Origin of the sequence: Martinezella lusitana, assembly GCF_016901135.1 — a bacterium.
Taxonomy (GTDB): Bacteria; Pseudomonadota; Alphaproteobacteria; order Rhizobiales; family Rhizobiaceae; genus Rhizobium; species Rhizobium lusitanum_D.
In genome coordinates, this window is record NZ_JAFEVL010000073.1 from 1 (window position 1) to 111,931 (window position 111,931).

The window sequence follows — 111,931 nt, forward strand, 5'->3', positions numbered from 1 at the left end:
GTCAGAATGCTGCGTTGACCGGCGGTCCCGGTGCTGGGTCGACCATCTACGTCAACCGCAGTCCTGCCTCCACAGTCAATAATGCCTCGCATTCACCGGCCAATCTGACGTCTGCTACGGATATCCGACTGTTTTCTGGGGCAAATGGTGCGTGGACGACGAACAGCACCAATGGCGCGGATTGCATGCTGATGGCCGTCTACATCGGCGCGGCGATGACGGACGCAGATCGGAATGCACTCGAAGCCCAGATCTACAACAAGTTCACGGCCATCCTTCTGGCGAACAGCTCTGTTGCCGCTCCGAAGCTTGGGGCCAACGGAGAAGCATTCAATTTCACGACATGGGCGAGCGAGACGGTCGCCGGCGTCAACGGAAAGAGCAATCTTCTTTTCAACGATCCGGTACCGGGCACTAGCTGGGTTGTCGGCTCGTCTCCCAACGGGATAGCCGGTCTTCGGGAAACCACGAACGGCAGCACGACCAATTTCCCGGATTTCGTGGGCAGCAATAATTTCCCGTGGGATAAGCGCACCTTCACCGTCTATTCGGTGTTCACGATGTCCACGGCCCAGATGACGGCTTCCTTCCTGCCGGGGATATTCTCTGTGTGTCAGGGAACGCTCGGGACATCAGCCGGTAGACTTGTCTCGTGGTCGCTGAATAAAGACCACGGCGAAATGAACGCCAATACCGCGGATGTCAGTGGGGCTAACACCGACTATTCCAATCTGATGATCGGGGTGCCAAACAGCGCCACGGCCGGCTCACCTGCCTATTACGGGTTCAGTTCGTTCTTCGGAACGGGCGCTCTCCCGCTCGTCAGCGTCCCGGCGCATGACAACATAGTCGCTCCTTCGTCTCATCCACCGTTCTACACCGACAAGAAGTTCCTTGGCTATCACCAGACGACGGACGGATACACGTTCCCCGGCTCGACGAACACCGCAAACGATCTTGGCAACGTCACGCTGATGATGGTTCTGAAACACACACCGCATCCGAATTACGACTTCTCGAAATCGGACAACGACCCAGCCAATATCCCTTGGCGGAACAAGGCCACGGTGGAAGTTAAGATTGCCTTCGTCGGAGCAGTTGACGGGTTCAACAAGTTCCTCGGTTCTCACTCCACATACTATCAGGCGGCCTCTACAGCGGTCGCCAACAGCGTTTCAGGGTTCGGGCAGGTCGGTGATCAGATCGGCGGTCTCGGCACCTTCGACGGCTGGCAGCACGCCTCTGTGTTCCTCGGTAACCAGTACACCTCCGACGCCCAAGACCAAGCCATGTTCTGGCTTCTCGGCTCTGATCCTTCCAAAGTTTCCTCTCTCCTTTAAGGGAAAATACCCATGGCAAATACGAAATCGACAGTCATCCTGCCGACCGCTGGAACAGGTCTGAACGCTCCTTCTCTCACCATGCTTTGGAACGCAGCGTCGGTCACGGGCTCCATCGCTACCACCGTTCTGACCGTGACTGCGGTCGGGAATGGCGTTGTCGCTCTCGGGCAGGTTCTTTCGGGAACAGGCGTCACGGCTGGCACGACGATTACTGGCTTTGGCACGGGAACGGGCGGCACGGGCACTTACACCGTCTCGACGTCTCAGACTGTCTCCAGCACGACGATCACGCTGAGCGGCACATATCAGCAAGGCATTCAGGCCTCTGTCGCGGAATGGGAGACGGCGCATTTCGGAAGCGCCACGCTTTCCACATCTTTCGTCCAGCTTTCCACCCTCGGGTTGACTACGGACGATGTGATCAAGGGCTTCGAGCTGATCAACACCGATGCTACCAACGATATCCACGTCTCGGCCGTCGCGTCACCCAGCGCTGGCCAGTATGGCGTTATCAAGCCCGGTCAGAAGATGACGGTGAATTCGGTACGCGCCAAAGACCTCTACGTCTCGGCCGCCGCTGGAACGCCGGTCCTGTCATGGAATGGATGTTGATCGAACGCCTCCTTATTCTCGGCTTTTTTATCTCTGCAGCCACGTTCACGGGTTTGATCCTATGGGCGTGGCTTTCCGTTTCTTAGGGCGAAATAATGTATAAATTTGAGGGGCGCGGCGCATGAACGGCCCGGTCACGTGGGAAGTTCTCTCATGGCTCATCGTAGCCATTACGTTCGCAATCGGGCTTTGCTTCGGGGCCTTCTGGAAAATCTGGTCATTGATAGATCAGGTGAGGAAGGAGGCCAACGAGAAAATTGCCGATCTCGATGAAGAGATCAGCGAATCGAAAGAAGCAGTTTCCGAATATAAAACGCATATCGCCGAGACCTATGTGACTAAGGCCGGCATGCAAGAGCAGACATCGCAATTGCTACGTGCCCTTGAGGGAATCGGCAAGCGCATCGATGGTCTGAACGATCGTCTTGATCGCATCTACGACGGTCCGGCGACTACCCGCCGTTCTCGCTCCAACCAAGCTTGAGGACGCGCTATGCACCCCTTATCTGATGAAACATGCCGATTGACTATCGAAGCCGTTGAACGCCTTGGATCAATCGTCGCTGCTGCCAAAGAGTTCGGAATAGCACGCCAGACGATGCAAGACAGACTGCGGGTTGCCAAAGCTAGGTTGGGTGAGAACGGCTCGAAAATGGTCGAGATGCCCGCATTTGTAATTGATGGCGATGATGAGGAAGATATCAACGATCTTCTCAAGCGGTTTCGGAAAAGTCATGATCTGAAAGCCAAGGCGGCGGCAGAACGGAATTGGTTTGAAATCCGGGTGAAGGAAACAAAGCCATATGCCATGCTTTGGTTCGGTGATCCTCATCTCGGCCCGCATTGCCTATGGCCCGTTCTAGAGCGCCATATTGCTATCGCCAGACAGGATGGCGTCTATGGAGCCAATGTGGGCGATACAACGGACTCGTGGCCTTGGACTGGGCGTATGGCGCGTCTATGGGCAGAGAATGACATCTCCCACAAGACAGAGCGCCGGCTTGCCGAATGGTTCATGTTTGGCGCCGGTGTTCATTGGTTGATATGGCTAATCGGGAATCATGACGAATGGAACAATACCGAGTTTTACAAGAAGCTCGGTGCCTACACGGTCCCGGTGATCGACTGGCGAGCCAAATTCACTCTAGTGCATAATAACGGCTCAAAGACGCGCATAGACGCCGCTCATGGTCGTAAGGGGTCATCTATCTACAATCCGACGCATGCGACGCTCAGAGAGGCTAAATTCGGCGAAGAAGCCGCATTGTTTATTACCGGGCATACCCACAATTTCGGTCTGTTTGAGTATGAGATGCCAGAGCGTAAAACGCATACGTGGCTTGCCCAGGTGCGCGGCTTTAAGACATTGGATCATTACGCTTTGGTGAACGGATTCCCCGAGAGCGACAAGGGGCATTCCATAATGAGCATCATCTTTCCGGAGACAGGAAAGGTTCAATGTTTCTCAGACCCGGAAGAGGGGGCGGATTATTTGATATGGCTACGAAGATAACCGGCCCTGAAATCCGCCTTAAAGTCAGAATGGATGGCGATCATCCGATCCATGAACTCTGGGTAGGAGAGACCTGCTACGGCGCAGTCTCTTTCCTCTGGATAGTGGAAGCAATCCTTCAGTTCACCGATGCTCTTCGTTTCCGATGAGGATCGACTCAGACTGCCGACGATGCCACGGCTCGGGCCTTATCCGCCTACCCGATGTTGACCGTTACCGGTTCATCACCTGCGATCATGGCAAGCCCATCGAATCGCCCGAGTTATCCCCAGATGATCAGCTCCCCGCTGATGATGGGATAATCGACAAGCGCCCATCCTAGGCGCTGCGCTCCGCAATGGAGCAACAAATCCCCCCATGCATATCTATGACTGCGCATTGACCCAGATCCGGCATTGGCTGAAGATCAATTAGCATATGTTCATCCTCATGCCCGTTTCGAATGCGTTCATCCTTCGGTCTCCTTGGTGATCAGAACGTCAAGAGAACGTGACTGTGCCGCAAATGTGCCGTTTGTGCCAGCGGGTTCCTGACTCGTTCTTGTTTCAATCCGCATGAATCTGCAAGATATATAAAGAGTGGAAAATCCACTTTTCGTCAAAAAGCCCTTGCAATCAAAGGCGATCCCTCATAGTTAGGCCGCACCGGAGAGGTGGCCGAGTGGTCGAAGGCGCTCCCCTGCTAAGGGAGTATACCAGAGATGGTATCGTGGGTTCGAATCCCATCTTCTCCGCCATCCCGCCGATTCTACGCCATGGCGCGATATTCTACTTAACCGCCGCCGAATGCCGCATCAGCGGAAGCGGGCAAGCATTTCGGTCGTCTTTTCCCACAAGTGTCGCCGTGCTTCCTCGCCATCCGCTGGGGCAACAGGCGTCAGCAGGCGCGCGTTCTTCGCCGAGACATAAGCGCCGGTCTGCTTGCCGAACGCCGGATCGGTAGCCAGCCCTACGATGGCCCCCGCGCCGCGCTTGGGATTGCCGATGCCAAGCCAGTTCAGCACCGTGGCGATCGGGCGAGCGAAGCTCAGTTCACGGCCGAGACCGGTGACGTTGAAGCCCGGACACAGGCAGTTGACGGCGACCCGCGTCCCGTCGAGTTGCCGGGCCAGTTCGAGGGAGAACATGATGTCCAGAAGCTTTGTGCGGCCATAGATCCTCGATGATCCCCGCGCGGTGAAGGGGGCGATGTCGGGCAAGTCCTTTTCGATATCGAGACCGCCACTCTGGCGCGATGCTTCCGAGCCAACGGTGACGATGCGTGATGGCGCAGAATGCGCGAGGGTTTCGCGCAGGGTATCCGTCAGCAACCAGGGGGCGAAATAGTTGACGGCGATCATTTCCGCATAACCGTCCTTGGTGACGCGCTGCTCGAAGGCGTGCAGTCCCGCATTGTTGATGAGCACATCTATGCGCGGATGCTGCGCAGCAATGGCCTTGCCGGTCATCACCACGGCCGCCAGGTCGGAGAAGTCGACGAAATGCACATCGACCGGCGTACCGGGCGCGACTGCCTCGATCGCGGCGCAAGTCTGGTCGGCCTTGGCCTTGCTGCGCGCGGTCAGGATGAGGTGCGCGCCGCGTCGGGCCAGGTCCAAAGCGGCGAGTTGGCCGATGCCGTCGGTGGCGCCGGTGATGAGAATTCTTGGTCGAGCGGACATAGGCACAGCACCATTTGGTTGATATATATCCATCAATCAAATTGGTAGACAAATGTCCACTAAATTTCCTTGTGCGGCCTGTTGGAGGATGGAAATGAGCAAGACGCGTACGGAGCTTGCGACAGAGTTGGGCAGCGAGCTGAACGCCCTGCTCGTGGCTTCCCGCACCGTCATGGCCGCTTCGGCCGCCCGGTTTCATCCTGATCTTCAGCCGGCCGCGTACCAACTTGCCGCCATGCTTGCCAGCCAGGGTCCCACAAAGGCAGGGGGCCTCGCGGACCGGCTCGGTATGGACAAAAGCGCCGTCAGCCGGTTGGCAAAATCCCTTTGCGACAACGGACTTGCGCACGCCTCAACTGATCCAGACGACGGGCGGGCGATCGTCTATAGCCTGACGGACGCGGGCCGTAACGGAATTCAAGCCGCGAGCGCGGTCAAATCCGACGCATTCTTTTCGCGCATGGATGGGTGGAGTGATGCCGAACTCACTCTGTTCATCGGTTTGCTGAGGAAGTTCAATCGAACTTGAAAGACAAATGGCAGCGCGGGCGTTACGAGGCCGAACACCAGATCCGGCCGCCGAACTCCGTTCAGTGGCTGTCGAGTCCGCGCGCAGCGGGGCCTGCTCCTGACGGCGGCCATTTTCTTCACAGGTGGCAAAATGCGGCTTTAGAGGGCTATAGCGTAGATATAGTGCCCATCCTCATCGTTAGTGGCCCGCCATTCCCATCAGATCATCAATGGTTGAGCGCCGACCGTTCCACAAATTCGGAATTTCGATAGATCGGCCAACACGGGTCCGCCTAGCGCTCTGCCGTTTTGGTTACGCCCGTTGCTGCCTGCTCGATTCTTCGACGGATGCCTCGTAACTTGCCATAATGTCGTCATACGGCCGACGTCTGACATCCGATAGCGAATCGTCCGCGACGGAATCATTTGGGCACGTGCATCGATTTGGGACGACCGGAAGGCCGCTTGGCTGCCGCCCACTACCTGCAATCGCAACGGCAAATGTCGTCAATGATCCGCGAAACGTCGCGAAACCCCTCCATCTGCCACGGAATGGCTATTCTTGCGCCCGATTCCATTTCTTCGGCGATATTTGACCCTGTCTCGTAAGTACCCGCAGACTAAGGATTTTCTTAACAAAGTCTAAACCTATATTGCTGCGGGGTTGCCGATTTGTGTCCTTTCGGCAACAGGGCTTAGGGAAGGCTAACGCAAATCCCCCTTTCCGAGTAGATGTCGATTGCGTGACAGAGCGCGTCTTGTATTTTCACTCTCGGAAGCGAGGGCGAGTGATCGTCCACTTCTTGAAACGCGAGGATGGGACAGGGAATACCTTCGGGTAGTTCTCATTCTCGAACAAAACTTTGACTGGAGGTCAATAATGAACATCAAGAGCCTTCTTCTCGGCTCCGCTGCTGCGCTTGCAGCAGTTTCCGGTGCTCACGCAGCCGACGCCGTCGTTGCTGCTGAGCCGGAGCCGCTTGAATACGTCCGTATCTGCGATGCATTCGGTGCTGGCTACTTCTTCATCCCGGGCACGGAAACCTGCCTCAAGATCGGCGGTAAGGTTCGTACCGAAGGTCAGTGGTACGACGCTTACAACCCGAACAATCGCCTGGGTACGCTCTGGCACACCCGCGCTGAGTTGAACGTCAACACCGCGACCGACACCGAATACGGTCCGTTGAAGACTGAAACCATCATTCGTTGGGACTGGAACGACGGCAACACCACCAAGACGAACCTGCTGTGGGCTTACATCAGCCTCGGTGGCTTCACGGTTGGTAAGACGGACTCGCAGTTCAACGTATTCACCGGTTATGCCGGCGACGTCATCAACGACGACGTTGTCTATGACGGTCCGTACGAACTCAACCAGTTGACCTACAACTACGACGCAGGCAACGGCTTCACGGCTGTTATCTCGCTCGAAGATAGCAACTCTGGTACGGGCGCTACCGGTTCTAACGGCGAAGACAGCTCCGACCATTACGCTCCTGACGTTGTCGCCGGTCTCGGCTACAAGGTTGGCAACTTCGGCTTCAAGGTTGTCGGCGGCTATGACTCGATCGTCGAAGAAGGCGCAGTCAAGGCTCGCGTCGATGCTGACTTCGGTGTCTTCTCGGCCTTCTTGATGGGTGGCTACAACACCGACGGCGACAAGCTGAACAAGTACGCTGGTTCGAACGGTGGTGGCGATGCTGCTCCGATCGGCTGGGGCGACTGGGCAGTTTGGGGTGGCGTTGGCGTTCCGGTCAACGAAAAGCTGAAGTGGAACCTCCAGCTCGCCTACACCGACTCGAAGATCTTCGCAGCGACCACGAACCTCAAGTTCAACCCGGTCAAGAACCTGCTCATCGAGCCGGAAATCTCCTACACCAACTGGGATTCGATCAACGAAGACCAGTGGGCTGGTATCCTCCGCTTCGAGCGTAGCTTCTAATCTGATCTGACTTCTGTCACATCTGATTTCTCACTACGGTGAGGAAGAGCCCGGCCTTAAAGGCCGGGCTTTTTCATGCGCGTGAATGAACACAAATCGCCTTTGATATGAAAAGATAAAGACGATTTTTTATTCTATGTTTTTCTAATAAAGTATATAATCATACGTTAGCTGTCCTTTGAAAGTAATTCCAAGTAAAGATCGGCTTCGCGCCCGGCGAGTATGTGACGGTTTTGCGACGTGATTTTTGTGCAACGCACCTTTTGAAACTCCCGTCATAAATGCTGATAGTTTGTAACTGATATTGCTCTGAAAAAAACGATCTGTAGGTTCCAAATCGGAAGCAAGACTTACTTTGTCTTGGTTCTCCCAGATCAGGGGTCAACTTGGAAAAATAGGTGGGGTGGGGCACGTCGTTTTTCGGCGCGATTTCTCATACCTAATTGATATTGGAACTGGAGTTACTATGAACATCAAGAGCCTTCTTCTCGGCTCCGCTGCTGCGCTGGCAGCAGTATCCGGTGCTCATGCGGCCGACGCTATCGTTGCCGCTGAGCCGGAGCCGCTTGAATACGTCCGCATCTGCGACGCCTACGGTGCTGGCTACTTCTTCATCCCAGGCACCGAAACCTGCCTCAAGGTCGGCGGCATGGTCCGTACCGAAGGTGGCTGGTACAACGCTTACAATCCGGGCCCGGGCGGCGATCGCGGCACGTATTGGCATACCCGCGCTCAGCTGAGCATCGATACCGCGAGCGACACCGAATACGGTCCGCTGAAGACCAACACCGTCTATCGTTTCGACTGGAACGACGGCAACTCCACGACCACCAAGCTGCTCTGGGCTAACATCAGCCTCGGCGGTTTCCTGGTCGGTAAGCAGGACTCGCAGTACAACCTGTACACCGGTTACGCCGGCGACGTCATCAACGACGACGTGATCTGGGACGGCCCGTACGAACTCAACCAGTTGACCTACAACTACGATGCAGGCAACGGCTTTACGGCTGTCGTCTCGCTCGAAGACAGCAACTCCGGTGCCGATACGTCTTCCTACGGTGGTGCTTGGGTTCAGTCGAAGGCTGATCACTATGCTCCGAACGCCGTTGCGGGTATTGGCTACAAGGCCGGTATGTTCGGCTTCAAGGTCGTTGGTGGTTATGACTCCATCGTCGAAGAAGGTGCAGTCAAGGCTCGTATCGACGCGAACTTCGGCTTCCTCACAGCCTTCTTGATGGGCGGCTACAACACGGACGGCAGCAAGCTGAACCAGTATGCCGGCTCGAACCTGAACGCATCTGCTTGCCCGGTTGGCCGTGGCGATCTTTGCGGCTGGGGCGATTGGGCGGTTTGGGGCGGCATTGGCGTTCCGATCAACGACAAGCTGAAGTGGAACGTACAGCTCGCCTACACCGACTCGAAGATCTTCGAGGCGACCACGAACCTCAAGTTCAACCCGGTCAAGAACCTGCTCATCGAGCCGGAAGTTACCTACACCAACTTCGATTCTGTGAACCAGGATCAGTGGGCTGGTCTCCTCCGCTTCCAGCGCAGCTTCTAATTCGGTTCGCCGAATCGGATTCGATAAAACTTCTGATCCGACCTCCGATCAGAAAAAACTGGCCCGGTTTTCCCAACCGGGCCTTTCCTTTTGTGTCGTTCTAAGCGGTCGAGGCTGCTGTCAAACCGCCGAGAGAAAAGACCGAATTGCATCCGGAATGTCGCCGAGATGCAAGATAGGGGCGTGCCCTTGCCCGGTCGCGATCCTGATGACTGCCCCCTGGTGGCGGCTCGCCATTTCGGCGGTGGTAGCCGTTGTCAGAAGCTTGGAATTCTCGCCGCGAATCACCATCAGCGGCATGCCTTGGAAGCCTTCGAATTGAGGCCATAGGTCGGGAAACGGTGCCTCGAGATCAAGCGATTGCATCTGTGCCGCGATAGCGGCGTCGTAATCGGCAACGGGCTTGCCATCGCCGAAGACATAGATCGCGCGCGCCATATCCTGCCAGTCTTCGTCGCTAAGCGCGGTAAAGGCGCCGCCATGATTCTCCCGCAGGATATCTACGGCTTCATCCCAATCGGCAGGTTTTCTGTCACTGTTTAGGTAATCGCGAATATCGACCAGCCCGACCTTTTCCAGGACAGGGCCAATATCGTTGAGAATGACCGCTTTCAGGACATCCGGGCGGCTGGCCGCAAGCACATGCAGCACGAGACCGCCGCGCGACGTACCGATGAAGATGGCCTGTGGGATATCAAGGGCCGCACAGACGGCCAGGACGTCCTGGGCTTCGACGGCAAGATTGTAGTGTGATTTGTCTGCATCCCGTTCGGATGAACCGCGTCCGCGAGCGTCGAGCGTGATCACCCTGCGGGGAACCGTGGGGTCACGCGACAAAAGCAGCGCCAATTGGTGGAAGTCCCGGGAATTGCGCGTCAGCCCCGGCAGGCAGACGATGGGCGGCCTTGCCAGAGTTGCCGATTCGCCACCGCTATAGTCCCGGATATAGAGTTGCAGCCCGTCCGGGGCTGCTATCGTTCGAGCTATGAAGCCGCTTTGATCGTCGCTGCGCATGCATCGTGCCTCGTGCTTGGGATATCGCGAGGGATGTAACGTCATTTCCGCAGCATGCACAACCGTGGTTGTGGCTCCGCCTTAGCCGCGACCGCTGACGAGATCGTGCACGATGTCGGTCTTCTGTCCGAGGCGTGCCTTGTAGACCTGATAGTTCTCCATCACCCGTTGGACATAGTTGCGGGTTTCGGGGAAGGGGATGCGTTCGATCCAGTCGATGACATCGTCGAGCGACTTGCCGCGTGGATCGCCATAGCGGCCGATCCATTCCGGAACCTTGTTCGGACCGGCATTGTAGGCGATGAAGGTGAGGATATAGGACCCGCCGAAGGTATCGATCTGCTCGCCGAGATAATGGGCGCCGAGTGTCGCGTTGTAGCCGGCATCCTGCGTCAGTTTGTCGGCGGAATAGGCCATGCCGTGCCGACCGGCGACGGCCTTTGCCGTCTTCGGCAGAAGCTGCAGCAGGCCGCGCGCATTGGCAGAGGAGACGGCTGCTGGATTGAAGGCGCTTTCCTGCCGGGCGATGGCATAGGCAAGCGCCTTGCCGGAGCCGGAGATATTGGCACTGTCCGGAATGACGCCGATCGGGAAGGCCAGCGCTGCCACATCGACGCCGCGGCCATAGGCGATCTTGCCGATCTGCAGTGATAACTGGTGATTGCCGGAACGCTCGGCCTGCGCCGCCAGCATGGCGATCTCGCCCGGGCTCTGCAATTGCTTCGCCAGCGCACGATAGAGCGCCTCGGCGCGCCAGCCATGTCCTGCCGCCTCGAGCCGCGAGATGGCCTGCACGGCCTCGTGTGCCTGGAAGCGCTGTCGATCCTCGGTCGAAGGCGATGGATAAGTGACGTTCAGCATCCGGCGCCCAAGTTTCTCGGCCGCAAGCTGGCCGTAGAACGTGCTCGGATAGGACGCAGCCTTGGCATAGAAATCGCCGGCCTTGCCGGGGCCGCCGCCTTCGGCCGCGCGGCCAAGCCAGTACCAGGCGCGTGACTGCGAGAGCGGCCCGTTGGAAACCTGCAGGATCTTGCGGAAATGCGTTGCCGCGGTCGCGCCGTCCTGCAGACCGCGCAATGCATACCAGCCGGCGTGGAATTCAGCCTCGCCGACATCCTGCGGGCTTTCCGCAACATTGGCGTTGACGACGCTGTAAGCGGCCTTGAACTCACCCTGATCCACCAGGCCGCGGCTGACGATGCGTTGCTCGTTCCACCATTGGCCGGGATCGACGAGCACGCTGCGGTCGCGCGGCATCTGCGCCAGAAGATTGGCGGCATCGTCATATTTGTTCTGGCGGCGGAGGTTTTCGATCCGCATGAAAAGATAGGCCGGGTCCTTGCGCCATTGCGCATCAATGGCTGCAATCAGCCCATCGGCCTTGGCTGAGCGATCATTGACCGCTGCCCAGGCTTTGTAGAGCGATTGGGCGTTCCCGAGATCGCCGAAGCGCTTCGCTTGTGCGGTGCGATCGCGGTAAAGCAGATAGTCCATGCGCGCCTTGTGATCGGCAGGCGACAGCAGGCCGGAGAATTCCGCGAGAATCTTGTCCTCGAAAGGCTTGTCCAACGCTTCGTTACGCCAGATCTTGCGGATCAGCTTGGCAGCTTGTGCCGGGTTGCCGCGCGCCACGAGCGCGCGTGACAGGATCACCGAGCCTTCGACTGTTTCCGGCTGAGTATTGCCGAATGCAGCAAGGATTTGATCTGTCGGCGGATTTTCGGTGTAGAGCGCCCGTTCCGAGTTGCCGCGCAGGCTGCCGAGCCCCGGCCAGCCGACAAGCTCGCGGGCGGCGGCGGCAATCTCGCCGGAGGGAATGCCCGGCTGACCCGACGTGGCGATTGCCCAGGTCAGAATATGGCGGTCGAGCGTGCCTTCGCCCAAGCCGTTGCGAATGGCCAGCGCCTGCATGGGGTTCTTGTTGGAGAGTGCGTCGAGGCCGGCCTTCAGGTCGCCGCTCACGGGTGCAACGGCAGGGCCGCGCGGGATCGAGGCGGTGCTCATCGGATCGGGCATCGCCATGGCCACATCGGCGCCGGCGCGGGTCGAAGTCTGTTCACCGGGAAGCTGCGAGGCAAAAGCGCCCCATGCGACCGCCAAGCCTACAGCGGTCCAGATCGTGACACGTCTCTTCATCCGGCTACTCACAAAACAATCGGGCCCCTTCCATTTGCCAAATGCTATATTAACGAAACCTTACCGGTGGTCCGAATTTCAATCAATTATGATATCGGAAACTGCCCTTCACCATTCAAAGCGCGCTTGTCGCCGTCAAGTCGGCGCTCTATGGTGCGCGGATTCATAACCATGGATTGCGGCTGAAGCATGAAAGCAGTGCCGCTAGGAGACTTGCATGTTCCAGGGGTCCATTCCCGCACTCGTTACGCCCTTTACTGACGCCGGCAAGGTGGATGAGGCTTCCTTCGCCTCTCATGTCGACTGGCAGATAAAAGAGGGTAGCCGCGGCTTGGTGCCCGTGGGCACGACGGGTGAATCGCCGACCCTGTCGCATGAGGAGCACAAGCGCGTCGTCGAGCTCTGCATCGAGGTGGCGAACAAGCGCGTTCCCGTTATGGCGGGTGCCGGCTCGAACAATACGCGCGAAGCGATCGAGCTTGCCCAGCATGCCGAGAAGGTCGGTGCCAACGCGGTTCTCGTCGTCACGCCCTATTACAACAAGCCGACGCAGAAGGGCCTCTATGCTCATTTTGCTGCCGTCGCGGAGGCGGTGAAGCTGCCGATCTACATCTACAATATTCCGGGCCGTTCGGTTGTCGACATGACGCCGGAGACGATGGGCGCGCTCGCCAAGGCCTATGCCAATATCGTCGGGGTGAAGGACGCGACCGGCAAGATCGAGCGTGTCTCCGAGCAGCGCATCACCTGCGGTCGTGATTTCCGCCAGCTTTCCGGCGAGGATGCGACGGCACTCGGCTTCAATGCCCATGGCGGCATCGGATGCATTTCGGTGACGGCCAACGTTGCGCCGCGCCTTTGCGCCGAACTCCAGGCGGCAACGCTTGCCGGCGACTACGCCAAGGCTCTGGAATATCAGGACCGCCTGATGCCGCTGCACAAGGCAATCTTTATTGAACCGGGACTTTGCGGCGCCAAATACGGTCTCTCTCGCCTCGGCCGCATGAGCCGCAACGTCCGCTCGCCGCTGCTCTCGACCTTGGAACCGGGTACGGAGGCGGCAATCGATGCGGCAATGCGCCATGCCGGCCTGCTGAACTGAGCATATAGCAAGCGCATCGCTGAGATCTCCGCCGGGCCGCTCTCTTCACAAGGAGGGCGGTCTCGCTTATTTAAGGTACAGGAACTTGGCGCGCCGACGGCTGCCGCCGGAATGACATAAGAAAAGAAGAAGAAAAATCATGGCCCCCAAAGGCAGCCAACGCGTAGTCAACAAGATCGTGGCGGAAAACCGCAAGGCCCGCTTCAACTACGAGATCATCGATACCTATGAGGCAGGGATCGTGCTGATGGGCACGGAGGTCAAGTCGCTGCGCGAAGGCAAGGCCAACATCGCCGAATCCTACGCTTCGGACGAAGGTGGCGAGATCTGGCTCATCAACTCCTATCTGCCGGAATATCTGCAGGCGAACCGCTTCAATCACGAGCCGCGTCGCCGCCGTAAACTGCTGCTTTCCAGCCGCGAGATCGGCCGGCTGCGCTCCGCCATCAATCGCGAGGGCATGACGCTGGTACCGTTGAAGATCTATTTCAACGACAACGGCCGCGCAAAGCTGGAATTGGCCCTCGCCAAGGGTAAGAAGCTGCACGACAAGCGCGAATCCGAAAAGGAACGCGATTGGAATCGGCAGAAGAGCCGTCTGCTCAAGGACAATCGGTAAGGGCGGTGGCAGGCCAGCGCGGGGCATAGGTCCGGCGCCCCCGACATGTGCCGGCGAAAACCTCGCCGGCTCTATTGTTCGTCTGCATCCGTTTCCGCGTGGCTTACCTCGGCCGAACGCTGAGGGCGCTCCGACGGGTCGCGTCCGATTTCCGCCTTCAAGGACACGAGGTCGATGAAATGATCAGCCTGGCGACGCAGGTCGTCGGCGATCATCGGAGGCTGGGTTGCCATGGTCGAGATGACCGAGACCTTGCGGCCACGGCGCTGCAGCGCTTCCACCAGGGTGGTGAAATCGCCATCTCCGGAAAAGATCACCAGATGATCGACGGTTTCCGATTGCTCCATGGCGTCGATCGCCAACTCGATGTCCATGTTGCCCTTGATCTTGCGGCGTCCCATGGAATCGGTGAATTCCTTGGCCGGCTTGGTGATGACCTTGTAGCCGTTGTAATCAAGCCAATCGATCAGCGGGCGGATCGAGGAGTATTCCTGGTCTTCAATAAGCGCCGTATAATAATAGGCACGCAGCAGGTATCCGCGTTTCTGAAATGCTTTCAGGAGCTTACGATAGTCGATATCGAAGCCGAGGCTCTTCGATGCAGCGTAAAGGTTGGCGCCGTCTATAAAAAGTGCAATTTTTTCGCGTGGGTCAAACATCGCTTACATATCCACTGTTACAAAAATGCAATTATTTTTTCAAAGTGCAGCTAAAACAAGGCCTTGTAAGGCATTGCAGAATAATTCGTATTACTTTATGAATTATTCATATAATCGAGATTTAGGGCACGAAAGGCGATATTCCAAGCAATCTTAGGTAGAATTAGCTGTTTGTCTAGGGGAATTTTAGCATCTTCTGGGATGGCGCGATGGTACTCAAACAGGAAAAACTTGAATTTGCCATCGTTTGCTTGTATCGGCGTGTCTACTCCGAGACATGATGACGACATCACGACCGCAAAGGACAGGCAATGGCCCGTGTCACAGTAGAAGATTGCATTGATAAAGTAGAGAACCGGTTCGAGCTCGTGCTGCTCGCCAGCCACCGCGCCCGCCTGATTTCGCAGGGCTCCTCGATCACCATCGATCGCGACAACGACAAGAACCCCGTCGTTGCGCTGCGCGAAATCGCCGACGAGACGCTGTCTCCGGACGATCTCAAGGAAGACCTGATCCATTCGCTGCAGAAGCATGTCGAGATCGACGAGCCCGAGCCGGATCCGGCAAGCCTGCTGGCGACCGGCGGTGTTTCCGCCTCCAGCGACGAGGAAGAAGATCTCCCGGAAGCCGTTACTTTCGACCAGATGTCGGAAGAAGAGCTTCTGGCCGGCATCGAAGGCCTGGTTCCGCCGGAAAAAAGCGACGATTACTGATCGTCGAGCTTGATGCTCCGGGCAGGAGCGATATGATGACGAAATGCGTGCGCCGGTCATATGACTGGCGCGCTTTTGTTTTTGCGGGAGTAGCTTTGGAATGATGCGGCAATACGAGCTTGTTGAGCGCGTGCAGAAATACAAGCCCGATGCCAACGAAGCTCTGCTCAACAAGGCCTATGTTTATGCGATGCAGAAGCATGGCCAGCAGAAACGTGCCAGCGGCGATCCCTATATTTCCCATCCTCTCGAAGTTGCTGCCATTCTAACGGACATGCGTCTGGACGAGTCGACCATCGCGGTCGCTCTCCTCCATGATACGATCGAGGATACGACGGCGACACGCGCCGAGATCGACGAATTGTTCGGCGAGGATATCGGCCGCCTGGTCGAGGGGCTGACCAAGATCAAGAAGCTCGATCTCGTCACCAAGAAGGCGAAGCAGGCGGAAAACCTGCGCAAGCTGCTGCTCGCCATTTCCGACGACGTGCGCGTGCTTCTGGTGAAGCTCGCCGATCGCCTGCACAATATGCGGACGCTCGATCACATGTCGCCGGAAAAGCGCGCCCGCATTTCCGAGGAGACGATGGAAATCTATGCGCCGCTCGCTGGCCGCATGGGCATGCAGGACATGCGCGAGGAACTGGAGGAGCTCTCCTTCCGCCACATCAACCCTGAGGCTAACGATACCGTCACCAAGCGCCTGGAAGAGCTGTCGCGGCGCAACGAAGGGCTGGTCAAGAAGATCGAGACCGAGCTGCGCGACCTGCTGGTCGCCAACGGCCTTGCCAATGCCATGGTCAAGGGTCGGCTGAAGAAGCCCTATTCGGTCTTCCGCAAGATGCAGTCGAAATCGCTGTCCTTCGAGCAGCTTTCCGACATCTATGGTTTCCGTCTTCTCGTCGACGATATTCCGTCCTGCTACCGCGCGCTCGGCATCGTGCACACGCGCTGGCGCGTCGTTCCGGGCCGCTTCAAGGACTATATCTCGACGCCGAAGCAGAATGACTACCGTTCGCTGCATACGACGATCGTCGGCCCCTCCAGCCAGCGTATCGAACTGCAGATCCGCACCAAGCGCATGCATGAGATCGCCGAATTCGGCATCGCCGCCCATACGCTCTACAAGGACGGCACCAGCACCAGTACCGGCAACAACGGCGACGGCGAGCTCCTGTCGCGAGAAAGCAATGCCTACTCCTGGCTGCGTCATACCATCGAGGCGCTGGCCGAGGGCGATAGCCCGGAAGAGTTCCTCGAACATACGAAGCTGGAGCTGTTCCAGGATCAGGTCTTCTGCTTTACGCCCAAGGGCAAGCTGATTGCCTTGCCGCGCGGCGCCACGCCGATCGACTTTGCCTATGCCGTCCACACGAATATCGGTGACACCACCGTCGGGGCGAAGATCAACGGCCGCATCATGCCGCTGGTCACGCGGCTGACCAACGGCGATGAGGTCGAGATCATCCGCTCCGGCGTGCAGGTGCCGCCGGCTGCCTGGGAAGAGATCGTCGTGACCGGCAAGGCGCGCGCCGCCATTCGCCGCGCCACCCGGCTTGCCATCCGCAAGCAATATGCCGGCCTCGGCCATCGCATTCTGGAGCGCACCTTCGAGCGCGCCGGCAAGGTCTTCTCGCGGGAAGCATTGAAGCCGGCCCTGCATCGTCTCGGCCAGAAGGACGTAGAGGATGCCATTGCTGCCGTCGGGCGAGGGGAGATGTCGTCGCTCGACGTTCTGCGCGCCGTCTATCCCGACCATCAGGACGAACGCGTGACCGTCAAGCCCGCCGGCGACGAGGGCTGGTTCAATGTTCACAGCGCCTCCGGCATGATCTTCAAGATCCCCGGCAAGAACAAGGCCGATCTCGCCGACGGCGCCGATGCGCCGCCGATCCGTGGCCTGGCAGCCAATGTCGAGGTGCATTTCGCACCGACCGGCGCCGTGCCCGGCGACCGCATCGTCGGCATCATGGAAAAGGGCAAGGGCATCACCATATATCCGATCCAGTCGCCGATCCTGCAGCGGTTCGACGATGAGCCGGAACGGTGGATCGATGTGCGCTGGGATCTGGACGAGGCCAACAAGTCCCGTTTTACCGCCCGTGTCCTCATCAACGCGCTGAATGAACCCGGGACGCTCGCCAAGGTCGCGCAGACCGTCGCCGATATCGATGTCAACATCCGCATCCTCAACACAGTGCGCGTTGCCGCCGATTTCACCGAGATGGCGTTGGATGTCGAGGTTTGGGATCTGCGTCAGCTCAACCAGCTCCTCGTGCAGCTCAAGGAGCTCGATTGCATCGCGACGGTGAAGCGGCTTTACGAGTGACATCGGCCGCTGCCGATCCGGTGCAGGCTGCATATTTTGTGATCATTTTATGACCAAATTCGAGCGGCTTTCCGGATAGGTATGCAATGAGCGCATTGCTGTGTCTATTTTAGAGCGGTGGTAATTGACCGCCATCGAGCCTATCTTCTGGTCATCGAAGAAATGAAACAGAGATGAGAGAAGACAATGTTTAGCCCGATCAAGAAATTCGCCCGCGCCCTGCGCGTTCCGAGTGTTGAAGAACGCGAAATGGCTTATCTGAATGGCTCGCACGACCGTTTTGACCTTGAATATCGTCAGCGTCAGGTCGACCGCGGTCTGTTCCGCCAGCGTTAATCGCTGTTAATACTTTCAAGACCAGGAGGGGCGCGCCATTGTTGCGCCCTTGGAGCAGTCGCCATCTTGCGATAATGCTTCCAGAAAATGTCAGAGCGTTCTCTTTCCTGCCCCTGAACAGGTGATGCTCCAAAAAAGGGCCGCACTTTCGGTTCTTAATCAGCGCGTGATATGCTTGGCCGGTCTTGTCATGACGGCCCCCAGTGCACTAGATAAGCCGCATGCTATTTCGTCGCCGAAAACCACTGACACTGAAGGAAAAATTGCGGGAGCACCTTTGGCCCCGCAAGGGTTTCGTTCGCTCGTTCCAATATTTTGGCAAGCGTCTCGTCCGTCTTGCCGCCTCGCCGCATTCGGTTGCGGCCGGTTTTGCGGCGGGTATCGTTGTGTCCTGGACGCCGTTCATCGGCGTGCATTTCGTGATGGCGATCATCATAGCCTATCTGATCGGCGGCAACGTCATCGCCTCCGCCCTTGGCTGTTTGGCAGCCGGCAATCCTATTACCTACCCCTTCATCTGGGCCTTCACCTGGGAAATCGGCCATCTGATCCTGGCGCGCGACAGCGGCGGTCAGGGCGGTGGTGGCATCGATCTGCCGGCGCTGTGGCACAAGGGCGATCTCCTGCAGATTTGGGACCCGGTTTTGAAGCCGATGCTGATCGGCGGCATTCCGCCGGCGATCGTTTCGGGTGTGATCGTCTACGCTCTGACCTATTATGGCGTGAAGACCTTCAAGACGCGCCGCAAGGAGCGCCTGATGGAGCGTGCCCGCGAGCGCCTGGCGCTTGTCGACAACGCATCGAGCGTTTGACGAAGCCTGACTTCGCCCCGGCCGGCTGGAGGGCCTTCTCATGATCATCGGGATAGGCAGCGATCTCATCGACATCCGCCGCGTCGAAAAGACGATAGAGCGCTTCGGCGTCCGCTTCACGGACCGCTGTTTCACCGACATAGAGCGGGCCAAATCCGAGCGCCGCAAGAACAAGGCCGCCTCCTATGCCAAGCGCTTTGCCGCCAAGGAAGCCTGCTCCAAGGCATTGGGCACCGGTCTGGCACAGGGCGTCTTCTGGCGGGATATGGGCGTCGTCAATCTGCCGAGCGGCAAGCCGACGATGCAGTTGACCGGCGGGGCGGCCGAAAGGCTTGCCGCCATGCTGCCGGCAAATCATCGAGCTGCCATTCATTTGACGATAACTGATGATTTTCCTCTTGCTCAGGCCTTTGTGATCATCGAGGCGCTGCCGATAGACGGCTGAATCGCCACCGGATGTCGCTTTTGGCACCAGCGCCATTGCCGCCGCGATTTGAAGCGAGTAGAGAGTGCCTGAATGCAAGTTGCGCCGGTGGGGTGCGAAAAAGGAATAAGACTGCGTGTCCGAGAAAGCCGTAAAACAGCAGAACGCCCTGTGGGAAAACATCAAGGTCATCGTTCAGGCGCTCGTCCTGGCCATGATCATCCGCACGGTTCTATTTCAGCCATTCACCATTCCGTCCGGTTCGATGATGCCGACGCTGCTCGTCGGCGATTATATCTTCGTCAACAAGTTCGCCTATGGCTATTCGAAGTATTCGCTGCCGTTCTCGCCTGATCTGTTCAGCGGCCGTATCCTCGGTAGCGAACCGAAGCGCGGCGATGTCGTCGTTTTCCGCTTCCCGCCGAATCCGGATGTCGACTACATCAAGCGCGTCATCGGCCTGCCCAACGACCGCATCCAGGTGAAGAACGATATTCTTTATATCAATGGCCAGGCCGTGCCGCGCGAGCCGCATGGCACCTTCTCGTCCGACTACAGCCAGGAGCCGGGCGACAATATCCCCGTCTATAGCGAGCGCCTGTCGGATTCGGGCAAGGTCTACGACACGCTGGATCTTTCGCCGACCTCACGCGGCGACAATACCCAGGAATATGTCGTGCCGCCGGGCCACTACTTCATGATGGGCGACAATCGCGACAATTCCGACGACAGTCGTTTCGATGTCGGCTATGTGCCGGCTGAGAACCTGATCGGCCGCGCCAGCATCATCTTCTTCTCGCTTGGGCACGATACGTCGTTCCGCGAGATCTGGAAATGGCCGACCAACATGCGTTGGGATCGCCTCTTCAAGGTTGTCGAATGACGAAAGTGCAGACGCTCTCGCAGGCGGATCGTGCCAAACTTGAATCTGCGATAGGATACGAATTCGCCGAGAAGGATCGTCTCGATTGGGCGCTGACGCATGCCAGCGCCCGCACACATAAGGCGGATAATTACGAGCGGCTGGAATTTCTCGGTGACCGGGTTCTCGGCCTGTGCATCGCCGAGCTGCTGTTCAAGACGTTCGGGACGGCGACCGAAGGAGAGCTTTCGGTGCGCCTGAATCAGCTGGTCAGCGCCGATACCTGCGCCGAAGTCGCCGATGAAATGCAGCTGCATCTCTATATTCGCACTGGCGCTGACGTAAAGAAGCTGACCGGCAAGCGCATGCTCAATGTGCGTGCCGATGTCGTCGAAAGCCTGATTGCAGCGCTTTATCTGGACGGCGGCCTCGAAGTGGCCCGCAAGTTCATTTTGCGTTATTGGGAGCGTCGCGCGGTTCGGCCCGATGGCGCAAGGCGCGACGCCAAGACGGAATTGCAGGAATGGGCGCATGCGAAATTCGGCGTCACCCCGGTCTACAGGGTTGATGATCGCAGCGGACCGGATCATGATCCCCGCTTCACGGTGACCGTGGAAGTGGCGGGAACGGCGCCCGAGACAGGAATAGAACGCTCCAAACGCGCGGCCGAACAGGTTGCGGCGACGCGGATCTTGGAGCGCGAAGGTATATGGCAGCCTCAGTCGACTGAGAAATGACTGCCTGGAAACGACGGAAAAGATGACCAATCAAGAAGACACGCCCGCCGACGACGGCGCGGTTGAACACACCGGTCCGACCCATTCGGGTTTCGTGGCCCTCATCGGCCCGACCAATGCCGGCAAGTCGACGCTGCTCAACCGGCTCGTCGGCGCCAAGGTTTCGATCGTCAGCCATAAGGTGCAGACCACGCGCGCAATCGTTCGCGGTATCGCCATCCACAACAATGCGCAGATCGTTTTCATGGACACGCCCGGCATCTTCAAGCCGCGCCGCCGTCTCGACCGCGCCATGGTGACCTCTGCCTGGGGCGGCGCCAAGGATGCCGATCTCATCATGCTGCTGATCGACAGCGAGCGGGGATTGCGCGGCGACGCCGAGGCCATTCTCGAAGGGCTGAAGGAGGTTTTTCAGCCGAAAATCCTCGTTCTCAACAAGATTGATCGTGTCCGCCGCGAGGACCTGCTGGCGCTTGCCGCTGCCGCCAATGAGAAGATCGCTTTCACGCAGACCTTCATGGTATCGGCCGAAAACGGCTCCGGCTGCGACGATGTTATGGACTATCTGGCAAAGACGCTGCCCGAGGGACCCTGGTATTATCCGGAGGATCAGATCTCGGATCTGCCGATGCGTCAGCTCGCCGCCGAAATTACCCGTGAAAAGCTGTTCCTGCGGCTCCACCAGGAGCTCCCTTACGCCTCGCATGTGGAGACGGAAAAGTGGGAAGAGCGCAAGGATGGCTCTGTTCGCATCGAACAGGTGATCTATGTTGAGCGCGAAAGCCAGAAGAAGATTGCGCTCGGCAAGGGCGGTGAGGCGATCAAATCGATCTCGACCGCATCGCGCAAGGAGCTCTCCGCGATCCTGGAGCAGCCCGTGCATCTCTTCCTCTTCGTCAAGGTGCGCGAGAACTGGGGAGACGACCCCGAGCGCTTCCGGGAGATGGGGCTAGACTTCCCGCGTTAATGGAACTTTGCTTCGCCGAGTGCTTTATATTGCAACAGCTTATCAGGCGTGCCGCCTGAGCTGATGCAACTCAGGGGAGCACTCCATGGCGAAGGCCGTGACGATGCATGGGCAACGAACGCCATGTCAACAATGTCCGTTGAGGGCTCTCCCGCATTTTCGCGAATTCGAGCGCGATGAGCTGAATTTCATCAGCAATTTCAAGAAGGGCGAGCTTCTCGTCGACGCGGGCGCCACGATTTTCCTCGAAGGGGCGCATAGCGCCCACCTCTTCACGATCCTGTCCGGCTGGGGTTTCCGTTACAAGACGCTCGAGGACGGCCGCCGGCAGATTCTCAACTATGTCATGCCTGGCGATCTCGTTGGATTGCAGGGCTCGATCATGGGGGAGATGCAGCACTCGACCGAAGCGCTGTCGCCGATATCGCTCTGCGTATTCGAGCGCTCGGAATTGATGACGCTTTACAATTCCCATCCCCCGCTTGCCTTCGATCTGACCTGGATCGCGGCCCAGGAAGAGCGAATACTGGATGAGCATCTGCTGAGCATTGGGCGCCGGTCGGCAATCGAGCGAGCAGCCTATCTGATCGCCTACCTGTATCAGCGCGCCAGCGCCCTTCGGCTGTTCAATGGCAGCAAAGTCATTCCGATCACTCAGCAGCATGTGGCCGACACACTTGGCCTTTCCGTTGTCCATACCAATAAGACATTGAAAAAACTGGCCGAACGCGGGCTGATCCTCTGGCAGGAGCGCGGCTGCAACGTTCTGGACGAGAAAAAGCTCGCCGAGGTCGCCGGTTGGGACGGGCTTGATTCGGGCAAGCGACCCTTCATTTGAAGGCAATTCATATCGCCGGCGACATGTCTTTTTTAAATGTCGGCAGCAACTGTATCAGCATAGATTACTATCACCGTCACTTTTCGACCAGTTTCACCTTTTACTAACCCCGGCGGCAGAAGCGATTGGAGCATGTTGACGAGCCCATAGTACCGCATTGCAAAAAGTGCGAAGCGGTTGAGAGGCGAGGTCATGTTACAAGAAACTGAGCCGGCACGGATGGGGAAAACCATCCATTCAATACGGGCCGATGATTGGCGCCGGAGGGATAGATGTGGAATTTTTTACGGGGAGCGCCGCTTGGCGCGCACATGCAGGGATGGCGCTGATATGACATTTCAGCGCGTCCTTATTCTCGAAGACAATCTCATTATTGCGATGGAGGCGGAGGAAATACTGCGTCTTGTCGGGATCGAACAGGTGGAGATTGCCTCGAATCTGGAACAGGCGGTCAACGCCATTCATTCTGACACTTATGATTTTGCGATGCTGGACGTCAATCTCGGGGAGTCGACAAGCTTTGGCTTTGCCCGGCTGCTGGCCGAGCGCGGCATCGCCTTCGGTTTCGTCAGCGGCTATTCCGATACGCTCGATTTCCCGCCGGACCTGCGGCATGTGCCGCTTTTGAACAAGCCTTTCGATGAGCAGTCCATGCGCCTCTTTGTCGAAACGCTGGCAGCGATCGGCAGATCTTCCGCCATGTGACAGCCGCAGCCATTTGTCCTAAACTCGAATCGCGACATTCTTTTGGGGCAGATCGGCCGATGCAGTGGCAAGACCACGCAATCATCTTGGGCGTCAAGCGTCTTGGCGAGACCAGTGTCATCGCCGAGGTGATGACGCGCGCCCGCGGCCGGCATATGGGCCTGGTGCGAGGGGGCCGGTCTCGTACCATGCAGCCGGTGCTGCAGGCCGGCAATCTGGTCGAAGTGACCTGGCGGGCAAGGCTGCACGAGCATCTCGGCGAATTTCGTATGGAGCCGGTCGCATTGAGAGCGGCGCGGCTGATGGAAACAGCGACCGCCGTCTACGGCGTGCAGGCGATGGGCGCACTGCTGCGACTGCTGCCGGAGCGGGATCCGCACCCGCACCTCTACGATGCGCTCGATGTCATCCTCGAAAACCTGGAGAATCCCGCCGATGCCGGCGAGCTTTTCGTGCGTTTCGAGCTCGCGGTGCTGAACGATCTCGGCTTCGGTCTCGATCTGACCGAATGCGCGGCGACCGGCATACGCGAAGACCTGGCGTTCGTTTCGCCAAAGACTGGGCGGGCTGTCTGTCGTGCGGCCGGTCTGCCATGGGCAGACAAGATGCTAGCCTTGCCGCCGTTTCTCACGGTCGGAGCCGTCGTCGCCGCGGATAGCGAAAGTCTGGCCGCCGCTTTCCGCCTGACGGGTTTCTTCCTGCATCGCCATGTCTATGAGCCGCGCGGCATACAGATCGCCGCAGCGCGCGAGGGTTTCATTCAGGCGGCGCTGAAGGCGGTCAATTCTGCTGCGCTGGACAATGCGGCAGCCTCACCAGCCCTCATCGCAGAGCGCTGAAACGCTGAACTGCGCTATAGCCGCTTGAGAGCCCAGCCCTCCGGCCGTTCCTCGATGACCGTCACCGCATCGCCGATCTTGACCGAGCCTTCGTCGCGCGGCACGACGTTCCAGCCGAACAGGGGACCGGGAACGCGGCGATCGGCGGACATGCGGATGCGACCCATGGCGGGCATCGGGTTCGGCACGTCGCGGGAGCCGGTCTTCTGATCCTGCGTCGTCATGATGCAGCGGGCGCAGGGCTTGACCAGATCGAGGCGGATGCCGCCGATCTCGATCGTCGCCCAGCGGTCTTCCGGCCATTCCTCGTCGCAATCGATGACGATGTTCGGACGGAAGCGCTCCATGCCAACAGCGCCTTCGCCATGGGCAGCAAGATTGGCGTTGAGCGCCTTCAGCGAGCCGGTTGTGGTGACGAGGATCTGGTATCCATCCGAGAAGGTGACCGGCGCGTCATCGCCCGCCCATTCCGGGCTGGCGGCGCGCTTGGCGAGCTTGTCGAAGAACACCATCTTCACGTCGCGCTTCAGCCAGTCGGACAGGGCCTTGTTGGTTTCCTCATCGGCAACCGATGCGCTGACGGCTGATTTCCAGACAACGACGTCCATGCGATTGTCGGGGTGCGGCGGCGGCACGATGATGTCGGGCTTGCCCTCCATCTTCAGGCGCAGGTTTGAGGGGCCGGGCTGGATATCGATCTGCGCAAGCGCCTGCAACTCGCGCTGGGTAATGAAATGGCCGGAGGGATCGACCAGCATGGCACGGCGATCACCGGTCAGCCCGAAGGCGTCGATGGCGGCCGATGGAATGGCGATGCCACGCGCGCTCTTGAGCGGATAAATAAAGAGATCGCTGACCCGCATGGTGTCGCCCTCAGATTTCGTCGATGAACATTGCCAGCACCGTCTTCAGCCTCTCGTGCCGCGCGCCCGCAAATCTGCGGCCGGTCTCGGTCTGGAAGCCATCCGCCAGTTTGAACAGCTTTGTCTCGAAATGGTCAATGGCGAAGCGCTTGTCGTCGAGTGGTCTCTCCGTTGCGAGCGGGTCGAACGGGTCGTAGAGGCCGGAACCGAGGCGGCCTGCGATATAGAAGCAGCGCGCCGCGCCGACCATGCCGATCGCGTCCAGCCGGTCGGCATCCTGCAAGATCTTCGCCTCGAGCGCTTCCGGCGGAAGATTGGCGGAAAAGCTGTGCGTGGTGATCGCATGCGCCGTGGCCGCAATGTCGGCATCCGTCCATCCGAGCTGCCGCAGGATGCCCGAGGCCTTCTCGGCCGCCAGCCGCGACGCCTGCGCCCGATGGGGCGAATTCTTCTCGACCGCAACGCAGTCATGCAGCAACACGGCCGCGGCGAGGATACGCGCATTGCCGCCATCCTCGGCCTGAATGGCCATGGCATTCCTGAAGACGCGCAGGATATGGGCAATATCGTGCGAACCGTCATCGCCATCGGCGGCATGCGGGATAAGATCCGCCGCCAGCGTTTCGAAGGGGGCAAAGGCCCGCGCCATCCTGTTGGTGTCCATTATCGCACTCGCTCCGGAATGATCTGTCGGCAGGTTCCCTCGTCCTACCGGGCCAAGGGATTCGCCGCAATCACCCTGTCGTCTTCTTGCGTGTCAGGATCTTCTGGTAGAACAGGCCGATGCCGATCAGCACAGCGCCGAGGCCGATGAAGGACAGGGCGCGCAGGAAGCCCTCGAGGTTCGCCATGTCGATCAGGAAAGCCTTGACGACGGCAATGAAGACCAGCGCCGCCGAGGCGATGCGCAGGCTCCGTGCCTCGAAACGAGCGCCGAGCCCGAGGAGGGCGATGCCGATCAGCAGCCAGACGACGGAATAGGAATAGAGTTCGCCCTGGATGAAGCCGTTCCAGAAGGGAATATATTCCCCCTGCCAGAGCCGGCGCACCGATAGTGTCGCCCAGGCAAAAGCCATGACCGCCCCGGCAACGGCCAGCATGCTCACATAGGGCAGGGGCCGCCGGCTTCGCGCATAGAGCGCCAGTCCGCCATAGGCAGCGGCGGGCATGAGATAGCCTAGTAGCAACAGATTGAACAACGGAATGCGGCCGGTGCTTTCGCCTGTGATGAACGGGTTCAGTCCCAGCAGATGCAATGTCAGGATCAGGATGACGGAGAGGGTGCCGAGAGCCATGCTGCCATAGCGGAAGACAGGGCTCGCGGCGCTGAGGTCGAGGGCCATCAACGTTGCGGAAGCGCCGATCGCCAGCAGCGTGTAGATCGATTGCTCTCCGAGCGTCGGCGCGGCGTCGTTGAGGACACCGCCATTCATGGCGTGGCGCACCAGGATGGCGATCGTCAGCAGCACCAGGAAGGAGGCCAATGCCTGAAGCGCGTTACGCAGCCGGACACTTGCAGAGCGACGGACCGTGAAGGCCGCCCATGCGGCGAGTGCGGCGGGAATGCCGTAGCCCGCAAGCAGCATGTTGAAGACCGGTGTCGTGCCGAGCTCCGACGGGTCGACAATGGTCGGCTGCCAGGCGATGCGCGCCATGGTGATGACCAATGCGGCGACCATGGTCCAGGGAAGGACTGGCCAGTCGCGCATGCGCCCCGCCAGCAGGTAGGCGATGCCGAGGACCGGCAGCAGGATGGTGGGCGCGGCGTGATGCGCAAACATGTGCAAGGCAAAGACCATGGCGCCGAAGGAGCCGGCAGCGAGTATGTTGGTCGGCAGGTCCAGCCCTTCGCCCGAGCGGCGATATTGCCATTCCGCGAGCGCCATCAGGGTGATGCCTAGCCCGATGCCGTAGAGGCCGTGCAGCCAGTCGAGCGTCCAATTGCCGAAGTTGACGAAGGTGATCGTGGCGATCGCCAGCGGCGCGGCGGCCATGATCAGGCTCCAAAGCGCGGCAAAGGGCTTCTCGCCCTCTGCGAACCGTCTGAGAAAGAAGGCGCCGATCAGCACCAAGATGGCCCCGAGGCCGAGCGCTTCGTAGAGCACCATGCTCTGCATGGTCACGATGCCGTCGGCGCTGTTGGGCTCGACACCGGCAATCCAGTTGGTCAGGACGCCGAGCGTGCCGACGACGGCGACGACGGCTGACAGGATCGCTGCCCAGCCCGCATGAGGGCGGCCGGCGCCGAAAGCCGCCACTGCCGCGACGATCGCCGCGAACATGAACGTGGCATCGACGATGGGATATCCATATTGGAGACTGTAGGTCAGCAGGCAGAGTGACACCGCAAGGGCGCCGATCGACGCCGTCAGTGTCATGCCGAGCGGTGGTCGGGCAAGGAACGCGCCCCAGCCAGCTGCGCTCGTGGGCTGCGATGGATCGGCCTCCGCGCCATCCCCCATCGCGGCAGTCTGGTAGCGCCCGGGCCAGATGAAGATGGTGCCGCCGATCATGGCCAGCATCGAAAGCGTAACCGGCGTGAAGTCCACAATCGCGCTATAGGCAATGTAGAGCAAAGGCCAAAGGCTGAGCAGCGCATTGGCAAAGGACGGAGCAATCAGCCAACGGCGCAGCCGCGACGCAAGCAGGGTCGCAAGCCAAGTCAGAGTGAGATAGCCGAAGAGGATCCAAGGCCGCGGCGCTGTCGATGCAATCAGGGCAGGGGTGACCATCGAGGCAAGCAGGCCGAGGCCGGCGAGCGCCTGTCCGTGCAGCAGCGACAGCGCAAGCGTCGCAAGCGAGATCAGGCCTAGAAGAATAAAGGCTGTGGCCGGCCCGATAAAGCCATAGATGCCATGGGCCGCGTAGGTCGATCCGAACAGCGCGACGACGCCGGCTGCCGTCAGCACGCCGGGGATCATGGCGTTCTGGAAAGCATTGCCCAGGACGGGCGCCGAGCGGCGGCGGATGACTTCGCCCGCCGCGACGAGGATCAAGCCGAAGATTGCCGCGAGCACCAGCCGGACGCCTGGGCTCAAAAGGCCGCTCTCGATCGAATACTTGACCATGAAGATGCCGCCGAGCGCGAGAGCGATGCCGCCGACCCAGACGGCCCAGCGCGCGCCGATTGTGCTTTCCAGGCTCTCTCGCGGCTGCGACGCTTCCCGCGCCGTGACATCCGGACCACCATCCGTGAGCGTGCCATCCGTGAGTGTGTCGGGGGTATTGCGCGCGGCGATGGCTGGCTCTTCGATGCCGGCCACGGCAGGTTCTTCGATTGCCGCTTCGGTGGGTGGCTCTTGGATGGCTGCTGCGGGTCCCGCGGCGGCGTCGATCGCCGGCTCCGTCACGCGGGCTGATTCGGCCGCGTCGGCCGTCAGCACCCTGCCAGCGAGCGCATTTTGCAGCTCCTGGACGCTCATTTCAAGCCGCTTTATCCTTAGATTGTATCCTCGCAGTATGAAAATACCGGCGATCAGGACGACGAGCGGCAATAGTTCCATCATGTCCTCTCCCTGGGCAATCCGCCGCACAATATACCAAACGGCCCGAACGGTAAGGGCAGATAGTCAAATTTGCTTATGATTCCAGTGGATTATGCCCATAGCCGCGACAAAGCCGTGCGGGAGCAATATTAGACAATTCAGATTTACTACTTGAAAACTATGGTTAATACTCATTAACAATTTGTCTTTACGCGCCGAGCAAAGCAGCTTATCAAGGCTACATAGTTCAACTCTGAATGTATTGCGTACAAACGACGTCGCATGAGGCGGCTCCTACCCTAGGAGGTTTGTATGTCCCATGTTTCTTCCGTATCCAACAGTTCATATCCGTATCGCGGCACGCTCGCGCGCCTCGATGCCAATGGTGACGGTGTCCTCAGCAGTGAGGAGCGCCAAGCCGGCGAGCGCCCAGGCATTCTCGAGGCCGATACTGAAAGCTCCGCGAGCGCATTGGGCGGCCTTATCGCCAAGCTGATGCAATTGCCGAGCGCCGATGCGGCATCCACGGCCAAGTTGCCGCAATCCAATACTGCGTCCGGCACAGACCTTCTGTCGCCGATGGATGCCTACAACAGCACCTATGGCCAGTATGACGTCGGCGGTATAGCGGCCTGATAGATTTCCGTTGCAGCGTTTTGGTGGCCAGCCGGGTATGCCGGCGGGCCGCCTTATCTATTTGATGTAGCCGCATTTCCCCTCCTCGGAACACTCGTCTCCGCCAAGCGTTAGATGGTGACAGGCAAGGGAGAACTGTTCCATGAAACGGATGATGATCGCTGCAATTCTCACTCTCGCCGCGGCCTTGCCGGCCGCAGCGCAGGGCCAGGGAACGGCGACGGCTGATTTTGTCGGTCTCGATGGCAAGCAGGCGGGGCGAGCAACGCTGACCGAAGGCAAGGCTGGCGTGTTGATCGAGATGGAAGTGTCCGGCCTGCCGGCCAATCGCTGGGTGGCTTTCCACATTCATGAAAGCAGCCGCTGCGAGCACACGCACGGATTCGAGTCCGCCGGCGGCCATTTCAATCCCACGAAGGCCGAGCATGGTTTCCTTGCCGCCAAAGGACCGCATGCGGGCGATATGCCCAACCAATATGTCGATCAGGACGGCAAGCTGCGCGCCCAGGTATTCAATGGCATGGTGTCATTAAACGGCAAGAACGGCATTCGCGGCCGGACGCTGATGATCCATGCCGACTCGGATGATTACCGCAGTCAGCCCGTTGGCGGCGCCGGCAAGCGCCTGGCCTGTGCTGTTATCCAATAACTGAGGCGGCAAGGGTGATTCGGGTCCTTATTGTCGCCGGTGCGTAGCAGGGGTTGTCTTCGCCGCGCTGAGGCCCATCGGCGATATGATTCGATAGCTGTCAATTGGGGTTAATGGTGTATTAACACCTATCTTTAATTCCGCGACCAAATCGACCTATTCTATCCGCAGATGAATAAGTGTGCCGGGGGGTAACCGAACACGCCGATGGCGTTTGCTTTAGGAGATTTGGATGAGTGGAGTTTCTTCAGTTGGAAGCAGCATGACGGCTGCCTCGTACAGTCCCCTTGATAAGAACCAGGACGGCATTGTGGATGCGCAGGAATTGCAGGAGGCGGCGCAATCCGGTCTCCTGTCGGCAAGCGTCCTCAACGACGAGGACAACGGCAGCAGCAGCGATCCGAGCGCGACTGATGTTTTCTCCGGCAATCTGGCATCCATGCTGCTGCAGATGCAGCAGACCGGCGCCAGCCAATCGGGCACGGATTCGTCCACCGCCGGCTCATCCGACCAATCGCCCATGGACCAGCTGTTTGCCAGCCTCGACACCAATAAGGATGGCAAGGTTTCGGCGGACGAGTTCGTTGCCGGGCGACCGAAGGATATGAGCGAAAGCGACGCCCAAAACCTTTTCAAAAGCATTGATACGCAAGGCTCTGGCGCGCTGTCGAAGGATCAGTTCGCCGAAGGCCTCGATGTCCTCAAGCCCTCGGACGCTTCTGCCGCCGACATGCTATCCCTGGAACCGACGTCCAGCGGCAGCAGCAGCGCAACGAGTTTGGCCACGACAGCCAAAAATAACGCGCTGGACGACTTCCTCGCCGAAATGCAATCGTCGATGAATATCTATCAGAATACCTACGGCCAGTATGATCTTGACCAGACGGGCAGCGCTGCGGCCTGATCCATCGGGGACGGATTGTTGCGATACGGACGGAGGCTGCGCAAGCGCAGTCTCCGTTTTTTCATGGGATGTCGCTGTGCACAGCCAATGGCAGGGCGAAAGGTGCGTTGCCATCAGCATCCGCGCCGCGTCCGATCTCCTTGACCGCTGCGACCAGCCGGCCCTTGCGCCCGAGCATGTCGTCGCCGATCGCGATCAACCGAGCATTTGGTGTCGCATAAAGGGAGGCCGAGCGCAGACGGCGGACGAGCGCCAGATCGTCTTCCTCCGGATGAACGGCAAGGGCGGCGATCAGCGCCGCGGCCGGCGAACGCGATACACCCATCCAGCAATGGATCAGCAAGGGCGCCGCGCGATCCCATTCCGCTGCAAAATCGATGATGGCGCGAACATGCGCCTCCTGCGGGGCGATGAGATCGCCGGTGCCGGCGAAGCTGATATCGTTCATGTTGAGCAGCAGATGACGTTCCGCCTTGATGACGGCCGGGCGATGAAAGGCCTGCTCCTTGGCCATCAGGCTGATCATCTCGCGCGCGCCATGGCGAACGGCCATTTCGGCGATGCGTGCCAGCGGCGATACGACGATCGTCGTCACGCTCCGATCCTCACGGCGGCGCGTTCGGCCTCGATCGCCTCGAAGCGCCTCAGGAACAGCCGCTGCGCCTCGATTGCCGGCATGGGTTCGATCGGCAGCATCTCGCGGGTGATGTCGCGGGGTTGGCCGAAGAACTTGCGCGCCTCCTCCGGCGTAAAGCCGGCAAGCAGTGTCGCCTCGAAATAGGCCGAGACCGTATCGGCCTTCTTGATCTTGTCCTTCAGCTGCGGTGCGCAATGTGGGGGCAGGGCAAAACGCCGATAGATCGCCGCTTCGAGCCGTTTCTCCACCGCCTTGTAGTCGCCGCCGACCACGGACTTGAACGGCGAGATCATATCGCCGATGACATATTCCGGTGCGTCATGCAGCAGCGCCGCCAGCAATTCGTCCGGCGTTGCCGGGTTGAGATGGCGAAAGATGGCTTCGACGACGAGGCTGTGCTGCGCCACCGAAAAGGCATGATCGCCATAGGTCTGGCCGTTCCAGCGCGCAACGCGGGCAAGCCCATGGGCGATATCGCTGATCTCGACGTCGAGCGGCGACGGATCGAGGAGGTCGAGCCTCCGCCCCGATAGCATGCGCTGCCAGGCGCGCGCAGTCTTGGCCGATGTCATGCCGAAGCCTCGTCGGCCTGGGAAGGGAAGGAGAGGCCGGACCAAACAGGCAGCGATACCGAGACGTCGGTATCATCGGCCCGGATGGGTGTTCCTGCTGCAATCGCCTCGCCCGCGCGGTCGATGCGGACAATGGCAAGGCCCTTGCTGCCTACGGTCGAACCGAGCGTGCCCACAGGCTTGCCGCCGACGGTGAGTTCCGTGCCGGAGGCGGGCAGGTCGGCATTGCCGCTCACGATGACGACGCGCCTGCGCGCCGTGCCGCGATGCTGCATGCGGGAAACCACCTCCTGGCCGACATAGCAGCCCTTGCGGAAGCCCAGGCCGCCGTTGAGATCCAGCAGCACATCGTGCGGAAACGCGTCCTGCAATGCGAAATCGCGGCCGGAAACCGCGACGCCATTGGCGATCCGCAGCGCGTCATAGAGCGTCTCGGCATCGTCCCCATGTTGGCCTGATGTGCGCGTTAGCGTGATGCCTGCCTTGGAGAAGCGGCTATCCCTGGGGCCGTCGGTTGTCTCGTCAGCCCAAGCGACCGTGACACCTTCAGTATCTTCGACGCCGAAATCGACCTTGGCTCGCAGCCGGTACATGGTGAGCCGCTTCAGCAGGCCGTCGCGCTGTGCCGTGTCTGTTTCGAGCAGAAAGCCGGAGCCATCTCGCCAGATCATGAAGTCGAACAGGATCTTGCCCTGCGGCGTCAGCAGCGCTCCGGGTCGCGCTTCGTCCGCGCCAAGCGAGACGAGATCGGTGGTGATGAGATTGTGCAGGAACGGTTCCGCCTCGGCGCCGGCGACGCGGATGAAGGAACGGTCTCTCAGGAATACGGCTGGCATGGTGGATCCGCTGGTTTGGCCTATGACCCAGAGGTAGGGCCTTCGACCGGGAACCGCAAGTTCCCCGACCGGATCATTCGCCCGACGTGAAAAATTTCCACTTGCCGTCCGGCGTGATGCCGACGCGGTAGAAATTGTAGCCGCCGAATTCCAGCATATCGGCGTAGTCGCCTGCCGTGACGATACGCATCAGGTCGACCTTCTCCGGCGTGGAGAGCGTCTTGATATCTTTCTGCGCGAAATAGGGCCAGACATAGATTTCGTCCGGAGTTCCCTGGCCGATATGGGCAAAGCCGGTCGACATGATGTCGAGGAGGATGGATAGGATCTCGATACCGTCGGGATCGCCCGAAAGGTCGTGCAGGGTCTTGATCGGATCTTCGCCGGGGTCGTCGGCGGTGACCTGGGTCTGCTTGAGACCGCCGCCGATATTCATCAGTGGGCGCAGGCGCTCGAGATCGCCTGAGGCCGCCGCCTCCACGATCGCCTCACGGAGCTTTCGCACCGGTTCTGGCGCCTTGTTGATGTCGTAGAGGAACTCGACCGACTTGTTCGCGTTCGCTGCGTCGCCATTGCTCTGGTCGGCTTGCTTGTTGATCAGCGGATCCGGCGTCGGCAGTGTGGTGGACGGCGCTTCCAGTGCTTGCTCGACAGGTTTCTGGTTCTTCTGCTGAGCGGAAGTGCCTGGAGCGTTCGGCTGGGAAGCCGGTGGATTGAGCTGCGAGAAGGCTAGTGCCGGCAACGGCAAGGCAACGGAACCGGCAATCATCGTTACGGCTGCAAGCGAGGCAATGGAACGGCGACACTCATTGCCCGGAAACATATGCATAAACAATCTCTGGTTACTATTGCAGGGTACGATTCGGAGAGAATTCCCCAGCGAGCATGCGTTCCCGAAGCGATTCGAGCAAGGCTTCCGCGCCCTGCTCACCCTGTATGCGGATAGTCTCGCGAATGGCATGCGCAATGGCAGCGTCGGCGATGATCTCGGGCTCGATACCATCAGCCATGCCGTCAGCCCAAGCCTCGTTCTGGTATTCCAGCGCTGCCTGCATTTTTTCATGGACGATCATGTCGTCGATTTCGTTCAGGCTGGTTTCCATTGATTCTTTCCTCGAGACGTTCATGTCCTTACCACTTGCTTAACAACTTTATCAGCCTTTTCCTAAAACGACACGGCTGGGTGCGAAAAGGGGTTAATAAATCGTTAATTTCCAAAGCGAGCGGTGATTTCTGTTGCCAGTGTTGCACCTTCGTTACGGTATTGCTCCTCGGCAACGAGGGCCTGCTGCGTGCAATTCGTGTAAACCGATGCAAAGGATCGATACCCACGGTTGAACGCGGCGGTCAATTTTTCCTTCCGTTTCGGCTCGCCCTTGGTTTCGGTGTCGAGCAGCTGCTGCATATCTCCCCGCCATCCGTCTGCCGATGCTGCGCAAAGATTGCGCAGATAATCGACCGAGCCGAGGATTTCGGCGAGCCGGGACAGTTGCTCGTCGTAGGGTGCTGGTCGTTCGGCACCCCCGCTGTCGGGCGTCTGTGCCGGCGCGTTCGCTGCGGGCTGCGCCGCGGCCGGAAACGCGGCGGCAAGCGCAAAGCAGATCAGAAGCGGCCGGCCAAAACGGTTGTGATTCATGTATCCAGTTGAGCGGACAAGCATGACGTGAACAAGGCATAAGGGGTGCTTTCCACCCCGTTTTTGCTTCGCATCGTTAATTTGGCGGCGGGGGCTGCGTTCTGGTCGCCGCAATCCTTTCCACGCATTCGAGCACGCTGGCCGGAACCGGCAGGGCGCGGATCTCCTCCATCGAGTACCAGCCGATGGCGGCGGCATCGTCGGCCGCCTCTGCTATCGCGTCCTTGTCGGCATCGACGAGGAAGACCGACAGCAGGAAATGGCTCGTCAGCGTTCCGTCCGCCGAATGGGAGCGCAGATCATAGGTTTCGAACAGGCGGGGGTTGCGCGCCGTTATGCCTGTCTCTTCCTTGAACTCGCGGAGCGCCGCATCCGCCGGCGTTTCGCCGTCTTCGGCCCTGCCGCCCGGAAAAGCATACATGTCGGCAGATGGCGGATTGCTGCGCAGGACAAGCAGGAATCGGCCGTCGCGTTCGAGGATGGCGGAGGAGGCGGGCCGGGGAAAGGAAGTCATGGGATCGTTTCATATTCGCATGATGAGACGTCTACACCTCTACAGGAATCGAGCCTTGCTGTCCTCCGGGAAAGCCCTTTAATTCGCTGCCGATAGGGACGGCGATTCGTATGCGCCGAATGTGCGGGCGACCATGGCGATGATCTACGGACTGTATGCTCTCGCGGCCTTGGCCGAAATTGCCGGCTGCTTCGCCTTCTGGGCATGGCTCCGGCTGGCAAAGCCGATCTGGTGGCTTGCGCCGGGTCTTGTGTCGCTGGCACTCTTTGCATGGCTGCTGGCATTGGTGCCGAGCGAAGCCGCCGGGCGTACCTTCGCCGCCTATGGCGGCGTCTATATCGTTGCTTCCATCCTGTGGCTCTGGCTGGCGGAGGGGCGGCTGCCGGACCGCTGGGATATCTCCGGCGCTGCCATCTGCCTTGCCGGTGCAGCGATCATTCTCTTCGGTCCACGCGGCTGACCTTCTGCTTGACCCGGCTCTTTCCGGATGCAAAACAAGCTCCATGTGCGGACGCTTTGCCTTGACATCGACGGCAGACTACGTGGGCGAGGCGCTGGGCGTCTTGCTGCGCGAAGACTTTCCCGCGCGTTACAATATCGCCCCGACACAGCCGATCCTCGTCGTCATATCCGGTGAAAGGCAGCAACCGGGCAGCAACCTGCCGGATCGTCGCGCCCTCTTGGTGCGCTGGGGCTTCATGCCCGGCTGGGTGAAAGATCCGAAGGAATTTCCGCTTCTGATCAATGCGCGCGCCGAAACGGCGATCGGCAAGGCATCCTTCCGCGCCGCCATGCGCCACCGCCGGATCCTTGTTCCCGCTTCAGGCTTTTATGAATGGCATCGCCCGTCCAAGGAAAGCGGTGAGAAACCGCAAGCCTATTGGATACGGCCACGCGGGGGCGGCGTCATCGCCTTTGCCGGGCTGATGGAAACCTGGTCGTCGGCCGACGGCTCGGAGGTGGATACCGGTGCCATTCTGACGACCGCGGCAAACAGCGCCATGCGCCCGATCCACGATCGCATGCCCGTCGTCATCAAGCCGGAGGATTTTGCCCGCTGGCTCGATTGCAAGACGCAGGAGCCGCGAGATGTCGTCGATCTGATGACACCGGTTCAGGAGGATTTTTTCGAAGCTATTCCGGTTTCGGATCGGGTCAACAAGGTCGCCAACATGGGGCCGGACTTGCAAACGCCGGTAACGGTCGAGCCCGTCAAAAAGTCGCCGAAGAAAACGGATCCCGAGGATGGCCAGCTAAGCCTTCTTTGATCGGCCGCCATTCGGCGACCGGCGTCGGGATATATCGCCGGGCCATGGCTGTTTGGCAGCCGGCCGGCGATGATCGGCCTTAGGCGATTTTCTTCTTGAGAGGCTTGGTCTTCAGCATCAGATGGGCCGCAAGAACGGCTTTCAGGCCGAGCGGCCGATAAAGCTTGCTGGGATCGATCTTTGCCTGCGGTTGTGCCGCTTCGTCTATCTTCTGCGTCATGATTAACTCCTCACCAATGCTCCCCCGGAGCATTTTCCGATTCACTGCCGTGCATCGCTGTCTCGTCGCAAATCATGACAAATCGAAGGCGTTTGCCAATCAGGTTTTGTAAACAATGACCACATTTCGAGAGATTAGCATCGAATCTTCGTGTGAAATCCATCCTGATGAGATGCTAATATTCCGTTAAAAGGCCCGGCTGCACGAACCCCCAATACAGCCCGGTGGCCATCCTGGCTCTCTTGATTGCTAAGGGGAGCTTACAAGCTTGCGGTTGCACACGATGGCGTCACGGGAGCGCCGACCTCAGGGTGCTTCGCGTGCCGGCTAGATATGCCGGCCGATATCGTCGTTGGAATCGTCGACGTCGGGGTCGCCCGGTCCGTTGATGGTATAGGTGCCGTATTTCTTTGCCCAGGAGCGCGCACCGAGCGGCAGGGACAGCAGGTAGACGATGACGGTCACGACCATGACATGCCATGTATAGCTCATCAGCAGCGCCACATAGACGACAAGGGCGAGCATGATCGGCAATACGAGATCGCGCCGGATGCGGCTGCCTTCCGTCTTGCCGGACCAGACGGGCAGGCGGCTGACCAGCAGAAAGCCGATGAGCACGGTGTAGGCGGCGCCCCAATAGGCGAAAGTCCTGTCCGGCGTCAGCCCGAGGAAGCCGAGATAGACCGGCAGCAGCACCAGCATGGCGCCGGCAGGCGCGGGCACGCCGACGAAATATTCCGATTGCCAGGACGCCTTGTGTTCGCGCTCGGTCATGACGTTGAAGCGAGCGAGCCGCAAGGCGGCGGCGATGGCGTAGATCAAGGCGGCGATCCAGCCGAGCGAGTGCGCCTGATCGAGCAGAAAGACATAGACGACGAGCGCCGGCGCGACACCGAAATTGACGATATCGGCCAGCGAATCCATCTGTGCGCCGAATTTCGAAGTGGCCTTCATCAGCCGCGCCACACGCCCGTCCACGCCGTCGAGGAAAGCCGCGACCAGCACGGCGACCACGGCAAGCTCGTAGCGATTTTCAAAAGCGAGGCGGATACCTGTCAGTCCCGCGCAGATCGCCAGCACGGTGATCATGTTCGGCACGATCAGCCGCAGCGGGATCTCCCGCAGGCGCGGCCCACGCGCTTCGTCATTGGGTCCATGCGGCTCGAAAGGCGGAAAAGGCGTCTTCATCTCGTTCGTTTCTCTGGGGCTCAGCTGCGACGGCTAACGGTCGGGCCCTTCGGCGAGCCGAATTCGGCAATCACGGTTTCGCCGGCGATGGCCCTCTGGCCGACGGCAACGCGCGACGAAGCACCCTCGGGCAGGAAGACGTCGAGACGCGAGCCGAAGCGGATCAGGCCGATGCGCTCGCCGGCGTCCAGCGGCTCGTTCGGGTTCACGAAGCAAAGGATGCGCCGAGCGACGAGGCCGGCGATCTGCACCACGCCGATCTCGCCGTGCTTCGTTTCGATGACGAGGCCGTTGCGCTCGTTCTGCTCGCTGGCCTTGTCCAGTTCCGCATTGAGGAAGCTGCCCTGGCGATAGGCGATGTTGGTGATGCGGCCGCGCATCGGCGAGCGGTTCACATGGCAATCGAAGACGTTCATGAAGATCGAGACGCGCAGCATCGGCTCGGTGCCGAGATTGAGCTCAGCCGGCGGCGTGACCATCTGCACGCCGGAAACCTTGCCGTCGGCCGGCGATACGGCGAGGTCGTCGTCCTGCGGCGTCATCCGCTCGGGATCACGGAAGAAATAGGCGCACCAGAGCGTCAGGATCAGGCCGATCCAGAAGAGCGGCTTGAAGATCCAGCCGAGCACCAGCGACGCGACGAAGAAACCTGCAACGAAGGGATAGCCTTCCTTATGCACCGGAACGATGACGTTGCGCACGCTGTTCAACAAGCTCATCTACGGCCTACTCCGTTAAGGGCACCCTCGCGAAAACCGAACCCCGGTTGCCGAACGAGACGATGCCGGTCAAAAGATGAGAACAAGATAAGCGGTCTTGCTCTGATTACCAGTCGACGGTGACTACAGGCAAACGCCGTCATGAGCAATGCTCTCGCACGCTCGCCCCCAGCGCAATCCCGTTCTCTTCTGCGGCATCCGCTTACCTGGCGTTTTCCAGATCCGCCCTCGCAAAGACAGGAAGGACGGAAAGTTGCGGAAGACCCTGGATTGCCGGCGCGCCGTCCCCACGCCAGATGGCGCAGACGACGGCAAGGATGTATGCCTGCTCGCCAAGCGCCAGGTGATAGGCGTCTTTCACTGCGCCGCCGGTCGTAATCACATCCTCGATGAAAGTGACGCGGCGACCCGAAACATCCTGTCCCTCGATTGCCCGGCATGTCCCATAGGTCTTCGCTTCCTTGCGAACAAACGCTGCGGGGAGGCCGGTCTCAAGCGAGATTGCTGTTACAAGCGGGATGCCGCCCAGTTCCAGGCCTGCCAGAATCGCGGTTTCGGCCGGGATTAGCTCAGCCATGGCGCGGGCCAGCGGCTTTAGAAGCGAAGGCGTGCCTTCGAAGCGATATTTGTCGAAATATCGGCTGGAGATCTGACCCGAACGGAGTTTGAATTCACCCTGCAAGGTTGCCACTTCGGCAATGCGCCGCGCGAGCTCGTCTTTCGTATAAGTCACCCCATCCACCATAATCAAACCTCCCATGTCGCAAAGCTTCTCGCGTATACGCGCGAAATCATCCGACCGTAAACCGCATAATTTTAGCGGTCGTGGCGCGAAGTGCTGTTGGCGGGAAGGGGCGAGTGTCTGCCAGGCTCGGTATGCGCAAAAGGCAAGCCGCCGGAGACGATCCGGCGGCTTGTGGATGCGAATGCTGTCGTGGAGTAGGGATCAGAGGCCGAGAGCGGCGCGTAGTTCCGCCTTGGCGCCTTCGTATTCGCTCTTGTAGTCATCATGCGTCATGATGGTTTCGGCGATGACGGTGCCGGCGATGCGGCCGGCTTCGATGTCCGTTGCATAGTGAATGCCGCCGACGACGCGGTTATGGCCGTATTCCCAGGCGCGGGCCATGATGACGGGACGCTTCTCCGGCACCATGTTCGAGAGCACGATGCCCATCAGCGTGCCGAGCGTCGTGTGGCCGGACGGATAGGAGCCGGACTTCGAGAGCGGAACGATCGGCTTCACGAGATCGCTGTAGAGATGCGGCCGCGGGCGCTTCCAGACATCCTTTGCCGGATCGACGACGGCGCCTTCCGTCTCGACGATGCGATCGAAGAACGCGGAGAACTTCGGCAGGTTTTCCTTGGTGAACTTCGGGTTGTCGATGACATCGGAGAAGCGCCAGACATTCTCTTCCGCATCGGCCACGGCGCGTGCCGCCATTTCCGGTGTGCGGGTAACCTGGATGGTCAGGATTTCGCCCAGCTCGGCCTTCATCTGCGCCGAATCATTGGCAGGCGGCGGCGGCAGCAGATTGAGGAGATTGATCTCCTTGGCATCTGCGAACGGCTTGGCATCCTCGGCGAAAACCGGCGAGGAGATACCGACAACAAGCAACAGTGTTAAAGCTTTGGCAAAATTACGCATTTGGGGCTCCCTTTAAAATGAGACCCGTACCTAGCAAGCTGTCATCTCAACCTCGTGACAGTTGTCCGTGCGTAACCTCTCTGCACGATGTTTCTTGTGACGATCCAGCTGAGACGTGGTGATCCAGCGCCTCCACTCAGTTTGCCGGCGCCAGTCGGTTGACGACGCCCAGATCGTCGTTTTCGCGCACCTGCTTCAGATGCTCCTCTGCCTGCGTGGCCTCGCGTTGACGGCTCCACATGGAAGCATAGAGCCCATTCTGGGAGAGCAGGTCCGCATGCGTGCCGCGCTCGGCGATCACGCCGCTTTTCAGCACGATGATCTCGTCAGCACCGATCACGGTCGAAAGGCGATGGGCGATGACCAGCGTGGTGCGGTTCTTGGAAACGACATCGAGCGCCGCCTGGATCTCGCGCTCGGTCGTCGTGTCCAGCGCCGAGGTCGCCTCGTCGAGGATCAGAACCGGCGGTGCTTTCAGAACGGTACGGGCAATCGCGACGCGCTGCTTCTCTCCGCCTGATAGTTTGAGACCGCGCTCTCCGACCTTCGTTTCGAAGCCTTCGGGCAGATGGCGGATGAAATCGCCGATCTGGGCAATCTCCGTCGCCGCCGCCACCTCCGCGTCGCTGGCGCCCGGCCGGCCGTAGCGGATGTTGTAGGCGATGGTGTCGTTGAAGAGCACCGTATCCTGCGGCACCATGCCGATCACCTTGCGCAGGCTCTTCTGCGTCACCGTGCGCAGGTCCTGGCCATCGATGGTGATCGTGCCGCCCTGCACGTCGTAGAAGCGGTAGAGAAGGCGCGACAGGGTCGATTTTCCCGCGCCCGACGGACCGACCACGGCGACTGTCTTGCCGGCGGGCACATCGAAAGAAATGCCCTTGAGGATCGGCCGGGCAGCATCGTATGCGAAATGCACGTCCTTGAAGGAGATGGCGCCGTTGCCGATGACCAGGTCCTTTGCGTCGTCAGCGTCTGTCACCTCGGGCTTGACCTCCAGCAGGTCGAACATCTCCTCGATGTCAGTCAGTCCCTGGCGGATTTCGCGGTACACGAAACCGATGAAATTCAACGGCACGGAAAGCTGCAGCAGCATGGCATTGATGAAGACGAAGTCGCCGACGGTCTGATGCCCGTTGAGAACGGACCAGCCGGAGATCACCATCATGACCGTCGAGCCGAGGCCGAAGATCACGCCCTGGCCGAAGTTCAGCCAGCCGAGCGATGTCCAGACGCCGGTCGCGGCCTTTTCATACTTCGCCATCGACTGATCGAAACGCCTGGCCTCCATCTCCTCGTTGCCGAAATACTTGACCGTCTCGAAGTTCAGAAGCGAATCGATCGCCTTCGTATTGGCGTCGGTGTCGCTGTCGTTCATCGTGCGGCGGATGGAAATGCGCCAATCGCTCGCCTTGACGGTGAACCAGATATAGAGCCAGACCGTGACTGCCGTCACGGCGAGATAGGAAAAGCCGTAGCCGCGCCAGAAGATGATGGCGGTCATCAGGAATTCGATGAATGTCGGAAAGGTATTGAGGATGGTGAACCGGACGATGGTCTCGATGCCCTTGGTGCCGCGCTCGATGACGCGCGAAAGGCCGCCTGTCTTGCGCTCCAGATGGAAGCGCAGCGACAGCTCGTGTATGTGCACGAAGGTCCGGTAGGCGAGCTGGCGAACCGCATACTGGCCGACGCTTGCAAACATCGCGTCGCGAAGCTGGTTGAGGCCGAGCTGGATGAGGCGCGTAACGTTCGTGGCGATGATCAGGGCGATGGCGCCGACCATGAAGGCCGGCAGGATGCCCTGCATGTCGAGCTTGCCGTTCAAGGCGTCGACGGACCATTTGAAGAAATAGGGAACCAGCAGCAGGAAGAATTTCGAGACCAACAGGAAGACGGTCGCCCAGACGACGCGCATCTTCAGATCCATGCGGCCGGCCGGCCACATGTAGGGCCAGAGATTAACGATCGTATTCAATGGATTGCTGGAATCCGCCGATATGGTTTTCTTGCGGTCTGCCATGTCCGTCTCCGGCGAATAATCGAGGCAGCCGGACGTCGACGACCACTGGGGTAGCCCGGCTGGGATTGCCTTCGCATGCAAAAGCGCGGCCGTCACGCGAAGGCGATGAGGGTCGCGCGACGCTTATACTATTTTTATGCTGCGTAAAAGCATCGGCCAGGCGTTGAAGGCGCCTGGCCGATGCATGACGTTGTCGAGAGAGGTACGGGTAGCCTAGAGCGGCTAGGCGTTTCACGGAATCGCCTAGCCGCTCTAGGCTATTGTTTTTACGCAATTCCGGACGGAAAACCGCTACGCACTTTTCCTGGAATTGCTCTAGAGATGCCCACCCGAAAGCCGCTTGCGATGAAGCTCTTCGGCGTTGGGAAGCGCGTCCTTCGGAAGGCCGAAGACCTGTCCGGGAAGGATCCGGTCCGGATTGTTGATCTTGTCCTCGTTGGCCAGATAGATCGTCGTGTAGCGCACGCCGGCGCCATAGATGCGGCGTGATATCTGCCAGAGCGTATCGCCGCGACGGATGATGACGGCATTGGTATCCTGTGAGAGCGGAGCCTGCTCCAGTGTCTTCGGACCGCTCTCGTTGGACGAGACCTCCGCATTCGGCTGGGCGGGTGCTGCTTGTGCCGGAGCGGTGATGGCCGCGATCATCTGTTCGAGATTGGGTAGCGCATCGCCGACCGACTTCGGATCCTTCGGAAGAGCCTGCAATATGGTAAGCGCCTTGAGCGCGGCAGCCGAAGCGTCGGCAGCAATCTTCTTCAGGTCCGCGCTGGCGCCAATGGCCGGCCGGAATTCCGAAAGCGACTTAAGCGCGATCTCCGTGCCGGAGCGCGCCGCGGCAAGCTGTTCCGCATTCGGCTGCTTGCCGTCTGTAAACAGGCTCTTCAGCAGTGTGAAAGCCTTGCCGGCACCTTCTCTGAGCTTGGCAAGCTCGCCCTCGTCGAGCGGCACCATGGCCGCGGCCACCGACTGCGTCTGGGCGCCGGTCGCCGCCGGCGTCTGCGCGGCGACGGTCACCTGATTGCCTTCGGGGCGGGTGAAGTTGACGCTGGTGCGCACGACGACCTTGCCCGCGCCATCGAGCACGTCGACGCGAATCTTGTGGTCGCCGACAGTGAGCGGCATCACGCCGTCGACGACGAAATGCCCGTCGGCACCGGCGGCGATCTCTCCGATCAGCTTGTCGTCGGCATAGGCGCGCACCTTGGCGCGGGGCTTCGTGGTGCCGGCAACGAAGATATGGTCGTTTTCGATTTCCACGGCGTTGACCATGACATCCGGTTGCCCATCCGTCGCCGTGCCGGCGGCAGGGTTGGCGGATGCCACGGCGCTACCGTCCTGCTGCGGCTTGGCGTCCGATGGATTGCCCTGAGCATTGGCTGCCGGCGCATTCTGCCCGGCGGCAGTCACGCGGCCCTGCTTGGCCGAGGGAGCCGTGATGATGCGGCTGGCGGTGCCCGGCTTCGACACCATGGCGAGCAGCTGCGTCGAATCATCCTTCGGGACGGAAACGGTGGCCACTTCCTCGGAGTTGACGGGCTTGCCGTCTTTGCCGGTCGCGCGCAGCACCAACTCGTGATCGCCGGGTGGCAGCGGATTGTCGAGTACCGCGGCAAAGTCGCCGCTGGGACCGACATTGGTCGTGGTTACGACCTTTTCTCCATCGACGATCTCCAGCTTGGCGTTCGGCTCGGCCGAGCCCGCGATGACGGTGGATCCATCAGGTTCGACACGCAGCACGTCGAACGAGGGGATCAGGGATTTCGCCGCTGCCTCGGTCGTTGGTGCAGCGCCGCCGGTCAGCGCCGCCAATGCCTTGTCGATTGCAGCGCTGGCCTCGGCCGCGTTTTCGGGAAGTGACTGGACGATGGCAAGCGCCTTGTTCGCGCCATCCTGTACCTTTGTGACGAGGCCGGTCGCCGTCGCGTCCGTGCCGGCGGGAAGCGCAAAAGCGACGATCGACTGAAGCGCCGTGATCGCCTTCGTCTTAGCGGCTGAGAAGATATCCTGGCTCGGCGTCGTGCCATCCTTGAACAGCGCCTTGAGATCGGCAAGCGACGCCGTCGCGGCACCCGTCAGATCGGTAAGCTTTTTGGCGAGATCGGCCGTGTTGGCGGCGTTCGACACCGCATTCTGCGTCGACTGAGCTGTGTCGCCAGCCTTTTGCGCATTATCCTCGATTGTATTCTTCACCGTGTTGCTGGCCTGATTGACCGCATCGCCGATCGGTTTCTTGTCACCGTTGATGCGCGGCATCACGAAAAAGACCATCAATATGGTCGCAATTACCAGCACCAACAGAGCCAGCCAACCGGCACGGTTCTTCATCATTATTTATCTCCAGGCGGCGAAGTCGTCGCAACTCCTGAAATTGCTAGCGATTTCGCCTGTTTTTACAAGCTTTCTAAGCCATTTTCGCATGTCCGGGCACAAGTTTTCCTTCGAAAAATCTTGACTGAGCATTTGCAGCATAGTTGTTTGCATCCATGACCGACGATTCTGCGCCAATTCGATCCATTTGCGTTTATTGCGGCTCAAGGCCCGGGCGCGATTCTTCCTACATGGCTGCCGGCCGCGAGCTGGGCAAAAGCATAGCCGAGAACGGCTTGCGCCTGGTCTATGGCGGCGGAACGAAGGGCATCATGGGCGCTGTCGCAAGTGGTGTGCTCTCGCACGGCGGTCAGGTCACCGGCATCATTCCGGAATTTCTCGTCGACATGGAAGCGACGCGCCATTCGCTCGGTCAACTGGACGAGCTTATCATAACGCCAGACATGCATGCGCGCAAACATGGCATGTTCGAACGCGCCGACGCCTTCGTGGCGCTGCCGGGCGGTATCGGCACTTTGGAGGAGATCGTCGAGATCATGACCTGGGGCCAGCTCGGCCGTCATGAAAAGCCGATGGTCTTCGCCAATATCAATGGTTTCTGGGATCCGATGATGGAGCTCATCCGCCATATGACGGAGGAAGGCTTCGTTCACACCGCCCATCGTGTCCAGCCGCTGGTCATCGACAAGATCGCCGACATCATTCCGGCCATCCGCAAGCACGCCGCTGAAACGCAAGGCGACCGCGGCGGTGAAGAGGCGGTCATTTCCAAGCTCTGAAGGGCGCCAGCAACTGCCGCCCATTCCGTCAGCGAGCGCGGCTCCGCCTCAACATCGACCAGCTGTAAAGCGCCAGACCGGCCCAGATCAGCGAGAAGGCGATCATCTGTGTCGTTCCGAAGGGTTCCTTGAACAGGAAGACGGCAATCAGGAAGACCATCGTCGGCACGATGTATTGCATGATTCCGACGGTGGACAGCTTCAGGAGCTTCGCGCCGTTCGCAAAGATCATCAGCGGCAGGGCGGTGATCAGGCCGCATCCAAGCAGGAGTGCTGTATCGGTAAGGCCCGTGCGATAAAGGTGGCCTTCGCCGCGCGCCTCCAGATAGACGATGTAGAGCGTCGCCGGGATGCAGAGAAGCAGCACTTCGAGGAAGAAGCCCTGATTGGCGCCGACCGACAGCGTTTTGCGGAAGAAGCCGTAGAAGCCCCAGGAGAAGGTCAGCGTTAACGCGACCCAGGGCAGGGTCCCCGCTTCGATGGTGAGGATGACGACGGCTGCCGCAGCCAGTCCGATCGCGACGATCTGCACCGGGGCCATCTTTTCCTTCAGCAGCAGCGAGCCGAGCGCGATGCTGAACAGCGGGTTGATGAAGTAACCGAGCGCCGCATCGAGCGAATGGCCGGCGCCGATCGCCCAGACATAGGTCCCCCAATTGATGGTCACAAGTGTCGCGGTCAGCGACGCCATTGCGACGGTGCGCGGATTGCTGAGCGCCGCCTTCACGTCACCCATGCGGCCGAGCGCCAACAGCACGGCGCCCGCGACGGGGATGGACCAGAGGATGCGATGGGCGATGACTTCCATCGCCGGGATATGCGCCAGCGCCTTCATGTAGAGCGGCAGAACGCCCCACATGAGATAGGCCGTCAGCACGAAGCCGAACCCACGTGCACTGTCTTCGTTCTTGATCTCAGGGGCGACCGTATCGGTGGCCATGAATGTTTCCCGCCATATTCTGTTCTTTGAGACGGGATTACTCCAATGCGGGTGATGTGGCCAATTCATTTCCTTGACGGCATCGTCAAGGTTTTTGATGTCTTGCGAGCGACTGTAAAATTTCCAACCTAGATATCAGTCAGCTATTAGTCCCGCTTTGTTCGCCACTGCTCTTGAATGATTTGGACCGCGGACGGCTCATCCTCTAAAACGGCGTTCTCGAACCACATCCCTCTCCCAGAGAAGATTTCTATTCTCTGCGTTTTTGCTTTCAGGAATTTGGAGAACTTCTTATAAAAGGATTTTAGTTCTGCTGGCGGATCAATATAAATTCCGCTCTTTTCAACAAAAAAACTAGTGTATCCCATCGAAACTATAAATATGTTTCTCGCAAAGTAATTCTTATTATTTGCCGATAACCTTAGATGTCCCTTACCGTCAAGGATGCCTACGCAAAATATCTTTCCCATATAGGTATTGTCGATTTCCTTAATTATAAAGTCGTCATCGGCAAAAGATGGATGTTTAAAATAGAAGGAAATTGCGCCTTTCTCTAAATCGATCAAGGCATTGTCGATATCTGATACGGTCTTGTTCGCGTTCTTCTCGTCGCCGGTACGCACGACATGGCATCCCTCGGAATATAAGAAGCTAATAGCATCATGAAGGCGTTGTTTCGATAATACAAATTCTGTTGTCGCTGCCATACGTCGTCCGTGTGTTGGTAAATATTCAACTTCAGATCCAGCATTCGACGGATCGAATTAGTGAGGGATGCTTTAGCGATTCAGATGTTGCAGATGAACTCGCAGAGTATAATGCTCTTGCGGAGCTTCAAACTGCTGCAGGAGCCGTCCGGTCGCAACCATGCTCTACTCCGCCGCGATCTTGCCTGCCATATGCCGGTTCTTCATCAGCTTGTAGATGACGGAATCCATCAGCGCCTGGAACGAGGCGTCGATGATGTTTTCCGAAACTCCGACCGTCCACCAGCGCACGCCGTCGCTGTCGGTGGATTCGATCAGGACGCGGGTTATGGCCTCCGTGCCGCCGTTGAGGATACGCACCTTGAAGTCGGCAAGCTCCAGATCGTCGATCTCGTGCTGGTATTTGCCGAAATTCTTGCGCAGCGCCAGGTCGAGCGCGTTGACCGGGCCATCGCCTTCGGCGACCGACATGATGGTCTGGCCGTCGATGATGATCTTGACCACCGCTTCCGAGACGATCTTCACCCGGCCGTGGGAGTCGAAGCGACGCTCGACCATCACACGGAAGCCGTCGATCGCGAAGAATTCCGGAATGGTGCCGAGCGTGCGTCGCGCCAGCAGCTCGAAGCTGGCATCCGCGCCTTCGTAAGCGTAGCCCGTGGCTTCCCGTTCCTTGACGATCTGGATCAGCTGGTCGAGCTTGGGATCGTCCTTGCCGACCTCGATGCCACGGCGCTTCAGCGCGTTGATGAAGTTCGACTTGCCACCCTGGTCGGAAACCATGACCTTTCGGAAGTTGCCGACGCTTTCAGGCGGCACATGTTCGTAGGTGCGCGGGTCCTTGAGCAGGGCCGAGGCATGGATGCCGGCCTTGGTGGCAAAGGCCGAGGCGCCGACATAGGGGGCCTGGTGGTCCGGCGAGCGGTTCAGCAATTCGTCGAAGGCGTGCGAAAGGCTGGTGAGCCCGACGAGCCGCTCGGCATCGATCGTCGTTTCGAAGCGCTCGCTATAGGCGCGTTTCAATGCCAGCGTCGGGATCAACGTGATCAGATTGGCGTTGCCGCAGCGCTCGCCGATACCATTCAGCGTGCCCTGGATCTGCCGCACGCCGGCCTCGACGGCGGCAAGCGAATTGGCAACCGCTTGGCCGGTGTCGTTATGGGCATGGATCCCAAGACAGTGTCCCGGAACGCCGCAGGCGATGACGGCTTCGACGATGGCGCGGATTTCCGGCGGCTGCGAGCCGCCATTGGTATCGCAGAGCACCACCCAGCGCGCACCCGCCTCATAGGCCGTCTTGGCGCAAGCGAGCGCATAGGTCGGATTGGCCTTGTAGCCATCGAAGAAGTGCTCGCAGTCTACAAGGGCTTCCTTGCCGGCGTTGACGGCAGCCTTGACGCTCTCGGCGATGCTTTCGAGATTTTCCTCGTTCGTGCAGCCGAGCGCCACCTTGACGTGATAGTCCCAACTCTTGGCCACAAAACAGATTGCGTCCGCCTTCGCCTGCAATAGCCTGGCAAGGCCGGGATCGTTGGAGGCGGAAATGCCGGCGCGCTTGGTCATGCCGAAGGCGACGAAGGCGGCAGATTTCGTGCGCTTCTCGTCGAAGAAGGCCGTGTCGGTTGGGTTGGCGCCGGGATAGCCGCCCTCGACGTAATCCAGGCCGAACTCGTCCAGCATGGTCGCAATGGCAATCTTGTCCTCGACGGAAAAGTCGATGCCGGGCGTCTGCTGGCCATCGCGGAGCGTCGTGTCGAAGAGATAGATTTTTTCGCGTGTCATACTGTTTCCTCCGGCGAGCCGGTTTCTTCTTGCTCAGTCGCTCCCTCTCCCCGTCAACGGGGAGAGGGCTGGGGTGAGGGGCCTTCCGAGGTCAGACTTTCCCAGCAAACTTATCCGTTGCCCGGATAAGCTGGTCCAAGATCCCCGGTTCGGACGAGGCATGGCCCGCGCCCTCGATCAGATGAAACTCCGCCTTGAGCCAGGCCTTGTGCAGCGCCCAGGCATATTTTGCCGGGCAGGGCATGTCGTAGCGCCCATGGACGATGACGCCGGGAATGTCCTTCAGTTTGCGCGCATCGCGCAGGAGCTGACCTTCCTCGAGCCAGCCGGCATTGACGAAGAAGTGGTTCTCGATACGCGCGAATGCATGCGCATATTCCGCGTCCTCGAACTGGAGGCTGACGGACGGTTCCGGCAGCAGCGTGATCGTCTCGCCTTCCCAGATCGACCATGCCTTGGCGGCCTCCAGACGGGCGGCCTTGTTCGGATGCGTCAACAGGCGATGGTAAGCGGCCATCATCTCATGGCGCTCGTCCGGCGGGATCGGCGCGACGAACCGTTCCCACTTGTCGGGGAACATCTCCGAGACCCCAAACTGATAATACCAGTCGAGCTCGGCCCTCGTAAGCGTGTAGATGCCGCGCACGACCAGCTCCGAAACCCGCTCCAGATGCGTCTCGGCATAGGCGAGCGCCAGCGTCGAGCCCCAGGAGCCGCCGAAGACAAGCCATTTCTCCACGCCGGCCATTTCGCGAAGCCGCTCGATATCATCAACCAGATGCCAGGTCGTGTTGGCCTCAAGGCCGGCATGCGGCGTCGATCGTCCGCAGCCGCGCTGGTCGAACAAGGTCACGTCGTAAAGCGCCGGATCGAACACGCGGCGATGGCTCGGCGAGATACCGCCGCCCGGACCGCCATGCAGGAAGACCGCCGGCTTGGCGCCGGGCGTTCCCACGCGCTCCCAATAGATGACATGCCCATCACCGACATCGAGATGGCCGGAAGCATAGGGTTCGATTTCCGGATAGAACGACCGCAGTATCTCCGTCATATTTTCAGTCCCTCGGCCGGCCAGACGTCCGTATCGTGATCGGGATGCTGGAAGGAAATGATCCGCTCCTGCTGGGCATAGAAATCAGGATCCTGATGCACGGGCTTCTCGAAGATGGTCTCCACCCAGGGCAACCGCGAGGCATGGTTCACCTGGATCTGCGGCGCGAGATCGTCGCGCTCGTCGAAGGTTCCGATGGCAAGCTCCAGGCCGCCGGGATGGCGATAGGTCATCGGCGTGCCGCAGTTCTTGCAGAAGCCGCGGTCGATGTTCACGGAAGACTGGAAATAGGTCGGCTCGCCGCGGGTCCATTCAAAACCATCGTCAGGCGCCGTGACGAGGGCGGAGAAGAAGCTGCCGAACTGCTTCTGGCACATGCGGCAATGGCAGATCGATGGGCGACCGAGCTCGCCGCGAATGCGAAACCGCACCGCGCCGCATTGGCATCCTCCGCTTCTGGTGACTTCAGTCATGGCGCTTCTCCTGTGGCCAGGTTGAGGTATCGTGATCGGGATGTTGATGGTTGGATAGCCGGATCGACGAAGCGCGATCGGAGCCATCTTCATCCGGTTCCATCGGCAACACATCCAGCGCGTGGAACCACGGCATCTTTGCCGCAGGGTTCGATTGCGCGACAGGCTGGACCGCCATCGGCTCATCCAGCGAGCCAAGCGTGACATTGATGAAATCCGTGCCCGGAATATCATAGAACAATGGCGTGCCGCAGGTGCCGCAAAAGCCACGGCGCACAAGATCGGACGAATGAAACCATGAAGGTTCGCCGCGCGTCAGTTCGAAGTCGGCGCGTTTAGCGCTGCCCAGCGGCAGGGCGTAATTGCCTGATGCTTTCTGGCACATGCGGCAATGGCAGAGATGCGGATAGCCGAGCGCGCCGGCGGTGCGATAGCGAACCGCGCCGCATTGGCATCCACCGCTATATCCCGCCGTCATCGTCATTGACCGGTCTCCGCTGGCCATGCTGCCGTATCGTGGTCCGGGTGCTGGTACGACACAAGCTCCAGCACGAAGGGCGCCTGTTCCGCATCTTCTTCTGTCCTGTGTCCCGGCAGCAGATGCAGCCGGTCGACGAAATCGATCTTGGCTTCCGTGCCGTACTGGACGACGGGCGGCAGCTGCGAGGGATCGTCGAAGGCACCGGCCGCCACCGCCACGCCATCCGGCGCCTCATAGGTCAGCGGCGTGCCGCAATCTCCGCAGAAGCCGCGCTTGACGTAGTTGGAGGACTGGAACGTTTTCCGCTCTCCGCGTGTCCAGGTGAGCTCGCCGCCGCGGGTCGAGACCAACGGCGCGTAATAGGCGCCGAAGGCCTTCTGACACATGCGGCAATGACAGATGGAGGCATCCTTCAGCTCGCCCCGCACCTGGAAGCGAACCGCACCGCACTGACAGCCGCCTGTGTAGGTCGCACTCACCGCTTGACCTCCCAAGTCGTGATGCGCTCACCCGTTGCCGGGTCCTTGCCATCCTTCAACTGAATGCCCCTTGCCAGAAGGTCGTCCCGGACCTTGTCTGCCTCGGCGAAGTTCTTCGCCTTCAGCAGTTCCAGGCGCTGCCGCACCTTGGCATCGATTTCGGAGGCGACGGCTTCATCGACTTCCGCCTTCTTCGGTAGCAGGCCGAGCAGGGTGGCGCTCGCTGCAAAGACCGGCAGGAGGCTGGCATCGGCATTGGCGGCCTGGGCCAAAGCATGCAGCGCCTGAATGGCGACGACGGTGTTGAGATCGTCGGCAAGGGCGGCGAGAACCGTCGCATCAGGTGCCGCGCCGCTGACATCCGCTGCCGGCCATTTGGCGATCAGCCGCTCGGCTTCCTCCAGACGCTTGACGGAGAAGTCGATCGGCTCGCGGTAATGCGTCATCAGCATGGCGAGCCTCAGCACGTCGCCCGGCCAGGTCCGGCCGCCGAGCTTTTCCGTCTGCAGCAGCTCATAGATGGTGACGAAGTTGCCTTCCGATTTCGACATCTTACGGCCTTCGACCTGCAGGAAGCCGTTGTGCATCCAGACGTTCGCCATCGCATGCGTGCCATGCGCGCAACGCGACTGGGCGATTTCGTTCTCATGGTGGGGGAAGATCAGGTCCAGCCCGCCGCCATGAATGTCGAAGACATCGCCGAGATAGCGTCCGCTCATGGCCGAGCACTCGATATGCCAGCCCGGACGGCCGCGGCCCCAGGGGCTTTCCCAGCCGGGCTCGTTCTCGTCGGAGAGCTTCCACAGCACGAAGTCGCCCGGGCTCTTCTTGTGTTCGTCGACCGCGACGCGTGCGCCTGCCTGCTGCTCGTCAAGATTGCGCTTCGAAAGCTGGCCGTAATCGGCCATCGACCTGGTGTCGAACAGCACTTCGCCGGCCGCCTGATAGGCGTGGCCTCTTGCGATCAGCTTCTCGATAATGTCGATCATCTGGGCGATATTATCAGTCGCCCGCGGCTGCACAGTCGGCTCAAGACAGCCGAGCGCGGTAGTATCCTCCTGATATTGCTTGTCAGTCTTTTCCGTGACCAGGCGGATCGCCTCGTTGAGCGGCAGGCCGGGATGGTCGCGCAGCGCCCGCGCGTTGATCTTGTCGTCAACATCGGTGATATTGCGCACGTAGGTGATGTGACTTTCGCCATAGACCTGTCGCAGCAACCGGAAGAGCACGTCGAAGACGATGGCCGCGCGGCCATTGCCGATATGGGCGAAGTCATAGACCGTGGGGCCGCAGACATACATGCGGACGTTATCGCGGTCGATCGGCTGGAAGTCGACCTTTTTACGCGTCAGCGTGTTGTAGAATTTCAGTTGCGGCTCGGCGCCCATTTCACTCTCCCAAAGGCATAGATCCGAAAAAAATCGTCACCGGCCGGCCGGAACGTTTGTCATCTTGGATTTTGGGAGACGAAAACGGCCAGGCCAGCGAAACGCTAGCGAATAATTTTCCGGCAGATAATGCAGATAACCGTTTTCATGGCGGGCTTTATCGCGCGCCGGAAGAATTTGGTCAAGTGGGGAGAGGCCTCCTCTCGCCCGGGGAGAGGGTGTTTTTTATTCCGGCATCCGATAGTCGACGAGCTTGTTCTCGCGCACGACGAAGAGCTTGCCGGTTTCGGTGACATCGGGGCCGACGAGCGGCAATATCGCCTTCGCGACCTCGCGGGGATGCGGCAGCGTGTCCGGATCCTCGCCGGGCATGGCCTGGGCGCGCATGGCAGTGCGGGTAGCACCCGGATCGACGCTGGTGATGCGCAGCGGCGTGTTCTGGGCTTCTCCGGCCCAGGTGCGGGCAAGCGCCTCGACGGCGGCCTTGGAGGCGGAATACGGACCCCAGAAAGGCCGGCAGCGATGGGCGGCGGCCGATGACAGGATGACGGCGCGTCCTGCATCGGAGCGCATCAGCAGCGGCTCGACGGAGCGGATCAGCCGCCAGGTGGCGGTGACGTTGACGGTCATCACCTTCTCGAAGACTTTCGCCTCGACATGGCCGATCGGCGATATCACCCCGAGCACGCCCGCATTGGCGACAAGGATATCGAGCTTGCCCCAGCGTTCGAAGATCGATGCGCCAAGTGCGTCGATGGCGTTCATGTCTGAGAGGTCGAAGGGCACGAGCGTTGCCGAGCCGCCGGCCGCCTTGATGGCGTCGTCCAGTTCCTCAAGTCCGCCGACGGTGCGGGCGCAGGCGATCACATGCGCGCCGGCCTTGGCGAGTTCCAGTGCCGTGAAATAGCCGATACCGCGCGACGCGCCGGTAACGAGGGCGATCTTGTCCTTGAGGTTGACGCTCATGCTGCCTTGATCCGAATGCGTGGGAAAGAGAAAGGGCGAAAAAGCGCCCCTTGTCAGCAGTTGCCGGGGGTCAGCCGTTGCTTGCAAGCATGGAGAGCTTGCGCACGTTGCTGGTGCTTTCCCGGTCGAGCAGACGCGTCGGGTAATCGCCGGTGAAATAGTGATCGGTGAACTGCGGCTGCGCATTGTCGCGCGGCTCGCCGCCGACGGCTCTGTAGAGTCCGTCGATCGACAGGAACTCCAGGGAATCGGCGCCGATGAAATCGCACATGGCCTTGAGGCTGCCATACTGGTTGGCAAGCAGCTTTTCGGCATCCGGCGTGTCGATGCCGTAGAAGTCCGGATAAAAGATCATCGGGCTGGCGACGCGGATATGCACTTCGCGGGCGCCGGCCTCGCGGATCATCTGCACGATCTTCACCGAGGTCGTGCCGCGCACGATGGAATCATCCACGAGAATGACGCGCTTGCCTTCGATGATGGCGCGATTGGCGGAGTGCTTGAGCTTGACGCCGAAAGCGCGGATCTGCTGTGTCGGCTCGATGAAGGTGCGGCCGACATAGTGGTTGCGGATGATGCCGAGCTCGAAGGGGATGCCGCTTTCCTGCGCGTAGCCGATGGCAGCCGGCGTGCCGCCATCCGGCACGGGGACGACGACATCGGCCTCGACAGGAGATTCCTTGGCAAGATTGATACCCATGTTCCTGCGGGCGACATAGACGTTGCGGCCGCCGACCACCGAATCTGGACGGGCGAAATAGACGTATTCGAACAGGCAAAGCCGCTCGGGCTGAGTGGCCTCGGGCTTGCGGGCATCGATGGTGATCGAGCCGTCGGGCTGGATCTCGCAGATGACGACTTCGCCATTTTCGATGTCGCGGACATATTTCGCGCCGATGATGTCGAGGGCGCAGGTTTCCGAGCAGAAGATTGGCTTGCCGTCGAGCTCGCCCATCACGAGCGGCCGGATGCCGATCGGGTCGCGCGCCGCGATCAGCTTGGTACGCGTCATGGCAAGCATCGAATAGCCGCCTTCCATCTGGCGGATGGCGTCGATGAAGCGATCCGAGGAGGAGGCTTGCTTGGAACGGGCAATGAGATGCAGGACGACTTCGGTGTCGGATGTCGACTGACAGATGGCGCCGTCGGCGATCAACAGCCGGCGCATGGTCAGGCCGTTGGTGAAATTGCCGTTGTGAGCGATCGCGATGCCGCCGACTTCCAGTTCGGCGAACAGCGGCTGCACGTTGCGCAGGATGGTTTCGCCCGTGGTCGAATAGCGCACATGGCCCATCGACCGGTCGCCAGGCAGTCGGGCAAGCGTGGCAGGATCCGTATAGTGATCGCCGACGAGGCCCATCCGTCGCTCCGAATGAAAGCGCTGGCCATCGAAGGAGACGATGCCGGCCGCTTCCTGGCCGCGATGTTGCAGGGCATGCAGCCCGAGCGCCGTCAGCGTCGCCGCATCCGGGTGTCCCAGAATGCCGAATACGCCGCATTCCTCGTGCAGCGTGTCGCCGTCGATATCATTCTCGATCGATAGGGAATGGTTCATGGCTGCGGGCCTTTGCTCTCAACGTGGGCGGATCGGGCGGCGTCACGACTGGATACTAGAATAGCTGAAAATCCGGCCGGAAAATATATCGGGCCGGATCTTCCAGTTTCATGCCGCTCACATGGCGATTATCACGCGGCGGGTCAAGCCTGTAAACGCATTGTCAATTGTTTGTCTGCGGCGCCGGTGCATCATCGGAGGGCGCGGTATCGTTCGGCGTAGCGTTGTCGCCACCTTCCTGGGGTTGCGTCTGCTGTTGCTGATTGGGAGCGATCTTGTTGATGATCTCGGGCGGCAGCATCGCCTGGACGTTTTCAGGAAGTGCCGATTTCAGCTTTTCGACCATCGAATCGAGGAAGGGCTTCGACTTGGCGTTGTTGACCCAATCCGGGCGGGCGGCGGGTGCGACAAGCCAATTCCAGAAGGCCACCACCACGACCATCAGCAGCAGGCCGCGAGCCGCGCCGAACAGGAAGCCGAGCGTCCGGTCGAGTGCGCCGATGCGGCTGTCGATGATGAAATCGGCGATCCGGATGGTGATGAAGGAAATGATGATCAGCGCCAGCAGGAAGATGACGGCGGCCGAGGCGATCGTCGCGATCTTGGTGTCGGCCTTGTATTGCAGGGCATAGGGAACGAGCAGGGGATAGAGATAGTAAGCGGCGACGGCCGAGCCGCCCCAGCTGACGATCGAAAGAATTTCGCGGGAAAACCCGCGGACCATGGCCAGAACGGCGGAGAACAGAAGAACGCCGATAACAATACCGTCGAAAATCGTAATGGGCATGTATAATCCACTTCAAGACTTGCCACGCCATGTTGGCGGGCATCGGCCTCAGTATGAGCCTCTTCTACGTCAAGGACGGCTGAAGTAAGGCTCAGTCTTCATCTTCCGCACGCTTAAGTGCGCCTTTCGATCCGGCTATGCGCGCCACCAGGTCCGGCAGGCTTTCAACCTCACTCCAGCGTCCGCCATTGACCTTCGGCAGGTCGGCGGAAGCAGCAGGCAGGAGGGCCGTAGAAAATCCCAGCTTCTCGGCTTCCTTGAGACGCTGGGCGGTGTGCGCAACCGGCCGGACGGCGCCCGACAGGCTGACTTCGCCGAAATAGACGCAATCTGCGGGAAGGGCAAGACCAGCCAGAGAGGAAACCAGTGCAGAGGCGACGGCAAGATCGGCAGCCGGCTCAGAAATGCGGTAACCGCCGGCGACATTGAGGTAAACATCGTGCTGGCCGAGGCGAACGCCGCAATGCGCTTCGAGAACCGCGAGAATCATCGACAGCCGCGCCGAATCCCAGCCGACCACTGCGCGCCGGGGCGTGCCGAGCGATGTTGCGGCGACCAGTGCCTGCACTTCGACCAGTATCGGCCGCGTGCCCTCCATGCCCGCAAAGACGGCGGCTCCCGGCGATTTCGAATTACGCTCGCCAAGGAAAAGTTCGGACGGGTTCGCTACATCCCGCAGGCCTTGATCGGACATTTCGAAGACGCCGATCTCGTCGGTCGGACCGAAACGATTCTTGACCGTGCGCAGGATGCGGTAGTGATGGCCGCGATCGCCCTCGAAATAGAGGACGGCGTCGACCATGTGTTCGACGACGCGGGGGCCGGCGATCTGGCCGTCCTTGGTGACATGGCCGACCAGCACCATCGCAGCACCCGTCTGCTTGGCGAAGCGGATCATCGCCTGCACGCCGGTGCGCACCTGTGTGACGGTGCCGGGAGCCGATTCGGCAAGCTCGCTCCAGAGAGTCTGGATGGAATCGATGATGACGAGGTCCGGCCTCTTGCCTTCGGCAAGCGTCGCCAGGATATCCTCGACATTGGTTTCTGCCGCCAGCATCACGTCGGTATCGGCCGCTTGCAGCCGCTGCGCGCGAAGGCGAACCTGCGCCACGGCTTCTTCACCCGAGACGTAGACGACCTTGTGCCCCTGGCGGGCGAGCGCGGCGGCTGCCTGCATCAGCAGCGTCGACTTGCCGATGCCGGGATCGCCACCGACGAGGACCGCCGAGCCGCGCACGAAACCGCCGCCTGTGGCACGGTCGAGCTCTGAAATGCCCGTGAAGATGCGCGGTGCTTCCTCGATCTCGCCCGAAAGCGAGGTCAGCGTCACCGGCCGCCCCTTCCTGGGCGTCTTTGTCGGACCGCCGCCGATCCCGCCCATCGGATCTTCCTCGACGATGGTGTTCCATGCGCCGCAGCTATCGCATTTGCCCGCCCAGCGATTGTGGATCGTGCCGCAGTTCTGGCAGATGAATTGTGTGCGGCCCTTAGCCATCGGATGCTGGTCTCAAAGTTCAAATGCTCCGCTCTTCGAGGCGAATCGCGATCGGCTGACAGATAATGTCTTTCGCGGCCTATCAAAACTAATGATTTCCGTATCAACGCCGATCATGTCAGCCTTTATGCTGGGTTTTTATGGATGATGACCGATGTTTGACTATTCGCTTGCCCACTGGATCGCTTTTCTGACCGCCGCGACGTTGCTCAACCTCTCGCCGGGGCCGGATATCGCCTTCATTCTCGGCCACACGATCAGAAGCGGCATGCGCTCCGGTTTCGCTGCCTTGTTCGGCATATGGAGCGGCGCCTGCCTGCATGTGCTGATGGCGGCAGCGGGACTGTCGGCGATCCTGGCCGCCTCGGCGCTTGCCTTCTCGACGATAAAGTGGGTCGGCGCCGCCTATCTGATCTGGCTCGGCATACAGGCATTGCGCTCGAAAGGTGAGGGTGCCTGGATCAAGGAAGCCGGCAAGGCTTTATCGTGGGGTCGCATCTACCGGCAGGGCATCCTGGTCTCGCTGCTCAACCCGAAGGTCGCGATCTTCTTTCTCGCCTTCCTGCCGCAGTTCGTCGTCGAGGGCGCCGGCCCGGTCTGGGCGCAGCTCCTGCTGCATGGCAGCCTGATCATCGTCGTGGCTGCGTTCATCGAGCCGCCGCTCATCCTTCTCGGCGGTCGCCTGACCGAGGCGCTGCGGCGCAATCGCAGCGTCGGGCTGTGGCTCGATCGTGGATTGGGCGCGCTGTTCGTTGCCCTGGGTGTGCGTCTGGCGATCAGTGTGCGCTAAAAGCATTTTCAGGAAAAGTGCGTAGCGGTTTTCCGTCCGGAATGCGGAAAACAAGAAGACAGGGCTATTCCTCGGTCTCTTCCGAGATGTAGCGCCGCTCGTGCCGCAGCCCCATGCTCGTCAGCATCTCGTAGCCGATCGTGCCGGCGGCTCGTGCCGCATCATCAACCAGGATATTGCTGCCGAAGAGCTCGATATAGTCGCCGGCGCGAACCAGATGGTCCGGAAGGTCGGTCACGTCGAAGATGGTGAGGTCCATGGTGATGCGGCCGGCGACGGGCACCTTGTGCCCGGCAATGAAGCCCTGGCCGCCGGCAATGCCCGCCTGGCGCAGCGGCACGCCGGCGCTCGACTGGCTGCGCATATAACCGTCGGCATAGCCGGCCGAGACGATCGCCAGCCGGCTGTCGCGCGTCAGCTGAAGCGCACGGCCGTAGCTCACCGTTTCGCCTGATTTGACGGAGCGTGTCTGGATGATCCGGGCTTCTGCCGTCGCCACCGGCCGCATCGGATTGGCCATGCCGGGAACGGCCTCGCCGCCATAGGTGGCGATACCGGGGCGGGTAAGATCGAAATGATACTCCGGCCCGAGAAAGATGCCGGCCGAATTGGCAAGGCTCGCCTCGATCCCCTCGAAGGCCGTGCTGACCTTGCGGAAGGCCTCCAGCTGCTGCCGATTCATCGCATTGGACGGATCGTCGCCACAGGCAAGATGGCTCATGACAAGCACCGGCGCGAAGCTTGCCGGGCGCGAGACGTCGTCGGCGAGCGCCAGTGCGTCCTCCATCGGCAGGCCTAGCCGGTTGAAACCCGTGTCGACCTGCAGCGCGCAAGGATAGTCGCCATACTCCGACAGCACCGACATCCAGAAGGTCAGTTGCTCCTCGGAGGCGATGATGGGAACGAGATCGTTCTCGAAGAATGTTCGCTCCATCCCTGGCCAGATGCCGCAAAGCACGAAGATGCGCGCCTCCGGCGCGTAGAGCCGGAGCGTTGCGCCCTCGTCAGCGGTAGCGACGAAGAAATCGCGGGCGCCGGCCGAATAGAGGGTTTCGCCGATATCCTCGATCCCCAGTCCATAAGCATCCGCCTTGACGACGGCGGCGGTGCGGGCGTTGCCCGAGCGGCGGGCCATCTCGCGCCAGTTTTCGACAAGCGCGCCGAGATCCACCGTCAGCCGCAGGCCGGCGGAAGCGAAAGCGTCGTTGTCATCGAAATTGTCTGTCATGGAGCCGCCTTAACGAAGAAATGGCCGGAGATGATTTCGCTCCGGCCAGGATAGTGATCATCGATGAAAAGAAAAAGTGCTGCGGCACATATGTGCACCGCCTACCGCCTTTGTCAGTGCTCTTCATATTGAAGGAAGGAGGAATCGGCGAGATCGGCGAAGCGCGTGAATTCCGACTGGAAGGCGAGCTTCACCGTGCCGGTGGGGCCGTGACGCTGCTTGGCGATGATGACGTCGGCCGTACCCTTCACGCGGTCGAACAGGGCTTCCCATTCGGCATATTTCGGATCGGCCGGATCGCGGGGTTCCTGGTTCTTCACGTAATATTCCTCGCGGAACACGAAGAGCACCACGTCGGCGTCCTGCTCGATCGAGCCGGATTCGCGAAGGTCCGAAAGCTGAGGCCGCTTGTCATCACGGCTTTCGACGGCACGCGAGAGCTGGGATAGCGCGATGATCGGAACGTTGAGCTCCTTGCCGAGCGCCTTCAGGCCCGTGGTGATTTCGGTGATTTCCTGGACGCGGTTTTCCCCAGACTTCTTGGAGCCGGTCATGAGCTGGATGTAGTCGACGACCAGAACGTCGAGGCCGCGCTGGCGCTTCAGCCGGCGGGCGCGAGCGGCAAGCTGGGCGATGGAGATACCGCCGGTCTGGTCGATGAAGAGCGGCACCTTCTGCATCATCATCGAGCATGCCACAAGCTTCTCGAAATCCGCATCGTTGATATCGCCGCGACGGATCTTCGACGAGGAGACTTCCGTCTGCTCGGAAATGATACGGGTGGCGAGCTGTTCCGACGACATTTCCAGCGAGTAGAAGCCGACGACGCCGCCGTTCTTGGCCTTGGTGGAGCCGTCCGGTTGCACTTCGCCTTCGAAGGAGGCGGCGATATTGTAGGCGATATTGGTGGCGAGCGATGTCTTGCCCATGCCGGGACGGCCGGCGAGGATGATCAAGTCGGACCGCTGCAGGCCGCCCATCTTGCTATCGAGCGAGTGGATGCCCGTGGAAATGCCCGAGAGACCGCCGTCGCGCTCCTTGGCGACAGCCGCCATGTCGATCGCCAGTGCCACCGCGTCGTTGAAGGCCTGGAAGCCGCCGTCGTAGCGGCCGTTTTCGGCGAGCTCGAACAGCCGGCGTTCGGTATCCTCGATCTGCGTCTGCGGCGGCATGTCCAGCGGCGCATCGTAGGCGATGTTGACCATGTCCTCGCCGATGGTGATCAGCGCCCGGCGCAGCGCCAGGTCGTAGATGGCGCGGCCGTAATCCTCGGCATTGATGATCGACACGGCTTCGACGGCGAGGCGCGCGAGATATTGCGCGACCGTCATGTCGCCGACCTTCTCCTCCGCCGGCACGAAACTCTTGATGGTCACCGGGTTGGCGGTCTTGCCCATGCGAATGATGTCGCCGGCGACTTCGAAGATCTTCCGGTGCAGCGGCTCGTAGAGATGGATAGGCTTCAGGAAGTCGGAGACGCGATAATAGGCATCGTTGTTGACGAGGATGGCGCCGAGAAGAGCCTGCTCCGCCTCGATATTGTTAGGCGCTTCGCGATAGTGCTGTTCGGCGGGAGCAATGGCGGCGAGCTTGCGCGCAGCTTCGTTCATTTTCCATCTCTTCGTACTTTGGAGTATCGAATGGTTTGCGATGAAGCGTTGTCATGGTCAACCGTGCAAATACGTCGTTTTGGTGAACGAGGGCAAATCAGGCCCCGCTATCAACATTGTTCCACTCGTCCACAGGGACAAGTTTCGGCCGTATAAAAAATCCCTTGTCGCCACTTTGCAACGCAAGGCCCGACACACGAATCACCTATGCAAGTCATCCATGGGGCATTTTAACCGGGTATTTCGCTAGGCGCATCAACTGTGCGGCTATGATGCTTGAAAAGATAAGAAAATCCGGTTATTGCCTAAATAGGGTAGGATGCTAATAGTATAGAGTTGCAATAAATGTCCGGTGCGCCATCAAGACGTGAGCTTTTCGACGAAGTTTCCTCTTTCAATCGTAAGTTGAGAGCGGCATTTGATGCGCTCGTGCGTGAGCATGGGATGACGCTCGCTCGGGCAAGGGTTTTCCATAAGCTCTCGCGTCGTGACGGGATCAATCAGCGGGAGCTCGCCGACGAACTTGAGCTCGAGACGCCAACGCTCGTGCGCATCCTCGATGCCATGGAGGCGCAAGGCTTCATCGAGCGCCGCGCCGTACCATCAGATCGTCGCGCCAAGCAGATATTCATGACGGAATCCGGAAAAGTCGTCGCTGCCGAGGTCGAGGCTCTTGCCACCGGTGTGCGCGCGGATATCTTGGAAGGGATTTCGGATGAGGATATCAGCATGGCGCTCAAAGTTATCCGCGCCATGACCGCTAACCTTCAGAATGTGGGCAAGTCATGAGGTAGTGCATGAGCGGCGAGCCGGGCCCGGTCCCCAAAGTGGAAGCCATCGCCGTCCCTGCCGCTCCACCGCCCATGCCGGGCTGGAAAGTGCCGCTCTATATAGCTGCATCCGTCATGTTCTTCCTGACGCAGGGCCTGGGCCTCAACCTCGCCTTCGCCAATCTGACCCAGATCCAGGGAACCATCGCCGCCACAACCACCGAATCGGCATGGCTTTCCGCCGCCTACATGGCGCCGAACGTCAGTCTCGCCATCGCGCTGGTGAAGATCCGGCTGCAATACGGGGTGCGTAATTTCGCCGAGGTCAGCATTCTCGGTTTCATCGTTGCTTCGCTGCTCAATCTCTTCGTTTCCGATCTGCATTCGGCGATCGTCGTCCGTTTCCTGAGCGGCATCGCCGGTGCGCCACTGTCGACGCTCGGCTTCCTCTACATGCTGGAAGCCTTCGAGCCGGCCAAGAAGATGACGGTTGGCGTCAGCCTGGCGATGACGAACACGCTGCTCGCCGCGCCGATCACTCGCCTCGTGTCGCCCTCGCTTCTCGACTATGGCGAATGGCGCGGCCTCTATACTCTCGAAATGGCTCTGGCGCTGCTTGTCATGCCGATCATCTACCTGCTGCCGCTGACGCCGCCGCCGCGTGTCAAGGTCATCGTTCTCGGCGATATTTTCAGCTACCTGCTGGTTGCCATCGGTTTCGGCTGTCTGGCGGTGGTTCTGTCGGTGGGCCGCCTCTATTGGTGGCTGGAGGTGCCCTGGCTCGGTATCGTGCTGGCGATCGGCATTGCTTCGGTGACCGCTGCTATCGTCGTCGATCTAAGGAGATCGACACCGCTCATCGATGTTCGCTGGCTGTTGCGGCCGGAGATGCTGCACCTGACCGGCATCCTGCTGGTATTTCGCCTGATTGCCGCCGAGCAGACTTCGGTCGTCGTGACCTTCTATCAGAATGCTGTCGGGCTGCTCTACGACCAGCTCTCCATGCTGTACTGGATCATCCTGGCATTCTCGGTCATCGGCGGGCTCATCTGCGCTGTATTGATGACCTATGGGTTAAGCTGGCAGATCCAGTTCGTCGCGCTTATTCTGATGGGGGTCGGTTCCCTCATCGATTCGCAGGTGACCAACCTGACCCGGCCGGAACAAATGTATCTCAGTCAGGCGATGGTGGCCGCCGGCGCAGCACTTTTCCTGCCGCCATCCATGTCGGTGGGCTTCAAGGCGGCTCTGTCGAAGGGGCCGGCCTATCTGGTGACCTTCTTCGTCATCTTCACCTTCACGCAAAGCGTCGGCGGTCTGATCGGCTCGGCGTTCTACGGCACGCTGATCATCATTCGCGAGAAATTTCATTCCGCCGTGTTGACCGAGCGGGTGCTGCTGACCGATCCGCATGTGGCCGAACGCGTCAGCCAGCTTTCATCATCTTACGGCAAGGTGATCGGCGACAGTGCAATCCTCAAGGGAGAGGGGCTTGCGCTGCTCGGCGCGCAGGTGACCCGCGAGGCCAACATGCTCGCCTATGGTGATGCTTTCCTTGTTGCGGCAGCGATCGCCTTTGTGTCGCTTGCCGGACTTTCGCTGCATATATTCTTCCGCTTCGTCAGAACTCGGCTCGCTGAAGATCGGCCGCAGACCATGGCATCCAACCCGTGAGGATATGAAATAGCTCCATGTCGAGGCTCGTTCGCTCTCCAATTGAAGTCATTGCGGTTCTTGCCGGCATCGGCGGCGTCATGCTGGTGCTGTATGCTTGGCACCTGCCGCCGTTCAAAAGCTCGGTCGAAACCACCGACGACGCCTATGTCAAAGGCTATGTCACGACCATCAGCCCGCAGGTCAGCGGCTATATCACCGATGTGCCGATCAAGGACTACAAGCTCGTCAAGCAGGGCGACGTGCTGACCAAGATCGACGACCGCATCTATCGGCAGAAGGTGGCGCAGGCGCACGCGACGCTCGACGGACAGAAGGCGGCGCTCGCCAATTCGCAACAGCAGGAGCAGGCCGCCAAGGCCGGCATCGTCTCCAGCCAGGCGCAGATCGACAGCGCCAACGCCGCGCTGAAGCGCGCCCAGCTCGCCTGGGAGCGCGTGACGACGCTGGTGGCCAAGGGCGTATCCACGACAAGCGATTCCGAGCAGGCGCAGGCGACGCTGCAGCAGGCGCAAGCAGCCGTCAACCAGGCGAAGGCGGCCCTCGACGTATCGCAGCAGAACCTGACGACGATCATCGTCAACCGCGCCTCGCTGGAGGCCGGTGTCAGCGGCGCGGAAGCCGCCGTGCAGCTCGCCGATATCGATCTTCAGAATGCGACCATTGTTGCGCCGCAGGACGGCCGCGTCGGCGAAGTCGGCGTGCGCCTCGGCCAATATGTGACGGCCGGAACGCAGCTCATGGGCCTGGTGCCGAAGGATATCTGGGTGATCGCCAATTTCAAGGAGACCCAGCTCGACGGCATGAAACTCGATCAGCCCGTCACGATTTCCGTCGACGCGCTCGGACACCGCGAGATCAAGGGTCATATCCAGCGTTTCTCGCCGGCGGCGGGGTCTGAATTCGCCGTCATCAAGCCGGACAATGCCACCGGTAATTTCACCAAGGTCGCCCAGCGCATCGGCGTCAGAGTGAAGATCGACCAGGACCAACCCTTGGCGGACCAGCTGGCGCCTGGGATGTCCGTCGTCGTCTCGGTCGATAAGGACTCCCAGCCGGAGGTGGGCGTCAACGACGACTAGAATGCTTCCGCATTTCCTCGAATCTCGTCATCTCATATCAGCAATGGTGTGATTGAAGAGGTTTGGCAGGCGGGGTCTACCGGTTTGGCAGTTCCCTATGCGTTCGAGCATTGACGGAGAACAAATTCGTGGTTTCGCCTATGCCCTCCTATATCGATCACATCGCCGATCCGGATCGATCCTGCGCGATCGTCGTCCACCGCGGCGTGTGGCGCGCGGCGCCCGAGAACAGCCTCCTGGCGATCGAAAGAGCCATATCGGCTGGCTACGAGGTGGTTGAAATCGACGTCCGGCGCAGTAGCGACGGCGAGCTCTTTCTTTTGCACGACGATACGCTCGAGCGAATGGCGGGTCTTAACCGCGAGCCGGAGACGCTGACGCTGCAGCAATTGTCGAGCCTGAAATTGCGCAATCGCGACGGTGGCGAGACGAACGGGCTCACGGACGAAAGACTACCGAGCCTGAAGGAGGTCTTTGACCTGACGCGTGATCGCATTTTTATCCATCTTGACGTCAAGCACAGGGAGATGATCCCCGACGTCATCGCCTGCGCCCGATCGATGGGCGTTGGCCAGCAGGTCGATTTCTGGGGAGACTTGAGGAGCCCTCAGGATCTCTCGTGGATCCGCGAAAAGGTGGAACCACATGGCGTTCCCTTCATGGCCAAAACGCGGCTGAACGCAACGGATGTCGCAACCCAGATCGACCTTCTCTTCAAGTTGAACCCGTTCCTGTGCGAAATCTATTTTGACCGGCTGGAGCAGGTCGCCGGGCAAGCAGCGCCTTTTCGTGAGCGTGGCATCGCTCTCTGGGTCAACACGCTCGATTCGGTCTCCTGTGCCGGTTTCACCGATACCGCCGCGCTCAAGGATCCGGACGCGATATGGGGACGCCTGATCGACGCCGGCGTCTCCGCCATTCAAACCGATGAGCCGGAGGCCCTGGAAGCCTATATCGGCGCGAGGGCATGAACCCACACCAATGCAAAAAGAAAGCCCGGATCGTCCGATCCGGGCTTTCGCACATCCAGCAATGGGCTGGAAATTATGCGTCGTCTTCTTCGGCGTTGCCGTCGGCTTCCGGATCGAAGAAGTCTTCGGGACGCAGAGCGTCTTCGTCAACGCCGTAGATGGCGTCGGCGGAGGTGAGGGTCTCGCCCTTGGACTGGCGCTCGGCTTCTTCAGCGGAACGGGCAACGTTGAGCTCGACCTTGATTTCGACTTCGGCGTGAAGCCCGATCGCAACATCGTGCAGGCCGATGGCCTTGATCGGCGTGTTCATGTGAACCTGGCTACGGCCGATGTTGAAGCCTTCGGCGGCGAGGATTTCGACGACGTCACGGGCAGCGACCGAACCGTAGAGCTGGCCGGTTTCGCCAGCCGAGCGAACGACGATGAAGGACTTGCCGCCTAGAACGTCGGCGACCTTCTGGGCTTCGCTCTTGCGCTCCAGGTTGCGGGCTTCGAGCGTGGCGCGCTCGGCTTCGAAACGGGCCTTGTTGGCAGCATTGGCGCGGAGCGCCTTGCCGAGCGGCAGCAGGTAGTTACGGGCAAAGCCGTCGCGAACCTTGACGGTTTCGCCCATCTGGCCGAGCTTGGAGATGCGCTCGAGAAGAATGACTTGCATTTTCTTGTTCCTTTCGATGTCAGATTTTCGTGTCTGTTGGTTTGGATGCGTCGGCATCTTTGTTCGGCGTAAGCGATATCGCCTTGCGGGTATCGGAGAGGCCGAGAACAAGGATGATGAAGAGCGGCAGCGTCAGCAGGAAGGACGTCAGGTAGCAGAGGATCAGCACCGGCACGCGCCAGTCCTTGCCACGCGTCCGGTAATGCAGCGACGCAAAGCCGGAAACGATGAAGCCGGCGCCGAAGGCGCCGACGATGGCGGCGGCAATGAGGGCCACGACGCCGCCGAAAAACATGGCGACGATCGCCACGAGAAAAACGAAGATCGCATTGCGGTTCATGCGCAGCGCCGAGGGAATATCCTCGCGCGGGCGAAGATTGTGCTTCGAGGCTGTAACGATGCGGGTCGCCACATAATAGGCGGCCAGCAGCATCATGACCCAGATCATGCCCCAGACCATGGGGATCGTGTAAAGCATCAAGAACTTGGTCTTCTCGATCGCCGTCGGATCGAGCTGCAGCGCCGGCTGCTGCTCGCTCATAACCTTGACGTAGAGGTCGATCACCTGGCCGACGAGATCGGCGTTGTAGCCCATGATCACGCCGACGATGATGATGACGGCTGCGGCAAGGCCGCACAGATGCAGCATGATGTCGGAGAGCGGATACCAGGCCATCAGATGGTCAGGGCCGCCGAGTTCGGAAGCCGGGCGCCCCAGATTGGCGAGATGGCTGAGCCACGCCGGGATCAATGTCAGCAGAACGGTAAAAAGCCCAAAGTACAGCGACTGGCCGACGGCGCCAACGACGCCTGCCGCCGCGACGGCGACGATGACAGCCAGGTTCCCCCAGCCGAGGCCCACGATCAGGATCGGAAGGGCAGAAAGCGCGCCGAACAGGATAAACAGCAAAGGCTGATTGGTCGCGCCATACACGAGTAGGGCGGCGGTCAGACCGGCAAGCGCGCCGATACCAAGCTCTTTTGCATTCAACTTTTTCACGTCGCTGTCCTGCTTCAAGATCGAGCAGTTAGAGGATGCTTCCGAACCTCGGTTCTGAAAGCCGTCCCCAACATGGGGTTTCAATGTTCCGATCCGCGCCCACCGCGAAAAGGAGAAGGGAAGGCATGACCGCCTTCCCTAAAATCATGTAGCGTCGGCGCTTATTAGGCGAGGACGTAGGGCAGCAGGCCGAGGAAACGGGCGCGCTTGATCGCCTGGGCGAGTTCGCGCTGCTTCTTCTGGGAAACGGCCGTGATGCGGGACGGAACGATCTTGCCGCGCTCGGAAATGTAGCGCTGCAGGAGACGGACATCCTTGTAGTCGATGCGCGGCGCATTGGCGCCCGAGAACGGGCAGGTCTTGCGGCGGCGATGGAACGGACGGCGGACCGGTGCGGAGGAAACTTCAGACATTGTTCAAAATCTCCTTATACACGGTCTTCGCGCGGACGGCGCGGACGGTCGTCGCGGTCACCACGATCCGGGCGCGGACCACGATCGCCGAAGCTGCGCTCCGGACGGTCGCCATCGCGGCGCGGACGGTCGTCGCGATCGCGCTTCTGCATCATGGCAGACGGGCCTTCTTCATGCTTTTCAACAGCGATCGTCATGTAACGCAGGACGTCTTCGCTGATGCGCATCTGGCGTTCCATTTCCTGGACCGCAGCGGCCGGCGCATCGATGTCCATCAGGGCGTAATGAGCCTTGCGGTTCTTCTTGATGCGGTAGGTGAGGGACTTGAGGCCCCAGTTTTCGATACGCCCGACTTTACCGCCGTTAGCTTCGATAACACCCTTGTACTGTTCTACGAGGGCGTCGACCTGCTGAGCGGAAATATCCTGTCGAGCAAGGAATACATGTTCATAAAGAGCCATGGATAGCTTTGCCTTTCTTGCGTTGATCTGAACCCGGGCTCTAGCGGCTAAGCCTCAACGACTGCTCCTGAGAGGGATAACCCCAAGCAAGAAAAGCGTTTCCGAGACGGTCGAGAGCGGAGACACGGGAGGCTGGAACGCTTCCGTTCCGACGATTTTCCCAAAAGAAAACCGGCCCTCCGTTCAGCCACCAGCCAGAAGACCGGGTTTGCGAACAGGGCGGCTTATACGGATTTTTGCGGGAAAGGCAATAGGAGGGGCGAAATTGGGTTGTTTTGCGCAAAGGCAGTAGCCATCAGGTCAATTCGCATGCCGGTGTCCCGTCGCATTGCACGCTGCCCGCTCTCCCGTCATGATGGCATACATCAATTTCGGCCAACACGGACAATTCATGCGCATCTTTCTCGTTCGGCACGGCGAATCCCTCGGCAACATCGATGAGCAGGCCTACCGGCAGTTCGGCGATCACAATGTGCCATTGACCGAGTGGGGCTATCGGCAGGTGCTGGAGGCGGGACGGACCATCGCCGCCTATCTGAAAGCATTGCCGAGTGCCGAATTGCGAAAGCTGAGCATCTGGTATTCGCCGTTCTTAAGGACACGACAGAGCAAGGATGCCTTGCTGGAGGTCCTGCCCGCAGAGCTGATCGGGGACATTCGGGAGGATTATCTGCTGCGTGAGCAGGATTTCGGGCTTTTCACCGAAATCTACGACCATGCCGAACAGAAACGGAAATTTCCTGACGAGTTCGAGAAGTGGGCGAGGCTGCGCAACAATAGCGGCAAGTTCTACGCGCGGCCGCCTGATGGCGAGAGCCGGGCGGATGTCGCCCAGCGTGTTCGCCTGTTTCTGCAAACCGTCATGCACGACGCCGAAAACGGAAAGAACAATGTCATCATCGTCGGCCATGGCGTCACCAACCGGGCCTTCGAGATGAATTTCCTGCATTGTCCCGTCGATTGGTTCGAGCGCTCGGATAATCCGGGAAATGCCGACGTTACGTTGATCAAGGGGCGGGGTTCCGGGGACTATCGATCAGTCCTGCTTCACAAGGCCTCGGATCGCGGGCAGGGGCAGGACGAGTTGCGCGAAGCGCATGGCTCCGAACTGACGCTCGCACCAAAGACCGCGCAGTAGACCACCCGTAACGCCGGTTCTTCCGGTCGCCACGGGCTGTCCGTTTGCTACGCCTCACATCGGCATCGGATATTTCCGATGGACCTGCTCGATCTCGGCCAATACCTCGGTGGGCAAGGTCACGTAAGCAGCGGCGATATCGGTTTCGAGCTGCGCCATCGTCGTGGCGCCGATGATCATTGACGTCATGAAAGGCTTGGTGAGGCAGTAGGCGAGCGCCAGCTTGGACGGGTCGATGTGATGCTTGGCCGCGATCTCGAGATAAGCCTTGACCGCCGGTTCCTGCAGCGGCTGCAGGCGGCCGCCGATGTCGTGGTTGATTGAGCCGCGCGAGCCGGCGGGCCGTGCGCCGCCGACATATTTGCCGCTGAGGATGCCGCCGGCGAGCGGCGAATAGGCGAGCAGGCCAACATCTTCATGGTGCGACAGCTCGGCAAGATCGAGATCGAAATGCCGGTAGAGCAGATTATATTCGTTCTGCGTGGAGACGACGCGTGGCAGGCCCTTCCGCTCGGCGATCGTGAGATACTTCTGGATGCCCCAGGTCGTCTCGTTGGAAAGGCCGAGGGCGCGGATTTTGCCGGCCTTCACCATCTCGCCCATCGTCTCCAAGATCTCGGTGATGTCGGCGATGGCCTTCTCGCGGTCCTGCGTAAAGGGGTTGTAGCGCCAGTTCTGGCGGAAATGGAAATGGCCGCGGTTCGGCCAGTGGACCTGATAGAGGTCGATATAGTCGGTCTTCAGCCGCTTCAGGCTGCTGTCGATCGCCGCGCGGATATTGACGGCATCCGCGCCCTGGCCGCGGCGCAGATAGTCGCGGCCAGGACCGGCGACCTTGGTGGCGAGCACGACGTCCTTGCGCTTGCCGGTCTTTTCGAACCAGGTGCCGATATATTCCTCGGTACGGCCTTGAGTCTCGGCGCTGACGGGCGTCGTCGGATACATTTCGGCGGTGTCGAAGAAATTGATGCCTTTATGGAGAGCATAATCCATCTGATCATGCGCTTCGGCTTCGCTATTCTGCGTGCCCCAGGTCATCGTGCCCAGGCAAATTTGCGAAACGGAAATATCGGTGCGGCCTAAATTCTTATATTTCATGGGAAAACCTTGGGGGTGGCGGAAATTCATGATGAAGAGAGTTGCGAGAATTTAGGCGCGAATTGAGCAAGCGCAAGAAGAAAATTGTTGCGCTTCGCAAGCGCAAAAGCCTGTGTCTGCGGGGCTTGCGCTATTGACTCCGCCGCAAACAATGTCATTGGGAAGCGAAACGACCCCCAAAAGGACGCTTGATAATGACTGTTGCTTTCACATTTCCCGGCCAGGGCAGCCAGGCCGTCGGCATGGGCAAGGACCTTGCCGACAATTTCGCCGAAGCGCGCGCCGTCTTCGAGGAAGTTGATGAAGCGCTCGGTGAAAAGCTCTCCGACGTCATCTTCAATGGCCCGGAAGACAGACTGACGCTGACGGCCAATGCGCAGCCGGCGCTGATGGCCGTGTCGCTCGCCGTCATTCGTGTTCTGCAGGCCCGCGGCCTCGATCTGAAGAGCAAGGTCTCCTATGTCGCCGGCCACTCGCTCGGCGAATATTCGGCGCTCTGCGCCGCCGGCACCTTCTCGCTTGCCGACACCGCGCGGCTGCTGCGCATTCGCGGCAACGCCATGCAGGCGGCAGTCCCCGTCGGCGTCGGCGCCATGGCTGCGATCATCGGGCTCGAACATGCCGATGTCGCCGCCGTCTGTGCCGAGGCTTCCGTGCTTGGCGCCTGTCAGATCGCCAACGACAATGGCGGCGGCCAGATCGTCATTTCCGGCGAGAAGTCGCCTGTCGAGAAGGCGGCCGAGCTGGCAACCGCCAAGGGCGCCAAGCGCGCCATCCTGCTGCCGGTTTCCGCGCCCTTCCATTCCGCGCTGATGGCGCCGGCCGCCGAAGCGATGCGCGAAGCGCTCGCCGGCGTCGCCAAGTCCAATCCGGTCGTGCCGGTCATCGCCAACGTCAAGGCTGCTCCGGTGACCGATGCCGAAGAGATCGCCAGGCTGCTGGTCGAGCAGGTCACCGGTCAGGTGCGCTGGCGCGAGACGGTGGAATGGTTTGCTGCCAACAATGTGACAACATTGTATGAAATTGGCGCCGGCAAGGTGCTGACGGGCCTGGCTCGCCGCATCGACAAGTCGGTCAACGGCATCGCCATCAACAATGCTGCTGATATCGACACGGCGCTTGGCGCATTGCTCGGCTGACAGAGATTAAGGAACGAGGGACAAACATGCTTGATTTGACCGGCCGCAAGGCCCTGGTAACCGGCTCGTCCGGCGGTATCGGCGAAGAGATCGCCCGGCTCCTGCACAAGCAGGGCGCCATTGTCGGCCTGCATGGCACGCGCGTCGAGAGACTGGAGGCATTGGCTGCCGAGCTTGGCGACCGCGTCAAGATCTTCCCGGCAAACCTGTCGGATCGCGACGAGGTCAAGGCACTCGGCGTCAAGGCCGAGGAAGAGCTCGGCGGCGTCGATATCCTCGTCAACAATGCCGGCATCACCAAGGACGGCCTGTTCGTGCGCATGAGCGATGAAGACTGGGATGCCGTGCTGGAAGTCAATCTCACCGCCGTCTTCCGGCTGACGCGCGAGCTGACCCATCCGATGATGCGCCGCCGCTATGGCCGCATCATCAACATCACCTCCGTCGTCGGCGTGACAGGCAATCCCGGCCAGGCCAATTATTGCGCCTCCAAGGCCGGCATGATCGGCTTCACCAAGTCGCTGGCGCAGGAAATTGCGAGCCGCAACGTCACCGTCAACTGTGTCGCGCCCGGCTTCATCGAGAGCGCCATGACCGGCAAGCTGAACGACAAGCAGAAGGAAGCCATCATGGGTGCCATTCCCATGAAGCGCATGGGCAACGGCGCGGAAGTCGCTTCCGCGGTCGCCTATCTCGCTTCCTCCGAAGCCAGCTACGTCACCGGCCAGACGATCCACGTCAACGGCGGCATGGCAATGATCTAAAGGGAATTGCTATTGGAGGGAACTTTCCCTCCAATAGCATGTTGAGCAACCCGGAGCCGGCTATTTTCTGGCTTTGCGACGGACTTAAACCGTGTTAAGCGGGCCTTGACTGTGAACAGTCGTCCCGTAAATGCAGACGGACGGCGCCGCGCTCAAGGCGGCTCGGCCGGATCTCAGTGCCGGGTTGAACGGGTTTGCCCGCGGCGCCAGGACAGGTGCTGCAGGCTTGAATTAGGGTAGGGATGTCACAGGGCATTCTGATCAGGACATAAGGTCGAGGAAACCGACATGAGCGATATCGCAGAACGCGTAAAGAAAATTGTTGTTGATCATCTTGGCGTTGACGCCGACAAGGTCGTTGAAAGCGCAAGCTTCATCGACGATCTGGGTGCGGACTCGCTCGACACGGTCGAACTGGTCATGGCCTTCGAAGAAGAATTCGGCGTTGAAATCCCCGATGACGCTGCTGACTCGATCCTGACGGTCGGCGACGCGGTAAAGTTCATTGAGAAGGCTCAGGCCTAATCTTTCGTACTTTTTGAATGGGCGGGCTCAAGAGTCCGCCCTATTTCGTCCGGCGACGTCGGGCGCACCATATTTATACGCATATCATCATAAGAAGACGGGGGTCTGAGGGCGATGAGACGTGTCGTTATCACGGGTACCGGCATGGTATCACCTTTGGGCTGTGGCACGGAGGTGTCCTGGTCGCGTTTGATCGCCGGACACAATGGCGCGCGCCTCGTGACTGAATTCGAGGTCGAGGATCTCGCCGCGAAGATCGCATGCCGCATTCCGTTTGGCGACGGCACCGACGGCACTTTCAATGCTGACGACTGGATGGAGCCGAAGGAGCAGCGCAAGGTCGACCCCTTCATCATCTATGGCATGGCAGCCGCAGATATGGCGCTGACGGACGCCGGCTGGCACCCGGCCACGGACGAGGACCAGATTGCGACCGGCGTCATGATCGGCTCCGGCATCGGCGGCCTCGAGGGCATCGTCGAGGCCGGCTATACGCTGCGCGACAAGGGCCCGCGCCGCATCTCGCCCTTCTTCATTCCCGGGCGTCTCATCAATCTCGTTTCCGGCCAGGTCTCCATCCGTCACAAGCTGCGCGGCCCGAACCACGCCGTCGTTACGGCCTGTTCGACCGGTGCGCATGCCATCGGCGATGCGGCCCGCCTGATCATGCTGGGCGATGCCGATGTCATGGTCGCGGGCGGCGCCGAAGCTCCGGTCTGCCGTATCTCGCTAGCCGGCTTTGCCGCCTGCAAGGCGCTGTCGACGGACTATAATGACGACCCGCAGAGGGCTTCGCGTCCCTATGACCGCGACCGTGACGGCTTCGTGATGGGCGAGGGCGCCGGTGTCGTTGTTCTGGAAGAGTTGGAACACGCCAAGGCCCGCGGCGCCAAGATCTACGCCGAAGTTGTGGGATACGGCCTTTCCGGCGACGCCTATCACATCACCGCTCCGTCGGCGGACGGCGAGGGTGCATTCCGCTGCATGACATCGGCCTTGAAGCGCGCCGGTCTGACGCCGGCGGATGTCGACTATATCAATGCACACGGCACCTCGACCATGGCCGACACGATCGAACTCGGCGCCGTCGAGCGGCTGGTCGGCGATGCCGCGTCCAGGATCTCCATGTCATCAACCAAGTCGGCGACCGGCCATCTTCTCGGGGCTGCCGGCGCGATCGAGGCGATCTTCGCCACGCTCGCCATTCGCGACAACATCGTTCCGCCAACGCTCAACCTCGACAATCCGGAACGCGAGACCGCCATCGATCTTGTTCCGCACAAGGCCCGCAAGCGGGACGTCAATGTTGCGCTGTCCAACTCCTTCGGGTTCGGCGGTACGAACGCGTCGCTTGTCCTGCGCCGTTTTGAGGCATAAAAACAGCGCGTAACTGCGAAAGCGGGAATGCTCTTCGGCAAGCCCGCGCGCTGTCCTCGAATTTTATCGCGCCTCCATGCATCCCAGGGATGCGCCGCGGTAATGTCTGATCGGTCGAAGGCGAAGCTTCAGACGGCTCCGCCTTATCCTCTGAACCTGTTTTTTGCCGCATTGCTTGGCCAAAGAGCAGGCAATCACGAAAAGGAAGGGATTGCCGGTGAGCGATACGAACCAGAGCAACGGAACTCCGAACGGACAGAAGGGGCCGATCATACCGAAATCGGCAAGCGAAGCCCTGCGTCCGGAGCGTGTTCCGGATCCGCCAAAGCGTTCACGCAAAGCCCGCAGTCAGATGGTGATCTTCCTGAACTTCCTGATGACGTTGGCGGTTTTCGTCGTCGTCGCTGCGATTGCAGGCACGTATTATGCTTTCTCGGTCTACCAGAGCCCAGGTCCGCTGACGACCAATACGAATTTCATCGTCCGCAACGGTGCGGGCCTGAACGAAATAGCCAATCGTCTGGAATCCAACAACATCATCAGCGACCAGCGCATCTTCCGTTGGCTGACGACCACCTATCTGCATGACGGCGAAACCTTGCGGGCCGGCGAATACGAGATCAAGGCGAGCGCTTCCATGAAGGACATCATGGAACTGCTGAAATCGGGCAAATCCATCCTCTATTCGGTCACCTTGCCCGAGGGTCTGACCGTGCGGCAGATCTTCAACAAGCTGCAGGCCGATCCCGTGCTCGAAGGTGATTTGCCATCGGCACTGCCGGGGGAGGGCAGCCTGAGGCCCGACACCTACAAGTTCACGCGCGGCACCAAGCGCACGGAAATTATCCAGCAGATGGCGGCCGCGCAGGACAAGCTGGTCGAGCAGATCTGGGATAAGCGCGACCCGAACCTGCAACTGGCGAACAAGCAGGATTTCGTCACGCTGGCCTCCATCGTCGAGAAGGAAACCGGTCTGGCGGACGAGCGCGCCCATGTCGCTTCCGTCTTCCTGAACCGTCTCGGCAAGGGCATGCGTCTGCAGTCGGATCCGACGATCATCTATGGTCTCTTCGGCGGGGAGGGGAAACCTTCCGATCGGCCGATCTACCAGTCGGATCTGAAGAAAGAGACGCCTTATAACACCTACATCATCAAGGGCTTGCCGCCGACGCCGATCGCAAATCCGGGCAGGGATGCGCTGGAAGCCGTCGCCAACCCCTGGAAGAGCCAGGATCTCTACTTCGTGGCGGATGGTACAGGCGGCCATGTCTTCGCCGCGACGCTGGAAGAGCACAACACCAACGTCAAGCGCTGGCGCAAGCTTGCCGCCGAAAAGGGTGAAGATCCGAGCACCATCGCGGTTGACGGTCAGCCCGATGACGCTGCCGCAACCACGACCGGCTCGGGCACCCAGCAGAAAAAGAAGGCGAACTAATCCTTGCTGCGCCATGGCTTCGTTGAAGCCGGTGGCGCGGATTCACTTTACATTGGTCCACAATCCGATGATTTTCAGCGGATTGTGGATAGGAATTATCGGAGGCTTGCATGGCATTGCAGTCCATGACCGGTTTTGCCCGGCGTGAAGGAACGAGCGGGCGCGGTCGCTGGGCATGGGAATTGCGGTCGGTGAACGGCAAGGGGCTGGATGTCCGCCTGCGGTTGCCGCCGGGACTGGAGCGTTTGGAAACCGATATCCGCAAGCTGATCGCCGACCGGTTTTCGCGCGGCAACCTGCAGGTCGGCCTGTCGCTATCCGTCGAGGAAAGCCGGGTCGAGGTCGTGGTGAATCAGGAGGCGCTGGCGGCCGTGCTGGCACTGCGCGATCAGCTCGCCGGCATCATCGATCCCGCACCGCTGAGGCTGGATAGCCTCATGGCCGTTCGTGGGCTCGTCGAATTCAAGGAGGCGGAAGAAGACGAAGAGGTGCTTGCGGCGCGCGACGCCGACATCATCTCCGGTCTTGAGGCGGCCCTTGGTGATCTCAGCGACATGCGCGGGCGGGAAGGCCAGGCGCTTGGCCAGATCCTGCTCGGTCAGGTCGCAACCATCGAGGCGCTGACGGCTGTGGTCGAGCATGATCCCACGCGCTCACCGCGGGAGATCGCCACGAGACTGGCAGCACAGGTTGCCATGCTTCTGGACGGCTCGTCGGGCCTCGATCGCGACAGGCTGCATGCCGAGGCCGCCCTTCTCGCCACCAGGGCCGATCTTCGCGAGGAGATCGACCGCCTGAAGGCCCACGTGGCGGCGGCGCGCGATCTCCTTTCCAAGGGCGGCCCTGTCGGACGCAAGCTCGATTTTCTTGCACAGGAATTTAACCGGGAATCGAATACCATCTGTTCGAAGTCGAATGCCGCCGCGGTCACCGCCGCCGGCATCGAACTGAAGGTGGTCATCGACCAGTTCCGCGAACAGGTCCAGAATTTGGAGTAGGCGATGAAGCCGGCGACATCCACATCCATTCCGATTGCCCGCCGGGGGCTGATGCTCGCGATTTCCTCGCCATCCGGTGCAGGCAAATCGACGATCGCGCGTACCTTGCTGGACAAGGACAAGCAGGTGAGCCTTTCCGTCAGCGTCACGACCCGGCAGCGTCGGCCGAGCGAAATCGAAGGTGTGCATTATCATTTCGTTTCGCAGCGCGAGTTCGAGCGCCTTCGCGATTCCGACTCGCTGCTCGAATGGGCGGAGGTGCACGGCAATTTCTATGGAACGCCGCGCGAACCGGTGGAGACGGCGATGGCCGAAGGGCGTGACATGCTCTTCGACATCGACTGGCAGGGTGCCCAGCAACTGCAGGAAAAAATGCCGGCGGACGTCGTCTCTATCTTCGTGCTGCCACCAACGATGACGGAGCTGCAATCGCGCCTGCATCGCCGCGCCGAGGATTCCGAAGAGGTCATCGCCATGCGTCTCGCCAATTCCCGGGCCGAGATCGCGCATTGGCGCGAATATGACTATGTCATCGTCAACGACGACCTTAACGTCGCCTTCGACGCCGTACAGTCGATCGTCAAGGCCGAACGCCTGCGCCGCGATCGCCGGCACGGCATGTTCGATTTCGTGCGAGATTTGCTGGAAGAGACGCCGAAGCGCTGAGGCCGATCAGAAGCTCTGATCCGATCAGAGGCAGTTTGCCAACCGGCAAAACTCTTCCACGGAGAGTGTCTCTGCACGCCGCTGTGGGTCGATATCGGCTTTCTGCAGCAGCGCTTCACCGCCGAGCGGCTTCAGGCTCTGGCGCAGCATTTTACGGCGTTGGCCGAAAGCGGCTTGCGTTATCTTCTCCAGCTTGTCGACGGCGCAGGGAATGGGCTTTTCCCTGGGCGTCAGGTGCACCACCGAAGAGGTCACCTTCGGCGGCGGCGTGAAGGCCTGTGGAGATATGTCGAAGGCCATGTGTGCCTCAGTGCGCCAGCCGCAGAGAACGCCAAGCCGGCCATAATGATTGTCATCTGCCTGCGCGACGATCCGCTGGCCCACTTCTTTCTGGAACATCAAGGTCAGCGACTGCCAGAAGGGCGGCCAGTGCGCCGGCAGAAGCCAGTTGACCAGCAGCTGAGTACCGACATTGTAGGGCAGGTTGGCGATGATCTTGACCGGGCCTTCGGGCGCAAGGGCCGCAAAATCCGTCTTCAGCGCATCGCCCTCGATCACGTCGAGCCGGCCAGGATAGTGATCGGCAATTTCCGCCAGTGCCGGCAGGCAGCGTGAATCGCGCTCGACAGCGATGACCTTGGCGGCGCCGAGCGCCAGAATGGCGCGCGTCAGCCCGCCAGGCCCCGGCCCAACTTCGAATACGGTGACGCCTTCAAGCGAGCCGGCGGTGCGCGCGACCTTCTGGGTCAGGTTCAGATCGAGAAGGAAATTCTGGCCAAGCGCCTTGCGCGCGTCGAGGCCATGACGCTGGATCACATCGCGAAGAGGCGGCAAGCCGTCAAGTGCAGCCATCAGCGAACGTTTCCAGTCTTGCCGCTGATCTCGCTGGCGAGCTTCAGAGCAGCCACCAGGCTATCCTCTTTGGCAATACCCTTGCCGGCGATGCCGAAGGCCGTGCCGTGGTCCGGCGAGGTGCGGACGAACGGCAGTCCGAGCGTGACATTGACGGAATCGTCGAAGCCGAGCGCCTTGGCCGGGATCAGGGCCTGATCGTGATACATGCAGATGGCGACATCGTAGCGGCGGCGGGCCTCGTCATGGAACATCGTATCGGCGGGAAGGGGGCCGAAGGCATCGATCCCCTCGCTGCGAAGCGCATCGATCGCCGGACGGATGATGTCGTCATCCTCCTTGCCGAGGGCCCCATTTTCGCCGGCATGCGGGTTGAGGCCGGCAACCGCCAGCCGCGGGTTGGATATGCCGAAGCGCGTTCTCAGGTCGTGATCGGTGATCCTGCAGGTCTCGATGATGAGATCGGACGTCAATGCCTGCGGCACGTCCTTCAGCGGAATATGAATTGTGACCGGAATAGCACGGAGTTTCGGACCGGCGAGAAGCATGACGGGCATCACCGTCTTGCCGGTTGCGCGCGTTGCGAGATCCGCCAGAAATTCCGTGTGGCCCGGAAAGCCGAAGCCGGCGTCGTAGAGCACAGACTTGGCGATCGGGTTCGTGACAACAGCGGAAGTCTTGCCGCTCATGCTGAGGGAGACGGCCATTTCAATAGCAGTGATCGTTCCCTTGGCCGTGCCGACGTGCGGCTGACCGGCGACAACGTCCATTCCGGCTTCGATCGACAGGATTGGCAGGGCATCATGGAAGACATCGCAGGCGGAAGCCGGGTCGGCCTCTTGCAAAGGCACGTTGAGACCTAGCTGCGAGGCTCGCGCCGCGAGAACGCCCACATCACCGAGGAACAGGAAGGGCGGCAAGCCAAGCTCGCCGCGGCGGAGCCAGGCGGCGAGCGTAATATCGGAGCCTATGCCTGCCGGATCCCCTTGCGTCAGCGCCAGGGGGATGGAAGAGCGCGAGGGCATCGGCAGCGATCAGCGATCGACAATCTGCGCCTTGGAGCGCAGTTCGTCCATGTACTTCTTGTCGTTGGGGTTGACGCCCTGGGCGTTGTTCTTGCCGATATCCTCGGCACGGAAGACGGCCGCTGCTGCGACGTCATCATTCACCTGACGCTGCGAGCAGATCGCGATATATTCGACGCCGCGGTCCGTCACGACAGAGCTTGTCGTATTGCCTGAGGCCTTTTCGAGCAACGGCTTCCAGATTTCCGGAACTTCCGGTGCCAGAATGCGGCCGAGGTCCTGAACGGAAACATCGCGCATGGTCGCGGCAAACACCTTCGCCTGATCGCAACCTGGGAACTTGGAGCGCGACGCCTCGGCTTCGGCCTTGCGCGAATTCAGGATCGCGTTCCGCTTCGCCGTCGGGACGACGAAAATGATCTGCTTCAGGAAGTATTCCGTCGTGACCGGCTTCGACTTGTTTTCCGTCATGCGGGTCACGAGGTCGTCGTTCGATATGCGGCTGCTCGAACCGAAGCGGGCATTCACCACGCGCGGCCAGCTCATGGAAATGGCAATGTAGGATTTGAAGTGGTCGACGCCCACGCCCATCTTGTCGAGGATCTGGCCAAGCTGTTGTGGCGACATCTTGTTGCTGGCGGCAAAACGACCAAAGGCAGCGTCGACCTCCGTCGTAGACACCGACATGCGCAGACGCGCTATTTCCGCACGCTTCAGCGTCTCATCGATGAGCTGCTCTTTCGCCGTTTTGGCAAGATCGCCCTTCTGACGCTGCAACTTGAGGAAGTTGACGCGTTTGGCAATGTCGCCTGATGTAATGACCTGGTTGTTGACAACGACCTTTACCTCACTTGCCGCGAAAGCAACGTCGCTGCTCGGCATGGCGAAGCTTGCCATAACCAGGGCCGCGGCTCCGAACAGCAGAGCACGCATCGGTGTCTTTCCAGAAAACATCAATTACCCCTTCCCAAAGGTCTGTCTTGTCGGCATGCGCCATATCGGCACGCCATTGGCGCAATAAGGCAATTTTGCGCCACATGTCTACATCAAGCGCGATCAATTGCAAAATCCTTGCGGCGAAACAATGACGCGAGGAATGATGATCCGTTTCAAAACGAAAGAGCCGGCTTTGAAGCCGGCTCTTTGCAATTTTTCTACATATCAGAACGTTGCGTCTTGGACGCTACCGAGATTGACGTCACCGAGCGTACGGAAGGTCAGTCGGGCGCCGACGGACCAATCGCTTGCCGACTGATTGGTCGAGTCCTTCTTGTTCAGGAACGAAACGCTGAAGATCGTGCATTCGTCCTCGTAAGACAGGCCGATGCCCTGACGGGTAACTTCGCTATTGTTGATATCGTAGCTTACCGTCCCGAAGACCGACCAATATTCCTTGAACTTAATCTGCGCCCGCGTCTGGATTTCATCCTGATCGCTCGTGAAGCCATATTGCGGCTGAGCAGTAATGTGGGTGTAGATCAAATTCGTCTGGAATATATCGTTCGCGTAACCGACCGATGTGTCGCCGCGGCGGAACGCGAAGTCCTTCTCGTCGAAGCGATAGGATGTCGACAGCGAGATACCCTGCGGCGTCGTCAGGCCGAACATCGTGACATAGTCGGAACGGGTTGTTTCAAGTCCCGAATCCGCGCCGACGCCCGCCAGATCGGAGGTTGCGAAGGAGTTGCGGCCGGCAAGCTGGTAAGACTGGCCGAAGATGTGCTGCAACTTGTAGCCGTTGTCGAAGCTGCCCGTGTAGCGCCAACCGACGTTGGCGCGCGTGCCGCCTTCAATTCGGTCGAAGCCGGAGAACTTGTCGCGATCGAACAGATTTGTCGCATCGAAGACGAAGCTCTGTGCATCCTCATTCGGCAGCTGGCCGGCAAGTTGCTCATCAGGGCGCACATAAATCTGTGCGATCGGCTCGAACACATGCGTGCTGTTGCTCGTCGTGATGAGGAACGGGTACTTGGCTTCGAGACCGGCCGTCACCATGCCACGCGTCGCGTAGTCGCTGTTGTCGTAATTGCCGGAGTAAGTACCGGCTGCCGGCGCGTCCATATCGAGGCCGTAGACGTCACCGCGGGCTGCGGCCAACGGCGTCAGCACCAGACCTCCGTCGGTGGTGAAGGTGCGCTGCCACTGCAGTTCGGTGCTCAGGCGCGTATAGCTTCCGGAAAGACCGAGATAGCGGTCGTTCAGGCTGGAGTCGCCAAGGTTGTTGACGTTGTCGAGCACCGAGGTCTTGTCACGCGATAGATTCGTTAGATTCACCGTCGCCGACAACTCGCCGCCATAGACCGACTTCGGATCGACGTAGTGGTAGTCGATGCTCGGGTAAACGACGGCTTGCTGCTTTTCCGCAGTGCTGTTGTTGTCGGCATCCTGGATGTCGTAATAGAAAGCGCGCATGTCGAAATAATTGCGCTTTCCGAGACCGGTCAGGTAGATGTCGTTGGTATGGGTGCTCTGGCTGAGACCATCGAGCCCATATGTGCGCGAGAAATTGTTGTCGCTCTGCGCCATGACATCCCAGCCGAAGGTCCAGCGAGGATTGATCTTGAAGTCCGCCTTGGAGCTGATCATGCCGCGCGTCTTGTGCTCGGCATCGCTGGTCCCCGCGGTAAATGTGCTGGGATCCATCTGACTGATGCCGGCGACATGCAGGACATGCGTGCCGTTTTCAAAGCGCTGACGGAACTCGCCCTCGAGCAGCAGGCCTTGGCTGGTGTAGCCGGTGGCACTGACCGTCGCATCCATGCTGGGCGATATGACGTAATAATATGGAACCTTCAGGCCAACACCGAGGTGCTGCGAGATGCTCATCGACGGAAACAGGAAGCCGGATTTGCGCTTCACCGTATTGTCGGGAACTTCGATCCACGGGACATAGGCGATCGGCAGGCCGAACAGCTCGAAACGGGCATGCTCGAGACGCACGGTATGCGTCACGCCGTTCTGGACAACGCGCCGTGCCTTCACCTGCCATAGCGGCGCCCGACCCTGCTCGGAGCAGGCCTTACAAGCCGTATAGACGCCCTTTGTCAGAATCAACTGAGTGCCGCCGACACGCTCGCCCTTTTCGGCGACCATGCGGGTGTTGTCGGGCATTTCGATGCGTAGGGAGTTAACGAAGCCGTCCGAGAAGCTGTCGGTGACGTCCATTTTGTCACCGTACATGCGATTGCCGTCCGGGCTGATCAGCTCGACATTGCCGATGGCCGTCATCCGTCCGGATTTCTGATTATATTCAACCCTCTGGGCGACCATTCTATAGCCGCCATAGTTGATCTGAACGGCACCGCTGGCGGTGACGACCTGTGTGTCCTTGTTATAGACCAATTCATTGGACGAGAGGACGAGCTTAGAGCCCTCCGGCACCTTGACCTGGATGGGAGAGGCCACGGCGCCAGTACCGCCATTGTTGTTGTTGGCCTGGGCATAAACTGCGACAGGACTCATGATATACGCGCTTGCGGCCGTACCCGTAACCAGGGCACCCACAAACTTCCTGATACTCTTGCGGTTGGCTGCCGCCACTTAGCCGTCCTCCTGATGAAGCAGGATCGTTGCTCCGAATGCTAATGCGACGATCACGGGTATCCATGTCGCCACGAAGGGAGGAACCACTCCGCTGCTCCCGAATGCCTTTACAAGCACGGTGACAACATAAAGCACGAAGCCTGAGAGGATTCCACCCAGAATCACGGAGCGCGATTGGTTGAATCTACTGAATTTTAACGAGACTGTTGCTGCGATCAATGTCATTGCCACCAGAAGGAATGGTTGCGACAGCAGCGAGTGAAATTGTGTTTGGAGTGCGTTGGTCGATATGCCGAAGGAGCGTGCGACCTTTATTCGATTAGAAAGATCATAAAAAGCAATGGTTTCCGGCTGTGCCAAGCGCTGGGAAACGAAATCCTGTTTCAGATTCGTACGGACTTGTACCGAGTTCCTGCGGTCAGGGATTTCGCCCGGCCGCCGCTCGACGACATTGTTAAGAAGCCAGTAACCATCTTCCAACTTTGCCGACTGCGCATCCTGCCGGAGAACGATATTTCCCTGTGAATCGAAGTGGATAAAGACGACGGTCATCAACGTCGTCCCGTTGTTCAGGACGGCCTTGGCGCCAATGATCACGTCGTCTTTCCCGTCCGACTGACGCAGCCACGGCACCGAAAGTGTATTGCGATAGGACGGGTCGCCGCGCAGGTCGGCCTCCATCGTCTCCGCCTGTCGCTGGCCCCATGCCGCCACCGGATTGAGGGCGAACATGGTCAGCAGGCCGACGCAGAAGGCGCCCAGTATGAACGGCATCATGAATTGCCAGACCGAGATGCCGGCGGCGCGCGCTATCACCAGTTCGCGGCGCCGGTTGAGCGCGATCAGTACCGTCATGCCGACGAAGAGGGCGATGAACGGCACAGTCTGCTGCAGAATGAACGGCAACCTGACCGCCGTCATCACCAAGCCGAGGGAAACGGTGTACCCGGGCAGTCCCGCGAGCCGGCCGGCGGTCTCACTGAAATCGACGAGGTAGACGATGGAGATGACACCCAGGAAAAACCAGAAGGTCGTCACGATGTAGCGGACGAAGAAGTAACGCCCGAGTGTGCCGAAGATCATGCGCCGCTCCCGTTGGAATTGCCGGGTGTTGCGGGCATGCGATCCTGGACCTTCTGTCTCCAGTTGCTGAGCCGGTTGCGGATCGAGACCGGCATCGTCATCTTCCGGTTTCTGAACAGCAGCACGATCGCGATGAGAGCCGAGATGATGTTGATGCCGTAGAGAACGCCAATGAATTTAGGTGTATTCTCGATCTGATTGGCAGCGTAGAAATCCGCCCAGCGCAGCGCAAAAGCTATGGTCAGCGCCGACACCATGGGGTGCAGACGTGCTTCGCGATGCGACCGCGCGTCGCCGGCGATGACCAGCGATATCAGCGCGAATATGGCGGGAAGAGCCCAGTCGTTGAGGCGTCTGTGCAATTCTGCCCGGTAGCCGGCAGGTTTGGCCTTGTAGTCCGCATCGTTCGGATCCGGATTGAGCAGGAAACCGAGGTCACGGTCGCTGGCGCGCACGGTCGCCTGGCCACGGCTCTGCGTCATGTCGGAGAGATCGAAGGAATAGGAATCGAAATTTATGATCGAGACATCGCCATCGGGTGTTTTGCGATGGACCTCGCCGTCCTTCATCAACAGCGACGTGCCGCTCGGATCGACGGCGCCTTCTTTCGCATAATAGATGAGATCGAAGGCAGGATCGCGGGAGTCGACGACGAACAGCCCCTTTAGAATACGTCCCGACATGCGCTGGCTGATCTGTACGTAAAGACCATCCTCGATACGCCGGAAGTTCTTCTCTTCGATGACGGTGGAAAGAAGGTCGGCATAGGCCTCTGCGACCATCTGGCGGGCAGCGACGCGAGCCTTGGGCTCGACCACATTATCAACGAAGAAGGAGAAAAGACTGATCGCAATGGCAAGAATCATGATCGGGCGGATGATGATGCTTCGTTTCGCACCGGCCGCTTCCATGACCGTAAGCTCCGAATCGCTGTTCATCGCCGTCAGCGTCTGCGTGATGCCGATGACCAATGCGAAGGGCAGAACGATCGGAAGGATCGTGGGCAGGATAAGGGTCGCAAGCTTTGCGAATGACCCGATCGACTGGCCGCTGTCGGTCACGAGGTTGATGCGCTGCAGCACCTGGGTCGTCCAGATAATAGCGAGCACCGGCAGCAACGCCACCAGGAACATCATACCGACACGCCGTACGATATAGGTTTCGAATAACTTCATGCCGGCCCTTAAACGCAACGCCCGTCGAGCGAGCCGACAGAGATTCATCCTCCTCTACGCTGTTTGCGTTTTTTTGGCGACAACCAACTCGCAAAAAAATCGTTAATTTTCCGAGATTCTTCTGTTGTGTGTCGTTTGGGATAATGCCAGCAGCGCGGCGAATATGACAAGCGAGGAAAGCCAGCCGAGGACGGCATCGGACAGGTAATGGCCGCCGAAAGCCACTCTGAGCGCCGGAATGAGGATGGAGACGGCGGCGATCGGCAGGGCGACCGCCGTACGACGCGGTTGCGGGATGATGAAGATCAGGCAGAACAGCCAACCCGCGGCGGCGGCTTCGCCCGAGATGAACGAACAGTTGCTGACACATTTGCCGGCGAAGGATCCCGCATGCACGAAATCGAGCGTGCCGCCGAACAGATCGGTTTGCCTGGGGCGGGGACGACCCGAGAAGGCTTTCAGCCAGAGATTGACGATCAGGACCGGACCAAGCAGCAACGAGCCGAGCGCGATCTTGAGGTTGCGGGCTCTGAGCTTGTTGAAGGTTGCGCCGTGTTGCTGCCAGCACTGGAACAGCATCCAACAGAGGATGATGGCCGTGATATAGGGGAGCTGGAAAAACATCTCCCGCAGCAGGCGCATATGCTGATCGTCATTATAAGGGAAAATGCCGCAGATCTGATCGGGCCTGGCAAGGGCGAGGCACTGCTTGGGCAGGAAGAACATGTTCGCGACGGCGAGGTCGATCTGCGGAAACAGCGAGAACAGACCCAGCAGCAGCCACCAGAGGCAGAAGAGCGCGATGAAGGTGTCACCCGCGGTGCGCGGGCGCAGGTTTTCAGGAATGCGGTCTTCGCGGTTGAGGCTGTTGAAGTCTATGATCAAGGTGGCTTTCCGGCAAAGAATGGCGCCGCCCGATGGCGGCGAAAACACCAATGCGCTTAGCCTAGCTGCGCTAAATGACAGGGATTTGAAGCCGCGAAGTTCGTTTCTTCGGGGGAACGCTTTGCCAAAGGCTTGTATTGCCTAGGCAAACCTTGAATGATGACCACCGAAATTATTCTTGTAATACGCATGGTAATCGGAGCCGAAATGTCTGTGAAATTCGAGATTTCCTTCGCCAAGTCGGTCCGCCTTAGTGGTGGTCTGGCCATTCTCCTGAAAGACACCGACAGTGAGCTGCCGGCGGGTGCCGAGAGCGCCGATCCGGCTCATGTTTTCGCCAAGGCCGCGCCCATTTCCGGCTTCAAGGCCAAGGCATTGAACAGCCTTGATATTATCGCTCCCGAAGCCGCGCCGGTCGACAGGATCATCGTCATCGGCACTGGCAAGGCGACGAACCTGAGCGTGCATGACTGGTTGAAGCTCGGCGGCAGTGCCGCGGCAAAAATCCGCAATGTGGAGAAGGTGGCCATCTTCCTCGATGCCCCGGCCATCAAGGTCGGAGCCAGGGAGGCCGCGGATTTCGCGTTGGGCATGTTACTGCGCGCCTATAGCTTCGATACCTACAAGACGAAGAAGGGTGATGACGACGAGAAGGCTGGCGCCCGCAAGCCCGTCAAGGTCACGATCGTCACCCAGGAGGCCGCTGCCGCCAAAAAGCTTTTCGCGGCTTCCGAGGCAATTGCCGGCGGCGTGATTCTTGCGCGTGATCTCGTCAACGAGCCGCCGAATGTCCTCGGTCCCGTCGAGTTTGCGGCCAAGGCGAAGGAGCTGGAAAAGCTCGGCGTCGAGGTCGAGATTCTGACCGAGCGTGAGATGCGCCGGTTCGGCATGGGCGCGCTGCTCGGCGTCGCGCAGGGCTCCGTCCGGCCGCCGCGCCTGGTGATCATGCACTGGAAGGGCGGCAAGTCGAAGGACAAGCCCGTCGCCTTCATCGGCAAGGGTGTCGTCTTCGACACCGGCGGCATTTCCATCAAGCCGGCCGCCGGCATGGAGGACATGAAGGGTGACATGGGCGGGGCCGCAGCCGTTACCGGCCTGATGCACACGCTCGCCGCCCGTGGCGCCAAGGTCAACGCGATCGGCGTCATCGGCCTCGTCGAGAACATGCCTGACGGCAACGCCCAGCGGCCGGGCGACATCGTCACCTCCATGTCCGGCCAGACGATCGAAATCATCAACACCGACGCCGAAGGCCGGCTCGTTCTCTGCGATGCGCTCTGGTACACCAACGATCGCTTCAAGCCGCAGTTCATGATCAACTTGGCGACCCTGACCGGCGCGATCCTGGTCGCCCTCGGCAATCTGCAAGCCGGCCTGTTCAGCAACGACGACAAGCTGGCGAACGAGCTGACAGCTGCGGGTCTCGTCACCGATGAACGCCTGTGGCGCATGCCGCTCGGCAAGGACTACGACAAGATGATCGACAGCAAGTTCGCCGATATGAAAAACACCGGCGGCCGCCATGCCGGCTCGATCACTGCCGCGCAGTTCCTCAAGCGCTTCGTCGGGGAAACACCATGGGCGCATCTCGATATTGCCGGTACGGCGATGGGCTCGGTTCAGGATGAGATCAATCAATCCTGGGGCTCCGGTTTCGGCGTGCGCCTGCTCGACGAGCTGGTCCGCGCAAACTACGAATCGTGACCAGCCTGGCCTTGTGAGATAGAAGGAGCGACATGACCGACGTTCTCTTCTATCACCTGACGGAATCGAAGCTCGAAGACGCCCTGCCGCCGCTGATCGACAAAAGCGTCGAGCGTGGCTGGCAGGTTGCTGTCCAGATGCGCGAGCCGGCGCGGCGCGATCTCCTCGATGCCCATCTCTGGACCTACCGCGAGGACAGTTTCCTGCCGCACGGCACGGATGAGGGCGAGATGGCGGACCGGCAGCCGGTGCTGCTGACGGTCTCGCCCGACAACATCAACAACGCCAGCGTACGTTTCTTCATCGATGGCGCCGAAGCCATTGATGTCGGGTACTACCAGCGCGTCGTGTTGATGTTCGATGGCTATGATCAGGAGCAGCTGGAAAGCGCGCGCGCCCAATGGAAGCGCCTGAAAGGCGAGGGGCATAGCCTCACCTATTGGCAGCAGACCCAGGACGGCCGCTGGGAGAAAAAGGCGTGACGCTCTAGAGCAATTCCAGCAAAAGTGCGAAGCGGTTTTGCGTCCGGAATTGCGTGAAAACAAAGAGACAGAGCATTTCCGTGACTCCGTTTAAAACGGAAATGCTTTAGCCGCTCCCGTTTCGGGGACGCGGCAACCAGGCTCATTCAGCTTCCGCTACGATCTTGCTGATGAAATCCGCCTTCGCTGCGGTATAGGCCGCGCGGTTGTCGGCATATTTTGCCGCAAGCTCCACCTTCAGCGCTTCGTAGGCATGGGCAATATCCGGGCGACTGCGCAAGCGGTCGCGGAAGACGATGAAATGACGCCAATTCGAGCCGCCATGTTCGACGACATGGACCAGATGCGTGCGGGTATCGCCTGCGATATCGCGGCCGAAAATGTGGTCGTTGGGGACAATATTGCTGCCGGCATAGTCATAGCCGATGGATGCCATCGGCTCGATACAGGCAAGACCGTCCTCGAAGCGCCGAACGCCGACGGCAATGTCGATGATCGGTTTGGCCTTTATCTCCGGAATGGCGGTACTGCCAAAATGCTGGATCTCGATGACGAGGTCGCCGAGCGCGCCGCGAATGGCGGCTTCCTCCAGCAAATAGGCCTCGTGCCATTTCTGGTTCGGCTCGGCAAGTTTGACAGTCTTGTTGCGGACGCCAAGGCCGAAGGATTGTTCATGTTCCGATGCCATCGGCAACTCCCCGATGATGACAATGCGCTAAGCTAGCATGTTGCGCAGCCTATCTCACATCGGGGAATGCGATCAATCGTGAAACGGTTCCACAAACTTGCGCTTGCCGAGCATGAAGGCGTCGGCAACGTGACGCAGCGGCGAAACGTCGACATCGGAGACGCCGGCTTTGACGATCTCGGCAAAGCGGCGATAGAGCGAGGGATATTCGGCTTCAAGCGCCGAGAAGGTCAGCTCGCCGTTCACGGAAAGCTTGGCGCCGCCTTCTGAAAGAACCATTTGGCCCGCATCCGTCTCAGCGACGATATCCCAGCTCTGCTTGCCGGTCTGGCGCCAATCGAATTCGGCATGAACCGGAAGACCCTGGCCGCTCTTGAAGTGCAGATCGGCCGCGATCGGCGAATCGCGATTCTCCGGGAATTCCAAGGTCGCGCCTGTCAGGAAGAGCGCCGGAAAAATATGAGTGACGATCGACAGCGCGTTGATGCCGGGATCGAAGACGCCGAGCCCGCCGGCCTGCCAGATCCATTCCTGGTTCGGATGCCAGTGACGGACGTCTTCCTTCCAGATCACATGGACGCTGCGAATGTTGGTGCCGGCGAGGAAGGTCTTGGCGGCTTCGACGGCAGGCGCGTAACGCGAATGCCAGCTTGCAAAGAGCGAAACGCCCTTCGCCTTTGCGAGATTCTCGAGATCGGCAACTTCGCTCAGCGTCGCGCCCGGCGGCTTTTCCAGGAAGACATGCTTGCCGGCCGAAAGCGCCTTGTAGGCAGCCTCGTAGCGATATTGCGGCGGCATGCAGAGTGAGACAGCGCCGATTGCTGGCACGGCGTCGAGCATGGCCTCGATGGTCGTGAAGGCCGGAATGCCCTCGACGGTGCCATGACGGCTTGCCGTGGCGACCAGCTTGAAATCCGGATTGTTCGCGATGGATGGAAGGTGCTGGTCGCGGACAATCTTGCCGACGCCGACAATAGCGAGGTTGATGGGGGACATGGGTGTCTCTCGATTAGTATGATTATTGATGCGATCTTTATCAGAATGCCGCATGTGGGCAAGGGCGGCAAATTGTAAATGCGTGCGCTCGGCTTCACACGCGGGCCTTCACGCGCGGGCATTGTACCGGAGCCATCATCACACTTGGAAAACCGGCTCGGGCTCTTGATTCACCGCTTGAAATCGGCACTCTGCCTCTGCGCGGCAAGAGATCCTGGGAAAGACCGCCGCGGGGGGAAATCATGAAAACATTGCTCGGCTTCAGCCGAATCGTGGACTATGCGACTGAGATCATTGGAAAATCGGTCTCATGGCTCATTCTGGTCGCCGTGTTGGTCAGCGCCGGAAATGCCATTGTCCGTAAATTGTTCAACATCTCGTCCAATGCCTGGCTGGAGGCGCAATGGTATCTGTTCGGCGCCGCCTTCATGCTCGCCGCCGCTTATACGCTGCGGCAGAACGAGCACATCCGCATCGATATCGTCTATGGCTCGCTCCCGCGCCGGGCGCAGCACTGGATCGATCTCCTCGGCCACTGCCTGTTCCTCATGCCGTTCGTATTGCTGATGGTCTATGACCTCGTGCCCTACGTGCGCATGTCCGTCATGTCCGGGGAGGTTTCCTCCAGCGCCGGCGGCCTGATCATTTGGCCAGGCAAGGCGCTGTTGCTGGCCGGCTTCTTCCTGTTGGCGCTGCAGGGCATCTCCGAGATTATCAAGAAGATTGCCGTCATGCGCGGCGATATGGAGGATCCGAGCCCCTATGTGCCGACGCATGCACCCCTTGAGGTCGAAACGCCGACAGGGGAGGCGCGCTGATGATGGAATTCATTGCCGTGAACATGGCGCCGATCATGTTCGCCTCGCTGATCATCTTCCTGCTGATCGGTTATCCCGTCGCCTTCGCTCTCGCCGCCAACGGTCTCCTGTTCTTCTGGATCGGCGTCGAGCTCGCCCCCTATTCGGGCGGTTCCATCAATCTGTCCTGGCCGCTCCTCAATGCGCTGCCGGATAGGTTCTGGGGCGTGATGTCCAACGATACGCTGCTGGCGATCCCGTTCTTCACCTTCATGGGCATCGTGCTGGAGCGCTCCGGCATGGCCGAAGACCTGCTCGACACGGTCGGCCAGCTATTCGGCCCGATCCGCGGTGGGCTTGCCTATGCGGTAATTTTCGTGGGCGCACTGCTTGCCGCCACCACCGGCGTCGTTGCGGCTTCGGTCATCGCGATGGGCCTGATATCGCTGCCGATCATGCTGCGTTACGGCTATGATCGGCGGGTGGCCTCCGGCGTCATCGCCGCCTCCGGTACGCTGGCGCAGATCATTCCGCCGTCGCTGGTCTTGATCGTGCTTGCCGACCAGCTCGGCCGCTCGGTCGGCGATATGTATGCCGGGGCGCTGATCCCGGGCCTGGTATTGACCGGCCTCTACATGCTCTATGTGCTGATCATGTCGATCGTCCGGCCGGATTCGATGCCGGCGCTGCCGAAAGAGGCCCGCTCGCTCGGTTCGGGCGTGACCTCGCTTTTCGTCGCGTTGCTGGTCTGCGCCGGCGTCGCCTATGCCGCCCATGTCTATCTGACACCGATCTACGGGGAAAACGCCGATATTCTCGGCGCAACCGTCGGCGTCGCCTTCATCTATGCCATTGCCGTCATCGACAAGACGATGAAGTTCAATCTGATGTCGCGGCTGGCGCAGCAGGTGATCATCGTACTGATCCCGCCATTGGCGCTGATCTTCCTCGTGCTCGGCACCATCTTCCTCGGCATCGCGACGCCGACCGAGGGCGGTGCGATGGGGGCAGTGGGCGCGTTGATCATGGCGGCGGCCAAAGGCCGGCTGTCCATGGATGTCGTCCGCTCGGCGCTGGCGTCGACCACGCGTCTTTCTTCCTTCGTGCTGTTCATCCTGATCGGCTCGCGCGTGTTCTCGCTGACCTTTTACGGGGTCAACGGCCATGTCTGGGTCGAGCATTTGCTGGTGTCGCTGCCGGGCGGCGAAGTCGGCTTCCTGATTGCCGTCAACCTCCTGGTCTTCGTACTGGCCTTCTTCCTTGATTTCTTCGAGCTGGCCTTCATCATCGTGCCGCTGCTGGCGCCCGCCGCCGACAAGCTGGGCATCGACCTCATCTGGTTCGGCGTTCTCCTTGGCGTCAACATGCAGACGAGCTTCATGCATCCACCCTTCGGCTTCGCGCTGTTCTACCTGCGCTCGGTCGCGGCAAAGGTGCCCTATCTCGACAAGGTCACGGGTAAAAATACGGCTCCGGTGACGACCGGTCAGATCTATTGGGGGGCGGTGCCCTTCGTCGGCATCCAGATCCTGATGGTGGCATTGACGATCATGTTCCCGCAGATGGTCATGCACTACAAGGGCGCGGGCACCGGGCTTGATCCCAATACGATCAAGATCGAAGTACCGGGCTTCGGCACACCCGGCCAGGACAATGGCGGCGGCCTCGGCCCGCCGGGCCTGCAGCTTCCGGGCGGCGGGCAGCCAAATCCGCCGGCCAATGATCTCAGCCAGCCGCCATCATTCAATTGAAGGCGGTCGTTATAGGCATGTTGCATTGCCTTCGGTCAGGGCAAAGAAAAACCCCGGAGCGGCGCCCCGGGGTTTCTTGTTTCCAGTTCGCTGATCAAATCTTGCCGGCGCGCTGCAGCGTCATCATGTAGACGTCATAGCTATATTCCGCGACTTGCGCATAGAGATAATGCTGGCCGCGGAAGCCCTTGATCGACTCCCAGATCTTCTTGAACGTTGGGTTCGAGGCTTCCATTTCGGCATAGACCTCGTTCGACTTCTCGAAGCAGGCGTTCATGATTTCGGTGCTGAACGGACGCAGCTTGGCGCCTTCGGCGACGACGCGCTTGATGGCGGCCGGGTTCAGATAATCGTACTTCTGCAGCATGTTGGCGTCGGTCGCCTGGGCGGCGGTGCGCAGCAGCGACTGATAGGCCTTCGGCAGGCCCTCATAAGCCGCTTTGTTGAACATGAAGTGCACGGTCGGGCCGCCTTCCCACCAGCCGGGATAGTAGTAGTAGGGCGCAACCTTGTAGAAGCCGAGCTTCTCGTCGTCATAGGGGCCGACCCATTCGGCCGCGTCGATTGTACCCTTTTCCAGCGCCGGATAGATGTCGCCGCCGGCGATCTGCTGCGGCACGACGCCAAGACGCTCCACCACCTTGCCGGCAAAGCCGCCGATGCGCATCTTCAGGCCCTTGAGGTCGGCGACCGAATTGATCTCCTTGCGGAACCAGCCGCCCATCTGCACGCCGGTATTGCCGCCGGGAAAGCCGATCAGCCCCTGCGTTGCCAGGAATTCGTTGAAGAGGTCGATGCCGCCGCCGTGATATTGCCAGGCATTCATGCCGCGGGCATTGAGGGCGAAGGGAACGGCAGCGCCCAGTGCCCAGACCGGATCCTTGCCCCAATAATAATAGGAGACTGTGTGGCAGGCCTCGACTGTGGCTGCCGAGGTGGCGTCGGCAGCCTGCAGGCCGGGCACGATTTCGCCGGCCGCGAAGACCTGGATGCTGAAATTGCCGTCGGTCGCTTCCGATACATATTTCGACAGCACTTCACCGCCGCCGTAGATCGTATCGAGCGATTTCGGAAACGACGAGGTCAGGCGCCAATTGATTTTTGGATTGCTCTGGGCAATAGCCGGAGCCGCAAGGGCCGCGGCTGCAACCGAGCCGGCGCCGGCCACGCCGGCTTTCCTCAGAAATGAACGACGATCCATCTATTACTCCCCCCGGATTCGAGCGGGCGGGCTGGCCCGCTCTTCGTGATCACGCCGCAACTAATCACGCCGCTCGGCGCCTTTCAAGCGCATCCGAAGATCTTGCAACCACTGACTGATGTTTGCCGCAGGAAACCGCTCTCCGACTTCAGGCCCTCAGCGCGTGAACTTGATGTCGGCCTGGGCGACGAGATTGGTCGCCGGTGCCGGAGCGTGCTTGTACTTGAGCGTCACGACCTTGTAACCCTCCTTCTCGAGGCGGATCAGAAGGGCCGGCAGCATGGTCACGGTACGCTGGTGGATGTCATGCATCAGGATGATGCCGCGCCCGCGCTCGTGTAGCTGCCTCATCGTTCGAGCCGCGACAGAGGCTGGCGTGGAGGTGAAATAGTCCTTGCTGTCGACATCGACGTCCATGACGATCATGTCGCGGGCGGCAACGGCGGCGCGCAGGCGTTTGGAGTCGGCGAGGTAAGGGAAGCGAAAGAACGGTATTTCGGTGCCAATGATCTTGGAGACGGCATTCTTGCCCTTGGCGATCTCGGCCATCGCCATGTCGAAGCTCATCTTGTCGAGGTCGGGATGGCGGAAGGTATGGCTGCCGATGGTGTCGCCGCGGGCAAAGACTTCCCGGGCGGTTGCCGGATGGGCTTGCGCCATTTCGCCGACCATCATGAACGTCGCCTTGACGCCGAATTTGTCGAGCGTGGCGAGAATGCGCTCGGTCTTGCCGGGGGCAGGGCCGTCATCGAAAGTCAGGATGACCTCCTTGTCGGCCAGATTGATGTCCTTGAGCGAAGAGACTTCCAGCGTCCGGCCGGCCAGATTGTGCGGGCCATTTATGCTCGCCAGGTCTCGGGTCTCGAGATCGGCGACGAGCCATTTGTTCGGCTCCATCTCGACCGGGTCGTTGGCTTTCAGCGGCTTGTGGCGCGGCTCTTCGGCCGCATAGCCGGTTTTGAGCGATGCTTCATTGCCCGGTTTGGTGGCACACCCTCCCAGAGCCAGGGACACGGCAAGGCCAGCCAGTAAAACACGGTAGTTCATCGGAATCGCTCAACACTTATGTCAATGAAGGTTGGGCGTACTTTCCGTAATTATGGTTAATGATCGGTTAGGATCGACCCCGAAACGGTTAAGAATTCGCCGGCACTAGCCGGCCATTGCGCTTTCATATTCGGACGAAAGTTCCAGCCATTGCTCTTCGGCCGCCGCGAGCTTTTCGACGGCATCGGCGCGCTGCTTTGCCTTCTCTGCAGCCTTGGTCGGTGCCTTCTCGTAGAGGATGGGATCCGCAAGTTCCGCATCAAGCGCGTGAATCAATTTCTCAAGCTTGCCGGTCAAGGATTCGATTTCGTTGATCTTCTTCCTGAGCGGCGCCAGCGAAGCGCGGCGATCGGCATTGAGCTTGCGCTGATCCGCCTTGGAGACCGAATCGTCGCTGCCGTTCGCCTTGGCCTTGTCATCCCTCGGCTTCGGGCTCGCGACGACGAGGCTGCGGTAATCTTCGAGGTCGCCGTCGAAGGTCGAAACCGTGCCGTCGCGCACCAGCCACAGCTGGTCGACCGTCGCCTCGATCAGATGGCGGTCGTGCGAGATGAGGATGACAGCGCCGGAATAATCGTTCAACGCCTGGATCAGCGCATTGCGGCTGTCGATATCCAGATGGTTGGTCGGCTCGTCGAGGATCAGCAGGTTCGGCGCGTCGAAAGCGGCAAGGCCCATCAGCAGCCGCGCCTTTTCGCCGCCGGAGAGATCCTTGACCTGCGTGTCCATCTTCTCCGTCGCGAGGCCCATCTGCGCGACGCGGGCGCGCACCTTCGCTTCCGGTGCTTCGGGCATGCGGCGGCGCACGTGCTCGACAGCCGTCTGGTTCGGCATGAGATCGTCGAGCTGGTGTTGGGCAAAGAAGCCGATCTTCAGGCTCGGTGCCAGCTTCACATCGCCGCTCTCGGCATCGAGGCGGCCCGAGATGAATTTTGCGAATGTCGATTTGCCGTTGCCGTTCGAGCCGAGCAGGGCGATGCGGTCGTCCGCGTCGATACGCAGGCTCAGGCGCTTCAGGATCGGCTTGCCCGGCTCATAGCCGACGGCGCCGCCGCTGACTGCGATAATGGGCGATGCGGGCTGCTTTTCGGGCTCCGGAAAGCTGAAGCCCATCACATGATCTTCGATAACGGCAGCGACAGTCCCCATCCGCTCCAGTGCCTTGACGCGTGATTGCGCCTGCCGCGCCTTCGTAGCCTTGGCCTTGAAGCGGTCGATGAAGCTTTGCAGATGCTTGCGTGCCGCGTCGTTCTTCGCTTTGGCTTTCGTCTGCAGTTCGTCGGCCTCCGCCTTCTGCCGCTCGAACTGGTCGTAGGAGCCGCGATAGAAGGTGAGTTTCTTCTGGTCGAGATGGACGATCGCATTAACAGCCGTATTCAGGAGGTCTCGGTCGTGCGAGATGATGATGACCGTGTGCGGATAGCGGCGGATGTAATCTTCCAGCCAGAGCGTGCCTTCGAGGTCGAGATAGTTCGTCGGTTCGTCGAGCAGCAAAAGGTCCGGCTCGGAAAACAGCACAGCGGCAAGCGCAACACGCATGCGCCATCCGCCGGAAAACGAGGAGGCCGGGCGCTTTTGCGCCTCGTGATCGAAGCCGAGACCGGCAAGGATGCTGGCGGCGCGCGCTTCGGCCGCATGCGCGCCGATATCGGCAAGCCGCGTCTGGATGTCGGCGATGCGATGCGGATCGGTTGCCGTCTCGGCTTCCGTAAGCAGCGCAGCGCGCTCCTTGTCGGCCGCGAGCACAATATCGATCAGCGGTTCCTCGGTGCCAGGCGCTTCCTGCGCGACCTGGCCGATGCGGGCATTGCGCGGGATCGAAACCGAGCCGCTTTCGGGGGCAAAGTCGCCGGTGATGATCCTAAAAAGGGTGGATTTGCCAGCGCCATTCTTGCCGACAAGGCCGGCCTTCGTGCCCGCTGGAAGCGTCACGTTGGCATGGTCGATGAGAAGGCGGCCGGCAATGCGGGCGGAAAGGTCTGAAATCGAAATCATGGCGCGGTTTTGGCCGAACTCGGCGCCGAAGGCAAGAGCGCGAAAGCGTTCAGGCGTCTGCGCGCCGCTTGGGCTCCGGCAGGTTCGCGCAGTTCTTCAACCTCTCGATCAGCTCGGTCTCATAGAGCATGAGATTGCTCAGCGACGCATGGAGGCTGTCCAGAGCGGCGCTGGCATTCGGCACCGTCCCGACCTCGCGGGCAAAAAGCCGCTGCTTCTTCAGCCCTTTGGCAAGCTGATCCGCCACCTCGCGCAGCATGTCGGCCGCATCGCTTTCGGATTTCCGCGCGACCAGCCCGCAATGACTGACAAGGCGATGCTTCAGGCCGATCTCATCGAGCCTGGTTTGCGAGGGGTGGGGGCCGAGCGCTTCGATCTCGCTGGCAAGAAAGCGGTCCTGCCCGTAGAGCGCCTCGTGAAAGAGCTGATAGTTGCGCGGCAGGCTCCTGATCTTCAGCCGCGTCATGAAGCGGCCGATGATCTCGAGCTCGGTCTCAGTTTCATCGTCATTATTGTCGACGGAATACGTGGAAACGCCTGTCTGCGAACTCTTCATGCCTGCTCTCTGACTGCCACCCGGCTGATATATCTCTCCAACTTGCAGGCGCGCAGGTTAAGGCAACATGAACGAAACCGCCTATCCGTGTGATTACGTGCCAAAATTAGCGACTTGAGCAACGCTTGGTCGAAGCCACTGGGTGCCTGCTCGCCTCCTGCTTACATCCAGTGCTGCCCTTCACTGCGCAGGAAATACAAGAGGTCCAGCACTAGCGATGGTTTGCCCAACGCCGTCAGGATCATGTGGCATTGACCGCGGTGATGGGTCTGATGGTTGAACATATGCGCGATCGCCAGATGGAGCGGATGGATGATCGCGCCCGGCCGGAGGACGGATGTATAGGTGATGTCGGCGGCAAGGGCTGTGGCGTCGAGCGTCTCGGCCCAGGTGATCATACGCCGATCCTCGACCTCGCGCATCTCCCGCAGCCCTGCGAGATCGTCATGCAGAACGACACCTAGAGCCGCCGGTGGCTCGCCGATTCCGTTGAATCGGTGCATCCACAATCGGTCCGTTACCAGCAGATGGTTCAGCGTTCCATGCAGCGAGCCGAAGAAGGCACCGCGATCCTCATGAAATTCCGCATCGCTGAGCCGGGCGGCGGCGTCATAGACTTGAACATTGGCCCAACGATTGTAATCGGCGAGCATTTTGAAATGTCTGAGCATATGGCTTTTCCTCCATGGCTATGAGACCAACCCGAAACAGAATTGAGCAAGTGAACCGAGACCATCCGCTAAGTCCGCCGATGAACGGCTGCTTCGCCACCTAGTTGCTTGCGAATCAGCCGCTCGTACTGTGACAGCGGCGTGAAATTGGGCTATCCCCCTTGTTTTCGGGCTGTGGGGCGGGTAAAGACCGCCCACTTTTCTCTGATTACAAGGAACGGACCCATGGCGATTGAACGTACTTTCTCGATGATCAAGCCGGACGCAACGAAGCGCAATCTGACCGGCGCCATCACCAAGATTTTTGAAGACAACGGCCTGCGCGTCATCGCCTCCAAGCGCGTCTGGATGAGCAAGCGCGAAGCCGAAGGCTTCTACGCCGTTCACAAGGAACGCCCCTTCTTCGGCGAACTCGTCGAAGGCATGACCTCCGGCCCGACCGTCGTTCAGGTCCTGGAAGGCGAAGGCGCCATCCTGAAGAACCGCGAAATCATGGGCGCGACCAACCCGGCCAACGCCGCTGAAGGCACGATCCGCAAGATCCATGCTTTGTCGATCGGCGAAAACTCCGTTCACGGCTCCGACGCTCCGGAAACGGCTGCCGTCGAAATCGCCTACTGGTTCTCCGAAACCGAAATCGTCGGCTGAATCGGCCTTTCAGCTCTTGCGCTGAACCCATTGAATTGACTCATGAAAGCCGGGATCGCATCCCGGCTTTTTTCATGCCGGGCAGGCGGCATCGTGCCCATAATCGACGCTGCCGTCGCCCTTGAAGACATCCGGGTTTGCGGTGTAGACCGGGCCGACGACCAGAGGTTTCGTCGGCAGCACGGTCTGGTCGAGATCGGACTTCACTTCGGTATTGATTGTCTGGATCGTCTTGTCGCTTGCATCCACCAATTTGATCGAGACGGAATAGGGACGATCCTTGCGCACGCAGCGCAGATCCGGGCTTTCGAGCGTGATCTTGTCCCAGAAGGTATAGATCTTCTGCCGAACCACAAGGGGATCGCCACCGGCGGGATTTTCGAATTCCGCGATGGCCGTCGTTCCCTCGGGGATCGGGGCGATCTTCTTGAGCGTGATCATATAGCTGGCGGTAGCCACGCGATAATTGAATATGAAGAGGCGGCCGCTCAGCTGGGTCGGGCCGTCATCGGCCTGCCTTTGGCAGCCGGCAAGCGCCAGCCCTGCGATCGTGGCTGTCAGCAGGATCGTTCGAATTGTCATGGCGCAGTCTCCTCCTTCTTGCGCCGGTAGTGCCGGCTTGCCTTGGCACGGTTGCCGCAGACCGCCATGTCGCACCAGGCGCGGCTTTTGTTCTTGCTGCGATCGATGAAGAGCCAGCCGCAGTTGCGGCAGATTTTCATCCGCTCCGGATCAGGCATGGCGATCAGGCGCAGTGTGGAGTGCACCGTCGCCGCCTCCAGCCCATCGGAGGAGGCTCGCCGCAGGACTTGCGCCAGCGCCGCCAGCAATTCGGCGAGCAGCGCATCGGCCGCGCCGTCGAGGACGCGTGCACGAAAGTAACGGTCGATCGCCTCGCGCAATCCGATGAAATCGGTTCTGTTTTCCTGTCTGACCGGCAGGATATCGCCGAAAAGCGCCCGCTCGGCACAGAAATTCGCGGCCGCTTTCGGAAAGCTTTCCATCTGTCCCGATCCCTCGAAGCGGTCGATCCGCCGTTCGTCGTCATGACGCAGGATCACGCTGTTGGCGACATCGAGTGCCAAGGCGCCACCGGAAAAGCGATGTGGGGTCCAGGAAAAACTCATGCTGAAAATTATAACTGGTAAAATTGATTTTGCCAGTTACTATTTATCTATCCTCGGAGGAGTTCATGGCCTATCTTCTGCAGCAATTGGCGAATGCCGTTCCGCTCGCCGCGCTCTATGCCGCGCTGGCCTTCGGCTATGCCATTGCCTTCGGGGTCATGAAGCGGGCCGATATCACCTATGGCGCTCTCTTCGCTTTCGCCGGCCAGATGCTGGTGCTGTTCACCGACGTCGGCTACACCAGACTATATCTGATCCTGCCGGCCGCCTTCGCCTTCGGCGCGGTCGTCGCCGCAGCCTATACGCTGGGCACCAGTTTTCTCGTCGGCCGCGCGATCATGCTGCCCTTGTCACGCAAATCGCCGAATACCATCATCGTCGCCGCACTCGGCATGATGATCATCCTGATGGAGACGGCGCGGCTGGCCTCCAACACGCGCGGCATCTGGCTGCCACCCTTCCTGAATGGCGCTGTCGTGTTCTGGGATACCGGCGATTTCCGCGTAACGCTCACCGAGATCCAGTTGCTCAACACGGCACTGATGATCCTGGTGATCGTCGCCGGCACCTATGTCCTTAGATGCACCGGATGGGGACGTATCTGGCGGGCGGTGACGGACGACGCGCTGGCCGCCGAGCTTTGCGGCGCAAGCGCCAACCGCGTCTTCCTGATCGCCTATGTCGCCTCGGCGCTGGTCGCGACCATCTGCGGACTGCTGGCCACCTCCTATTACGGCACGATGGATTTCGGGGCAGGGCTGATGTTCGGGCTCAAGGTTCTGATGATCGCGGCGGTCGGGGGCTATTCCGACCCGTTGAAGTCGGCGGGCGGTGCGGCGCTGCTCGGTCTGGGGGAGACAATGTGGGGAGCGTACGGCCCGTTCCTGTGGCGCGACTTCGTCATCTTCTCGCTGCTCGTTCTGCTGCTGATATTGAGCCGCCGCGAGCGGGTCGTTCCCTGAGGCCTATTTCTTCGCTGCCCATTTGGCCCGAGCGGTATCGTCGGCATCCCTGGCCGAAATCCAATCACCCACCTTGCCATCCTTGGCATGTTCCTTCTTCCAGAAGGGCGCCGAAGTCTTCAGGAAGTCCATGACGAAATTGGCGCCGTCGAAGGCGGCCTGCCTGTGAGGCGCCGCCGCAATGACGAGGACGATGTTTTCGCCGGGCACAATCTTGCCGTAGCGGTGGATGGCGGTCAGGCCGAAAAGCCCGAAGCGTTCGATGGCGAGGTTGGCGATGCGGCTGATCTCCGCCTCCGCCATGCCGGGATAATGTTCCAATTCGAGTGCGCCGAGCGCGCCGCCTTCATCGCGGCAGAGGCCGGAAAAGGTGACGACCGCGCCGATGTCATGCCGTCCATTCGTGAGGCTGTCGATTTCCGTCTGGAGATCGAAATCTTCCTGCTGAACTTTGACGAATGGTGTGATCATTGTAATTTCCTTATCGCCCACTCAAAGAGTTTGCGGAAACTCCCGGCCCTTCGCCAGGGCTCAGGGCGTTCGTCGCTGCAATCGATTCACTGGATCGATTGCTCGGGCTTTGCCCGACCGCTCCTCACCCCCCGGTCATCGGCGGAAAGAGCCCGATCTCCCGGGCGCCGGCGATCGGTTCGTCATGATCGGCATGCTCCATATTGATGGCGACGCGGATCGCCTCCGGAAACTGCAGCGCCGTCTCGTATTCTTCCCCCAAGGTCTTCAAATGGTTAAGGAGATCACCGACGGTGATCACCTCGGCGGGAAGAGAAATCTCCTCTTCGGCCCTGCCGATCCGCTCGCGCACCCAGGCAAAATAGACGAGCTTCGTCATCATTCATCATCCACGATATGCTTCAGGCCGGCGCGGAAATAGTCGTAGCCGGTGTAGATGGTCAGCAGCGCCGCGACCCAGAGCAGGACGATGCCGATCTCCGTCGTATAGGGTAGCACCTTGTCGCCAGCCGGCCCAGCGAGAAGGAAGGCGATGGCCACGAGCTGCGCGGTCGTCTTCCACTTCGCGATGCGCGTCACGGGAACGCTCACCTTCAAGGCGGCAAGATATTCGCGCAGGCCGGATACCAGTATTTCACGGCAGAGAATGATGATCGCCGCCCAAAGCGACCAGCCGGCGATCGTGCCGTCAGCCGCGACCAGCAGCAGGATCGCAGAGACCAGCAGTTTGTCGGCGATCGGATCGAGCATGCGGCCGATATTCGAGGTCTGGTTCCAGATGCGCGCGAGATAGCCGTCGAGAAAGTCGGTGAGCGAGGCGATGACGAAGATCCAGAGCGCAACCCATCGCGCAAAATCGGAGCCTTCGAGCTTGCCCTCGATGAAGAAGCACAGGACGATCAGGGGTACGCAGATGATGCGGCCGTAGGTGAGCAGATTGGGAATGCTGTAAGCGCGCGAAGCCATGGAAATCGTTTCGTTTCGGTTGTATCGGCGGATCTTGGTGAGCCTTTATCAAAGCCTCATCTCGCCCCAGCCATTTGATTGAGCATGATCTTATCCAAAAACCGTTCCGCACTTTTTGGGATCACGCCTAGATGATGGTTTGATTACCCTATCGTCAATATTCTTACTGTTCTTTCACCGTCATTGCGTGGAATTTGCGACCGGCTTTTTTTATTTGGCGGTGTCTTCATGGAAATGGTTGTAGACCTGCTGCGCTACGGCTTCCGATATGCCTTCCACAGCCATCAGATCGGACAGGGCGGCGCGCGACACGGCCTTGGCGGTGCCGAAATGCTGTAGCAGTGCCCGCTTGCGCGAAGGGCCGATACCGCCGATTTCATCCAGCGGATTCTTGATCATCTCCTTCTTGCGCCGGGCGCGATGCGAACCAATGGCAAAACGGTGGGCTTCGTCGCGCAGGCGTTGGATGAAGTAGAGCACGGGATCGCGCGGCGGCAGGGTGAAGCTCTCGCGGGAAGTGGCGAAGAAACGCTCGCGTCCGGCGTCGCGGTCGACACCCTTGGCGACGCCGATGGCGATGACGCTGTCGGTTACCCCCAGTTCGTCGAGAATGGTGCGCACGGCCGTCATCTGCCCCTGGCCGCCGTCGATGAGGATGACGTCGGGCCAGGCGGGGAAGGGCTGGTCGGCTGCATCGGCGGCGGGAGCTTCCGTCGCAGTGCTGCGGTCGGGCTTGCCTTCTTCCTTCAGCAGGCGGGAGAAGCGCCTTGTCATCACTTCGCGCATCATGCCGAAGTCGTCGCCAGGCGTGATGTCGGTCGATTTGATGTTGAACTTGCGATACTGGCCTTTGACGAAGCCTTCCGGCCCGGCCACGACCATGCCGCCGACCGCATTCGTGCCCATGATATGCGAGTTATCGTAGATCTCGATACGTTGCGGCACATAAGGAAGTTTGAAGGTCTCCTTGAAGCCTTCGAGCAACCGCGATTGCGAGGCGGTCTCCGCGAGCTTGCGGCCGTGTGCCTCGCGGGCGTTGGCAACGACATGATCGACCAGATCGCGCTTCTCGCCCCGCTGTGGCACCAGAATCGCGACTTTGTGGCCCGTCTTCTCGCTGAGTGCCGCCGCCAGCAGCTCGATTTCCTCGACCGTCTCCGAAAGCAGGATCTGCTTGGGCACTGGCTTGTCGTCATAGAACTGCGCCAGGAAGGCGTTCAGCACTTCGGCGCCTGAGAGTGATGGGTCGGCCTTGGGGAAATAGGCGCGGTTGCCCCAATTCTGACCGGTGCGGAAGAAGAAGACCTGGATGCAAGAGATGCCGCCCTCATGATGGATGGCGAAGACATCGGCCTCCTCGACGCCGGCCGGATTGATGCCCTGGTGGCTCTGCACATGCGACAGCGCGGCCAGCCGGTCGCGGAAGACCGCGGCACGCTCGAAATCGAGATCCTCGGCAGCGGCGTTCATTTCTTCGGCCATATGGGCCTTGACGTTCTGGCTCTTGCCGGAAAGGAAATCCTTCGCTTCCTGCACCAGCTGGGCATAGCCTTCGTCGCTGATCTCATGCGTGCAAGGCCCCGAACAGCGCTTGATCTGATAGAGCAGACAGGGCCGGGTGCGCGTTTCGAAAACACTGTCGGCGCAGGTGCGGATCAGAAAGGCGCGCTGCAGCGAATTGATGGTGCGGCCGACGGCGCCGGCCGAGGCGAACGGGCCGAAATAGTCGCCCTTGCGAGCCCGCGCGCCGCGATGCTTGAAGATCGCTGGCGCCCGGTGATCGCCGGTGATGAGAATATAGGGAAAGGACTTGTCGTCCCGCAGCAAGACGTTGAAGCGCGGCCGCAAGCGCTTGATCAGATTCGCTTCCAGCAGCAGCGCTTCCGTCTCGGTGCGCGTGGTGACGAACTCCATATTGGCGGTTTCGCGCACCATCCGGGCGATGCGGTTGGAATGCACCCGGCCCATGGCATAATTGGCGACACGCTTCTTCAGGCTGCGTGCCTTGCCGACATAGAGCACGTCTCCGTCTTCGTTGAACATGCGGTAGACGCCGGGATTGTTCGGCAGCCGTTTGACGAATTCGGCGATCAATTCCGCGCCGCGCAAGCCGGTCTCGTTCTTGCCGCCTTCGTTCCAGTCGACGGGCGCGACAGGGGAGGCGGCGGCATCGCCCTCCACCTCGATGTCGTCTTCTATATCCTCTGATTCGTCGTAGAGAATGCCGCCATCGGGCAGCTTTCTTCCATTCATTCCGCACTCTCCGCCACGTCAGGCGTTTCCCAGGCAAGATGCTGGCCACCGTCGAGCGCTATCATTTGGCCCGTGATCGAGGGCGTGTCAAAAAGAAAGCGGATGGTGCGGCCGAATTCTCCGAGCCCCGGCGCCGCCTTCAATATGAGGCCGTCGATCTGGGCCTGAAAGTCCTCTTCCGTCTGTCGCGCGCTGCGCACTGTCGGCCCCGGGCCGATCGCGTTGACGCGGATGCGGGGGGCAAAGCTCTGAGCCATCGTCTGGGTCGCCGTCCAAAGTGCCGCCTTCGACAGCGTGTAGGAATAGAAGCGCGGGTTGAGCGCCCAGACCCTCTGGTCGATCATGTTGACGATCAATCCCGGATTGGGTTCGGGAAGCTGCCGGACGAAATCGGCTGCGAGGATCGAGGGCGCGCGGACATGCACCGCGAAGTGCGCCTCGAAGGCTTCGGCGTCGAACCGGTCGGCGGAATCGCCGAGGAAAGCGGAGGCGTTGTTGACCAGCAGATCAAGCGGACCGAGTGCGTAGGTGACTCTCTCGACAAGGGTTGACGTCTCCCCGAAATTTTGCAGATCGGCCTTGATCGCAATCGCCTTCCTGCCCTTTTGCTGCAATTCCGCCACGATTTCCGCCGCCTCGGCGAAGGATTGGTTGGCATGCAGCGCCACCGCGAAGCCATTGGCCGACAGATCCTCGGCTATTGCCCTGCCTATTCTTTTTGACGCACCGGTTATCAACGCCGTGCGAAGTTCTTCCTGGCTCAAGATACCGCCTTCTTCTCGTCGTTACCCAATCGAAGCTCATATAGGGCGTCGATACACCATATGAAAAGGTGCTTGAGCGAATGACGCTCTTGACGTCTCTTATGTAGATCTTGATATATATTTGGATTAAAATAAGTATACATGCTTTAACCATTGGTTATGGTTAACAATTCGTCTGTTGCGCTGAAGCAACATCGAAATTCAGCCATGTCTGTGCCACAATGATATCATATTTTGGCTCTTCCAATTCCTCATTTGCACTCCAATTTCAACCTCGATCCGGGAGGGATTTGTTTTAATTGCTCGTGACGCTTCGAAGTCAAAGATAGTAGACGAAGCACACGGGACTGAAAGGAGAAAAGTATGCGTACTCTCGTAACGACCCTCATGGTCTCCGCTTTCGCTCTCGGGGGCTACACCGCAGCTCAGGCTGCTGACGCTGTTGAGCAGGTTCCGCAGCCGCCCGTTGCTCAGGAAGCAGCTCCGGTCGTCAACAATTGGTCCGGCTTCTACATCGGTGGCGAAGGCGACTGGAACAAGGGTCACTTCAACCGCACCGGCAACAGCTACGCCTTCGGCGGTGGTGCCTTCACCGGCTACAACTGGCAGCAGGGCCAGATCGTATACGGTATCGAAGGTGACCTCGGTTACGCCGACTCTGAGACATCACGCAATGGCCTGACTGCCAAGAACGGCGTCAATGGCTCGGTTCGCGGCCGTCTCGGTTACGATTTCAACCCGTTCATGCTGTACGGCACGGCTGGTCTGGCAATCGGCCAGAACAAGCTCTCCGACGATACCTCGTCTGAAAGCAAGACGGCAGTTGGCTACACGGTCGGTGCTGGTGCTGAAACCTTCATCACCCACAACATCACGGCTCGTCTCGAATACCGTTACACCGACTACGGCAAGAAGGACTTCAACCTCGACTCCGGCAGCTTCTCGCGTGGCTACGACGAGCAGAGCGTCAAGGTCGGTATCGGCGTGAAGTTCTAATCACTGGACGGCATAGACTGAAGAAAAAGCCGGGGTTCTTGCCCCGGCTTTTTCTATTTCATGCTTCTGAATATTTATGCGGCGTCCTTTGGGAAATCCGTCGATATGGCCAGTTCGCGCCAGTCGGCCAACTCCTTGGCGACATACTCATTCTTGGTCTCGATCGCGCCGACCGTATCGGAGCCGAAAGGCATGCGCAGTGGCGGGTTGGTCGAATGTGCAAGCGTGATCATCGACTTTGCAAGCCGTGCCGGATCGCCGGGCTGGCCGTGGTTATGACCGGCGGCGAAATCGCGCATTGCCCCGGCAGGCGTGTCCTTATAGTCGGCAATCGAGCTCGGGCTGACGGCGAGCGAGCTTTCGTCAAGGAAATCGGTCCGGAAGAAACCGGGTTCGACGACAGTGACCTTGATGCCGAGCGGCTGCAGTTCCGTCGCCATTGCTTCGGACAGGCCTTCGACCGCGAACTTTGTCGAGCAATAGACGCCCCAACCGGCAAAGCTTTGATAGCCACCGACCGAGGACATGTTGATCACATGGCCTGAGCGCTGTCGGCGCATATGCGGCAGGATTGCGCGGGTAACTTTCAGCAGACCGAAGACGTTGGTGGCGTAAAGCTTTTCGATTTCCTCGGCGCTTGCCTCTTCCACTGCACCCAGCAGCCCGTAGCCGGCATTGTTGACAAGGATATCGATCTTGCCGAAGTGCTTGACGGCTATCGCAGCGGCTTCATGGGCCTGCGCTTCGTTCGACACGTCGAGCGCGATGGGCAGCAGGTTCGGATGATTGCCGAATTTCTCTGCCAGGCCGGCGGGATTGCGGGCCGTGGCAACGACGGCGTCGCCGGTGGCGAGGGCTTCCTGAGCGATGAGGGCGCCGAAGCCGCGGGATGCACCCGTAATGAACCAAACACGCATGACTTTCTCCTTCGTCGGTTTGCAATTCCGTGGGTGGAATTCGCTTGCAGGAGAAAGGTAGCTTGCTGGCATCGTTGAGATAATCTACTTTCATCTCCATGAAGTGCTGAGAAATTCTCATCAATGCGACGCATCCGTTCGACCGATCTGGCGATCTTCCTGGCGATCGCCCAACACCGCAGCTTTCGGAAAGCCGCGGTGGAGCTCGGCGTGACGGCTTCCGCACTCAGCCATTCGCTGCGTGCGATCGAGGAACGGTTGGACGTGCGGTTGGTGAACCGCACCACGCGCGGCGTCGGATTGACGGAGGCCGGCGAGCGCCTGTTCGACCGCATCCGCCCGGCTTTTCTCGACATCGATGATGCGCTCGATGATCTCGATAAATTCCGCAGCCAGCCCTACGGCAAGCTGCGCATCAACGCCCCGCGCCCTGCCGCCAAGATGGTGTTGCTGCCGATCGTGTCACGGTTCCTGAGGGCTTACTCCGCTGTCGAAATCGAGATCGTGGTGGACGACGCGCTGGTGGACACGGTCTCTGGCGGTTTCGACGCCGGCATACGCTTCGGCGAAAGCATCGCCGCCGACATGATCGCCGTCCCCATTGGCCCTCGCCAGCGGACAGCGATCGTCGGCTCGCCCGAATATTTTCAGCGTTTCCCCAAACCGGCCACGCCGTACGAGCTGAAAGATCACTCTTGCATCCGCTACCGTTTCGCCAGCGGCACCTACTATCGCTGGGAATTCGAACGCGGGGGCATCGAGCTGGAGATCGAGGTACAGGGACCACTGACGCTCGGTGATCTCGACATAATGCTCGACGCTGCCGTCAATGGCTCCGGTCTTGCTTTCCTGTTTGAGGATCACGCCCGGCCGGCCTTGGAGGATGGCCGGCTGATACGCGTGCTGGAGGACTGGTGCCCCTACTATCCGGGCTTCTTCCTCTATTATCCGAGCCGTCGGCAGTTGCCGACGGCCTTGCGCGCTTTTGTCGATTTCGTGAAGAGCGACGACGGCCGCTAGAGCTAAGCCGCGGCGACGTCAGCCCTGCGGCTTCATCGTCGGATAGTCGGGAAAATGCTTCTCGAATTTATACGCCCAATCGATCAGGCCGGCATGGTCCGCTTCCCATTGTCCTTCGAAGCGGAGCTGCAGGTAGCCGATGAGGGCAGCGAGCGCGAAATGCCCCGCATGCAGCCTCTTGCCGATCTTCGGCGGCTCGGCATCGAGATGGGTGAGGACGCGGCTTATCTTGGTCCATTGCCGGTCGATCCAGGGCTGGTGCTGCTTCTCCGCCTCGCGAAAGCGTCGCTCATAGACGATCGACAGGAGGCACTCGTTGGTGCCGTCGCACAAAGCTTCCAGAACCTCCACCTCGGTACGCTTGCCATTCTTTGAGGGGTAGAGTTTGCCCTCCAGCCGATGAAAATGATGCATGATGGCGCGGCTGTCGAAAATGGCGTCGCCATCGCCTGTCAGCAATGTCGGGATCTTGCCGAGCGGGTTGTTGTCGATGAGGAGCGTCGGACCGGCATTGGTATCGACACGGATCTCCTCGAGCTCGATGCCGAGATGGCGGGCTGCCATGCGCACCTTGCTGGAAAAGGGGGAGGTGGACGAGCAGAGAAGTCTCATGGGATCACCTGTGGGATGGGCGGGAGGAAATCAATGTTCGCCACGCAGCCAGAAGGCGCGTTGCGAGGCGAAGCGGTCCTGCGCCAACATATCTTTCAGCGCCGGCAACAGCGCATGCAATTCGTCCTTCAACGTGAAGGGCGGATTGACGATGATGAGGCCGGAACCGGTAAGCCCGGCGAAGCCGCGGTCGCTTTTGACCGTCAGTTCGGCGCAGAGCATCTTCGGCACCTCCAATGCCTGCAGTGCCTCGTGAAACTGCTTGATCGGCGCATCCTTCTTGATCGGATACCAGAGGCAATAGGTACCACCGGGAAAGCGGTGCCAGGCTCTCGCCAGGCCGCCGACCAGCCGCTCATATTCGCCGTCTTCCTCAAAGGGCGGGTCGACCAGCACGATGCCGCGCTTCTCCTTCGGCGGCAGATGCGCGCCGAGCGCCAGCCAGCCGTCAAGCTCGGTGATGCGCGCATGATGGTCGCCTTCGAACAGCCGGTGCAGCCGCTGGAAGTCCTCGGGGTGCAGCTCCATGGCTGACAGCCGGTCCTGCGGGCGGAACAGCATGCGGGCGAGCTTCGGCGAACCGGGATAGAATTGCAGGCCGCCTTCGGGATTGAGCTCGCGAACGGCGGTCAGATAGGGCTCCAGCAGATCGGAGACCTGCGGCACGAGTTCCGCTGCGAGAAGCCGGCCGATACCATCCTGCCATTCGCCGGTCTTCTGCGCTTCCTCCAAAGAGAGATCGTAGAGTCCGATGCCGGCATGGGTGTCCAGAACACGGAACGCCTTGTCCTTGTTCTGCATGTAGCGGACGAGGCGGGCGAGCACCGCGTGCTTGAGCACATCGGCGAAGTTGCCCGCGTGGTAGATATGCCGATAGTTCATTGTCGGTGAAGTCCGCATGAATTGTTGCGATGGGCCGGATTATCCCTAGTGGCCGGTCATCGCTTGAAATATAGAAACATCATGAACATTGCGACCCCTATTCAAGCCAAATCCCGCACTGGTCACACGGCCTGTCCGCATGACTGTCCCTCCACCTGCGCGCTGGAGATCGATCTGACGGAGGACGGCCGGATCGGCCGCGTCCGCGGCGCCAATGATCATTCCTATACATCCGGCGTCATCTGCGCCAAGGTCGCCCGCTATGCCGAGCGCCTCTATCATCAAGATCGTCTGATGAAGCCGCTGCGCCGCGCCGGCGCCAAGGGCGAGGGGCGCTGGCAGGAGATTTCCTGGGATGACGCGCTGGACGAGATCGCCGAGGCTTTCGTCAAGGCCGAAGCCAAGGACGGCAGCGAGGCGATCTGGCCTTATTTTTATGCCGGCACCATGGGCTGGGTCCAACGCGATTCCATCGATCGCCTTCGCCATGCGAAACGCTATTCCGGCTTTTTTTCCTCGATCTGCACCAACCCGGCCTGGACCGGCTTCACCATGGCGACGGGTGTGTTGCGCGGTCCCGATCCGCGGGAGATGGGCCGTACCGATTGCGTCGTCATCTGGGGCACGAATGCGGTCGCGACGCAGGTCAACGTGATGACGCATGCGGTCAAGTCCCGCAAGGAACGCGGCGCCAAGATCGTCGTCGTCGATATCTATGACAATCCGACGATGAAGCAGGCCGATCTGGCGCTGATCGTCAAGCCGGGCACGGATGCGGCACTGGCCTGCGCCGTCATGCATATCGCCTTCCGTGATGGCTATGCCGATCGCGCCTATATGGCAAAATATGCCGATGATCCGGCGGGCCTTGAAGATCACCTGAAATCGAAGACGCCTACCTGGGCCGCCGGCATTACCGGCCTTTCAGTGGATGAGATTGAAGCCTTTGCAAAGCTTGTGGGAACGACGAAGAAGACCTATTTCCGCCTCGGCTACGGTTTCACCCGCCAGCGCAACGGCGCCATCGCCATGCATGCGGCCGCCTCGATCGCCACGGTGCTGGGGTCCTGGCAATATGAGGGCGGCGGTGCCTTTCATTCGAACAGCGATATCTTCCGCATGGACGCGAGCGAGCTGACCGGTCGGTCCATGAAGGATTTAGATATCCGCATGATCGATCAGTCGCAGATCGGTCGGGCGCTGACCGGCGATGCCGTCGCGCTTCGCCATCGCGGGCCGGTGACGGCGATGCTGATCCAGAACACCAATCCGGTGAACATCGCGCCCGAGCAACGGCTGGTGAAGCGCGGCTTTGCCCGTTCCGATCTCTTCGTTGCCGTGCACGAGCAGTTCATGACCGACACGGCCGAGATGGCCGATATCGTCATACCCGCCACCATGTTCGTCGAGCATGACGACATCTACCGCGCCGGCGGCCAGAACCACATTCTTCTTGGCCCGAAGCTGGTCGAGCCGCCGCCGACGGTGCGCAGCAATCTCTTCGTCATCGAGGAGCTGGCCAAGCGCCTCGGCGTGGCGGATCGCCCCGGCTTCGGCTTTTCCGCCCGCGAGATGGTCGATCGGATTCTAGCGAAAAGTGGATTGCCGGATTACGATTATTTCCTCGAACATAAATGGTTCGACCGCCAGCCGGCTTTCGAGGATGCGCATTTTCTGAACGGCTTTGGCCATCCCGACGGCAAGTTCCGGTTCCGCCCCGATTGGGTCAACCAGCCGGCGCCGAACCGCCCGCCTGCGTCAGTCGGATTACTCGGCCCGCATATCGAGCTGCCGGAATTCCCGGATCAGGTCGATGTCATCGAAGTGGCCGATCCGGACCATCCGTTCAGGCTCGCCACCTCGCCGTCGCGCAACTTCCTGAATTCGAGCTTCGCGGAAACCAAGACCTCGCGGCAGAAGGAAGGCCGCCCCGAGGTGATGATCAATCCGGCCGATGCCGAGGCGCTCGATGTCATCCATGGCGATCTGGTCCGCATCGGCAATACGAGAGGCGATATTCGCCTCCATGCGCGCGTGACGACGGAGGTGAAGCCGGGCGTGCTGATTGCCGAGGGGCTTTGGCCGAACAAGGCCCATGTCGACGGCGAGGGCATCAACGTGCTCACCGGCGCCGACCCGGTCGCGCCCTATGGCGGTGCGGCCGTTCACGATAACAAGGTATGGCTGCGCAAGGATACGGCATGAGCGAATTCGGAAAGGCGAAAGCCGAAATCGTCAGCGAGAAGACGTTGGCGGATCAATGGACACGGCTCAGCAGCTATGACGTCGACTACACGGATTCGCACGGCGAGAAGCATCGCCTGAAGCGCGAGATCTATCACCGCACGCCGGCCGCCTGCACCCTACTCTACGATCCCGCCCGTGAGACGGTCGTGCTCGTCCGGCAATACCGTCTGCCGTCGCAGCTTGCCGGCCTGCCGGCATGGATGATCGAAGTGCCCGCCGGCCTGCTCGATGGTGACGAGCCGGAAGCAGCGATCCGGCGCGAGGCCATGGAGGAGACCGGGTTTCGCGTTCGCGATGTCCGCTTCCTCTTCAAGGCAATGACCTCGCCGGGTGCCGTGACCGAGATCATCCATTTCTTCGCCGCCGTGATCGATACGTCCGATCGGGTCGCCGACGGCGGCGGGCTTGCCGAGGAACATGAGGATATCGAGGTGATGGAAATTCGATTGTCCGATGCGATGGCAATGATCGAGGCGGGCGATATCTACGATGCCAAGACGGTCATTCTGCTGCAATGGGCGGCCCTGAACAGGGCCAGCCTGAAGTAGGTCCGTCGAAGTCAGGGAGCTAGGCCCGAAA

General features: G+C 60.1%; 113 protein-coding genes and 1 tRNA gene. 50 read left to right on the plus strand and 64 right to left on the minus strand.

The window, feature by feature from the left end:
- From JTP94_RS29660 to JTP94_RS29680, 5 genes are all read left to right on the plus strand, one after another.
- Positions 1-1,340 (plus strand): hypothetical protein (locus tag JTP94_RS29660; protein ID WP_204854006.1); only part of this gene is annotated, 1,340 nt, incomplete at its 5' end.
- A gap of 12 nt (positions 1,341-1,352) precedes the next feature.
- Positions 1,353-1,955: a hypothetical protein gene (locus tag JTP94_RS29665; RefSeq protein WP_204852388.1), complete on the plus strand. Its 603-nt coding sequence runs from the start codon at positions 1,353-1,355 to the stop codon at positions 1,953-1,955.
- A gap of 121 nt (positions 1,956-2,076) precedes the next feature.
- Positions 2,077-2,439, plus strand: coding sequence for a hypothetical protein (locus JTP94_RS29670; RefSeq protein ID WP_210384319.1), 363 nt, complete (start codon positions 2,077-2,079; stop codon positions 2,437-2,439).
- Positions 2,440-2,478: 39 nt separating this feature from the next.
- Complete coding sequence (locus JTP94_RS29675) at positions 2,479-3,468, plus strand: metallophosphoesterase (protein ID WP_204854007.1); 990 nt, start codon at positions 2,479-2,481, stop codon at positions 3,466-3,468.
- 646 nt (positions 3,469-4,114) lie between these two features.
- Positions 4,115-4,204 (plus strand) — tRNA-Ser (locus tag JTP94_RS29680).
- Positions 4,205-4,261: 57 nt separating this feature from the next.
- On the opposite strand, the gene JTP94_RS29685 is transcribed toward JTP94_RS29680, so the two are convergent.
- Entirely contained in the window at positions 4,262-5,128 is an 867-nt protein-coding gene (locus tag JTP94_RS29685) for an SDR family NAD(P)-dependent oxidoreductase (protein ID WP_204854008.1), read from the minus strand.
- A gap of 94 nt (positions 5,129-5,222) precedes the next feature.
- On the opposite strand from JTP94_RS29685, the gene JTP94_RS29690 reads away from it, so the two are divergent.
- From JTP94_RS29690 to JTP94_RS29700, 3 genes are all read left to right on the plus strand, one after another.
- Complete coding sequence (locus JTP94_RS29690) at positions 5,223-5,657, plus strand: MarR family winged helix-turn-helix transcriptional regulator (RefSeq protein WP_204854009.1); 435 nt, start codon at positions 5,223-5,225, stop codon at positions 5,655-5,657.
- Positions 5,658-6,518: 861 nt separating this feature from the next.
- Positions 6,519-7,580: a porin gene (locus JTP94_RS29695; RefSeq protein ID WP_204854010.1), complete on the plus strand. Its 1,062-nt coding sequence runs from the start codon at positions 6,519-6,521 to the stop codon at positions 7,578-7,580.
- 466 nt (positions 7,581-8,046) lie between these two features.
- Positions 8,047-9,141 (plus strand): porin, encoded by a 1,095-nt coding sequence (locus JTP94_RS29700; RefSeq protein WP_204854011.1) that lies wholly within the window; start codon positions 8,047-8,049, stop codon positions 9,139-9,141.
- A 120-nt stretch (positions 9,142-9,261) separates the two neighbouring features.
- Here JTP94_RS29700 and JTP94_RS29705 read toward each other — a convergent pair whose 3' ends face one another.
- A complete protein-coding gene (locus JTP94_RS29705; protein ID WP_204854012.1) occupies positions 9,262-10,155 on the minus strand; it encodes an alpha/beta fold hydrolase in 894 nt (297 codons plus the stop codon).
- Between the two features lie 81 nt (positions 10,156-10,236).
- Positions 10,237-12,291, minus strand: coding sequence for a lytic transglycosylase domain-containing protein (locus tag JTP94_RS29710; protein ID WP_204854013.1), 2,055 nt, complete (start codon positions 12,289-12,291; stop codon positions 10,237-10,239).
- Between the two features lie 217 nt (positions 12,292-12,508).
- On the opposite strand from JTP94_RS29710, the gene dapA reads away from it, so the two are divergent.
- Positions 12,509-13,393, plus strand: a complete 885-nt coding sequence (gene dapA, locus JTP94_RS29715; RefSeq protein WP_204854014.1) for a 4-hydroxy-tetrahydrodipicolinate synthase — start codon at positions 12,509-12,511, stop codon at positions 13,391-13,393.
- Between the two features lie 139 nt (positions 13,394-13,532).
- Positions 13,533-14,012: an SsrA-binding protein SmpB gene (gene smpB, locus JTP94_RS29720; protein WP_034507847.1), complete on the plus strand. Its 480-nt coding sequence runs from the start codon at positions 13,533-13,535 to the stop codon at positions 14,010-14,012.
- Between the two features lie 71 nt (positions 14,013-14,083).
- On the opposite strand, the gene JTP94_RS29725 is transcribed toward smpB, so the two are convergent.
- Positions 14,084-14,671 (minus strand): NYN domain-containing protein, encoded by a 588-nt coding sequence (locus tag JTP94_RS29725; RefSeq protein WP_204854015.1) that lies wholly within the window; start codon positions 14,669-14,671, stop codon positions 14,084-14,086.
- A gap of 311 nt (positions 14,672-14,982) precedes the next feature.
- On the opposite strand from JTP94_RS29725, the gene rpoZ reads away from it, so the two are divergent.
- From rpoZ to recO, 11 genes are all read left to right on the plus strand, one after another.
- Positions 14,983-15,384, plus strand: a complete 402-nt coding sequence (gene rpoZ, locus JTP94_RS29730; protein WP_204854016.1) for a DNA-directed RNA polymerase subunit omega — start codon at positions 14,983-14,985, stop codon at positions 15,382-15,384.
- Between the two features lie 100 nt (positions 15,385-15,484).
- Complete coding sequence (locus JTP94_RS29735) at positions 15,485-17,713, plus strand: bifunctional (p)ppGpp synthetase/guanosine-3',5'-bis(diphosphate) 3'-pyrophosphohydrolase (RefSeq protein WP_204854017.1); 2,229 nt, start codon at positions 15,485-15,487, stop codon at positions 17,711-17,713.
- Positions 17,714-17,899: 186 nt separating this feature from the next.
- On the plus strand, positions 17,900-18,049 hold the full coding sequence (locus tag JTP94_RS29740; protein WP_080739544.1) for a DUF3563 family protein: 150 nt from the start codon (positions 17,900-17,902) through the stop codon (positions 18,047-18,049).
- A 221-nt stretch (positions 18,050-18,270) separates the two neighbouring features.
- On the plus strand, positions 18,271-18,861 hold the full coding sequence (locus tag JTP94_RS29745) for a DUF2062 domain-containing protein (RefSeq protein WP_204854018.1): 591 nt from the start codon (positions 18,271-18,273) through the stop codon (positions 18,859-18,861).
- A gap of 40 nt (positions 18,862-18,901) precedes the next feature.
- Positions 18,902-19,306: a holo-ACP synthase gene (acpS, locus tag JTP94_RS29750; RefSeq protein ID WP_204854019.1), complete on the plus strand. Its 405-nt coding sequence runs from the start codon at positions 18,902-18,904 to the stop codon at positions 19,304-19,306.
- A gap of 115 nt (positions 19,307-19,421) precedes the next feature.
- Positions 19,422-20,168: a signal peptidase I gene (gene lepB / locus JTP94_RS29755; RefSeq protein ID WP_204854020.1), complete on the plus strand. Its 747-nt coding sequence runs from the start codon at positions 19,422-19,424 to the stop codon at positions 20,166-20,168.
- Positions 20,165-20,884: a ribonuclease III gene (gene rnc, locus JTP94_RS29760; protein ID WP_204854021.1), complete on the plus strand. Its 720-nt coding sequence runs from the start codon at positions 20,165-20,167 to the stop codon at positions 20,882-20,884. The genes lepB and rnc overlap by 4 nt, the downstream gene beginning before the upstream one ends.
- A gap of 22 nt (positions 20,885-20,906) precedes the next feature.
- Positions 20,907-21,851, plus strand: a complete 945-nt coding sequence (gene era, locus JTP94_RS29765; RefSeq protein WP_204854022.1) for a GTPase Era — start codon at positions 20,907-20,909, stop codon at positions 21,849-21,851.
- An 85-nt stretch (positions 21,852-21,936) separates the two neighbouring features.
- Positions 21,937-22,689, plus strand: a complete 753-nt coding sequence (locus JTP94_RS29770; RefSeq protein WP_204854023.1) for a Crp/Fnr family transcriptional regulator — start codon at positions 21,937-21,939, stop codon at positions 22,687-22,689.
- 219 nt (positions 22,690-22,908) lie between these two features.
- Positions 22,909-23,394 carry a response regulator gene (locus tag JTP94_RS29775; protein ID WP_409456644.1) on the plus strand — a complete coding sequence of 162 codons (486 nt, stop codon included), beginning with the start codon at positions 22,909-22,911 and terminating at the stop codon, positions 23,392-23,394.
- Between the two features lie 59 nt (positions 23,395-23,453).
- A complete protein-coding gene (recO, locus tag JTP94_RS29780) occupies positions 23,454-24,233 on the plus strand; it encodes a DNA repair protein RecO (protein ID WP_204854025.1) in 780 nt (259 codons plus the stop codon).
- A 14-nt stretch (positions 24,234-24,247) separates the two neighbouring features.
- Here the strand turns inward: recO and JTP94_RS29785 are convergent, their stop codons facing one another.
- The 3 genes from JTP94_RS29785 to JTP94_RS29795 form a co-directional block, all read right to left on the minus strand.
- Positions 24,248-25,096: an MOSC domain-containing protein gene (locus JTP94_RS29785; protein ID WP_204854026.1), complete on the minus strand. Its 849-nt coding sequence runs from the start codon at positions 25,094-25,096 to the stop codon at positions 24,248-24,250.
- Positions 25,097-25,106: 10 nt separating this feature from the next.
- Complete coding sequence (locus JTP94_RS29790) at positions 25,107-25,760, minus strand: HD domain-containing protein (RefSeq protein ID WP_204854027.1); 654 nt, start codon at positions 25,758-25,760, stop codon at positions 25,107-25,109.
- A gap of 70 nt (positions 25,761-25,830) precedes the next feature.
- Positions 25,831-28,599, minus strand: coding sequence for a DUF2339 domain-containing protein (locus JTP94_RS29795; RefSeq protein WP_204854311.1), 2,769 nt, complete (start codon positions 28,597-28,599; stop codon positions 25,831-25,833).
- A gap of 294 nt (positions 28,600-28,893) precedes the next feature.
- Here JTP94_RS29795 and JTP94_RS29800 point away from each other — a divergent pair, with 294 nt between their 5' ends.
- The 3 genes from JTP94_RS29800 to JTP94_RS29810 all read left to right on the plus strand — a co-directional run bounded on the left by JTP94_RS29800 (position 28,894) and on the right by JTP94_RS29810 (position 30,770).
- Positions 28,894-29,217, plus strand: coding sequence for a hypothetical protein (locus JTP94_RS29800; protein WP_204854028.1), 324 nt, complete (start codon positions 28,894-28,896; stop codon positions 29,215-29,217).
- A gap of 142 nt (positions 29,218-29,359) precedes the next feature.
- On the plus strand, positions 29,360-29,866 hold the full coding sequence (locus JTP94_RS29805; RefSeq protein WP_204854029.1) for a superoxide dismutase family protein: 507 nt from the start codon (positions 29,360-29,362) through the stop codon (positions 29,864-29,866).
- A 262-nt stretch (positions 29,867-30,128) separates the two neighbouring features.
- The gene (locus JTP94_RS29810) at positions 30,129-30,770 is read left to right on the plus strand and encodes an EF-hand domain-containing protein (RefSeq protein WP_246755424.1); all 642 of its coding nucleotides are present in this window, start codon (positions 30,129-30,131) and stop codon (positions 30,768-30,770) included.
- 61 nt (positions 30,771-30,831) lie between these two features.
- Here JTP94_RS29810 and JTP94_RS29815 read toward each other — a convergent pair whose 3' ends face one another.
- The 7 genes from JTP94_RS29815 to JTP94_RS29845 form a co-directional block, all read right to left on the minus strand.
- Positions 30,832-31,365, minus strand: a complete 534-nt coding sequence (locus JTP94_RS29815) for a tyrosine phosphatase family protein (RefSeq protein ID WP_204854031.1) — start codon at positions 31,363-31,365, stop codon at positions 30,832-30,834.
- A complete protein-coding gene (locus tag JTP94_RS29820) occupies positions 31,362-31,979 on the minus strand; it encodes a YfbR-like 5'-deoxynucleotidase (protein WP_204854032.1) in 618 nt (205 codons plus the stop codon). The genes JTP94_RS29815 and JTP94_RS29820 overlap by 4 nt, the downstream gene beginning before the upstream one ends.
- Entirely contained in the window at positions 31,976-32,815 is an 840-nt protein-coding gene (locus tag JTP94_RS29825) for a folate-binding protein YgfZ (protein WP_204854033.1), read from the minus strand. The genes JTP94_RS29820 and JTP94_RS29825 overlap by 4 nt, the downstream gene beginning before the upstream one ends.
- A 73-nt stretch (positions 32,816-32,888) precedes the next feature.
- Positions 32,889-33,644 carry a hypothetical protein gene (locus tag JTP94_RS29830; RefSeq protein ID WP_204854034.1) on the minus strand — a complete coding sequence of 252 codons (756 nt, stop codon included), beginning with the start codon at positions 33,642-33,644 and terminating at the stop codon, positions 32,889-32,891.
- Positions 33,645-33,660: 16 nt separating this feature from the next.
- A complete protein-coding gene (locus tag JTP94_RS29835) occupies positions 33,661-33,918 on the minus strand; it encodes a hypothetical protein (protein ID WP_034507811.1) in 258 nt (85 codons plus the stop codon).
- Between the two features lie 104 nt (positions 33,919-34,022).
- A complete protein-coding gene (locus tag JTP94_RS29840; protein WP_204854312.1) occupies positions 34,023-34,451 on the minus strand; it encodes a TIGR02301 family protein in 429 nt (142 codons plus the stop codon).
- A 76-nt stretch (positions 34,452-34,527) separates the two neighbouring features.
- Positions 34,528-34,965, minus strand: a complete 438-nt coding sequence (locus JTP94_RS29845) for an NUDIX hydrolase (protein WP_204854035.1) — start codon at positions 34,963-34,965, stop codon at positions 34,528-34,530.
- Positions 34,966-35,104: 139 nt separating this feature from the next.
- Between JTP94_RS29845 and JTP94_RS29850 the strand changes: the two genes are divergently transcribed.
- Both JTP94_RS29850 and JTP94_RS29855 read left to right on the plus strand, forming a co-directional pair.
- Entirely contained in the window at positions 35,105-35,425 is a 321-nt protein-coding gene (locus JTP94_RS29850) for a YnfA family protein (protein ID WP_047639162.1), read from the plus strand.
- A gap of 43 nt (positions 35,426-35,468) precedes the next feature.
- Complete coding sequence (locus JTP94_RS29855) at positions 35,469-36,233, plus strand: SOS response-associated peptidase (protein WP_204854036.1); 765 nt, start codon at positions 35,469-35,471, stop codon at positions 36,231-36,233.
- Between the two features lie 79 nt (positions 36,234-36,312).
- Here the strand turns inward: JTP94_RS29855 and JTP94_RS29860 are convergent, their stop codons facing one another.
- From JTP94_RS29860 to JTP94_RS29890, 7 genes are all read right to left on the minus strand, one after another.
- A complete protein-coding gene (locus tag JTP94_RS29860) occupies positions 36,313-36,453 on the minus strand; it encodes a hypothetical protein (protein WP_204854037.1) in 141 nt (46 codons plus the stop codon).
- A 327-nt stretch (positions 36,454-36,780) separates the two neighbouring features.
- Positions 36,781-37,641 (minus strand): CDP-diacylglycerol--serine O-phosphatidyltransferase, encoded by an 861-nt coding sequence (gene pssA, locus JTP94_RS29865; RefSeq protein WP_034507804.1) that lies wholly within the window; start codon positions 37,639-37,641, stop codon positions 36,781-36,783.
- A 20-nt stretch (positions 37,642-37,661) separates the two neighbouring features.
- On the minus strand, positions 37,662-38,360 hold the full coding sequence (locus tag JTP94_RS29870; protein ID WP_204854038.1) for a phosphatidylserine decarboxylase: 699 nt from the start codon (positions 38,358-38,360) through the stop codon (positions 37,662-37,664).
- A 202-nt stretch (positions 38,361-38,562) separates the two neighbouring features.
- Positions 38,563-39,120 (minus strand): orotate phosphoribosyltransferase, encoded by a 558-nt coding sequence (locus JTP94_RS29875; protein ID WP_246755425.1) that lies wholly within the window; start codon positions 39,118-39,120, stop codon positions 38,563-38,565.
- A 186-nt stretch (positions 39,121-39,306) separates the two neighbouring features.
- The gene (locus tag JTP94_RS29880; protein WP_204854039.1) at positions 39,307-40,005 is read right to left on the minus strand and encodes a phosphatase PAP2 family protein; all 699 of its coding nucleotides are present in this window, start codon (positions 40,003-40,005) and stop codon (positions 39,307-39,309) included.
- A gap of 136 nt (positions 40,006-40,141) precedes the next feature.
- Positions 40,142-42,028, minus strand: a complete 1,887-nt coding sequence (locus JTP94_RS29885) for an ABC transporter ATP-binding protein/permease (protein WP_204854040.1) — start codon at positions 42,026-42,028, stop codon at positions 40,142-40,144.
- 315 nt (positions 42,029-42,343) lie between these two features.
- Complete coding sequence (locus JTP94_RS29890; protein WP_204854041.1) at positions 42,344-44,359, minus strand: LysM peptidoglycan-binding domain-containing protein; 2,016 nt, start codon at positions 44,357-44,359, stop codon at positions 42,344-42,346.
- A 155-nt stretch (positions 44,360-44,514) separates the two neighbouring features.
- Between JTP94_RS29890 and JTP94_RS29895 the strand changes: the two genes are divergently transcribed.
- Entirely contained in the window at positions 44,515-45,138 is a 624-nt protein-coding gene (locus JTP94_RS29895; RefSeq protein WP_204854042.1) for a TIGR00730 family Rossman fold protein, read from the plus strand.
- Positions 45,139-45,166: 28 nt separating this feature from the next.
- Here the strand turns inward: JTP94_RS29895 and rarD are convergent, their stop codons facing one another.
- The 12 genes from rarD to radA form a co-directional block, all read right to left on the minus strand.
- Positions 45,167-46,078, minus strand: coding sequence for an EamA family transporter RarD (gene rarD / locus JTP94_RS29900; RefSeq protein ID WP_204854043.1), 912 nt, complete (start codon positions 46,076-46,078; stop codon positions 45,167-45,169).
- Between the two features lie 146 nt (positions 46,079-46,224).
- Positions 46,225-46,785: a hypothetical protein gene (locus tag JTP94_RS29905; RefSeq protein WP_204854044.1), complete on the minus strand. Its 561-nt coding sequence runs from the start codon at positions 46,783-46,785 to the stop codon at positions 46,225-46,227.
- Between the two features lie 165 nt (positions 46,786-46,950).
- On the minus strand, positions 46,951-48,567 hold the full coding sequence (cimA, locus tag JTP94_RS29910) for a citramalate synthase (RefSeq protein ID WP_204854045.1): 1,617 nt from the start codon (positions 48,565-48,567) through the stop codon (positions 46,951-46,953).
- Between the two features lie 91 nt (positions 48,568-48,658).
- Positions 48,659-49,618: a prolyl aminopeptidase gene (gene pip, locus JTP94_RS29915; protein ID WP_204854046.1), complete on the minus strand. Its 960-nt coding sequence runs from the start codon at positions 49,616-49,618 to the stop codon at positions 48,659-48,661.
- Positions 49,615-50,091, minus strand: coding sequence for a GFA family protein (locus JTP94_RS29920; protein ID WP_204854047.1), 477 nt, complete (start codon positions 50,089-50,091; stop codon positions 49,615-49,617). Before JTP94_RS29920 ends, pip begins: the two co-directional genes overlap by 4 nt.
- Positions 50,084-50,575, minus strand: coding sequence for a GFA family protein (locus tag JTP94_RS29925; protein ID WP_204854048.1), 492 nt, complete (start codon positions 50,573-50,575; stop codon positions 50,084-50,086). Before JTP94_RS29925 ends, JTP94_RS29920 begins: the two co-directional genes overlap by 8 nt.
- Positions 50,572-51,051 (minus strand): GFA family protein, encoded by a 480-nt coding sequence (locus JTP94_RS29930; RefSeq protein ID WP_204854049.1) that lies wholly within the window; start codon positions 51,049-51,051, stop codon positions 50,572-50,574. Before JTP94_RS29930 ends, JTP94_RS29925 begins: the two co-directional genes overlap by 4 nt.
- Positions 51,048-52,439, minus strand: a complete 1,392-nt coding sequence (gene cysS, locus JTP94_RS29935; protein ID WP_204854050.1) for a cysteine--tRNA ligase — start codon at positions 52,437-52,439, stop codon at positions 51,048-51,050. Before cysS ends, JTP94_RS29930 begins: the two co-directional genes overlap by 4 nt.
- A 225-nt stretch (positions 52,440-52,664) precedes the next feature.
- Positions 52,665-53,405 carry an SDR family NAD(P)-dependent oxidoreductase gene (locus JTP94_RS29940; protein ID WP_204854051.1) on the minus strand — a complete coding sequence of 247 codons (741 nt, stop codon included), beginning with the start codon at positions 53,403-53,405 and terminating at the stop codon, positions 52,665-52,667.
- 70 nt (positions 53,406-53,475) lie between these two features.
- A complete protein-coding gene (gene purF / locus JTP94_RS29945) occupies positions 53,476-54,960 on the minus strand; it encodes an amidophosphoribosyltransferase (protein ID WP_204854052.1) in 1,485 nt (494 codons plus the stop codon).
- A 163-nt stretch (positions 54,961-55,123) separates the two neighbouring features.
- Entirely contained in the window at positions 55,124-55,747 is a 624-nt protein-coding gene (locus JTP94_RS29950) for a CvpA family protein (RefSeq protein ID WP_163986268.1), read from the minus strand.
- 91 nt (positions 55,748-55,838) lie between these two features.
- Positions 55,839-57,242, minus strand: a complete 1,404-nt coding sequence (gene radA / locus JTP94_RS29955; protein WP_034507782.1) for a DNA repair protein RadA — start codon at positions 57,240-57,242, stop codon at positions 55,839-55,841.
- A gap of 154 nt (positions 57,243-57,396) precedes the next feature.
- On the opposite strand from radA, the gene JTP94_RS29960 reads away from it, so the two are divergent.
- On the plus strand, positions 57,397-58,032 hold the full coding sequence (locus JTP94_RS29960) for a LysE family translocator (RefSeq protein ID WP_204854053.1): 636 nt from the start codon (positions 57,397-57,399) through the stop codon (positions 58,030-58,032).
- A gap of 64 nt (positions 58,033-58,096) precedes the next feature.
- Here JTP94_RS29960 and alr read toward each other — a convergent pair whose 3' ends face one another.
- Both alr and JTP94_RS29970 read right to left on the minus strand, forming a co-directional pair.
- Positions 58,097-59,260, minus strand: a complete 1,164-nt coding sequence (gene alr, locus JTP94_RS29965; RefSeq protein ID WP_204854054.1) for an alanine racemase — start codon at positions 59,258-59,260, stop codon at positions 58,097-58,099.
- Between the two features lie 113 nt (positions 59,261-59,373).
- Positions 59,374-60,870: a replicative DNA helicase gene (locus tag JTP94_RS29970; RefSeq protein ID WP_037193951.1), complete on the minus strand. Its 1,497-nt coding sequence runs from the start codon at positions 60,868-60,870 to the stop codon at positions 59,374-59,376.
- Positions 60,871-61,215: 345 nt separating this feature from the next.
- Between JTP94_RS29970 and JTP94_RS29975 the strand changes: the two genes are divergently transcribed.
- The 4 genes from JTP94_RS29975 (at position 61,216) to JTP94_RS29990 (ending at position 65,367) form a co-directional block, all read left to right on the plus strand.
- A complete protein-coding gene (locus JTP94_RS29975; protein WP_204854055.1) occupies positions 61,216-61,659 on the plus strand; it encodes a MarR family winged helix-turn-helix transcriptional regulator in 444 nt (147 codons plus the stop codon).
- An 8-nt stretch (positions 61,660-61,667) separates the two neighbouring features.
- Positions 61,668-63,314: an MFS transporter gene (locus JTP94_RS29980; protein WP_204854056.1), complete on the plus strand. Its 1,647-nt coding sequence runs from the start codon at positions 61,668-61,670 to the stop codon at positions 63,312-63,314.
- Positions 63,315-63,331: 17 nt separating this feature from the next.
- The gene (locus JTP94_RS29985; protein ID WP_204854057.1) at positions 63,332-64,396 is read left to right on the plus strand and encodes an HlyD family secretion protein; all 1,065 of its coding nucleotides are present in this window, start codon (positions 63,332-63,334) and stop codon (positions 64,394-64,396) included.
- 128 nt (positions 64,397-64,524) lie between these two features.
- On the plus strand, positions 64,525-65,367 hold the full coding sequence (locus JTP94_RS29990; RefSeq protein WP_312038202.1) for a glycerophosphodiester phosphodiesterase family protein: 843 nt from the start codon (positions 64,525-64,527) through the stop codon (positions 65,365-65,367).
- A 73-nt stretch (positions 65,368-65,440) separates the two neighbouring features.
- Here JTP94_RS29990 and rplI read toward each other — a convergent pair whose 3' ends face one another.
- The 4 genes from rplI to rpsF form a co-directional block, all read right to left on the minus strand.
- Positions 65,441-66,022 carry a 50S ribosomal protein L9 gene (rplI, locus tag JTP94_RS29995; RefSeq protein ID WP_204854058.1) on the minus strand — a complete coding sequence of 194 codons (582 nt, stop codon included), beginning with the start codon at positions 66,020-66,022 and terminating at the stop codon, positions 65,441-65,443.
- Positions 66,023-66,041: 19 nt separating this feature from the next.
- Positions 66,042-67,022: a DUF2232 domain-containing protein gene (locus tag JTP94_RS30000; RefSeq protein WP_204854059.1), complete on the minus strand. Its 981-nt coding sequence runs from the start codon at positions 67,020-67,022 to the stop codon at positions 66,042-66,044.
- Between the two features lie 164 nt (positions 67,023-67,186).
- Complete coding sequence (rpsR, locus tag JTP94_RS30005) at positions 67,187-67,435, minus strand: 30S ribosomal protein S18 (protein ID WP_034507767.1); 249 nt, start codon at positions 67,433-67,435, stop codon at positions 67,187-67,189.
- A 14-nt stretch (positions 67,436-67,449) separates the two neighbouring features.
- Positions 67,450-67,896 carry a 30S ribosomal protein S6 gene (rpsF, locus tag JTP94_RS30010; protein WP_204854060.1) on the minus strand — a complete coding sequence of 149 codons (447 nt, stop codon included), beginning with the start codon at positions 67,894-67,896 and terminating at the stop codon, positions 67,450-67,452.
- A 391-nt stretch (positions 67,897-68,287) separates the two neighbouring features.
- Between rpsF and JTP94_RS30015 the strand changes: the two genes are divergently transcribed.
- Complete coding sequence (locus JTP94_RS30015; protein ID WP_204854061.1) at positions 68,288-69,034, plus strand: histidine phosphatase family protein; 747 nt, start codon at positions 68,288-68,290, stop codon at positions 69,032-69,034.
- 54 nt (positions 69,035-69,088) lie between these two features.
- Here JTP94_RS30015 and JTP94_RS30020 read toward each other — a convergent pair whose 3' ends face one another.
- The gene (locus JTP94_RS30020) at positions 69,089-70,132 is read right to left on the minus strand and encodes an aldo/keto reductase (protein ID WP_204854062.1); all 1,044 of its coding nucleotides are present in this window, start codon (positions 70,130-70,132) and stop codon (positions 69,089-69,091) included.
- A 194-nt stretch (positions 70,133-70,326) separates the two neighbouring features.
- Here JTP94_RS30020 and fabD point away from each other — a divergent pair, with 194 nt between their 5' ends.
- The 7 genes from fabD (at position 70,327) to gmk (ending at position 77,036) form a co-directional block, all read left to right on the plus strand.
- Positions 70,327-71,271, plus strand: a complete 945-nt coding sequence (fabD, locus tag JTP94_RS30025; RefSeq protein ID WP_204854063.1) for an ACP S-malonyltransferase — start codon at positions 70,327-70,329, stop codon at positions 71,269-71,271.
- A gap of 26 nt (positions 71,272-71,297) precedes the next feature.
- The gene (gene fabG, locus JTP94_RS30030) at positions 71,298-72,035 is read left to right on the plus strand and encodes a 3-oxoacyl-[acyl-carrier-protein] reductase (RefSeq protein WP_034507760.1); all 738 of its coding nucleotides are present in this window, start codon (positions 71,298-71,300) and stop codon (positions 72,033-72,035) included.
- Positions 72,036-72,323: 288 nt separating this feature from the next.
- Positions 72,324-72,560, plus strand: a complete 237-nt coding sequence (locus JTP94_RS30035) for an acyl carrier protein (RefSeq protein WP_004122114.1) — start codon at positions 72,324-72,326, stop codon at positions 72,558-72,560.
- A gap of 114 nt (positions 72,561-72,674) precedes the next feature.
- Complete coding sequence (fabF, locus tag JTP94_RS30040) at positions 72,675-73,937, plus strand: beta-ketoacyl-ACP synthase II (protein WP_204854064.1); 1,263 nt, start codon at positions 72,675-72,677, stop codon at positions 73,935-73,937.
- A gap of 217 nt (positions 73,938-74,154) precedes the next feature.
- A complete protein-coding gene (gene mltG, locus JTP94_RS30045; protein ID WP_204854065.1) occupies positions 74,155-75,372 on the plus strand; it encodes an endolytic transglycosylase MltG in 1,218 nt (405 codons plus the stop codon).
- Positions 75,373-75,482: 110 nt separating this feature from the next.
- Positions 75,483-76,370 (plus strand): YicC/YloC family endoribonuclease, encoded by an 888-nt coding sequence (locus JTP94_RS30050; protein WP_204854066.1) that lies wholly within the window; start codon positions 75,483-75,485, stop codon positions 76,368-76,370.
- Between the two features lie 3 nt (positions 76,371-76,373).
- Positions 76,374-77,036 (plus strand): guanylate kinase, encoded by a 663-nt coding sequence (gene gmk, locus JTP94_RS30055; protein WP_034507754.1) that lies wholly within the window; start codon positions 76,374-76,376, stop codon positions 77,034-77,036.
- Between the two features lie 24 nt (positions 77,037-77,060).
- On the opposite strand, the gene rsmA is transcribed toward gmk, so the two are convergent.
- From rsmA to JTP94_RS30090, 7 genes are all read right to left on the minus strand, one after another.
- Entirely contained in the window at positions 77,061-77,888 is an 828-nt protein-coding gene (rsmA, locus tag JTP94_RS30060) for a 16S rRNA (adenine(1518)-N(6)/adenine(1519)-N(6))-dimethyltransferase RsmA (RefSeq protein ID WP_204854067.1), read from the minus strand.
- Positions 77,888-78,913: a 4-hydroxythreonine-4-phosphate dehydrogenase PdxA gene (gene pdxA / locus JTP94_RS30065; protein ID WP_204854068.1), complete on the minus strand. Its 1,026-nt coding sequence runs from the start codon at positions 78,911-78,913 to the stop codon at positions 77,888-77,890. Before pdxA ends, rsmA begins: the two co-directional genes overlap by 1 nt.
- 9 nt (positions 78,914-78,922) lie before the next feature.
- A complete protein-coding gene (locus JTP94_RS30070; protein WP_204854069.1) occupies positions 78,923-79,867 on the minus strand; it encodes a peptidylprolyl isomerase in 945 nt (314 codons plus the stop codon).
- A 207-nt stretch (positions 79,868-80,074) separates the two neighbouring features.
- Entirely contained in the window at positions 80,075-82,453 is a 2,379-nt protein-coding gene (locus JTP94_RS30075; RefSeq protein ID WP_204854070.1) for an LPS-assembly protein LptD, read from the minus strand.
- A complete protein-coding gene (gene lptG / locus JTP94_RS30080) occupies positions 82,454-83,539 on the minus strand; it encodes an LPS export ABC transporter permease LptG (protein WP_204854071.1) in 1,086 nt (361 codons plus the stop codon).
- On the minus strand, positions 83,536-84,714 hold the full coding sequence (gene lptF, locus JTP94_RS30085) for an LPS export ABC transporter permease LptF (RefSeq protein ID WP_204854072.1): 1,179 nt from the start codon (positions 84,712-84,714) through the stop codon (positions 83,536-83,538). Before lptF ends, lptG begins: the two co-directional genes overlap by 4 nt.
- 102 nt (positions 84,715-84,816) lie before the next feature.
- Positions 84,817-85,599, minus strand: a complete 783-nt coding sequence (locus JTP94_RS30090) for a phosphatase PAP2 family protein (RefSeq protein ID WP_204854073.1) — start codon at positions 85,597-85,599, stop codon at positions 84,817-84,819.
- 207 nt (positions 85,600-85,806) lie between these two features.
- Here JTP94_RS30090 and JTP94_RS30095 point away from each other — a divergent pair, with 207 nt between their 5' ends.
- Positions 85,807-87,303 (plus strand): leucyl aminopeptidase, encoded by a 1,497-nt coding sequence (locus JTP94_RS30095; RefSeq protein ID WP_204854074.1) that lies wholly within the window; start codon positions 85,807-85,809, stop codon positions 87,301-87,303.
- 32 nt (positions 87,304-87,335) lie between these two features.
- Positions 87,336-87,785: a DNA polymerase III subunit chi gene (locus tag JTP94_RS30100; RefSeq protein WP_204854075.1), complete on the plus strand. Its 450-nt coding sequence runs from the start codon at positions 87,336-87,338 to the stop codon at positions 87,783-87,785.
- A gap of 142 nt (positions 87,786-87,927) precedes the next feature.
- Here the strand turns inward: JTP94_RS30100 and JTP94_RS30105 are convergent, their stop codons facing one another.
- Both JTP94_RS30105 and JTP94_RS30110 read right to left on the minus strand, forming a co-directional pair.
- Positions 87,928-88,473: a GrpB family protein gene (locus tag JTP94_RS30105; protein ID WP_204854076.1), complete on the minus strand. Its 546-nt coding sequence runs from the start codon at positions 88,471-88,473 to the stop codon at positions 87,928-87,930.
- A 72-nt stretch (positions 88,474-88,545) separates the two neighbouring features.
- Entirely contained in the window at positions 88,546-89,469 is a 924-nt protein-coding gene (locus tag JTP94_RS30110; protein ID WP_204854077.1) for a Gfo/Idh/MocA family protein, read from the minus strand.
- A gap of 242 nt (positions 89,470-89,711) precedes the next feature.
- Between JTP94_RS30110 and JTP94_RS30115 the strand changes: the two genes are divergently transcribed.
- Complete coding sequence (locus tag JTP94_RS30115; protein ID WP_204854078.1) at positions 89,712-90,287, plus strand: TRAP transporter small permease subunit; 576 nt, start codon at positions 89,712-89,714, stop codon at positions 90,285-90,287.
- The gene (locus JTP94_RS30120) at positions 90,287-92,017 is read left to right on the plus strand and encodes a TRAP transporter large permease subunit (RefSeq protein WP_204854079.1); all 1,731 of its coding nucleotides are present in this window, start codon (positions 90,287-90,289) and stop codon (positions 92,015-92,017) included. The genes JTP94_RS30115 and JTP94_RS30120 overlap by 1 nt, the downstream gene beginning before the upstream one ends.
- Before the next feature lie 94 nt (positions 92,018-92,111).
- On the opposite strand, the gene JTP94_RS30125 is transcribed toward JTP94_RS30120, so the two are convergent.
- The 5 genes from JTP94_RS30125 to JTP94_RS30145 form a co-directional block, all read right to left on the minus strand.
- Positions 92,112-93,218 carry a TRAP transporter substrate-binding protein gene (locus tag JTP94_RS30125; RefSeq protein WP_204854080.1) on the minus strand — a complete coding sequence of 369 codons (1,107 nt, stop codon included), beginning with the start codon at positions 93,216-93,218 and terminating at the stop codon, positions 92,112-92,114.
- 156 nt (positions 93,219-93,374) lie between these two features.
- Complete coding sequence (locus JTP94_RS30130; protein ID WP_204854081.1) at positions 93,375-94,265, minus strand: polysaccharide deacetylase family protein; 891 nt, start codon at positions 94,263-94,265, stop codon at positions 93,375-93,377.
- Positions 94,266-94,370: 105 nt separating this feature from the next.
- On the minus strand, positions 94,371-96,260 hold the full coding sequence (locus JTP94_RS30135) for an ABC-F family ATP-binding cassette domain-containing protein (RefSeq protein ID WP_204854082.1): 1,890 nt from the start codon (positions 96,258-96,260) through the stop codon (positions 94,371-94,373).
- 49 nt (positions 96,261-96,309) lie between these two features.
- Positions 96,310-96,816, minus strand: coding sequence for a hypothetical protein (locus JTP94_RS30140; protein ID WP_204854083.1), 507 nt, complete (start codon positions 96,814-96,816; stop codon positions 96,310-96,312).
- A gap of 161 nt (positions 96,817-96,977) precedes the next feature.
- On the minus strand, positions 96,978-97,487 hold the full coding sequence (locus JTP94_RS30145; RefSeq protein WP_204854084.1) for a DinB family protein: 510 nt from the start codon (positions 97,485-97,487) through the stop codon (positions 96,978-96,980).
- Between the two features lie 225 nt (positions 97,488-97,712).
- On the opposite strand from JTP94_RS30145, the gene ndk reads away from it, so the two are divergent.
- Positions 97,713-98,135, plus strand: coding sequence for a nucleoside-diphosphate kinase (gene ndk, locus JTP94_RS30150; protein ID WP_034487391.1), 423 nt, complete (start codon positions 97,713-97,715; stop codon positions 98,133-98,135).
- 72 nt (positions 98,136-98,207) lie between these two features.
- Here the strand turns inward: ndk and JTP94_RS30155 are convergent, their stop codons facing one another.
- Both JTP94_RS30155 and JTP94_RS30160 read right to left on the minus strand, forming a co-directional pair.
- Positions 98,208-98,717 carry a hypothetical protein gene (locus JTP94_RS30155; protein WP_204854085.1) on the minus strand — a complete coding sequence of 170 codons (510 nt, stop codon included), beginning with the start codon at positions 98,715-98,717 and terminating at the stop codon, positions 98,208-98,210.
- The gene (locus JTP94_RS30160; RefSeq protein WP_204854086.1) at positions 98,714-99,262 is read right to left on the minus strand and encodes a CGNR zinc finger domain-containing protein; all 549 of its coding nucleotides are present in this window, start codon (positions 99,260-99,262) and stop codon (positions 98,714-98,716) included. Before JTP94_RS30160 ends, JTP94_RS30155 begins: the two co-directional genes overlap by 4 nt.
- Positions 99,263-99,327: 65 nt before the next feature.
- Between JTP94_RS30160 and JTP94_RS30165 the strand changes: the two genes are divergently transcribed.
- Positions 99,328-100,224, plus strand: coding sequence for a branched-chain amino acid ABC transporter permease (locus JTP94_RS30165; protein ID WP_204854087.1), 897 nt, complete (start codon positions 99,328-99,330; stop codon positions 100,222-100,224).
- Positions 100,225-100,227: 3 nt separating this feature from the next.
- On the opposite strand, the gene JTP94_RS30170 is transcribed toward JTP94_RS30165, so the two are convergent.
- From JTP94_RS30170 to JTP94_RS30190, 5 genes are all read right to left on the minus strand, one after another.
- Complete coding sequence (locus JTP94_RS30170) at positions 100,228-100,695, minus strand: molybdenum cofactor biosynthesis protein MoaE (RefSeq protein WP_204854088.1); 468 nt, start codon at positions 100,693-100,695, stop codon at positions 100,228-100,230.
- Between the two features lie 124 nt (positions 100,696-100,819).
- Positions 100,820-101,074, minus strand: coding sequence for a molybdopterin converting factor subunit 1 (gene moaD / locus JTP94_RS30175; protein WP_204854315.1), 255 nt, complete (start codon positions 101,072-101,074; stop codon positions 100,820-100,822).
- Complete coding sequence (gene pgsA / locus JTP94_RS30180; RefSeq protein ID WP_034507715.1) at positions 101,074-101,661, minus strand: CDP-diacylglycerol--glycerol-3-phosphate 3-phosphatidyltransferase; 588 nt, start codon at positions 101,659-101,661, stop codon at positions 101,074-101,076. The genes moaD and pgsA overlap by 1 nt, the downstream gene beginning before the upstream one ends.
- Before the next feature lie 210 nt (positions 101,662-101,871).
- Entirely contained in the window at positions 101,872-103,914 is a 2,043-nt protein-coding gene (gene uvrC, locus JTP94_RS30185; protein ID WP_204854089.1) for an excinuclease ABC subunit UvrC, read from the minus strand.
- On the minus strand, positions 103,911-104,678 hold the full coding sequence (locus tag JTP94_RS30190) for an SDR family oxidoreductase (RefSeq protein ID WP_204854090.1): 768 nt from the start codon (positions 104,676-104,678) through the stop codon (positions 103,911-103,913). Before JTP94_RS30190 ends, uvrC begins: the two co-directional genes overlap by 4 nt.
- 363 nt (positions 104,679-105,041) lie before the next feature.
- Here JTP94_RS30190 and JTP94_RS30195 point away from each other — a divergent pair, with 363 nt between their 5' ends.
- Positions 105,042-105,674 (plus strand): outer membrane protein, encoded by a 633-nt coding sequence (locus JTP94_RS30195; protein WP_204854091.1) that lies wholly within the window; start codon positions 105,042-105,044, stop codon positions 105,672-105,674.
- Positions 105,675-105,748: 74 nt separating this feature from the next.
- Here JTP94_RS30195 and JTP94_RS30200 read toward each other — a convergent pair whose 3' ends face one another.
- Complete coding sequence (locus JTP94_RS30200; RefSeq protein ID WP_204854094.1) at positions 105,749-106,591, minus strand: oxidoreductase; 843 nt, start codon at positions 106,589-106,591, stop codon at positions 105,749-105,751.
- A gap of 123 nt (positions 106,592-106,714) precedes the next feature.
- Here JTP94_RS30200 and JTP94_RS30205 point away from each other — a divergent pair, with 123 nt between their 5' ends.
- Positions 106,715-107,611 carry a LysR family transcriptional regulator gene (locus JTP94_RS30205; RefSeq protein ID WP_204854095.1) on the plus strand — a complete coding sequence of 299 codons (897 nt, stop codon included), beginning with the start codon at positions 106,715-106,717 and terminating at the stop codon, positions 107,609-107,611.
- 18 nt (positions 107,612-107,629) lie between these two features.
- On the opposite strand, the gene JTP94_RS30210 is transcribed toward JTP94_RS30205, so the two are convergent.
- Positions 107,630-108,223, minus strand: coding sequence for a glutathione S-transferase (locus JTP94_RS30210; protein WP_204854096.1), 594 nt, complete (start codon positions 108,221-108,223; stop codon positions 107,630-107,632).
- 30 nt (positions 108,224-108,253) lie between these two features.
- Positions 108,254-109,105, minus strand: a complete 852-nt coding sequence (locus tag JTP94_RS30215) for a 23S rRNA (adenine(2030)-N(6))-methyltransferase RlmJ (RefSeq protein ID WP_204854097.1) — start codon at positions 109,103-109,105, stop codon at positions 108,254-108,256.
- An 81-nt stretch (positions 109,106-109,186) separates the two neighbouring features.
- Here JTP94_RS30215 and JTP94_RS30220 point away from each other — a divergent pair, with 81 nt between their 5' ends.
- Positions 109,187-111,310, plus strand: a complete 2,124-nt coding sequence (locus JTP94_RS30220; protein WP_246755427.1) for a molybdopterin-dependent oxidoreductase — start codon at positions 109,187-109,189, stop codon at positions 111,308-111,310.
- Positions 111,307-111,900 carry an NUDIX domain-containing protein gene (locus tag JTP94_RS30225; protein WP_204854100.1) on the plus strand — a complete coding sequence of 198 codons (594 nt, stop codon included), beginning with the start codon at positions 111,307-111,309 and terminating at the stop codon, positions 111,898-111,900. The genes JTP94_RS30220 and JTP94_RS30225 overlap by 4 nt, the downstream gene beginning before the upstream one ends.
- Positions 111,901-111,931 lie beyond the last annotated feature (31 nt).

What these genes read in the sequence shown, in the direction of transcription:
- fabG (WP_034507760.1), top strand. Translation starts at nt 71,298, where the DNA reads ATGCTTGATTTGACCGGCCGCAAGGCCCTGGTAACCGGCTCGTCCGGC.
- JTP94_RS30220 (WP_246755427.1), top strand. Translation starts at nt 109,187, where the DNA reads ATGAACATTGCGACCCCTATTCAAGCCAAATCCCGCACTGGTCACACG.
- JTP94_RS29950 (WP_163986268.1), bottom strand. Translation starts at nt 55,747, where the DNA reads ATGCCCATTACGATTTTCGACGGTATTGTTATCGGCGTTCTTCTGTTC.
- JTP94_RS30035 (WP_004122114.1), top strand. Translation starts at nt 72,324, where the DNA reads ATGAGCGATATCGCAGAACGCGTAAAGAAAATTGTTGTTGATCATCTT.
- JTP94_RS29905 (WP_204854044.1), bottom strand. Translation starts at nt 46,785, where the DNA reads ATGGCAGCGACAACAGAATTTGTATTATCGAAACAACGCCTTCATGAT.
- JTP94_RS29705 (WP_204854012.1), bottom strand. Translation starts at nt 10,155, where the DNA reads ATGCGCAGCGACGATCAAAGCGGCTTCATAGCTCGAACGATAGCAGCC.
- JTP94_RS29800 (WP_204854028.1), top strand. Translation starts at nt 28,894, where the DNA reads ATGTCCCATGTTTCTTCCGTATCCAACAGTTCATATCCGTATCGCGGC.
- JTP94_RS29690 (WP_204854009.1), top strand. Translation starts at nt 5,223, where the DNA reads ATGAGCAAGACGCGTACGGAGCTTGCGACAGAGTTGGGCAGCGAGCTG.
- JTP94_RS30195 (WP_204854091.1), top strand. Translation starts at nt 105,042, where the DNA reads ATGCGTACTCTCGTAACGACCCTCATGGTCTCCGCTTTCGCTCTCGGG.
- purF (WP_204854052.1), bottom strand. Translation starts at nt 54,960, where the DNA reads ATGAACCATTCCCTATCGATCGAGAATGATATCGACGGCGACACGCTG.
- alr (WP_204854054.1), bottom strand. Translation starts at nt 59,260, where the DNA reads ATGACAGACAATTTCGATGACAACGACGCTTTCGCTTCCGCCGGCCTG.
- JTP94_RS30125 (WP_204854080.1), bottom strand. Translation starts at nt 93,218, where the DNA reads ATGGATCGTCGTTCATTTCTGAGGAAAGCCGGCGTGGCCGGCGCCGGC.
- JTP94_RS29695 (WP_204854010.1), top strand. Translation starts at nt 6,519, where the DNA reads ATGAACATCAAGAGCCTTCTTCTCGGCTCCGCTGCTGCGCTTGCAGCA.
- JTP94_RS29830 (WP_204854034.1), bottom strand. Translation starts at nt 33,644, where the DNA reads ATGCATATGTTTCCGGGCAATGAGTGTCGCCGTTCCATTGCCTCGCTT.
- JTP94_RS29775 (WP_409456644.1), top strand. Translation starts at nt 22,909, where the DNA reads ATGGGGAAAACCATCCATTCAATACGGGCCGATGATTGGCGCCGGAGG.
- JTP94_RS29920 (WP_204854047.1), bottom strand. Translation starts at nt 50,091, where the DNA reads ATGACTGAAGTCACCAGAAGCGGAGGATGCCAATGCGGCGCGGTGCGG.
- recO (WP_204854025.1), top strand. Translation starts at nt 23,454, where the DNA reads ATGCAGTGGCAAGACCACGCAATCATCTTGGGCGTCAAGCGTCTTGGC.
- rplI (WP_204854058.1), bottom strand. Translation starts at nt 66,022, where the DNA reads ATGCAAGTCATTCTTCTCGAGCGCATCTCCAAGCTCGGCCAGATGGGC.
- JTP94_RS30115 (WP_204854078.1), top strand. Translation starts at nt 89,712, where the DNA reads ATGAAAACATTGCTCGGCTTCAGCCGAATCGTGGACTATGCGACTGAG.
- lptG (WP_204854071.1), bottom strand. Translation starts at nt 83,539, where the DNA reads ATGATCTTCGGCACACTCGGGCGTTACTTCTTCGTCCGCTACATCGTG.
- JTP94_RS29870 (WP_204854038.1), bottom strand. Translation starts at nt 38,360, where the DNA reads ATGAGCTTGTTGAACAGCGTGCGCAACGTCATCGTTCCGGTGCATAAG.
- rpsF (WP_204854060.1), bottom strand. Translation starts at nt 67,896, where the DNA reads ATGGCTCTTTATGAACATGTATTCCTTGCTCGACAGGATATTTCCGCT.
- JTP94_RS29875 (WP_246755425.1), bottom strand. Translation starts at nt 39,120, where the DNA reads ATGGGAGGTTTGATTATGGTGGATGGGGTGACTTATACGAAAGACGAG.
- radA (WP_034507782.1), bottom strand. Translation starts at nt 57,242, where the DNA reads ATGGCTAAGGGCCGCACACAATTCATCTGCCAGAACTGCGGCACGATC.
- fabD (WP_204854063.1), top strand. Translation starts at nt 70,327, where the DNA reads ATGACTGTTGCTTTCACATTTCCCGGCCAGGGCAGCCAGGCCGTCGGC.
- gmk (WP_034507754.1), top strand. Translation starts at nt 76,374, where the DNA reads ATGAAGCCGGCGACATCCACATCCATTCCGATTGCCCGCCGGGGGCTG.
- JTP94_RS29685 (WP_204854008.1), bottom strand. Translation starts at nt 5,128, where the DNA reads ATGTCCGCTCGACCAAGAATTCTCATCACCGGCGCCACCGACGGCATC.
- rpoZ (WP_204854016.1), top strand. Translation starts at nt 14,983, where the DNA reads ATGGCCCGTGTCACAGTAGAAGATTGCATTGATAAAGTAGAGAACCGG.
- JTP94_RS29890 (WP_204854041.1), bottom strand. Translation starts at nt 44,359, where the DNA reads ATGATGAAGAACCGTGCCGGTTGGCTGGCTCTGTTGGTGCTGGTAATT.
- acpS (WP_204854019.1), top strand. Translation starts at nt 18,902, where the DNA reads ATGATCATCGGGATAGGCAGCGATCTCATCGACATCCGCCGCGTCGAA.
- JTP94_RS29665 (WP_204852388.1), top strand. Translation starts at nt 1,353, where the DNA reads ATGGCAAATACGAAATCGACAGTCATCCTGCCGACCGCTGGAACAGGT.
- rpsR (WP_034507767.1), bottom strand. Translation starts at nt 67,435, where the DNA reads ATGTCTGAAGTTTCCTCCGCACCGGTCCGCCGTCCGTTCCATCGCCGC.
- JTP94_RS29805 (WP_204854029.1), top strand. Translation starts at nt 29,360, where the DNA reads ATGAAACGGATGATGATCGCTGCAATTCTCACTCTCGCCGCGGCCTTG.
- pgsA (WP_034507715.1), bottom strand. Translation starts at nt 101,661, where the DNA reads ATGGCTTCGCGCGCTTACAGCATTCCCAATCTGCTCACCTACGGCCGC.
- JTP94_RS29745 (WP_204854018.1), top strand. Translation starts at nt 18,271, where the DNA reads ATGCTATTTCGTCGCCGAAAACCACTGACACTGAAGGAAAAATTGCGG.
- JTP94_RS30120 (WP_204854079.1), top strand. Translation starts at nt 90,287, where the DNA reads ATGATGGAATTCATTGCCGTGAACATGGCGCCGATCATGTTCGCCTCG.
- uvrC (WP_204854089.1), bottom strand. Translation starts at nt 103,914, where the DNA reads ATGAATGGAAGAAAGCTGCCCGATGGCGGCATTCTCTACGACGAATCA.
- JTP94_RS29980 (WP_204854056.1), top strand. Translation starts at nt 61,668, where the DNA reads ATGAGCGGCGAGCCGGGCCCGGTCCCCAAAGTGGAAGCCATCGCCGTC.
- smpB (WP_034507847.1), top strand. Translation starts at nt 13,533, where the DNA reads ATGGCCCCCAAAGGCAGCCAACGCGTAGTCAACAAGATCGTGGCGGAA.
- JTP94_RS30130 (WP_204854081.1), bottom strand. Translation starts at nt 94,265, where the DNA reads ATGAACTACCGTGTTTTACTGGCTGGCCTTGCCGTGTCCCTGGCTCTG.
- JTP94_RS29835 (WP_034507811.1), bottom strand. Translation starts at nt 33,918, where the DNA reads ATGGAAACCAGCCTGAACGAAATCGACGACATGATCGTCCATGAAAAA.
- JTP94_RS29785 (WP_204854026.1), bottom strand. Translation starts at nt 25,096, where the DNA reads ATGCGGGTCAGCGATCTCTTTATTTATCCGCTCAAGAGCGCGCGTGGC.
- JTP94_RS29970 (WP_037193951.1), bottom strand. Translation starts at nt 60,870, where the DNA reads ATGAACGAAGCTGCGCGCAAGCTCGCCGCCATTGCTCCCGCCGAACAG.
- JTP94_RS30155 (WP_204854085.1), bottom strand. Translation starts at nt 98,717, where the DNA reads ATGACAATTCGAACGATCCTGCTGACAGCCACGATCGCAGGGCTGGCG.
- JTP94_RS29740 (WP_080739544.1), top strand. Translation starts at nt 17,900, where the DNA reads ATGTTTAGCCCGATCAAGAAATTCGCCCGCGCCCTGCGCGTTCCGAGT.
- era (WP_204854022.1), top strand. Translation starts at nt 20,907, where the DNA reads ATGACCAATCAAGAAGACACGCCCGCCGACGACGGCGCGGTTGAACAC.
- JTP94_RS30135 (WP_204854082.1), bottom strand. Translation starts at nt 96,260, where the DNA reads ATGATTTCGATTTCAGACCTTTCCGCCCGCATTGCCGGCCGCCTTCTC.
- JTP94_RS30160 (WP_204854086.1), bottom strand. Translation starts at nt 99,262, where the DNA reads ATGAGTTTTTCCTGGACCCCACATCGCTTTTCCGGTGGCGCCTTGGCA.
- JTP94_RS29975 (WP_204854055.1), top strand. Translation starts at nt 61,216, where the DNA reads ATGTCCGGTGCGCCATCAAGACGTGAGCTTTTCGACGAAGTTTCCTCT.
- JTP94_RS29735 (WP_204854017.1), top strand. Translation starts at nt 15,485, where the DNA reads ATGATGCGGCAATACGAGCTTGTTGAGCGCGTGCAGAAATACAAGCCC.
- JTP94_RS30170 (WP_204854088.1), bottom strand. Translation starts at nt 100,695, where the DNA reads ATGATCACACCATTCGTCAAAGTTCAGCAGGAAGATTTCGATCTCCAG.
- JTP94_RS29960 (WP_204854053.1), top strand. Translation starts at nt 57,397, where the DNA reads ATGTTTGACTATTCGCTTGCCCACTGGATCGCTTTTCTGACCGCCGCG.
- JTP94_RS30015 (WP_204854061.1), top strand. Translation starts at nt 68,288, where the DNA reads ATGCGCATCTTTCTCGTTCGGCACGGCGAATCCCTCGGCAACATCGAT.
- cysS (WP_204854050.1), bottom strand. Translation starts at nt 52,439, where the DNA reads ATGGGCGCCGAGCCGCAACTGAAATTCTACAACACGCTGACGCGTAAA.
- JTP94_RS29895 (WP_204854042.1), top strand. Translation starts at nt 44,515, where the DNA reads ATGACCGACGATTCTGCGCCAATTCGATCCATTTGCGTTTATTGCGGC.
- ndk (WP_034487391.1), top strand. Translation starts at nt 97,713, where the DNA reads ATGGCGATTGAACGTACTTTCTCGATGATCAAGCCGGACGCAACGAAG.
- JTP94_RS29940 (WP_204854051.1), bottom strand. Translation starts at nt 53,405, where the DNA reads ATGAGCGTCAACCTCAAGGACAAGATCGCCCTCGTTACCGGCGCGTCG.
- moaD (WP_204854315.1), bottom strand. Translation starts at nt 101,074, where the DNA reads ATGACGAAGCTCGTCTATTTTGCCTGGGTGCGCGAGCGGATCGGCAGG.
- JTP94_RS30070 (WP_204854069.1), bottom strand. Translation starts at nt 79,867, where the DNA reads ATGTTTTCTGGAAAGACACCGATGCGTGCTCTGCTGTTCGGAGCCGCG.
- JTP94_RS29700 (WP_204854011.1), top strand. Translation starts at nt 8,047, where the DNA reads ATGAACATCAAGAGCCTTCTTCTCGGCTCCGCTGCTGCGCTGGCAGCA.
- JTP94_RS29710 (WP_204854013.1), bottom strand. Translation starts at nt 12,291, where the DNA reads ATGAAGAGACGTGTCACGATCTGGACCGCTGTAGGCTTGGCGGTCGCA.
- JTP94_RS29925 (WP_204854048.1), bottom strand. Translation starts at nt 50,575, where the DNA reads ATGACGATGACGGCGGGATATAGCGGTGGATGCCAATGCGGCGCGGTT.
- JTP94_RS30050 (WP_204854066.1), top strand. Translation starts at nt 75,483, where the DNA reads ATGGCATTGCAGTCCATGACCGGTTTTGCCCGGCGTGAAGGAACGAGC.
- JTP94_RS30095 (WP_204854074.1), top strand. Translation starts at nt 85,807, where the DNA reads ATGTCTGTGAAATTCGAGATTTCCTTCGCCAAGTCGGTCCGCCTTAGT.
- JTP94_RS29820 (WP_204854032.1), bottom strand. Translation starts at nt 31,979, where the DNA reads ATGACATCGGCCAAGACTGCGCGCGCCTGGCAGCGCATGCTATCGGGG.
- JTP94_RS29845 (WP_204854035.1), bottom strand. Translation starts at nt 34,965, where the DNA reads ATGACTTCCTTTCCCCGGCCCGCCTCCTCCGCCATCCTCGAACGCGAC.
- JTP94_RS30020 (WP_204854062.1), bottom strand. Translation starts at nt 70,132, where the DNA reads ATGAAATATAAGAATTTAGGCCGCACCGATATTTCCGTTTCGCAAATT.
- pdxA (WP_204854068.1), bottom strand. Translation starts at nt 78,913, where the DNA reads ATGCCCTCGCGCTCTTCCATCCCCCTGGCGCTGACGCAAGGGGATCCG.
- JTP94_RS30205 (WP_204854095.1), top strand. Translation starts at nt 106,715, where the DNA reads ATGCGACGCATCCGTTCGACCGATCTGGCGATCTTCCTGGCGATCGCC.
- JTP94_RS29860 (WP_204854037.1), bottom strand. Translation starts at nt 36,453, where the DNA reads ATGACGCAGAAGATAGACGAAGCGGCACAACCGCAGGCAAAGATCGAT.
- JTP94_RS30225 (WP_204854100.1), top strand. Translation starts at nt 111,307, where the DNA reads ATGAGCGAATTCGGAAAGGCGAAAGCCGAAATCGTCAGCGAGAAGACG.
- rsmA (WP_204854067.1), bottom strand. Translation starts at nt 77,888, where the DNA reads ATGGCTGCACTTGACGGCTTGCCGCCTCTTCGCGATGTGATCCAGCGT.
- JTP94_RS30165 (WP_204854087.1), top strand. Translation starts at nt 99,328, where the DNA reads ATGGCCTATCTTCTGCAGCAATTGGCGAATGCCGTTCCGCTCGCCGCG.
- dapA (WP_204854014.1), top strand. Translation starts at nt 12,509, where the DNA reads ATGTTCCAGGGGTCCATTCCCGCACTCGTTACGCCCTTTACTGACGCC.
- JTP94_RS30210 (WP_204854096.1), bottom strand. Translation starts at nt 108,223, where the DNA reads ATGAGACTTCTCTGCTCGTCCACCTCCCCCTTTTCCAGCAAGGTGCGC.
- JTP94_RS29840 (WP_204854312.1), bottom strand. Translation starts at nt 34,451, where the DNA reads ATGAATCACAACCGTTTTGGCCGGCCGCTTCTGATCTGCTTTGCGCTT.
- JTP94_RS29810 (WP_246755424.1), top strand. Translation starts at nt 30,129, where the DNA reads ATGACGGCTGCCTCGTACAGTCCCCTTGATAAGAACCAGGACGGCATT.
- JTP94_RS29880 (WP_204854039.1), bottom strand. Translation starts at nt 40,005, where the DNA reads ATGCGTAATTTTGCCAAAGCTTTAACACTGTTGCTTGTTGTCGGTATC.
- pssA (WP_034507804.1), bottom strand. Translation starts at nt 37,641, where the DNA reads ATGAAGACGCCTTTTCCGCCTTTCGAGCCGCATGGACCCAATGACGAA.
- JTP94_RS29985 (WP_204854057.1), top strand. Translation starts at nt 63,332, where the DNA reads ATGTCGAGGCTCGTTCGCTCTCCAATTGAAGTCATTGCGGTTCTTGCC.
- fabF (WP_204854064.1), top strand. Translation starts at nt 72,675, where the DNA reads ATGAGACGTGTCGTTATCACGGGTACCGGCATGGTATCACCTTTGGGC.
- JTP94_RS30105 (WP_204854076.1), bottom strand. Translation starts at nt 88,473, where the DNA reads ATGGCATCGGAACATGAACAATCCTTCGGCCTTGGCGTCCGCAACAAG.
- JTP94_RS29770 (WP_204854023.1), top strand. Translation starts at nt 21,937, where the DNA reads ATGGCGAAGGCCGTGACGATGCATGGGCAACGAACGCCATGTCAACAA.
- lptF (WP_204854072.1), bottom strand. Translation starts at nt 84,714, where the DNA reads ATGAAGTTATTCGAAACCTATATCGTACGGCGTGTCGGTATGATGTTC.
- JTP94_RS30110 (WP_204854077.1), bottom strand. Translation starts at nt 89,469, where the DNA reads ATGTCCCCCATCAACCTCGCTATTGTCGGCGTCGGCAAGATTGTCCGC.
- JTP94_RS29790 (WP_204854027.1), bottom strand. Translation starts at nt 25,760, where the DNA reads ATGGACACCAACAGGATGGCGCGGGCCTTTGCCCCCTTCGAAACGCTG.
- JTP94_RS30145 (WP_204854084.1), bottom strand. Translation starts at nt 97,487, where the DNA reads ATGCTCAGACATTTCAAAATGCTCGCCGATTACAATCGTTGGGCCAAT.
- JTP94_RS29670 (WP_210384319.1), top strand. Translation starts at nt 2,077, where the DNA reads ATGAACGGCCCGGTCACGTGGGAAGTTCTCTCATGGCTCATCGTAGCC.
- JTP94_RS30140 (WP_204854083.1), bottom strand. Translation starts at nt 96,816, where the DNA reads ATGAAGAGTTCGCAGACAGGCGTTTCCACGTATTCCGTCGACAATAAT.
- JTP94_RS29825 (WP_204854033.1), bottom strand. Translation starts at nt 32,815, where the DNA reads ATGCCAGCCGTATTCCTGAGAGACCGTTCCTTCATCCGCGTCGCCGGC.
- cimA (WP_204854045.1), bottom strand. Translation starts at nt 48,567, where the DNA reads ATGACACGCGAAAAAATCTATCTCTTCGACACGACGCTCCGCGATGGC.
- JTP94_RS29850 (WP_047639162.1), top strand. Translation starts at nt 35,105, where the DNA reads ATGATCTACGGACTGTATGCTCTCGCGGCCTTGGCCGAAATTGCCGGC.
- JTP94_RS29855 (WP_204854036.1), top strand. Translation starts at nt 35,469, where the DNA reads ATGTGCGGACGCTTTGCCTTGACATCGACGGCAGACTACGTGGGCGAG.
- JTP94_RS29725 (WP_204854015.1), bottom strand. Translation starts at nt 14,671, where the DNA reads ATGTTTGACCCACGCGAAAAAATTGCACTTTTTATAGACGGCGCCAAC.
- JTP94_RS30200 (WP_204854094.1), bottom strand. Translation starts at nt 106,591, where the DNA reads ATGCGTGTTTGGTTCATTACGGGTGCATCCCGCGGCTTCGGCGCCCTC.
- JTP94_RS29885 (WP_204854040.1), bottom strand. Translation starts at nt 42,028, where the DNA reads ATGGCAGACCGCAAGAAAACCATATCGGCGGATTCCAGCAATCCATTG.
- JTP94_RS30215 (WP_204854097.1), bottom strand. Translation starts at nt 109,105, where the DNA reads ATGAACTATCGGCATATCTACCACGCGGGCAACTTCGCCGATGTGCTC.
- JTP94_RS29795 (WP_204854311.1), bottom strand. Translation starts at nt 28,599, where the DNA reads ATGGAACTATTGCCGCTCGTCGTCCTGATCGCCGGTATTTTCATACTG.
- rnc (WP_204854021.1), top strand. Translation starts at nt 20,165, where the DNA reads ATGACGAAAGTGCAGACGCTCTCGCAGGCGGATCGTGCCAAACTTGAA.
- pip (WP_204854046.1), bottom strand. Translation starts at nt 49,618, where the DNA reads ATGACGGAGATACTGCGGTCGTTCTATCCGGAAATCGAACCCTATGCT.
- rarD (WP_204854043.1), bottom strand. Translation starts at nt 46,078, where the DNA reads ATGGCCACCGATACGGTCGCCCCTGAGATCAAGAACGAAGACAGTGCA.
- JTP94_RS30100 (WP_204854075.1), top strand. Translation starts at nt 87,336, where the DNA reads ATGACCGACGTTCTCTTCTATCACCTGACGGAATCGAAGCTCGAAGAC.